We start from the raw sequence: 108082 nt of genomic DNA on the forward strand, positions 1-108082 counted from the left end.
GTACTTCATCAAAGCGCATTCCTCCCGGCACTGACCCTACGGGTACAGTGCGGGGCTCCTGCGATTTCTAGCTGAAAACAGGTGTTCGTAGATGTCCGTTGACAAGGGATCTCCTCTCGTAAAATGGGATCACCTCGAGATAACCCCTCTTTAGCTGGGCTAGACCTATGGACATCATCACCCTTGGCTGGATTGCCGTCCCCACCTTCTTCGTTCTTTCCATTGCCCTGGTGGTTTGGGGGCGCAACGGCATGTAATTTGTCATGCCTGGATTGAGCCTCACATCCATCTTGCATTCATCTTGTTGTTCCTGCCGCCGATATTGACGGGGTTACCCCCGCTCACACCATGGAAACCGATCTTCCCTTGGTCGCCCGCATCGCCTACGGAAGCATCTTTTTGCTGTTGACAGCCGTAACCCTGGGCGTTGGCTACATTACCTTCATCGACTGGCGGGATCGGCGGCGACGCAACGAAGTTGAGCGCAAAGCCCGTCGCTCCAAGCGCTAGCGCCGCTGTTGGGCCTGCTCAGGTCAGTCTTCAACCCAACTCAGGGTGGGGATGGCCAGGTAAGGCAGGGGATCCTGGGGTTGCAGTTGAGAAAGATGCCGCAGGATGCCCTGGTTAGCCTGCCACAGGGCTTGCACATCCCATCCAGCGTAGGTGGGCAGAAAGTCCGCCAGCTTGCGGTTGGCCTCCCCCAACAGGATCATGCAGCCGCGGCGGTTGCCGTTTTGCAGGTGATAGTAGGCCACGGCGGTTTGCAAAAGCCCCTGGTAGAAGCGCCGCTCTGGATCCACTGCCTCCATCCACAGGGCCTCTAGGGTGTCGTGGCAGGCGTAAAATTCCCCCCGGTTAAACTGCTCGGCGGCCAGACGCAGCGCTTCTGAGGGGGCGTCGCTCATGTCGCTAGGCACAGGCCAGGGGGGATGTCTGCACAGGCAGGGATCCCTGCGGCAGCACCAGGGTAAAGCAGGTTTTGCCTTGAGAGCTCTCCACCGAGACGCTGCCCCCCAGCCGCTGCATCCACTGCTTGACCAAAGCCAGGCCCAGGCCGGTGCCGCCCCGTTTCCAGGGATCCCCGCTGGGAATGCGGTAAAACTTCTCGAAGATGCGCTCCTGCTCGGCAGGGGGAATTTCCACCCCCTCGTTGATCACCCGAATTTCCACCTGCTGCGGGCCAGAGCGCTGCGCTGTTACCCAGATGTTGCACCTTGGGGGAGTATACTTGCAGGCGTTGTTGACCAGCTCCTGCACCACCCGCTCCAGGCCACCTTGATCGGTGAGCACCTTGCCCACATTTGGCGCAATCTGCCACTGCAACCGTTGCTGGTTGGCCTGGGCCCGCTGTAGAAACGGCTCCAGCACGCTGGGCAGCCAGGTTGCCAGCGGCACTTCTTCCAGATGGAGCGTTTTGGATCCCTGCTCCAGCCGCTGCAGATCCAGCAGGTCGTTCACCAATTCCGCCTCCCGCTCACACTCCTGCTCCAAAATCTTGAGATATTGCTCTCGTTTTTGGGGGGCGCGGGCGGTTTTCAGCAGTTGGATGGCCATCCTCATGTTGGTGATGGGGGTGCGCAGCTCGTGGGAGACGGTGCTCAAAAAATCATCTTTGAGGCGGTTGAGGCGCTCCAGCTCACCAATTTGCTGCACAGAAGCCTGGTAGAGGCGGGCCTGGCGGATGGCAATGGCGCAGTGATCCGCCACCTGCTGCACCACCTGCACCTCCAGTTCATCAAAGCACTTGGCTGCCGGCTTCACCAGCCAGAGATCCCCCAGCACCCCTTGGTCATCCCGCAGCGGGCACACCAGCAGGGTCAGCCCTTCCCGGCGGGGGATCCAGCCCTGCCCAGGCAAATGGCAGAATTGCACCGCTTGACCCCCTTGCAGGTGCCGGTAGAGATCGGGGTAGTCGGCCAAGGTCAGGGTGATCCCGCCGACGGGCGGTAGGGCAGAGGTGTATTCGTAGCGCACCGTGGCTTGGCCGGCTGCCCAATCGTAGAGACAGAGATCGCACCCTTGGATGGACAGCCCCAGAGCCAACTCCTGCACCACTGCCCGCAGGATCTGGGCTTCCTCCAAACTGCTGCGCACCTGGTCGGTGACCCGCTGCAAGAGGGCATCCATAGCCAGAGATCGCTGCAGGGCCGCCGTCCGCTCCTGCACCTCCTGCTCCAGACGGGCGTTGAGGGTTTGCAACTGCCGGTAGAGCTGATTTTGCGTAATGGACAGGGCCAAATGTACCCCGACCCGACTCATCAGCTCTTGCTCTGCAGCTGACCAAGCCTTAGGCTCGTCAATTTTCAGCTCCCGCCAGGCAGCAAAAGAGATCAAAGGCAGTTCTTGTCTGGGATCCCCCTGGGTAAACCAACGGTAGCCCGCCCAGTGGGTTTCTTGGTAAACGGCCCCGCGAAACACGCTCAGCCAGCCCACCGGCTGGTCATTCCAGGCGAGCTGGGCCACCAGCAGGCCACGAATGGGTGTCTGCTTCATCTGCTCTTGCAGCTCCGGCCATTTCTCCAAGTGGGAGAGCGACCACATCTTCACCCAGCCCCCCGCTCCTCCGGCCCTTCCGAGCTGCTCCTGTAGCCAGGTGTCGTAGCTGGCCGGGGGTTGCACGCCATGACAACAGAGGGTATCTGAGCCCATAAAGTGGATCCGCAGCCGTGCCCCGATCCCCTGCAAACCGGCAGCAAGCTGCTCCAGCACCGTGGTCAAGGTCGTCTCCGGGTGCAGGGGCGAGTAAACTAGAGCAGCAATTTGGTTGATGAGGCGTTCCTGCTGCGCCTTCTGCCGCGCCTGCTCCAGCAATTCCGCCTGAGCAATGGCAATGGAAACTTGATCCGCCAGCAACTGCACCACCTGCAGCTCTTCTTGGGAGTAGGGACGAGGCTCAGCATGATGGGAGACCAACAGCCCCCATAGCTCCTGGTGATGCATCAGGGGAACCACCAAGGAAGAGGCCACCCCCATGGATTTCAAATAGTGAACATGGCAGGGATCCACGGGCCGCTGCAGCGGCTCGCCCAGAGGAACCCTAGCAGACAACCCCCAGGACTCCGGCTGGCTGATGGAACGGCTCTGCGCCTCCACATCCACAATCACCCGCACCTGAGCTAGGCGAAACAACCGCCGCGCCTCCTCGGGAATGTCCCCTGCCGGAAAAGTCAGCCCCAAGAGCGAGGGCAGCCGCTCCCCTCCTCGCGCTTCCGCCACCACCGTTCCGTGACCTTCGGGATCAAAGCGGTAAACCTTCACCCGATCCGTTTCCAGAAAAGACCGTATCTCTTCCGCTGTTGCCTTGAGGATTTCCTCCAGCTCCAGGGATTGCCGAATCTGGTGGGTGATGCGGTTGATGAGGGCATCTCGGCTGGGTCGAGCTGCGGCAGCCCACGTTTCAGTATCCATAGTTGCAAGCCCCTAGCCCCTGGAATTAGCGGAAAGTACCTAAAAATACATCCCTTTTTTCCAGCATAGGATGCCCTTGAGAAGAGCAGTCGGAGTTCAAAAGAAAAGTTAAAGAAAAAGTTAAAAATGGTAACTCAGGGTTTCCCGAGTTGGAATCGCCTGAGATCTGGAGCCGGGAATGGCCTACGGTCCACCCGCGCCATCGGAAAGCAGAGCTAGAGGAGAGGCAGCTGAAACAGGCGAGCGGCATTTTGGCTGGTTTCTTCTGCCAGTTTTTCCGGTGGGATCCCAAGCAGCTCCGCCAAGGTTTGGGCCACCCGCTGCACATAGGCCGGCTCATTGCGTTTGCCGCGGAAGGGGGTGGGAGCCAGAAAAGGGCAATCGGTTTCCACCAAAAGCTGGGATAGGGGCACCTCCAAGGCCGACCGGCGGACAGTCTCGGCATTTTTGAAAGTAACAATGCCGCTGAAGCTGATGTAGCAGCCCAGCTCGACAAACAGCCGCGTCTCCTCCGGGGATCCGCTCCAGCAATGCATCACCGCCCGCACTGGCCCCCCCGTGGCCATGGCCTCCTTGAGGATGGCGTAGGTGGCTGCTGCCGCCTCGCGGCAATGGACGATCAACGCCAGATCCTGCGCTTGGGCAATGGCAATCTGGGCCCAGAAGGATTCTTTTTGCCGCTCGATATCCGCCGGGTTGGACTTGTAGAAATCCAGGCCCGTCTCCCCGATAGCCACCACTCGCTCGTCGCTGGCGGCCAGGTGGGCGATCTTTTCGGCCAAATCGGGCTGCCACTGGCCCGCCTCCAAAGGGTGCAGCCCCACCGACAAAAATACTTCCGGATACTGGTCGGCAATGGCCTGCAACTGGGGGAATTCTGCTGGTGTTACACAAGAATGCACCAAACGCCGGATCCCCGTCTGACGCCAGCGCTCGGCCACCTGGGGCAGATCCGCGGCAAAATCGGGGTAATTGAGGTGGACGTGAGTATCCACCAAAGGAGCAGCAGGTAAGACGGCGGTGCTCAAGGCTCAGCTCCCCAACAATCGTGTTGCCAACCTTATCCAATTGTAAAAGCTGTCCCCGGCCTGCTTGGGATCCCTTCTGGCGCTCCCGTTTGCCGGCGAGATCCCCTTGCGACGGCTCCTGTGGGAGCAGGATGATCCACAATGATTGAGGAAACCTTACGCTGGAGGTTTGTTATGGCCCGTACCCCCTCGACCATGCTGCCTTTGGGCACCCCAGCCCCTGACTTCAGCCTGCCGGATGTGGTGAGCGGCCAAACCATCTCCCTCTCCACCTTTGCCGACAAGCCGGCCCTGCTGGTGATGTTCATCTGCCAGCACTGTCCCTATGTGAAGCACGTGCAAGAGGAGCTGGCCCGCCTTGGCAGAGATTACAAGGATCGCGGCGTCGGCATTGTAGCCATCAGCGCCAACGATGTGGAGAAATACCCGGATGACAGCCCAGAGAACTTGAAGAAGATGGCCGAGACCTTGGGCTTTACCTTCCCCTTCTGCTACGACGAAACCCAAGAGGTGGCCAAAGCCTTCACCGCCGCCTGCACCCCCGACTTTTTCTTGTTCGACGCGGATCGCAAGTTGGTCTATCGGGGTCAACTGGACGACAGCCGTCCCAGCCTGACCGATGTGCCGGTGACGGGCAAAGATTTGCGGGCGGCGCTGGATAACCTTCTGGCCGGCAAGCCCATCGATCCCGACCAAAAGCCCAGCCTGGGCTGCAACATCAAGTGGAAACCTGGCAATGAGCCTGCTTATTTCGCTGGGTAGATCCCGCTTTTTTGAATCACGGCCAGGGCCTGTCGATGCAAGCTGGGGTTGGCCGCCGCCAGCACTTCTCCGGTGGAGGTGCGGGTTAAGGGATCCCCTCGCCAATCGGTAATCACGCCACCGGATCCCTCAATCACCGGCACAAGGGCAGCAAAATCGTAGAGGGCAAGGCCACACTCCATCACCAGATCCACACAGCCGCTGGCCAGCAGGCCGTACTGGTAGCCATCGCCGCCATAGGAGGTGATGTGAACCGCCTGGCTGAGCCCCTGGAAGCACCGTTGTTGGTCGGGTTGGGTGAACAAATCAGGGGTGGTACAGCTCAAGTAGGCGCGGCTGAGGTCGGTATTGGCCTTGGCTCGGACGGCTTGCCGGTGGGAGGGGGTTATCCATTGAGTGGGCTGTCCCCGTACCCCCAGCCAGCGTTCGCGCAACACCGGTTGATCGATGATGCCCAAAATGGGGCGGTCTTCTTCCAAGAGGGCAATCAGAGTAGCAAAGGTGGGCTTGCCGGTGGAAAAGGCGATGGTGCCATCCAAGGGATCCAAAACCCAAGTGTAGAGGGATCCCGTCTGGTGAAAACCAAACTCTTCGCCAAGGATGCTGTGTTCTGGCACTTGGGCCATCAGCAAAGCCCGCATAGCTCGCTCTGCCTCCCGGTCGGCCACCGTCACAATTGGGGAGCGGGCCTCTTTGTATTCGGCTTGCAGTTCTCCGCGAAACAGGGGGCGAATCACCGCTCCGGCAGCATCGGCCAGGGCCTGGGCCAGTTCAATCCACTCTGCCTTGACCACCTTTTGCCCACCCTATTTGCGCGTCTCCCCTCTTAGCATAGAGTAAGGGTTTCCCCCCGGTTATGCGGTCTGGCTTGCTCTTAACTCCTCTGGAATGGCTTTGGACGGCGATTGGGGTCCTCCTGACCATTTTGGGCACCCTAACCCATTTGAGTTTTCCGCCCGGGCTGCCTGGGTTGGGGGGATACAGCTTTTCGCTGCAAATTGGGGGCGTGTTGCTGACGGCTTGTTTGGCGGGGCCGGTGGCGGCGGTGTGCGCCCAGATCGTCTACCTAGGGTTGGGGCTGGCAGGGCTACAGGTGTTTGCCCAAGGGGGAGGATGGCAGTACCTGTACCAGCCCGCCTTTGGCTACTTGCTGGGGTTTTTGCCGGGAGCTTGGGCCTGCGGGACGATCGCCTTTCGGCAACGGGATCCCTATCCACCCCCTTCTCCTCTGGCCCGCCAACGTGCTGTCGATGGGAAGCGGTGGGCAGAAGGGATCCCTGACTCCCCGGTGGGCCTCCAAGAGCTGGGATCCGGCAGCTTGGTGGCTTTGGCCTTGGTTCACCTGACCGGGATTCTCTACCTTTTGGCCACACAACCCTGGAATGGGGAGTTGCTGAGGTTGATAGGGCTTTACTCCGGCTATACTCTGCCGGGACAGATCATCGTGGCCAGCTTTGTTGCGGTGATAGCGTTGCTGTTGCGGCGCTTGCTGCTGCTCTGAAGCGGAGGAACCAACTGTGCGCAAAGGCCCATGCAGATTTGGGTCGTGGCGCATCTTTTCTCAAGCTGCAGAGGCAGAAAGTAACTTAGAAAAGTAACTTAGAGCTGTGCCGCTCAAGCGGTGGTACAGATTCTGGTCAAGTCTTGCCAGGATGGATGGGTTTGCGTGAGGAACTGCGGGATGCAACGGACTGCTCTCACCCTTTTGGCCACCGGCCTTTTGGCCACTGGGCTGGCTGCTTGTGGAGATGGCGGCAGCTCAGGGGGCTCGATCCTGCCCCCACCCCAAGGCCCAACGGTTTCGTTTATCAATGCGCCCACCTCGGTGCGGGTGGGCACCTCCACGCCGGCCTTCACGGTGCAGGTGAGTGTGCCCGGCGGTGCTCGTCCAACGCAGTTCCTCGAGCTGGAAACTTTCAACCCCAGTGGCGTGCGCGTGCAAAGGGAATTCTTCAGCCCACAGCAGGCCGGCTGTAACCCTGGGGCCACCTTTTGTAGCTTCAGTACCGATTTCCGCGTTGCCCTCGGGGATCCCGTTGGCGTTTGGCAGTTCCGGATTACCGCGTTTGACCAACAGAATCGCTCCGGATCCCAGACATTGCTGATTACAGCCTTCCAGTAGGCAAGCAGAGTTGCCGGTTTTGGGGTGAGGCCACTCACTCTAGAGGGGAATGGCCGCCACAGGTCGTGCCAGCGGGACGGAGTTGCAACAAGAGTAAACTACCCGACCCTGACTGCTTCGCAGTACAGGGCGGGCTTTCGGTAGCCCTGCAGTTGGCAAGCCAACCACGAACCTCTAGGCTGGTTTACAGCAGCCCCCAAAAGCGCAATCACATTCGCACCATTCAAATCCGCATCCCCTTCCCATCCACAGTGTCCACACTTAAACTGCTTCCCACTGCGATAGGATTGCGCAGGGTCGGGATGAATGTGCAAACACCGGTGGCAGGTCTGCGACGTGTAGGCAGGCGGAACAAGAATCAGAGCAACCCCTGCACGCAGAGCCTTGTACTCCAAAAATTGACGGAGTTGATAAAACGCCCAACTATTTGCCCGCCTACGCTCTGTCTTGCTGTGTGGCTGTTGATTGACCCTTTCCCGGATCCCTGTCAGGTCTTCCAGGGCAATAGCGCTGTTTGTGGTCTTTGCCCTAGAGACAATAGCTTTGGAGATGCGATGATTGACCCACGTTTTTGCTACGCAACGCTGACGCGACTGAAAGCGTCTTTCCTTGCCAGACAGCCGTTGCAACAGTTCTCTGCATCTGCGCCGCGAACTGCGGGTGCCCTTACTGGCTTTGCGTTGAAGTACCGCCCTCAACCGCGAGTGATGGTCTCGGACTTTGTTCAACTGCTGTCCATTCCAGTTATCTCCTTCCGATGTATGAGCAATATCCGTCCTTCCCAAATCCACGCCCAGCACTCTATCCGTGCCTTGCGGTGGGCACGGTTCCGTTTCCACACAGATTTGAATGGAGTAGAAACCGTCTTTGCGCTTGACCAGAGTGGCAGATTTGGGATTGGAGCCTGCCAACTGTTCTCTCTGGTAACGGCCAATCGCCAGCTCAAAGCGCTCCCGACCCTCCACCGTGGTCAGCGACACCGTCCAGTCTTTCTCGCGAAACGAAAAGATACGGGCATCGTAGGTCGCAAAGCCTCTCTTGAACGCTTTGACCGGACGGTTTTTCTGTCGGGCAACTTTACGGGCACCGGCCAGCCGTCTGCAGACCTGCTGAGCCAAGTTACTGGACAAGCCAAACCGAGCGCGAATCTGGTAATAGCAAAGGGACTGGAGTTTGACTGCGTTGACTACTTTTTCTGGTGTGTTTTGGTTGACCCAGTTCAACGCCTGCACAAAGGCATCCATTGTCGCATCCAACTTTGCGGCTTGCGACTGGGACACCTTGAGCTTGCAGGAGACGGTCAGGACTTGGGTCATGGTTCTATCATAACTTCCGCATTCCTCCCGACACTGACCCTACGGGTACAGTGCGGGGCTCCTGCGATTTCTAGCTGAATCTCGCTCACCGCTGCTGCAACCCATGACCAGCAGCAACTTTGTCGCTACCCCGCCAGCAGGAGCTCCCTGGGCATCCGTTCTCCCATAGCTAGGGCAACCAGCAAGGTTCGGCAAAAACAGGGCCAGAGGCATGCTCCCTCAAGCGATGAGCCAGTTATCACTGGAGTTCGCAAGCTGCCCAAGGCGGGATCCCCTACTCCAGGTCTCGACGGTTGGGGTTGCGTGAGGGGTCGTTGCTCAAAAAACCAAACACAAAAAGCCCCACAAAAAAGATGACAACCGCGTAAACAGAGATTTTCAGTAACAGCATAGTTTCAGCAACCCGTTTCCGACTGAGTGAACTGATGAAGCGATAAGGCAATGGTAAAGCAAGGGTGAACCACCCCAGAGAGGGGATCCCGTCAAACCTGAGACCCCGCAAAACTTCTTCACAACATCATACCTCTCAGAGGGCCTTTTTCCCGCAAATGGCCCCAGTCTCCCCCCGAGAGATCCTTTCATCCCATCCTCAGAAAAGGCTGCAAAGCCCGGCATGTCGGGGATCCCCGGCAAGAGCAGAGATTGTTAAGAAATATGCTGAGCTGGAAACAAAGATTGCAACTCCTCAGCGGCAGCAACGCTCGCGGGCGACCGGGACATAGGAAGATATAATTTGCGGCTTTGCCGGTCTTGCCGGACGTGTGTTGGATTTGCCCATGCCTTTTGATCGGTTAGGTGACTTAGAGGCTCTGGATGGGCGGTCGGAAACTCAGCCGCAAACTGCGTCGGGGATCTATCGGCCCCAGGAGTTGCCGCTTTCCGATGGGATCCCAGCTTTTCTGCACCACTGGCCCCAGGGATCCCCTTGCGGACGGGTGTTGCTTTTGCACGGTAAAGGGGATCACGGCGGCGGGTTTTGCCCTTTGGCCGGCGAGTTGGCTGCTCAAGGGTGGGAGGTTTTGGCGCCTGACATGCGGGGATTTGGTCGCTCCGGCGGGATCCGCTGCTGGATCGACCGCTTCAGCCAATATCAAGCGGATCTGGAGAGGATCGCCCAGCAGGTCTGGCCGCAGAAAGGGATCCCGCAGATCTGGTGTGGGTATAGCGCGGGGGCCAACTGGGTTACGGAATATGCCCTCGCCCATCCCGACCAAGTGCAGGGCCTGGTTCTCATCTCTCCGGCTTTTCGCATCGACCACTATTTCACCCCTTTTACCCACGCCCTTCTGCAAGTTTTGGACAGGGTTATTCCCCAGTTGGCCTTAACTGGCCTCTACGAGCCGGCGCGGGTGACTTCCCTACCCGAGCAGCAAGCCGCCTTTGCGGCGGATCCCTACATGTGCGGTGTGACGCGGGCCAGATTTACAGCCGAACTGGTGCGCAGTGGACAGCGCTGCCTTGATCAAGCCCATCGGCTCTGCCTGCCGGTTTTGCTGCTTTACACCTCTGCCGATATCGTCGTCAATCCTGCGGGAGCTGTGGATTTTGCCCGTCGGCTGCCCCAGGGAGAGATCCACGATTTTCCCCGGTCGCGCCACGATCTTTTGCACGACTGCCAAGCCGAAGCGGTAAAAGAGACCCTTCGCCGCTGGCTGGCTCGGCATTTTCCCTCTGCCCCGGATGTCGCCCCTCGCCCAACGACCAGCTCAGCCCCTACCGACCTCATGGCAAAATAGAAACGCCCTCTTTCCCCCTGCTCTCATGAGCCAAGACCTGATCTACCGTCCCCGTCGGCTGCGGCGCACAGAGGCCTTCCGCCAGATGGTGCAGGAAACCCACCTGCGGGTGCAGGATCTGATCTATCCCCTGTTTGTCATGGAGGGGGAGAACCAGCGGCAGGAAGTGGAGTCGATGCCCGGCTGCTACCGCTACACCCTAGACCTGCTGCTAAAGGAGGTGGAAGAAGCCGCTCAACTGGGGATCCCGGCGGTGGCCCTGTTCCCGGTGGTGCCGGAAGAGAAAAAGGATCCCACCGGGCGGGAGTGCTTCAACCCGGAAGGCTTGATCCAGCGGGCGGTGCGGCGGATTAAACAGGAAATCCCCGAGATCTTGGTGGTAACCGATGTGGCCTTGGATCCTTACAACAGCGACGGCCACGACGGCATTGTGCGGGATGGGGTGATCCTCAACGACGAGACGGTGGAAGTTTTGGTCAAGCAAGCCCTCTCCCAAGCAGAGGCGGGAACCGACATTGTGGCCCCCTCGGACATGATGGATGGTCGCGTCGGCGCCATTCGGGAGGCCCTGGACGACCAAGGCTATACCGATGTGGCGATCCTGGCCTATTCTGCCAAATATGCCTCTGCCTTCTACGGCCCCTTCCGCGATGCCCTGGGATCCGCGCCCAAATCCGGAGACAAGAAAAGCTATCAAATGGATCCCGCCAATGCTCGGGAAGCCATCAAAGAGGTGGAGCTGGACGAAGCCGAGGGGGCGGACATGGTGATGGTGAAGCCGGCCCTGGCCTACCTGGACATCATCTACCGAGTTAAGGAATCGACGGATCTGCCCGTAGCTGCCTACAACGTCAGCGGCGAGTACGCCATGATCAAAGCCGCCGAACAAAAAGGCTGGATCGACGGCAAAAAAGTGATGATGGAATCGCTGCTGGCCATGAAGCGGGCCGGTGCCGATATCATCCTCACCTACTTTGCCAAAGAGGTGGCCTTGCTTCTCAAACAAGCCTAGGCAGAGGCAGCCTACGGCCTGGCAGACGGCTGGGTGGACTGCCCGATCCAGGAAGGGTGGGTGTTCTTCTCGTCGTCCGCCACCCAGGTACTGGGATCCACCAAACGCACCTGAATTTGATTGCGTGGCACCCGATTCAGCCGTTCCTTGATCAGGGCCTCCTGCTGCAAGGGATCCATACCTCGATCCACCCCCTCCTGCAGCCGAGAAATCCGAGTGGACAAGACCTCGATATGCCGCTCCAGAACCTGGAGACGGTGGTGCTGAGCCAACTGCACCGGCAAGAGGCGATACAAACCACTGAGGGCAGCCGCCGTAAACAAGACATTCACCCCGATGTGACAGGCCATCTCCCAGACTTGAGGCTCGTGGCCAGGTTCTTGCCGTCCGCGCCGGCGGGAGCGCTGGACAGGGATCGTCCGCCGACCGGAAATTGGGAGAGAGGAGGGAAACCCTGCCCGCACCAGGGATCCCTGCCCTTGGGAGCGATGCACTCGTGGAGCAACAGAGATGTCCAGCCGAGGCCCAGCAACCTGCTCTGCACGCACAGACACGTGGCGAGCCGGGGTACGGGAAGAAGACTTGGGTATCACGGGTGAAGGGAAGAAAATAGGGGGACGATGAACCACCTCTGCTGCCAAGAAGCGCAGCTAGGGCCTATTGAAGCCGATTTTTCCAGGTGTGTCAGCTTACTAGCGCAGGAGCCCCGCACTGTACCCGTAGGGTCAGTGCCGGGAGGAATGCGCTTTGATGAAGTACAATGAACCTATGAGCCAAGTCCTGACCATCTCCTGCAAGCTCAAGGTGTCCCAGTCGCAAGCCGCTAAATTGGACGCGACGATGGATGCCTTTGTGCAGGCACTGAACTGGGTCAACCAGAACACGCCGGAGAAGATCGTCAATGCGGTCAAACTGCAATCCCTTTGCTACTACGAGATTCGCGCCCGATTCGGCTTGTCTAGCAACTTGGCCCAGCAGGCCTGCAGACGGGTGGCAGGCGCTCGCAAAGTGGCGAGACAGCACAACCGTCCAGTTAAAGAGTTCAAGCGTAGGTTCGTTACCTACGACGCACGTATCTTCTCGTTCCGCGAGAAAGACTGGACGGTGTCGCTGACCACGGTGGAAGGGCGAGAGCGCTTTGGACTGGCCATTGGCAACTACCAGCGTGGAATACTGGCTGGTTCCAACCCCAAAGCCGCCACCCTGGTCAAGCGGGAGGACGGCTCCTATTACATCCAGATTTGCGTAGAGGAGAAGCCACCCAAGCAACAAGATGCCGACAAGGTGATCGGGGTGGACTTTGGAAGGACGGATATCGCTCATACCTCAGAAGGGGACAACTGGAATGGACAGCAGTTGAGCCGAGTTCGAGACCACTACTCCCGATTGAGGGCGGCACTCCAACGCAAAGCCAGTAAGGGCACACGCAGTTCGCGGCGCAGATGCCGTCAACTGCTGCAACGGCTGTCTGGCAAGGAGAGACGCTTTCAAACGTGGGTCAATCATCGCATCTCCAAAGCCGTTGTCTCTAGGGCAAAAGCTACCAACAGCGCTATCGCTCTGGAAGACCTGACGGGGATCCGGGAAAGGGTCAATCAACAGCCACGCAGCAAGACAGAGCGTAGGCGGGCCAACAGTTGGGCGTTCTACCAACTGAGGCAGTTTCTGGAATACAAGGCGAGAGTTGCGGGGGTGACTGTGGTGCTGGTGCCGCCCGCCTACACCAGCCAGACCTGCCACAAGTGCCTGCACATCCATCCCGACCCTGCGCAATCCTACCGCAGTGGTAAGTCGTTCAAGTGTGGACACTGTGGATGGGAAGGGGATGCGGACTTTAATGGTGCGAATGTGATTGCGCTTTTGGGGGCTGTCGTAAACCAGCCTAGAGGTTCGGGCCTGTTTTGTTCTCTGGTAGAGCAAAGCAGGCTCAGGGCTGCTGAAAGCCCGCTCCGTACCGCTTAGCGGTCGGAGTCGGGTAGTTTACGCTTTGCCGCAAAACATTTTTATTCTTGGGCTTTCTTGGGCTCTGCCACTTCGCCAAGCTCAGCAAACGGATGGCGGGATCCCAGGCAATGGCCAACGCGGGGCAGGAAACGCGCTAGGCTAGAGGTTCGAATAGCGGAAAGGCTCTGCACCGTTCAAAGGACAAGGGCGGCACAGGGCTTGTGCAGATGCAAGTCGGATCCACATCATGCGCATTGTCATCACGGGTGGAAGTGGTTTTATCGGGCGTCGCTTGGTGGCCCGTCTGCTGGAGCAAGGGGATCAGGTTTTGGTCTTGACCCGCCGCCTGGAGCAGGCCCGCCGCATTTTGGGGGAATCCCCCAACCTCAAGCTGCTGCCCTACGATCCCTACCAACCGCAAGCCTGGGCAGCCGCCCTGGAAGGGTACGAGGGGATTGTCAACTTGGCCGGAGAGCCTTTGGCTTCTTCTCGCTGGACAGAGACCAAGAAAAAAGAAATCCGTCGTAGCCGTGTGGAAACCACCCAGGCCCTTGTCCAAGCCCTCGCCTCCCTCAACCAAAAGCCCCAGGTGATGATCAGCAGCTCGGCGGTGGGTTACTACGGATCCCATCCAGAAGGGGATCCCCTGACGGAGACGGATCCCCCGGCCCAAGATTTTCTGGCAGAAGTCTGTCAAGCTTGGGAAGCTGCCGCCCGGCCGGTTGAGGAATTGGGGATCCGTTTGGCCATCCTGCGCACGGGGATTGTGTTGGGGCCGGATGGAGGAGCGCTGGGGCAGATGCTGGCCCCCTTTCAGTTCTTTATCGGCGGAACGATCGGCTCCGGCAAACAATGGCTGTCTTGGATCCACCGCGAGGATTGGGTGAGCTTGGTCTGCTTCCTGCTGGAGCAGGGATCCGGAGTGTTCAACGCCACCGCTCCCAACCCGGTGCAGATGGAAGAGTTTTGCCGAACCTTAGGCCAGGTCTTGGGTCGCCCCTCTTGGTTGCCTGTGCCGGAGCTGGCGTTGGAACTGCTGTTGGGCGAGGCAGCTCAAGTGGTTTTGACGGGGCAGAAAGTGATCCCGCAAGCGGCTTTGCAGATGGGCTTTACCTTCCAGTACCCACAACTGAAAGAGGCATTACGACAGATCCTCCTCCCCCGCTGACTTCTCTCTACGCCAATTATTCTTCCGTGAAATCGGCTTCCACCACCCCTGAAGCAGAGCTGGGATCAGGGCTGGCAGCCGCAGTGGGTGCCGGAGCCGGTCGCGATGCCTGGGGCACTTGCACAATTTGGGGAGTAAAGATGAATAGGTTGTACACCGTGTTGCGGCGGATGTTGTCCATCATCTCCAGGAACAGCTCGTAGCCCTCGTTCTTGTACTCGATCAGGGGATCCTTCTGACCGTAGCCTCGCAGGCCCACAGCTTCCCGCAGCGCCTCCATCTGCTGCAGGTGTTCCCGCCAGAGGGTGTCCACCTGTTGCAACAGGAAAAAGCGCTCTGCCTTGCGCATCAAACCGGGCTCAAAGGTATCCAGAAAAGCCTCTTTGGCCTCATAGGCCAGCTCTGCCTGCTTGATCAGGTAGTCCAAGATCTGCTCGTAGGAGAGATCCCGCAGATCCTCAACCTTGAGGTTCTGCTTCAAGAGCGGCACAAACTCCTGCATCTTGGCAGTCAGCTTGTCGATTTCCCACTCTTCCGGGGGCAGCTCCGGGTTGACATGAGCCCGCACAATCTCGCCGACGGTTTTGCGCACGTAGTCGAGGATCTTGGTCTTGAGGTTCTCCCCCTCCAAGATGCGCCGCCGCTCCGAGTAGATGGCCCGCCGCTGGTTGTTCATCACCTCGTCATACTCGAACACCTGCTTGCGCATGTCGAAGTAGTACACTTCCACTTTTCTCTGCGCGTTCTCCAGGCTGCTGCTGAGCAACGGGTGCTCAATGGGCATGTCCTCTTCCACCCGGAACATGTCCATGAGCTTGGCTACCCGGTCGCCACCGAAAATCTTGAGCAGGTTGTCTTCCAAGCTGAGGAAAAACCGCGAAGAGCCGGGATCCCCTTGCCGCCCGGCACGACCCCGCAACTGGTTGTCGATGCGGCGGGATTCATGGCGCTCCGTACCGATCACGTGCAGGCCCCCCAGCCTCACCACCTCTTCGTGCTCGGCCTCGGTAATTTTTTCGTACTCGGCCTTGATGCTGTTGTAAACCTCCCGCAGTTGCAAAATCAGCGGATCCTGCACCGGCGCTTTCTCCGACGCCACCGCAATAAGATCTTCCACCACCAGCTCCGGCAGACGGTTCAACCCGTACTTGGTCACCGCTGCCGCCACCACTTCGTCCAAGGCTTGGCTGGTGCGGGCCGACAGCTCACAGGGGTAAAAATTGGGGGAGACCACCGTCCAGGATTTTTTCGGCTTGGGTGTTGTCCCACCAAATCCTTGGCCGCCTCCCCGTCCTAGCATCTGAACGGATCCCAAGGGGTTGTCGGCGTCCAATTGGGCCAGCTTGGGCATCAACCGTTCCCGCAGCTTGAGGCGAGCCATGTACTCCGCATTGCCTCCCAGGATGATGTCCGTGCCTCGCCCGGCCATGTTGGTAGCAATGGTTACGGCACCTTTTCGCCCCGCCTGGGCAATGATCTCCGCCTCCCGCTCCACGTTTTCCGGCTTGGCGTTGAGGAGGTTGTGAGGGATCCCCATTTCCTTGAGCATGGCCGAGAGGCGCTCGGATTTCTCCACGCTGGTTGTCCCCACCAGTACCGGTCGCCCCCGCTCATGCATCTGGGCAATTTCCTCGGCAACCGCCTGCCACTTGCCCCTTTCGGTCTTGTACACCAAGTCGGGGGCATCTTTGCGGCGGATGGGTCGGTTGGTGGGGATCACCGTGACTTCTAGGTTGTAGGTTTTGCCGAACTCGGCCTCCTCGGTGCGGGCCGTGCCCGTCATGCCAGAGAGCTTGGGATAAAGCAGAAAAAGGTTTTGGTAGGTGATGGTGGCCAGGGTTTGGCTCTCGCTTTGAATCGGCACCCCCTCCTTGGCCTCCACTGCCTGGTGCAGCCCATCGGACCAGCGACGACCGGGGAGCACCCGCCCGGTGAACTCGTCCACGATCACCACCTCTTGGTTGCGGACGATGTAGTGGACATCCTTGATGAAGAGCTCTTTGGCCTTCACGGCGTTGAAGACAAAGTGCGCCCAGGGATCCTTGGGATCAAACAGGTCAGAGACTCCCAGCAACCGCTCGGCGGCTTCAAACCCCTCGTCGGTAAGGATGACGTTGCGGGCTTTTTCATCCACCTCATAGTGTTCATCCCGGATCAGCTCCCGCGCCACCTGGGCTGCCCGCAGATATTTTTCGGAAGGACGAGCCACTTGGCCGGAGATGATCAGGGGAGTACGGGCTTCATCAATCAGGATCGAGTCCACCTCGTCGATGATGCAGTAGTTAAAGGGCCGTTGCATCACCTCTTTGATGTCGGTGGCCATGTTGTCCCGCAGGTAGTCGAAGCCCAGCTCGCTGTTGGTGCAATAGGTGATGTCGCAGTTATAGCTGCGGCGCTTTTCTTCGGGCGACATGCCCTCTTGCACCAGACCAACCGTCAGGCCCAAGAAACGATGCACTTGTCCCATCCACTCCGAGTCCCGACGGGCCAAGTAGCCGTTGACGGTAACAATGTGAACCCCTTTCCCGGTGAGACCGTTGAGATAGGCGGGCAGGGTGGCGACCAGGGTTTTCCCTTCACCGGTTTTCATTTCGGCAATCTGGCCTTCGTGCAGCACCATGCCGCCGATGAGCTGTACGTCGTAATGGCGCAAGTTCAAGACCCGCTTGGCAGCCTCCCGCACCACGGCAAATGCCTCCGGCAAGAGATCATCCAGAGATTCTCCTCTGTCTAAGCGCTGGCGAAACTCCGTGGTCTTGGCCTTGAGCTCCGCATCCGAAAGAGAGGCGATCTCGATCTCCAGCGAGTTGATCAGCTTGACGACAGGACGGTACTGCCGGATCTTCCGATCGTTGGGATCCCCAAGGAGCTTTTGTAGGGTTTGGAGCATGGGCAAGCCTAGGCCAATGAAGGACATTGATTGATTAACGATGCAATTCTACCATTTTGACTTGGCCGGCCAGGGAGAGGTTGGCCTGGATGAGCTGAGAGCAAAACACCAGAGCCATCGGATAGATGAGGAGAGCCGGCAGTTACTTGCAGTCCGCGGCGAGAAAATGTCAGTCTAGGGAAGGGATCCCGAGCAAACCGTACTCTGCAAAGCTCATGAATTTTTTGGGTGTTGGACTGCCGGAAATGTTGGTTATCTTTGCGGTGGCTCTTCTGGTTTTCGGGCCCCGCAAACTGCCGGAGATCGGTCGCACGCTGGCCAAAACCCTGCGCAGCCTGCAGGACGCTTCCAAAGAGTTCGAGGCGCAACTGAACAAAGAGGCCCAAGAGCTGGAAAAAGCCACCCGCGGGACAACGGCTGCCGCCCCTCCCAAGGTTTCCCGAACAGCAGTCACCGAGTCAGTTGCCGATACGCCCCCCCCAGAGACGGATCCCGTCCCATCCGTAGCCGACGACGCTCAAACCGCAGACGCTGCTTAGTCTATGCCCCGCTTTAACCCCCTTTGCTTCGGCATGGAAATTACGCGCTTGTTCGAGCAAGGGCAGTCCTACTTCGCTCCTGCCAAGGTGGAGACCTGGCTGCGGCAACATGGTCAGAACCCGTCCGACTATGAGATCTCGTTTCACCAGGAACTGCCCCCTGCCGGCTCTTCTGCGGCGATGTGGATTCGCATCGACCTAAAGCGTTGGGATGGCCAGCCGGTGGATTCCTGGCTGTTGGAAGCGATCAACCGGGTAGATTGAAAACGGCTTGCTCCGCAGTAAAACCCAGCCCTACGGTAAGAAGGTTGAGGCTTTTTGTCCACCTATGCCCAGTGCCACCCTGTTGGTATCTTGCCCCGATCAAAAAGGGTTGGTAGCCAAGCTCTCCAGCTTCATCTACAGCTACGGCGGCAACATCATTCACGCCGATCACCATACGGATCCCGAAGCAGGACTGTTCTTGAGCCGCATCGAGTGGGACTTGCAGGGCTTCCAACTGGAGCGAGGGGAAATTGTCCCCGCCTTTTCAGGCATTGCCCGTGGGATCCAAGCCAACTGGGAACTGCATTTTTCCGACACTCGCCGTCGCATTGCGTTGTGGGCCAGCAAGCAAAGCCACTGCCTTTTGGATCTGATCTGGCGGCAAAGGGCGGGAGAACTGCCCGCCGAGATCCCCTTGATCATCAGCAATCACCCCGACCTGGAATCGGTGGCCCGCTCCTTCGGTATCGATTACTACCACATCCCCGTTTCTCCAGAGGGCAAAGCCGCAGCCGAAGCCCGTCAGCTCGCTCTCCTGCAGGAATATCGAATTGACCTGGTGGTGTTGGCCAAGTACATGCAGATCTTGAGTGGGTCGCTGCTCCGCCAAGCCCCGCCGGTCATCAACATTCACCATTCCACCCTGCCCGCCTTTGCCGGAGCCAACCCCTACCACCGCGCCCATCAACGGGGAGTGAAAATCATCGGCGCCACCGCCCACTATGCCACCGAAGACCTGGACGAAGGGCCGATCATCGAGCAGGATGTGGTGCGGGTCAGCCACCGCGATACCGTTGCCGACCTCGTCCGCAAAGGCCGCGACATGGAACGCCTAGTCCTGGCACGGGCAGTGCGGTATCACCTGGAGAATCGGGTGCTGGTATACCACAACAAGACGGTGGTGTTTGCCTGATCAGCCTGCGGGCGCAGCGTTGCTCAACGGGATCCCTTTCTGTTCTCGCAGGAGAGCCAAGATCTCGTCCTTCACCTCCTGAAAAGAAGAAGTGCGCTTGAGGCTGTAGTCGCGCCGGCTGGGGAAATCAACTCGGATCTCCCGTTTCACCCGCCCAGGATGGGACGTGAGTACATAGATGCGCTGGGCCAAAAAGACGGCTTCTTCCACATCGTGGGTGATCATCAGGATTGAAGTGCGCGTGCGCTGCCAGAGATCCAGCAAAAACTCCTGCATCGTCTCCTTGGTTTGCACGTCCAAAGCGCCAAAAGGCTCATCCATCAGCAAAATCTTCGGCTGGGCCGCCAGAGCTCGGGCAATGGCCACCCGCTGCTGCATACCGCCCGAAAGTTGCCTGGGCAGGGCCTTAGCAAAACGCTCTAGACCGACGATCTCCAGAAAATAATCCACACGGGCTTCCCTTTCCTGCCGTTTTACCCCCTGCAATTTCAGGCCAAAGCCGACGTTCTCCGCCACGGTCATCCAGGGGTAGAGGGTGTAGGACTGGAACACGACTCCCCGATCCGCTCCCGGCCCAATCACCGGCTCCCCATCGACGCTGATGGATCCTCGGCTAGGCTGCTCCAACCCGGCAATCAGGCGCAGTAGGGTGGTTTTACCAGAGCCGGAAGCCCCCACCACACAGACAAACTCCCCCGACTCCACATGCAAATTCACCCCATCCAGAGCCAAGATAGGTCCACGACGGGTGGGGAAGGATTTGCTCAGGCCGACCACTTCCAAATGCACGACACCACCTCATAAAAAGGCCCAACGACAGGTCAAACGTACCAAGCGTCGCAGCAGCCAATCCAGCAGAAAGCCGATCAGCCCCAACACAATCAAGCACGCAAAAATCTCGTCGGTTCTAAAGAAGCGCTGGGCTAGCTGGATCCGCCTACCCAAACCCTCATTGGCGGCCACCAATTCTGCCACCACCACCAAGTTCCAAGAGGCAGCCATGTTGACGCGGAAGGTGTCGAGAATGTTCGGGGTGATGTATGGAGTGATCACCTGCAGCAACACCTGCCAGCGCCGCCCCCCCAAGGTGTAGGTGGCCTCGATCAGCTCTTTGGGAATGAACTTCACCGCATCCATGATCATCAGCATGTTGAAGAAAACGGTGCCGATGAAAATTAACCCGATCTTGGGGGCCTCATCCAAACCCAAGTAAATAATCAACAGCGGGGTGAAGGCAGGAGCGGGCATGTAGCGAAAGATGCCGCTAATCGGCTCGATCAAGGCGCGGATGCTGGCGAAGGTGCCCATGGCAATGCCGATGGGGGTCGCCACCACTGCTGCCAACAGAAAACCGCTGCTAACCCGACTGAAGCTGGCCAAGGTATCCTTCCACAGCAGGCCGTCTCGCCACAGGCGCAGCAGGGCCGCCCATACCGAAGGGGGAGAAGGCAAAAAACGCGGCGGTACCCACCCCGAGACCGATAGGCCCCACCACAAGCCGAAAGGCACCAGCACCGATAGCGCCGTCAGCAGCAAGGCCAAGGGGCGCGGGATCTCTTCGGCAATGCGCCAAAACACCGTCGGGGGCAGACTGGGGCGGGTGGGTGGAGGCGATTCAGCCGGAGCAGTCAGCATCGTACCTTACCTCACTGGTGGCCCATGAAGGGATCCCGGATATCTCTCACCGTCTAACACCCACCGACTCGGCATAGGCGCGAACGAAGCGGTCATCGAACAATGCCTCCAGATCCTTGGGCCCCTCCGAGATGAAGCCCACTCTCACCATGAAGTCCACCATTTGTCTGGCCGCATAGGGCATGTGCTGCATTCCCTCGCCGGGGCTGAAGGCTTTTAGGTTGTCTTCTATGGTGAAGAAACGAATGCCATCTTTGAACAGTTGCAGCTCCTCTGGGGTGACACCGGCACGTCTGGCCATGATTTCGTCGGCTCGCTGCGGGTTCTCCTCCATGAACTTCAAAATATCGAACCAGCTATTCACCAAAGCCTGCACCTGATCCGGCTGCTCGTCAATCAATTTTTGGCTGACCACCAACAAATCGGGAATGGCCCCTGGGAACTCCGCCGAAGAGAACAGCTCCTTGCTTCCAGGGCGCTCCAGGGCTGTCAACCAAAAGGGCGGAAAGGCTCCCACCGCATCCACCTGACCGGCAGCAAAAGCAGCGGCGGCGGCTCCGGTTTCCAAGGGCACAATGATCACATCGTCGCGGGAAAATCCCTCCCGCTCCAGCCCCAGCGTCAGCAGAAAGTCATCCACCACGCCTTCTTCCACAGCCACCCGCTTACCCACTAGGTCGGCAATGGTGTTGATCCCTTCCCGGACGATGATCTTGTCGTTGCCTGCCGAGTTGTCGTTGACCAGCACCACCACCTGACCATTCACAGATTTCGGCGCGAAGGAGAGCGTATCGTTCAGGGTTTGGGTATTGGCATCCAGTTGTCCGGCGGCAAAGGCTTCCATCGACTCAATGTAGCCATCGAACCAGCGCAACTGCACGTTGGCCCCATTTTTCTTGAAAATGCCCTCTTCTTCTCCAATGGCCCACGGCCACCAACCTGCCCAATTGCTGTAGCCCATCTGAATGGGGGGTCGGGCCAGAGCGGGAGAGGAGCTTCCCAGCAAAAGGGTGGGCAACAACCCCAGCACCCAGGACAAAAACCGGCGGCGACGCGAGATCTGTGGAGAAGAAGTCATAAGCCTGGAAGTTCAAGTAACTGTGCAGCCAGCTTGAGAATGGCTGTTCGCTGGCCTGGATTCTAGGGTCGGCTTGAGACGAGCAGCAAATAGTTAATTTGGCTACAAAATCCCCCAACTTGTTGCTTGGGTTGGCTTTGGATTTTCCGATCTTCCAGAGTGATGGGACTTAACCAAGGGGATCCCTCAGTACTCAAAGGTCATGGGTGGGAAGCGGGAAGGGCGAGATCTGAGCTGGGCGGGTTCAGAGGCAGGAGCGGGATCCCGAAAGGCTTTTGCCTCCTGCTGAAGGTGTTGCATGGCCTGCTCGATTTCCTGAAGTCGCGCGTGGATTTGCCCTTGCCGCTCTCGAATAAACTCTAGCTCTTGGTTGAGCCGCTGCTTTTCGACAGTGAGCTGCTGCATTTCGGCATAGAGGGCGGATTCGGTTTGGCGGCGAGGGATCGAGCGCAGCTTGGGGCGAGGTCGAGTTCGGGGCACACGGGGCAAGCTCATAAGGGGGGATCCCGGAAAACGGCTTGCGCCTATCCTAGCGTGCTCTTGGCGGCCCTTCTATTCCTAGGTAGGATCCATTCGTCCGGTGTGGAAAACAGCGATGGTGGAAACTGGAGCAGACCTGTTGCAACGCTACGGCAGCGGTGAGCGGGACTTCAGCAACAGCCAACTGGCCGGAGCTGATCTGGCCGGGGCCGACTTGGCCGGGATCGACTTGGGGGGATCCATTCTCCGCCAGGCAAAGCTGGCCTCTGCCAACCTGGAGCGGGCCTACCTGAGCGGCGCCGACCTCAGCCAAGCGGATCTGCAGGGATCCAACCTGCGGCTGGCCAACCTAGAGAAAGCCAAGCTGCAGGGATCCCGATTGCAAGGAGCCAACTTGCGTGGGGCCAACCTGGCCGAAGCGGACTTGAGCGAAGCCGATCTCAGCCAAGCGGACCTGGCAGGGGCCAATCTCACCGGGGCCAACTTGAGAGGAGCCCTTCTTGCCCAGTGCAAACTCAAGCTGGCCAACCTGCGAGGGGCTTGCTACGACGCCACCACTCAGATGGAAGCGGGTGTTACACCGGTGGAGCTGGGCATGGTTCAAGCCTAGAGGGGGAAATGGGGCTAGTCCTCCGGCTCCAAGTCCAGGATCTCCTGAATTTCGGCATCGGTATAGCCCACCGCCCGCAACTTCTCCGATACCGTCTGAATCTCCCCTGGAGACAAATCCTGCTGCCGTACCCGATCCCAGAGATTGGCCACAATCTGCAGCAGCAAACCGCTGCTCTCCGCCTCAAACAGCTCAAAAGCCGTGGCTAGCTCAATGGCCTGCAACACCTCCTCGGCACTGCCAATCGGCTGATCGAGGGATCGTTCCTCCAGCTCCACCAGCAACTGGCGCAGTTGGTTCAGGCCATCCCCAAGAGCAGACATACAGCAGGCTCCACAACGGCACTCGAACCCTCACCCTAGCAGACCCCTATCATTCCGCAAAAGGAATCCCGCCAATTCTGCGGCAGCTACAGCTATTCTGATTAAGAGAGCGATTCAACTGCAATCGAGGCGATTGTCGAGTCAGCATAGACAATCAACAACACCCAAACAACACCGAGAGGAGATGCATGAGTATGGCCCCAGTGAACGTCCTGCCCAATACCCCCCAGCCTTTAGCCGATGAGGGTGGCACCACCTTGGACTATGGCAGCGCGGTTTACCGGCAGGCCTACTCTCGCATCAACGGCATTGTGATCGAAGGGGAACAAGAAGCCCACGACAACTACCTCAAGCTGGCCGAGATGTTGCCGGAAGGGGCAGAGGAGCTGCACAAGCTGGCCAAGATGGAATTGCGGCACATGAAAGGCTTTCAATCCTGCGGCAAAAACCTGCAGGTAGAGCCGGATAGGGAGTTTGCCCGCACTTTCTTCGCCCCTTTGCGCCACAACTTCCAAAAGGCGGCAGCAGCCGGAGATCTGGTTGCCTGCTTGGTCATTCAGTCCCTGATCATCGAATGCTTTGCCATTGCCGCCTACAACATCTACATCCCCGTCGCCGATGAGTTTGCCCGCAAGATCACCGAGGGGGTGGTCAAGGATGAATATCTGCACCTCAACTTTGGCGAGCGCTGGCTAGGGGAGCATTTTGGCGAAGTCAAAGGGCAGATCGAAGCGGCCAACGCCCAGAACCTGCCTTTGGTGTGGCAGATGCTGCAGCAGGTGGACAAGGATGTGGAAGCCATCTACATGGATCGCGAGGCCATTGTCGAGGACTTTATGATTGCCTATGGCGAGGCGCTGGCCAACATCGGCTTCAGCACCCGCGAGGTGATGCGCCTCTCTGCCCAGGGTTTGCGGGCAGCATGACCCACCTCAGCATTCATCCTCTGCCGGCGGACTGCAGTTCTAGGCTGGCTACAGGCGGGTATGGACATGTTTTGATGGGATCCATCAGTTATCCAAGCGGGTAAACCTTTATGTTCGGCCTGATTGGGCACTTGACCAGCCTGGCCCATGCGAAGCGGGTGGCAGACAAGCTGGGTTATTCCGAATATGCGGAGAGCGACCTGGAGTTCTGGTGCATGGCTCCCCCTCAGGTGGTGGACGAGATCACGGTAACCAGCATCACCGGCCAAAAGATTTATGGGCAGTACGTCGAATCCTGTTTCTTGCCGGAGATGTTGGCGGGGGGACGGGTGAAGGCAGCTTGTCGGAAAGTGTTGAATGCCATGGCCCTAGCCCAGCGGCGCGGCTTGAACATTACTGCTTTGGGGGGATTTAGCAGCATCATTTTTGAGACTTTTCGCCTCGACAGTCTCCGGCGAGTCCGCAACATTGACTTGGAGATCCAACGCTTTACCACCGGCAATACCCACACGGCCTACATCATCTGCCAGCAACTGCAGTTGGCGGCCCAGCGCTACGCCATGGACTTGGCAGCCGCTACGGTTGCGGTGGTGGGGGCGACCGGAGATATCGGCAGCGCCATTTGTCAATGGTTGGTGGCCCACACTCACTTGGGCAAATTGTTGCTCATCGCCCGAGAGCGACGGCGTCTGGAGGAATTGCAGGCCAAGCTCAAGCAGGGGGAGATCTCTTCGCTGGAAGAGGCCCTGCCCCGCGCTGACTTTATCGTTTGGGTGGCCAGCATGAGCCAAGGCATGGCCCTCGATCCCCAAGTTTTGCCGGATCCCTGTGTCATCATCGACGGTGGCTACCCAAAGAACATCGCCTCCAGCTTGCAGCGAAAGGGACTCTACGTCATTGACGGGGGGATGGTGGAGCACTCTTTGGATATTGAATGGAACATCATGCAGTTTTTGAATGTGGCCAACCCGGCCCGTCAGCTTTTTGCCTGCTTTGCTGAATCCATGCTGCTGGAGTTTGAGGGGCTGTACACCAATTTCAGTTGGGGCCGTAATTTGATCACCCTTGAGAAATTGGATCTGATCGGGCAGCTTTCTCGCAAGCATGGGTTCCGCCCCCTCATGCCCGAAGCCTAATTGAGATTCAAAATGAAGAAAGCCTCAGCCCCAGCAGAGGTGCTGGCCCTGGTCAGGTCAATCACCAATCGAGTAAACTACCCGACACCAACCGCTAGGCGGTACGGAGCGGGCTTTTAGTAGCCCTGCAGTTAGCAAGCCAACCACGAGCCTCTGGGGTGGTTTACTGCACCCCCAATCGACCGTTACCAGTGCCTTAAAAAAAACCGTTTCTGGTGCCCGCAGTATTATTATAGCATTCCTCCCAACACTGACTTTATAGGTACAGTGCGGGGCTCCTGCAATTTCTAGCTGAAGACCAAACGCCGAGAGACGGTCGCCATGCCCCAGTCCTTTACAGCCCACCTTTGGCAAGCCATTCAGCCCATCTACAAGCAAATCCTCGATCACCCCTTCAACCGAGAGTTGGCAGCGGGCAGCCTATCGCGGCAGCGGTTCCAGTTTTACTTGCAGCAGGATGCTCTTTATCTCACCGACTTTGCCCGCGCCCTGGCCTTGATTGGAGCTCGTTCCGAAGGGGCTGAGCAGGTGGTGAGTTTCTTGAACTTTGCCCTGGGAGCCATTGTGGCCGAACGCAGCCTGCACGAAAGCTATTTTCGCCTCTACGACATTCAACCCGAAACAGCCTATGCCCCTGCCTGCTTCGCCTATACCCGTTTTTTGTTGGCTGCGGCGGCTGTGGATCCCTATGAGGTGGCCATTGCCGCTGTGCTGCCCTGCTTTTGGATCTACCGAGAGGTGGGATCCGCCATCTATCGCACCGCGCAGCCTGACAATCCCTACCAACAGTGGATCGACACCTACGCCGGGGAAGAATTTGCCCAAGTGGTGCAGCAGGCTTTGGACATCACCGACTCCGTCGCTCAGCAGGCTACAGAACCGCTGCGGGAAAAGATGAGGGCAGCTTTTGTCACTGCCTCCCGGTTGGAATGGCTGTTTTGGGACAGTGCCTATCGCCTCGAATCTTGGCAACCCGCCTAATCCTCAGCCGGTCGGGCTGGCTTACCAGACAGCAACTGCTGGGCTTGCGCGAAAACGGCATCCAACATCGGCTCCGTCAGCAGCCGTGTGGCGGTGTTGCGCCGGCTGGGATGGTAAGACGCCAGCAAATAGCGACCCTCTGCCAGGGGAATAACGCAGTTGTGGCCAAAGCGGGGGCGGGGCCTGAGAGGCGACAAGAGCATCAGAGCGTGTTGGAAGGCAAAATGCCCCAACGTCAGGATCACTCGCACCTGGGTTAGCAGCTCCAGCTCTTGCTTCAGGTAGCCCAGGCAGGTCTTGGCTTCTATGGCGGTGGGGCGGTTCTCCGGGGGCACACAGCGCACCACTGCCGAGATGTAGCAATCCTGCAATTGCAGGCCATCCTCTCGGTGGGTAGAGGTGGGCTGATTGGCAAACCCGGCTCGGTACAGGGCGCGAAACAGCCAGTCCCCGCTGGGATCCCCGGTAAACACCCGCCCGGTGCGGTTGCCCCCATGGGCTGCCGGCGCCAACCCGATCACCCACAGCCGCGCCTGCGGATCCCCAAATCCCGGAACGGGCTTGCCCCAGTAGGACTGCTCCCGAAAACGGGCCACCTTCTGAAGGGCGACTGACTCTCGCCAAGCCACCAAGCGGGGACAGCGGCAGCAACTGACGATTTCAGTTTGCAAAGTGGCCCAATCCTGGATCCCCAGCGCCTCACTCCTCCTCGTCGTCATCCTCCTCTAGCTCGTCGAAGGCAGGGGTGGAATCGTCGATCAATTGATCATCTTCCAAGATCAAACGAGGCGGCAGCTCCGGCAACACCGCAGGCTCTTCCTCCTCTTCGTCAGGCTCCGGCTCGGCGGCAATCTCCTCGTAGGTGGTGAAGCCCGTGCCTGCCGGGATCAAGCGCCCGATGATCACGTTTTCTTTCAACCCGCGCAGCCAGTCGGATTTGCCCTCGATGGCCGCCTCAGTCAGCACGCGGGTGGTTTCCTGGAAGCTGGCCGCCGAGATGAAGCTGTCAGTGTTCAAGCTGGCCTTGGTGATCCCCAGCAGGACGGGCGTATATTTGGCCGGCGCCCCTCCGGTAATGGCCATGGTGGCATTGATCTGCTGGATTTCCCGCAACTCCACCAGCTCCCCCGGCAACAGGATGGTGTCGCCACCATCATCCACCCGCACCTTGGAGGTCATCTGGCGCACCACGATCTCGATGTGTTTGTCGGAGATCTCCACCCCCTGGGAGCGGTAGACGTTCTGCACTTCGTTGACAAAGAAGCGCTGCACCTCCCGCAGAGCCAACCGTGCGGCTTGGTCATCTCCCAAGGTTTGGCGATGGTACTCGTAGTAGATCTCCAAGAGGTCGTGGGGGTTGGCAGGGCCATCGGTTAGGGGATCCCCCACCCCCACCGGCTGTCCATCTACCACGATCAAGCTCTGCCCCGGCAGCACAGGATAGTCTCTAACCGTGCCATCGGCTTCGATGACCTTGAGATCTGGCTCTTCTCCCCGCCAGCTCAGTTGAACGGTGCCGGGCCGCTTGGCCAGAACACACATTTCCTTGGGCTTGCGGGCCTCCAGCAGCTCCTCAATCCGTGGCAGACCCTGGATGATGTCCCCCGTCTTGGCCCGCTCAAACACCAGGAGGGCCAGGGAATCCCCCCGCTGCACCAGATCGCCATTCCGTACCTGCAGAATGGCACCCGCAGAAACCAAGTAGGGCCGCGCTATCCGCAACACCACTTGGCCGTCCGTTATCTGCATTACCTGTCCCGACTGTGGAGAAGGGATCCCGGGAGCAAGCTCGTCCCCAGCCCGCACCAGCGCCCCCACTTCCACATTGGCTGGGCCCGTCAGGGGCACCTGCACCAGATCGTCGTCGGTAATCACCAGCACCCGCCGTACCACCTCCGCTCCCTCGCGGATCCCTTGGACGATCCCGGCCTTTTTGGCTTGGATTTCGGTGCGGGCGATAACATCTCCGCTGGCGATGGAGTCTCCTTCCTTCACCAACAGCCGCGTGTGGGTACTCCCCTGCGTCAGATCCGCTTCCACGTCGCGGCGCAGCAACAGGGTTTCCAGAATCACCAGTTGCAGGCGGCGAATATCTGGATCCTTCTCATCTTGGATCAGCTCGATATCGGCCTTCAGTTGTGGGGCGTCGGTATCGATTTCCAGCACCAGTTGGGTGCGCAGGAGCTCTACAGGGCCTACCGACTTCACCCGCTCCCCATCTTTGAAGGGAACCCGCTGCACCGCCCGCAGACGAATGGAGCGACCGGACTCGCTGGTGGACTCTTGAGTGGGCACCAAGGGCCGGTCGGGGATCTCGTACTCCTGCACCGGACGCAGCAGCAAGCCTGGGCCTTCGGGAGTTTCCACGTGTTCCAGGTAGACCAGTCGGTCGGGAACGATGCTGCTGAGCACCGGTTGCCCTGGCTGGATTAGGGTGCCACTTTTCACTTCCAAGTCGGCGGGGTTGTCCACCAGATGCAGGGATCCCGGCTTGATGACAATCTCCCGCAGAATGTCGTTCTTCTGGATGACTTCGACAACACCGGCATTCTGGCAAAAGATGTCTTTCACTACCTCGGTGCCCGCTTCCACATACTGGCCGTCGTCCACGTTCAGCAGGGAGATGTCCTTGTTCACCTCGTGGGTCTCTTCCGGGATCCACAGCAGGGTGCCGCCCTGGATGACTTCGTAACCTTGCTTGGCCTTGCCGCGCCGTGCCACCTCAATGCCGGCGAACTTCACCAAGCCTCCTGTCTGACTGCGGAAGTGGTTGTCGATCAGCTCCGCCACCACCTCATCGTTGCCCACTTTGGTGCCCGGAGTAGCCTTGAGAACAAAGGTCTGCCCACTGGAAGTGTCCAGCAAAAATTGTTCCCGCCCCTGGTGGGATTCCACCCGTACCCGTGCTTCCCGCAACACCACCGAAGCGTTGATGATCTCCACCTCGCGCCCACTTCTGGTGTCGCTGCGCTCCGGTAGCCGCACAATGCCGCCATGCTCCGTCACCAGCGAGGTTTCGGCGATCACATCCCCCGCCTGCACCCGATCCCCGTTTTTCACCACCGGCTCGGCCCCCGGAGGCAGGTTGTACACCTGTCCAGACATCACCCAGATCAATCCCTGCCGCTGGGCAGTGTAGGTGGTGTTACCCTGGCGGTCAGTCTTCTCCTCGATGGGCAGATCGGCAAAGCGAATTTCTCCGGCCAGGTCGGCCACCACCTCTTTCTGGGCTTTCTCGGTGCTCTTACGGCTGGCCTTGGCCAGGGACACCTCTGCAATCAACTGATCCCGCTGCACCTGGGCTCCGTCCCGCACCAGCAGGGTGGATCCCTGAGTCATGTCGAAGGACTCCCGTTGACCGTTTGGGCCTTCCAAGATGATTTGGTTGTTTACCTCCACTTGTAGAGCATCGTCGCCGTGGCGGGTACGGAAGGGGCGGGTGCGCAGATTTTTCGGGAACCGCACCATACCCGCAAAGGGGGCGCGAATTTGGCGGGCCACCTCCCCTGTAAACACGCCTCCCGTGTGGAAGGTGCGCATGGTCAACTGGGTGCCCGGCTCCCCAATCGATTGGGCGGCGATGATCCCGACCGCTTCCCCCAGATCCACCAAGCGGGAATGGGCCAAGCTCCAGCCGTAGCACATCCGGCACACGGAGCGGTTGGCCTCACAGGTGAGGGGAGAACGCACCATCACCTGCCGGATGCCGGCCTCCACAATCGTCTTGGCCAGGTCGTGATCCACCTCTTGGTTGCGACGGGCAAGCACCACCTGGGTTTCTGGGTGCACCACGTCGCGCGCCAGCACTCGGCCCACCAAGCGCTCCTCCAAAGACACCACCACCTTGTCCCCATCCATCAGGTATTCCAGGAGAATGCCCTGCTCAGTGCCGCAGTCGGATTCCCGCACGATCACATCCTGAGACACGTCCACCAAACGGCGGGTGAGGTAGCCGGAGTCGGCGGTGCGCAGAGCCGTATCCACTAAACCCTTGCGGGCCCCATAGGAAGAGATGATGTACTCGGTAACGGTCAGGCCCTCGCGGAAATTGGTTTTGATGGGCAAATCGATGATCTCCCCCTGGGGGTTGGCCATCAGGCCGCGCATGCCCACCAACTGCCGTACCTGGGAGACATTCCCCCTCGCCCCCGAGTTGGCCATCATGTAGACGGAGTTAAGGGGATCGTTCTGGCGGAAGTTGCTGAGCATCTCCTCCTTGATCTGGTCGTTGATCTGGTTCCAGGTGTCGATCACCTTTTGGTAGCGCTCCACCTCTGTGATTTCCCCGCGGGTGTAGCGCTCGGTGGCCGCCTCGATCTCGGCTTCCGCTTGTGCCAACAACTGCCGCTTGCTGGGGGGAACGCGCAGGTCTTCAACGCTGATGGAGACGGCTGCCTGGGTGGCGTATTTGAAGCCCAGGGTCTTCAGAGCATCCGCCATCTGAGCGGTGCGGGCTGTGCCGTAGCGGGCAAAAGACCAGGCAATCAGGTTACGCAGCTCTTTTTTGCCAATTTGATAGTTGCGAAAGGGCACAGGGGGCAAAGGGGCGTCGGCTTTGTTGCCGTCGGCAGCCTGCCGCGACAGGCCAGCGGAAAATCGTCCTTTTTCGCTCATGATGCCTCGCTAGAGAGAAGAGGAGAGAGGGGAGAGAAGAGCCGTCCTACGGCAGAGGATGAACTACGCAGACAAAATATCTTGCACGGTCTTGTTAAAAATGATCCGGCCCGGCGTGGTGCGAATGTACTGGCTGATCACGTTGCCGTTTTGATCTTCGCGGATACGGCGGTAGTTGGTGATCTTGAGGCGGATGCCGCCCGCTTCTTCGATGATTTGCGGCTCGGACTCTTTTTCGCCCTTGCCCAACTCCATCGGGCCGTGGTAGCGCACCCAGACCTTGCTGTGCAGGCCGATAGCACCGCGGTCGTAGGCGATGAGAGCATCTTCCAAGCTGGCGAAGAAGCGATCGCCAATATCTGGCGCGTGGGGGTTGTCCGCCGTCAGGTAGTAGCACCCCAACACCATATCTTGGCTGGGGGTGATGATGGGAGCGCCGGTGGCAGGGGAGAGGATGTTGTTGGTGGCCAGCATCAGCAGGCGCGCTTCCGCCTGAGCTTCCAGAGAAAGGGGCACATGCACCGCCATCTGGTCGCCGTCGAAGTCAGCATTGAAGGCGGGGCAAACCAGAGGGTGAAGTTGAATCGCCCTTCCCTCCACCAGGATTGGCTCAAAAGCTTGGATCCCCAGGCGGTGCAGCGTGGGAGCGCGGTTGAGCAAAACCGGGTGGCCGTCGATCACGTCCTCCAGCACATCCCAAACCTGCGGGTCGTTGCTTTGGATCAGCTTTTTGGCGGCCTTGATGTTGTTGACAATGCCCCGCTTGATCAATTTGTGGATGACAAAGGGCTGGAACAGCTCGATGGCCATCTCTTTGGGCAGGCCACACTGGTGCATGCGCAGGTTGGGCCCCACCACGATCACCGAACGCCCGGAGTAGTCCACCCGTTTGCCCAACAGGTTTTGCCGGAAGCGCCCCTGTTTGCCCTCGATGATGTCGGAGAGGGACTTGAGGGGACGGTTGTTGGCCCCCGCCACTACGCGCCCCCGCCGACCGTTGTCGATCAGCGCGTCCACCGCCTCCTGGAGCATGCGCTTTTCGTTGCGCACAATGATCTCCGGCGCCATGATCTCCTGCAGCCGGGCCAGACGGTTGTTGCGGTTGATCACACGACGGTAGAGATCGTTGAGGTCGCTGGTGGCAAAGCGGCCCCCATCCAACTGCACCATGGGACGCAAATCCGGCGGGATCACCGGCAGCACCCGCAACACCATCCACTCCGGACGGGATCCGGTGGCAATGAAGTTGTCGATCACCCGCAGCCGCTTGATCAGGCGTGCCCGCTTTTGGCCGCGAGCAGTGGTGATCTCCTCCCGCAGTTGCTCCGCCTCTTTTTCCAGGTCGATATCCTTGAGCAGGCGCTCGATGGCCTCCGCCCCGATCATCGCCCAGTTCTCCGGCAGTTGCAGTTCGGATCCCTCCTCGTACATCTGATCTTCGATCTCGAGGAATTGATCCTCCGTCAGCAGTTGTTTGTAGGAGAGATTCTGGGCATTGCCCGGATCCACCACTACGTAGGCGTTGAAGTATACCACCTGCTCCACATCCCGCAGTGGCATATCCAACAGGGTGGCGATGTGGCTGGGGATCCCTTTCAAATACCAAACGTGGGTGACCGGAGCGGCCAACTTGATGTAGCCCATGCGGTGGCGGCGCACCCGCGACTCGGTCACCTCCACCCCACAGCGCTCGCAGACGATCCCCCGATGCCGTACTCGCTTGTACTTACCGCAGTGGCATTCCCAGTCTTTGGCCGGCCCAAAGATGCGCTCACAGAAAAGACCATCCATCTCCGGCTTGAGGGTGCGGTAATTGATGGTCTCGGGCTTGGTGACTTCCCCCACCACTTGACCATTCGGCAGGGTGCGCTGGCCCCACTCCATGATCCGTTCTGGAGAAGCCAAGCCGATTTTGACATAGTCAAAGCGTTGCTCTGTTTTGGCCATCGCCGTTTTCCTCCTGGCTTGCTGAACCCAAAGGAGAGGGAAGCCCCACCCTCCTTCGTGGGTTGAAGGGGATCCCCGTCACGTTCGCGTCAGGGGTGGGGAGCGCTCTCAACCCTCAAAAGTCCTCTTCCTCCTCCTCGTCCTCATCTTCCTCAAGGCTGCGGCTGGCATTCGCGTCAGCGGTGCGGAGCACTCTGGTAAAGGCGGGTGATGGCGAGAGATCCTCAGCCGTAACCGATTCATAAGTGGGTCGAGAGGGAGTATGACGGTTGGAGGTATCGGCCATCAGATCCACTTCCACATCGTGGGTTTGCCCTTCGCTGTCCACCTCCACCTTGTGTACAGACACATCTAGGCAGAGGGACTGCAACTCCCGTACCAGCACCTTGAAGGACTCCGGCGTGCCGGGTCGAGGGATCGGCTTGCCCTTGACAATGGCGTTGAGAGCCTCGTTGCGCCCCACCATGTCGTCGGACTTGACGGTGAGCAACTCCTGCAGGATGTAGGCTGCCCCAAACGCCTCCAAAGCCCACACCTCCATCTCCCCAAAGCGCTGGCCGCCCTGCTGCGCCTTGCCCCCCAGCGGTTGCTGGGTCACCAAAGAATAGGGGCCGGTGGAGCGGGCATGGATCTTGTCATCCACCAAGTGCACCAGCTTCAGCATGTAGGCGCGGCCTACCGTAACGGGCTGGTCGAAGGGCTCCCCGGTGCGACCATCAAACACCTGGATTTTGCCGCAGTACCTGCCTTCCGGGTTGAAGATCCAGTCCTTGCCGGTCTTCTCTCGGGCTTCCCTCAGCTTGGCCTCCACCGTCAGACGGGAGGCTTCTAAACCGTGCATCTCATCAAAGGGCATCAGCTTGAAGCGCACTCCCAGATGTTCTGCTGCCCAGCCCAGCAGGCACTCGTACACTTGGCCCACGTTCATCCGGGAAGGCACCCCCAAGGGGTTGAGCACCACATCCACCGGTGTGCCGTCCGCTAGGTAGGGCATGTCCTCAATCGGCAAGATGCAGGAGATGATGCCTTTGTTGCCGTGACGGCCCGCGATCTTGTCCCCCACCTGGATTTTGCGCTTGAGGGCAATGTAGACCCGCACCACCATGTTGGCGCCGGGAGGCAGCTCATCCCCCTGTTCGCGGGTAAAGATGCGTACATCCACCACCCGACCGCGCTCGCCGTTGGGCACCCGCAGCGAGTTGTCCCGCACATCCCGAGCCTTTTCCCCGAAAATGGCCCGCAATAGCCGCTCTTCTGGGGGCTGATCCGACTCCCCTTTGGGGGTGACTTTGCCCACCAAAATGTCGCCGGCCTCCACCCAAGCCCCAATGCGCACAATGCCGTTCTCATCCAGGTCCCGCAGGGCATCTTCCCCCACGTTGGGGATTTCGCGGGTAATCTCCTCAGGGCCCAGTTTGGTTTGCCGGGCCTCGATCTCGTGCTTCTCGATGTGTACCGAGGTAAAGACATCGTCGTAGACCAGCCGCTCGCTGATCAAGATGGCATCTTCGTAGTTGTAGCCCTCCCAGGGCATGTAGGCCACCAACACGTTTTGGCCCAAAGCCAACTCGCCCCCTTCGGTCGCCGGGCCATCCGCCAGCACCTGGCCAGCCACCACCCGATCCCCCGTATAGACAAGGGGACGCTGGTTGAGGCAGGTGTCTTGGTTGGAGCGCTGGTATTTCTGCAGGCGATAGACAATTGGATCCCCGCCGTCGTCTGGCCGCACCACGATTTCGTCGGCGGAGACATAGGTCACCACGCCATTGGTGCGCGACACCACCACCATGCCGGAGTCGCGTGCCGCCTGGGCTTCCAGGCCAGTGCCCACATAGGGCCGATCCGGCTTGAGCAGGGGCACCGCCTGCCGCTGCATGTTTGCTCCCATCAAGGCACGGTTGGCGTCATCGTGCTCCAGGAAGGGGATCAAGGAGGTGGCCACCGAGATGACCTGCACCGGCGCCACTTGGACGTAGTGGACTTCTGTGGGGTGGGCGGTGGTGAACTCTTGGCGGTAGCGCACCGGCACCAAGTCGGCAGTGATGCGGCCCTCGGCATCCACCGGCACATCCCCCGGGGCCACGCGGTACTCGTCCTCTTCGTCAGCGGTGAGGTAGACCATGCCCAGATCTTTGCGCACCACGCCGTTCTCGACCCGGTAATAGGGGCTTTCGATAAAGCCGTACTGGTTGACGCGGGCGTGGGTGGCCAGGGATCCAATCAACCCGGCGTTGGGGCCTTCTGGAGTTTCGATGGGGCAGATGCGGCCGTAGTGGCTGGGGTGGATGTCCCGCACGGCAAAGCCGGCCCGTTCCCGACTCAGGCCGCCGGGGCCCAGGGCAGATAGCCGCCGCTTGTGGGTCAGCTCCGCCAGAGGATTGGTCTGATCCATGAACTGGGAGAGCTGGCTGGAGCCGAAGAACTCCTTAATGGCCGCCACCAAGGGTTTGGGGTTGACCAAAGAGGCCGGGGTGAGGTTTTCCGACTCGGAGACTGTCATCCGTTCTCGGATGATCCGCTCCAGGCGATTCAGGCCCACCCGCACCTGGTTTTGCAGCAGCTCGCCCACGGAGCGCACGCGGCGGTTGCCCAGGTGGTCGATGTCGTCCACATGGCCGATGTCGTACTCCAAATTGATCAGGTAGTCGATGACGGCCAAAATGTCGGTGACGGTAAGCACCCGCACACTTTCGGCTACGTTGAGGTTTAACTTTTTGTTCAGCTTGTAGCGCCCTACCCGGCCCAAATCGTAGCGTTTGGGGTCGAAGAAGCGGGATTCCAGCAACTGCTGGCCACCCGATACGGTGGGGGGTTCCCCGGGCCGCAACTTGCGGTACAGCTCCATTAGGGCTTCTTCTTCGGTGTAGGGCCCCTCTTTCTCCATGGTTTTCTGGAAGAATTCGGGGTGGCGCAGGTTGTCGTAAATCTCGGAGTCGCTCAGGCCCAAGGCTTTCAGCAGAACTGCCGCCGAGAGCTTGCGGGTTTTGTCGATGCGCACCCACACCAGGCCGTTTTTGTCGGTCTCGAACTTCAGCCAGGCACCGCGGTTGGGGATGAGGCTGGCGCTGTAGGTGCGACGCCCGCTTTTGTCCAGCTCCGATTTGTAATAGACGCCGGGGCTGCGCACAATTTGGTTGACGATCACCCGCTCGGCGCCGTTGATGATGAAGGTGCCCCGATCCGTCATCAAGGGCAGTTCGCCGATGAAGACGTCCATGTCTTTGATCTCGCCGGTCTCTTTGTTGATCAGGCGAGTGGGCACCCGGATCTGCGCTTGATAGGTGGCATCCCGCCGCTTGGCCTCCTCAGGGTCGTAGCGGGGGCGGTTGATCTTGTACCCTTTGGAGGGATCCCCAGGGCGATATTCAGGCAGGAAGTGCAGCTCCAGCTTACCAGTGTAATCGATGATGGGGGAAAAGCTGAGAAGCTCCTCTTCAAACCCTTCTCGCAAAAACCACAAGAAACTCTCCCGCTGAATCTCCACCAGGTCAGGAAAGGTAGGAGCGACAGGGGATGGCACTGCTAATTGTGTCATGCGTTGCTCGGGAGGGGTCGCGCTGCAGTCAGGCCTTCCATTATAGAAACCCCGCCAACGATCGTCAACGAACGTTACAAAGGTCGAGGGGCTGTCCGGATCCCGTGGGGGCGCACCTGGAAAATCTCGGCAAAACCGCTGGGGATCCCCTTTTGGCTGCCGGGGCAGGGGCGGTTTCCGCCATGCCTTAAGGATTGTTCACATCCATTCACACTCAAGCAGATTATTCTAATCTTTAACCGTTTTTGCGGATCATCCGCTGCTCCAGCTCGGATTTCCGGTCGACCGTGGGGATCGGAGGGGTGGTTCTGACAGGCTCAGCCGGTCGCCAGGGTGGACGCGGCGCCGGTCTTTGTCGCTTTTGAGATGCACGCTGTTGATGCAGGCTAGGGGGCAAGACGCGGAGCCATCAATCATGAGAAAGGATCGGGAATGGGTTTACAAAGCTTCTCAGGCTGGGGGAACCTCGGGATGGCTTGCGGGTGATCTGCGGGTGATCTAATGAAGCACAGTTTGTTGGCGAGGAGGGTTTTGTGAGTCAAAGTCAGAACAATCAGAATAAAAAAAGTGATCTGTATAACCGGGACCACAGCTTGTCGGCCCAGTTGCGAGAGGGCACCAAGCAGTCCCACACCATGGCCGAGAACATGGTCTTTATCAAGTGTTTCCTGAAGGGAGTGGTGGATAAACGGGCCTACAGCCGCTACCTGGGCAATTTCTACTTTGTCTACAGCGCTTTGGAAGAAGGCTTTGCCCAACTGCGAGAGCACCCCCTGGTGGGCCGGCTCTACTACCCAGAGCTGTGGCGCAAGGCCAGCCTGGAGAAGGATTTAAATTATTTTGTTGGCCCCAACTGGCGCTCTTTGGTCAAGCCCTCCCCTGCCTGCCAGGTCTATGTCAACCGCATCCGAGAAGTGGTGGAAAAAGATCCACTTCTCCTGATCGCCCACGCCTATACCCGCTACATCGGTGACTTGTCGGGCGGTCAAATCCTCAAAAACATCGCCCGCCGGGCCATGGGCTTGCCGCCAGGGGAAGGAACAGCTTTTTACGATTTCGAGCAGATCCCCCACGAGGGCAAGTTCAAGCAGCGCTACCGTGCCCAGATGGATGCATTGGGGCTGGATCAAGCCACCATCGACCGCATTGTGGCAGAGGCCAATTATGCCTTCAAGCTGAACATGGACTTGTTTAGGGAGTTGGAGGGCAATTGGCTGTTGTCGATGGCCCGCTTGGCCTGGAATTCGCTGCTCAGCCAGTTTCAACGCAAGCCCACCCGTTCTGAGGCAGCCGCTCCCAGCTCCTAAAATCCGGATTCCAGAGGGCAGTGAGGCGATGGGTTCTGCTGCCTATCTCCCCTCTCCCTCTGGGAGAAGAGCCGGGGGTGAGGATCAGTCACATTCAAGAGTGTCGCGGGTGGCCCGACCGGTTACAGGGTTAACGCCGGTGGCCCGTTCGCAAAGGATGGAGAGGGCGTCTTGCCGTATCAACGCATTGGTGAAATCCGCCCCATCAATTTGGATCCCTTCGACTCGGGCCAGCCACATCATGCTGTCCTGCAGTTGCGCTTCTCGCAGATCCGCACCCTGTAAGTTGGCCATGTCCAAAGTGGCCCCCCGCAGGTCGGCCCCGCGCAAGTTGGCTTTGCTGAGATTGGCCCCGAATAGGTTTGCCCCTGCCGCCTTCACGTGGCTGAGATCGCTTTGCCGCAGGTTGGCCTTGAGAAACTTCCAGCCGCTCAGGTCTTGCCCTGCAAAGCTCACCCCCTGCAGATCTCGTTTGGTGTAGTCCTCTGCCTGGGCCGGGGATCCCAGCGGAGTAACCCCCAGGCAGAGTATCAGCCCGCAAAGCACCATCCCCCGCAGGAAACGGCTCAGCCAAGACCGCCTCGCCAGAACCGAAGCCAGCCAAGCAACAGACATCGTGGATCCCTCCCTCAAGGAAACCTCCATGGCTTGGGAATTGCTTCTGGTTTTATCTTACCGGATAGGGATCCCGCCGGCAGATTGGGCTATCATGGACTACCCCACCGCATAGGCGGATGGGGTTTCTGATGCCCCATCCCCTTGACGGCAGGATTTTAGTCTCTTCCTCTGCCCCAGTTGCTTCATAGACCCGCAGGACTTTGAAGTAGAGCTGAAGCATCCAAGACTCACGAGGCTGGTTCCCAACCCCGGTTGCCGATTAGTGGCAACGTTGTACATCACCATCACCGAACCCCGATCCCTCGGTACCTCAAACCCACAAGCCGAGCAGACATGATAGCGGTTGCTCAAGTCCGCCCACTCCTTGTGGACTGCCCCGCACTTGGGACAGCGTTGCGAGGGCTTGAGGGTTTGCGTAGGAAACATGAGAACTAAACCACCTTTCTGCTCGATTTTGTAGGTAATCATCTGGTTCAATGTACCGAACCCCACCGACAAAATCGACTTGTTTAGCCCTGCCTTGCGCTTCCCACCCTTGCGGGTCATCCCTTTGACATGCAGCTTCTCCGTTACGCCGACGTCATAACGACAAGCTATCTCTGACGTAACTTTGTGTTGCCAGTCTCTTCTCTGACGAGCAGCCTTTGCTTGCAGTTGCGCTTCCCGCCGGTGAATTTTCTTCCATCTCCTGGAAGCCTTTACGCCCTTTTTAGGGGCACGCTTTCTGCGCTTCAGTCTGGCGACTCTGCGAATCTTCTCCTCACTCCGCTGGGTAAAGCGGGGATTAGTAATCTCCCGAAACTCCGCCCCGTCAAACAACGTCAGGGCGGTCTCTGTACCCAAGTCATAGGCAACGATGGACTCATATCGCAAATCCGACTGCGACCCAAACTTAGGCTCTGGTATGGCAACCTCAACCGTAAACGAAGCGAACCACTGCCGCCGGGACGGCTTGTAGACAAGGGTCAGCGTTGTTGGCACGCCCCAATGCTTGGCTTGACCGCGCATTTTCAGGGTAATGCCCAAGTCATTGAGTGTGACCGTGCCATGCTTTCCCGTGCTGTTGACCTTCCACCCCGACCGAGCAGGATACGTCCAGCCCGAATACCGGCGAATGGACTTGAACCTCGGCTTCCTACTCAGTCCTCGAAAGAACCGTTGGTAAGCATAATCCGCCCGCTTGACGGTGGCTTGCAGGGCTTGGGAGTTCAGTTGGGCAAACTCCCCCCACACCTGCTTGAATTCGGGGAGTAGGTTCTGCTGTTCCAGGTAGGTCACCGTTCGGCGGTGGAGCTTGTACTCGGTTTCCCGGTGGCTGACACAGGCGTTGTAGAGGTAGCAGTGCAGACGACGAGCCTCGAGCAAAGCCTTTTCCTGAGCTTTGCTGGGATACAGTCGAAAGGTCTGCCTTCTGGTTGCCATATGCGTTATCCTACCCCCACCTGTCCCAGTTCTGAGTGCTCCACAAATCCAGTGGCGCTATCCATCCCCACCCTACAGAGGGTGGGGAATTCCGCGCGTTTTGTTAAAGTCTTCTACAGACCAGATCCGCGATTGGCGAGGGGGCGACAGGGATCCATGTCCGAGATCGAGGTCTTCGATGCGGAGCAGTTGGCCGGGCTGATCGAGGGTCTGGCAGAGGCGATCGGCAGGGATCATCCCCACCTCCAAAAGTTGACGTTGATCGGCATTCGCACCCGGGGAGTTCCCCTGGCCTACCGCCTGCGGGATCGGATTGCCACTCTGCTGGGGATCCCGCCCCAAGTGGGGGAGCTGGACATCACTTTTTTCCGCGACGATTTGAGTGCCGGTGGGTTGCGCACCCCAGATCGCAGCGAAATGCCGCGTGACCTGACCGGCCAAGAAGTGGTGCTGGTGGATGATGTGATCTTTCGCGGTCGCACCGTGCGAGCAGCTTTGGAGGCTCTAAACCACTTTGGGCGACCGGAACGGGTGCGATTGGCGGTGTTGATCGACCGGGGTCACCGGCAGTTCCCCATCCAGCCCGATTACTGCGGTTGTCAGCTTTCCACAGAACCGGAGCAAACGGTGAGAGTCCATCTGCGGGAAACCGATGCAGAAGAGCGGGTGCTGTTGATAGACAAAACAGCAAAGATCAAGTCCTGAGCCGGCGCTGGGGTGCGGTATTTTAGGGATGACCTGCCGAAACTCACTGCCATGTCTTGGTTGCCGGAAACCCGCCGCTACGCTGTTTTGGGCACGGGCGCTTTGGGAGGATTTTATGGGGCGAAATTGCAACAGGCGGGCTTTTCGGTGCATTTTCTGCTGCACAGCGACTATGACCATGTTCGCCAAAGCGGCCTCTGGGTGCAGTCCTGCTGGGGGGATTTTCATTTGCCCCAGGTGAATGCCTACGCAGCCGTGGAGGACATGCCGGCTTGCGAAGGCGTGATCGTGGCTTTGAAAGCCACCCAAAATGCGCTTCTGCCGCACTTGATCCCGCCTGTGTTGGCCGAGAATGGCGTGGTGATCTTGTTGCAAAACGGGCTGGGGGTGGAACCCGAGATTGCCGATTGCGTTGGCCCAGAGCGGGTCATGGGGGGCCTCTGCTTCATCAGCTCCAATAAGGTTGGCCCCGGCCACATTCACCATCTGGATTACGGTTCGGTGCTGCTGGCAGAGTACGGCCCTGGCTATGCCCCCCAAGGGATCACGCCCCGCCTTCAACAAGTTCAAGCCGATTTTCAACGGGCAGGGATCCCGACCTCTCTCTCTCCAGATTTGATGTTGGCCCGCTGGCAGAAACTGGTCTGGAATATTCCCTTCAACGGCCTCTCGGTGGTGTTCAATGCCGATACTCAGCAAATGATTCGAGACCCTGAGGCCCGTGCTTTGGCGGAAACGCTGATGCAGGAGGTGATACAGGGAGCTGCAGCTTGTGATCGCCTGCTTCCCGACTCCCTGATCCAAGAAATGCTCACCAACACCGAGAAAATGGCCCCCTACCGCACCAGCATGAAAATCGACTATGAGCGCAAACGTCCTCTGGAACTGCAGGTGATCTTCGGCAACCCACTGCAGTACGCTCGACAAGCTGGGATCCATCTGCCACGGGTTGAAATGCTCTACCGACAGTTGCAGGTGTTGGATCGCCTGAATCGAGGGATCCCTGGGGAGCAGCAGGCTTAAGTTTTTCAAGATCCGGCGGAGCGATCCCAGGGCTGGAGCAGGCTTTCTCCTTTGCTTGCGGGTAGACTGAGCCGCAGTCGTGTACTGTTGCTCTGGCTTTATGCCGCTGGGATCCACCCACGATCGCATTACCCTCTGGACGGCCCCCGGCATCACCCTAGCCGCCGGTGTGTTGGGGAACAGCACCACAGTTGCCCTGGCTGTGGGATCCGCCTATCTGTTCAGCGGCCTGATGTTTTCTGGAGATCTGGACACCTGTTCCCGACAGTATCAACGCTGGCTGTTCTTGCGCTGGATTTGGCTGCCCTACCGCAAGTGGATGCGGCATCGCTCCTTTTGGTCTCATGGGCCGATTGTGGGCACCGCCGTGCGGGTACTGTACTTGAGCCTATGGGCAGGAGGAGCTGGCCTGCTGGGGGCTTGGCTGGGATCCCGGTTGGGCTGGTGGATGTGGCAACCCTGGGTGTGGGGCAGCGATCTCTGGCAATTGCTGCAAGTTCACGCCGAGATGCTCTTTTGGATTGGGATGGGGTTGGAACTGGGATCGGTGAACCACAGCCTAAGCGACTGGATGGTCTCCCGCTGGAAACGCTGGCGCAGAAAACGCCGTCAGGTTCGATCTCCCGCCAGGCGACTCAGCTATCGTGGCTAGGGATCCATTGGGCCAAGGTTTGATTTTTCGCCCGCCACGGCATTTGAATGGCAGTGAGGTTACCTACTGTTCCGCAACGCGTAGTCATTTATCTCACCGTCAAGGTGAAACAAACGACCGGTTGCTTCCTGCTAAGGCCTCCGGCCCGCTACGCGAGCAGTTGAAATAGAGGGTAATAAGAACCACGACTGCTATCAGCCCCTCACCCCCCCTTGAACCTGTGCTGTGCCCACAACTCCGCGACCTATCCTCTCAAGAGGGCTGAAACTGCAAATCTTGGCCAATTACCCTTTAGCCCAGGTACTCTGCTTGTGGCCATTTCGATTCAAACTGGGACACTGCACCCATACCTAAAGCCTTGAATACAGGGAATCAGAAGGCTCTCCTCAGTAGCCCAAGCGTCTCACCCTAACTTGAAACGACTACTTGAAGCAGTTTTGTCAAGAACATTTCCTCTTACGTTGGCTAGGTATTGCAATTCAATCTCAATAAAGCTATGCTGTTACTCGGTTGAGTGGTGGAGTTGTATCCATCAGTCTTCCTCTCTTGTCTTGGATGCGGCAGGGATCCTGCACTGGCGGAACTGGCCATCTGCGTCAGCGGGGATCCCTTTTTCTCCTCTCCAAGGCTAAGCAAGGTTCTGTGCTAATGAGAGTCAGAGTCAGTTGATAGAGAGATTTTTTGCTTGCTCATGTCAATCTGTGGAGGTGGCAGTGTAAAGGAGCAACAGCGGCTGAGGGTTATGGCTTTGGAAGGGGGCAATCTGGCTTCGGGAACCGGAAGACAAGACCGAATACAAAGATTGCTGCTCTAGTTTCCTTTGCAAACTTGTCAGAAGCTAAGGAAAAAGACCAACCTTTTGGGACAAACTGTCTGTCCTATGTCTTGTTTTGTCGTTCAAAAATTTATGTTGGGCTCAAGAGAAACTCTAGAAAAAAGTTGAATCAGGTGGAAGAATCAGTTAGAATCTAGCTGGCGTTAACGCTAACCGCGACGAAGAGACTGGAGGGAGGAAAGCCTAACAGCCTCTCTCCTTTTTTCTGTAGGGGTTACCCTCACTCTCAAACCCCATCTCATGAGAAGGGAGGAAGACCAAATACCCTATGACTTGAAATAGCAGCATTTTCATTAACTTTTGTTTTACTCTCTATGCCAAACTTGATACTAAGCTAAAGAGTTGCTCCTCGATCTTGTAACCATTGAGCAGCCAGCCTGTGTTGGCGTTTTTGTGCATAGGCTAAGGGGGTATGCCCATCTTCATTGCGAGGGTTTAGTTCGGCTCCATTTTCCAGCAAAAGCTCCAGGATTTCGATGTGTCCTTCCCAAGCAGCCCAGTGCATCGGTGTCGCCCCGAATCGGTTGCGCGCATTGGCATTGGCCCCGTACAAGAGCAGAAAGCGAGCGATGCCCAAATCCCCTCGGGTGGCGGCTTCATGCAGAGGGGTTCGGCCTGTTTCGTCAGTGGCATCCACCGGCACTCCCTTGGATAGTAGGCGGGCCAGAATGCTTTTTCGACCGGTGGCTGTGGCCCAGTGGAGAACACGACCGGTGTTGGCTCCCTTTTGGATGAGCAGACCGATTACTTCTACCTGATCGGTTAAAGCAGCCCGATGGAGAGGGGTATAGCCATGGTTATCTGGGAGATTGATATCACTGCCTGCCCTCAAGAGACGCTCCACCAGCTTGACCTGACCCCTGGCGGCAGCCAAATGGAGAGGGGTAGCACCTGTGGGATCTAAGGCATTGGGGGAGGCGCCATATACTAAGAGCAAGTCCAGCAGTCCCAGATGGCCAAGGAGTGTCGCTTTGTGAAGCAAGGTCATTCCCTGAGCATCGACAGCATTTACATCTTCCCCCCGCTGCAAATGGGCCAATAATTGTTTTAGATCTCGATTGGCAAGAGCTTGATGAAGCGCTTCACTCATAACAGATAGAAATAAAAAAGCCAAGTTGCAATGAAGTTGGGCAACAGGAAGGGATCCTCGATAGGCCGGAATGGAGGCTCCAAACAACTTGGGCAAAGTCTAACACTGGATCCCTGCTGCTGAGGGAAGCGGGAGAACCAAGCGCTTGGTGGGATCCCTTGGTCAAGCCGGGGCCGCAGCGATAGACTAGAGCTGGTTTTTGGCCAGGTCTTTTCCCGATCCCTTAGTTGCGCCACCGTTTATGGATTACTACGCGATCCTGAACCTATCTCCTGCAGCGGACATTGAAGAGATTAAACAGGCGTTTCGACGGTTGGCGCGGCAGTTTCACCCTGATGTGGCAGGGGAGGGATCCCGAGAGCGTTTCCAACAAATCCACCAAGCCTACCAAGTGCTGAGCGACCCTGAGCAGCGGCGGCGCTACGATGCACAACGTCAATCTGCACAACGTCAATCTCCACCCAGCTCTCCTGCTGCCGGCGAAAGGCGGGTGGTCATTCGCAGCATAGGCCCCTCATCGGCAGAGCAGCCCAATCCGGAAGGGCTCAAGGAGGGGATTGCCCGCGTCAAGGCAGCCTGGCGGGAGCGGAAGTTGCCCACGGCGGTGGCCCAGGCGGAGGCGCTGCTGAAACGGTTTCCCAACTCCAGCGAGGCCATCCACATCTTGGCGTTGGCCTACCAGCGCTTCGGCAACCATTTGATCTACGAGGGGCGCTATCAGCAGGCGGAAGCCTACTTGAGAAAAGCTTTGGCCACGGAGCCGCACAACCGAGAATTGGCCTTTGAAATCAAGCGAGATTTAGCCCGTCTGGGCATTCGGGAGGGATCCCGCTAACTTGCCTGCGTTGGGATCCCCAACGTCTGAGCTGCCCACTGCCGGAGTTGTTGGCGGTTGACTTTGCCCTGAGGGTTGCGCGGGATCCCGGTACACCACAGCCAGTGCTTGGGGTGCTTGAAGGGACTCAGTTGGCGGCTTAGGTGTTGCTTCAGGTGCATTTCCAGCTCTTTGGGGATCCCCGTTTTGGGGACGACCACCGCCACCACCTGCTGCCCCCATTCGGCATCCGGTAGGCCCAACACGCACACATCTTCCACCCAGCCGCTGGCTCGGATCTCCCCTTCCACTTCTGCAGCCATCACCTTTTCCCCGCCGGTTAGGATTAGGTCATCGGCTCGACCTAACCAATGGAGACATCCCTGGGGGTCTAGGTAGCCCAAATCGCCAGGGGCGAAGCCTTGCTGCTGCCATTCCTGCAAGCCATGTGTGGGCTGAGGGTAGTAGCCCAGCGCCAGCGACTCTGCCCAGATGTGAAGGGTGCCCACGGAGGGATCCCCTTGTGGGCTGCGGATCTGGAGCGTGGCGTGGGGCAGAGGCCGACCCAGACTGTCGCTCCCTTGCCAAAAGGCTTCTGGCAGTAACGTACACACCTGGGAGGCGGTCTCGGTCATACCGTAGGTGAGGGCAAGGGGAAGGTGAAGTTGCCGGGCCTGTTGCCGCAAGCTGGGCCAGGTGGGGCCACCACCGACCAAAATGGCCCGAAATTGGCGCAGGCTCTCCAAGACCGCTGGATGGGCGTTGAGCAACAGCCGTTGCAACTGAGTGGGCACCAGCGACAGAAAGCTCCCCGGCAGAGGGGGATCCCAAGACTCGGCCTGCTGTTGCCGTTTCCAATCCCAGACAACCCACTGCCCACCGCTCAGCCAGGATCGGACTGCCTGCATCAAGCCGCTGACGTGGTACAGGGGCAGAACGCAATAGCTGTGTACAGGCCCAACGGCAAAGTGCTGTTGGTGGGCTTTGGCCGAGGCGCTGAGGGTCAGCCAAGAGTGCAGGGCCCATTTCACTTGGCCGCCAGAGCCACCCGTGGGGATGCCGATCAGCGGCCAATGGGAGCTGGGCACAGCTTCCCGCAAATCCCGCAGGCGCAGATTCAAGGGGGCGGGATCCCCTTCCAGTCGGCCCTGGCGCCAGCACCAGCCGGATCCCATATCCGCCAAAGCCTGTCCCCATTCCCGTTCTCCCCAGTGGGGATTACCCAAGAACAGCGGGATCCCCAAGCGCTGGCAAGTCAAAACTGCCGCCCACACCTGCACCGGATCGGAGTCTGCCACCAGCAGGGGAACGGCCTTGTCTGCCAAAGGGCGCAGTTGCTCTTCCAGTTCGGACAGGCGCCCCTTCAAGTCTCCGCCATCCCCGGACAAGGCAATTGATCTCATGGGTTGTGGGTGTGCAACCTCAACGGCTTCGCCGATTCCCTGCATTGTATTCGAGGATGCCCGCTCAATTCCCTTGACAGGAAAGGGTGAGGATGGGTTTGGGCTTGGCTTATCATGATTTAGGTTTAACTGGGAGGTCTGTGCTGTGATCGAGCCAATTTTGTTGGGGATCGTGTTGGGAATGGTGGTGGTCACCTTGGCGGGCTTGTTCGTGGCAGCCTACAGGCAGTATCAACGCAGCAACAAGATCGGCCTGTAGGAGCAGCCTTTGGGGGGGTTGGAGAAAACCCATAGGGGAGAGAGAGATTGAGGTGGCATGGCAATGCACTGGCTGCGCACAGTTGCTGCTTTGCGGGAGCAGGTAGCCGATTGGCGGGGATCCACAGTTGGCTTGGTGCCCACGATGGGATCCCTGCATGAGGGCCATCTCAGCCTAATCCGCCGCTGCCGGCAAGAGTGTGACCACACGGTGGTCAGCATTTTCGTCAATCCGCTGCAATTTGGCCCCAACGAAGACTGGGATCGTTATCCCCGCGACGAGGAGGGGGATCGGGCCTTGTGCGAGGCAGCAGATGTAGATGTGGTGTTTGCGCCCGACCCGGAGGAGATGGGAGCCAATCCGGCAACTGGAAGCGACCGCACCTGGGTCATGCCCCCCGAATCCCTTCTGCAGACCCTCTGCGCCCCCCACCGACCTGGCCACTTTCGCGGTGTAGCCACCATTGTGCTGCAACTGCTGAACCTGGTACAGCCGCAGCGGGCCTACTTCGGCCAAAAAGACGCCCAGCAACTGGCGATCATTCAGCGTTTGGTTCGGGATCTGCAAATACCCACCACGATTGTTCCTTGCCCCACGGTGCGAGAAGCCGATGGCCTTGCCTGTAGCTCCCGCAACCGCTACCTTTCTGCTGCTGAACGACAGGTGGCCGCCGGGCTATACCGGGCCTTGCGTCGAGGATATGACCATTGGCGGGCCGGGGATCCCTCAGCAGAAGGGATCCTTGCCGCCGCCCGTGCTGAGCTGGAGCATACCCTAGAGCTGCAACTGCAATACCTGGAATTGGTGGATCCCCAAACGCTGCAACCGCTGCCGCGGGTGGAAGACAAGGGCCTGCTGGCCATTGCTGCCTATGTGGGGCAAACTCGCCTGATCGACAACCTGCTCCTTTCCCCGGAGCAAGGGGATCCCTTGCCGGAGAGAGTCCAGCATGCGGCACCCCCTTCTTCCGGCACGACTTCTCCCCCGCGTCGCCCGCTGATTGCCATTGACGGCCCGGCTGGAGCTGGAAAATCCACCGTGGCGCGGGCAGTGGCAGCCCAACTGCAACTGCTCTACTTGGATACCGGAGCCATGTATCGGGCCATCACTTGGCTGGCGCTGCAAAGAGGGATCCCTTTGGACGATGCCGAGCAACTCACCCAACTGGCCGCCCAAACCCAGCTCACCCTGCAGAGCGGCACCTCTTCGACAGAGCCGACCCGCATCTGGGCCGATGGCGAAGAAATTACCCAGGCCATTCGCTCTCCGGAAGTGACCCGCTGGGTCTCTCACGTGGCGGCAGTGCCGGGAGTACGCCAGGAGCTGGTGAAGCGGCAACGCAGCATTGGCCGGGATGGCGGTGCTGTCTTGGAGGGGCGGGATATCGGCACCCACGTCTTTCCTGATGCAGAGCTGAAGGTTTTCTTGACCGCTTCTGTTGGGGAGCGGGCGCAGCGTCGGCAACACCAACTCCAAGCCCAAGGGCAAATGGTGCCTCTCGAAGAATTGAAAGCGCAAATCGAGCAGCGGGATCGCCGCGACAGCGAACGGCTCATCTCTCCCTTGCGGCCTGCCCCCGATGCCATCTTGATCGACACAGATCACCTGAGCCAATCCGAGGTGCAAGACAAAATTGTAACGTTGTACCGGCAGCTTTTGGAGCGATCTGGCCCGGCCCGTTTAGATCAGTAGCTTTGACTCAATCAAGACTAAATCAACGGGACAAGTCAGATTTCCGCATGATTTTCAGGGAGCTGGCCGGTTTGAACAGCTTGATCCCTCTCTCATTTCTCATTGAAGATTTTCGTTGAAGATGCAGTTGATGAGGGGGCACGGATGCCGAGCTATGGGTTGAGTGATGAACTTTGGCAAAACCACCGAGGTGTTGAGGTGCCGGAGGGGATCCTGTTGATGATGGAAATAGGCCGACCCGCTTTTCTCTCGATGAGCCAATGCTACCTGTATCCCGTTCCGCCGTCGCGAACGGAGCGCTATGGTTAATGTCTTCCTCTTGGCCTTTTTGCTGCTCCTCTCAGGAGCTTGCTCTGGGGCCGAAACCGCCATCACGGCCATGGACAACCTGCGCCTGGAATCTCTGATCGAAGAACAAGGGGATCCACAGGGCTTGTATCGACTGGCCCAACAACAGCGCTCGCGGCTGATCACCACCCTGTTGCTGGTGAACAACTTTGTCAACATCGGCATTGCCGCTTTGGCCACAACCCTCTCCATTGAACTGTTGGGAACCCAGATTGGAGCTTTGGCCGCCACCGTGCCCACCACAATTGTGGTGCTCCTCTTTGGAGAAGTAGCCCCAAAGTCTTTAGCGGTGAGCCATCCGCTAGGGGTGTTCCGCTGGGTGGTGCGGCCTGTTCATGTCCTATCGGTGCTGCTGCGCCCTTTTAGCGACGCTTTTGAGTGGGTTGTCAGCAGGCTCTTCAATCTATTGGAATTCTCCCCCCTGACGGCCACCGCTTCTCTCAAGGATTTGGAGCTGCTGATCGATGTGTTGGGGCAGCGGGGGCTGCTGGATTGGCAAAAACGGCGGCTGTTCCGTGGGGCCTTGGCTTTGGACTTGCTGCAGGCGCGGGACGTGGCCAAGCCCAGAGTTAAAATGGAGACCATCTCCCACGACAAAACACTGCAGGATGTGGTGAAGCTCTGTTTGGAAACGGGCTACTCGCGCATCCCCGTGCAGGGAGAATCCAAGGACGAGATCGTCGGCATTATCCACCTCAAGCAAGCCTTGCGCTATCTCGATCAAAAAGGCAATGCCGAAGTGACCCAGGCGATGGCACCGCCTTTTTTTGTGCCGGACACCAAGCGGGTCAGCCTGTTGCTCAAGGAAATGCTGCGCTCTCGCCAACACCTGGGGATTGTGGTGGATGAGTTCGGCGGCACCACCGGCCTGATCACGCTGGAGGACATTTTGGAGGAGCTGGTGGGCGATATTTACGACGAGAGCGATCTCTCCCCCCTGCTGCTGCGGCGGCAGCGGCGACCAGGTGGAGCTTCTACCTCCCCTGGCTGAGAACAGGAGCAAGGGGATCATCCCCTCTCTAAGTCCTAGCTGGCTCTGGAGGGATCCGTCTCCGCGGCTGTTGGGTTTTCGTGCGCGCCGGGAGTGAGCTCCCCAAAGCCGGCCTCGACGGGATAGCGGGCCACAAAAAAGATCCAGAAGCTGTGGATCCCCAACCCCAAAGCCCACCAGCCCAACAGGGGCACCAGCCACGGCCAATCCGCGCGGTACAGTTGCTGAAAAAACACCAGCCCAGACCCGCTACAGAGGAAAACAGACAGGTGGGCGGCATAGGTATAGCGATCATCCAGCTTGCGAAATTCGGGATCCCGACGGGAGGGCTTCCGGGGCCAGCGAGGGGGCATGGCAAAACCATCCAGTTAAGACCTTCTCCAGTGTAGAACAGCCCTCGGCAGGGATCCCTGAGACTTGGGAGCGGCATTTCTGCTGCGGAACCCCAGTTTCAACGCCCGTTTGCCCAGCCAGTACACCAGCAAACCCATCAGCAGCACTGCCAGCCAAGGGGCCAGCACCGCCACCACCGCCAGCAGCAGAGAAGTGACGTTTTCGCCGGTGGCCAACAGCGGGTTGCCCAGCCCCCCTGTGTGGTGGTAGAGGTCACCAGTGTGGCACAAAAATGCGAAACTGAGGCCCAACCCCCAAAAAATGGCCGGTATGCCCTTCATATCCTCAGCGTTGATGGGAGTGCTCCCGCCAAGCGCAACTGGGGGGATCCGTCTCGGCTGGCTGAACCTCGAACTCCAGCGGTCCCTCTTCAGTGTACAGGTGCAGGTCGAACCAGAAGGTGGATCCCTGTTCTAGCTTGCTCTCCAGGCAGATGCGGGTTCGATGTTTCTCCAGGATGTTGCGCACGATGGCCAACCCCAGGCCGGTGCCCTCTAGGGTGTGGACCCGGTTCTCGACACGGAAAAAGCGGTCGAAAATCCGCTCCTGATCTTCTGGGGCAATGCCAATGCCTGTATCGGCCACCGCCACCCGCACTGCCTGCGGGGATCCATCCGCCTGAACCACCAGGTGGGCATGTACCGTCACCAGGCCCCCTGAGGGGGTGAACTTGAGGGCATTGCCCAGGAGATTGGTCATCACCTGCAGCAGCAGATCGTAGTTGCCCCAGACCAGCGGCAGATCCGGATCGACGAATTTGCGCAACTGGATCCCTTTGTCGCGGGCCTGCAGTTGGTGGGTGCGCAAAGTCTGCTCGATCACTGCCGCGATGTCGACACCTTCAAAGTGGTACTGCTTGCCCGATTCCAGACGAGACAAATCCAAAACATCGTTGACCAGGCGGGTGAGGCGATCGGTTTCGCGGTTGGCAATTTCCAGGTAGTCCAGCCGCTCCGCCGAGGACATCTGCTCGCCGTACTCGTAGAGGGTCTCGATAAAAGACTTGATGCTGAAGAGGGGGGTGCGCAGCTCGTGGCTGATGTTGCTGATGAATTGAGCCTTGGCTTCGTTGAGCTCTGCCTCGCGGGTGATGTCCTGCACCGTCATCACGATCCCCTTGAGATTTTGCCGCCGCGGATCCGACACCGGCGAAAGCAGGATGCGGATAACACGCTTGGTGGGGCCGGTGAGGTTGACGCGAACTTCCTCTGCCTCTTGATCCCCGCGGGCAATTTGCATCAGGGGGCGGGCCAGTTGCTGCTGCAGATCCTCCGGCAACAGCTCCGGCAGGGGTTTGCCCAAAACGGGATCCCCTTCCCAGCCAAACATGCGGGAGGCGGCAGGGTTGAGCAGCAGCACCCGCAACTCGGCATCCAGCAAAATGGCAGCATCGACGATGGAGAAGACCAAGGTCTCCAACTTGGCTTTGGCGGCAGCCAGTTCCTCGATGTTTTGCTCTTCGTAGCTTTGCAGCCGCTCCGCCATCTCGTTAAAGCTGTCGATGAGCTGGGCCAGCTCTCCCCCGAAGGGCAGGTCGATGCGCTGCTTGAAGTTACCTTTGGTGATCTCCTGGACACCTTTGACCAGCTCTTTGATGGGATAGGTGATGGTGAGGGCATTGACCACCGCTCCCAGGATGGCCAAGACCCACACCGCCAAAAACACCCCAATCGAGACCTCCCGCGCCAGCTGGGTGGAGCGCACCAGGGCGGGATTGGGATTGATGCCCAAGCCGAGGGTGCCCAAAAAGCGGCCCTGATGATAGATGCCGACAAAAATATCCGTCACCCGCCCGGCAGGAGTGAGGTGGGTGCGCACCAGCGGTTGGCCCTCAGCAGGGGGGCGATTGTCCGGCAGTTGCATGCGACGGGTGAGGCTGAGGGAGGTTTTCACCTCTTGGTTGGAAAACGGGATCCCGTAGTAGATGTTTCCTTCGGGATCGGCATAGAGCAGATAGCGGATGCTGCTGGTGCTCTCAAAGTACTGGCGGGACAGTTGCGCCACTTCGCCAATGCGATCTTCCGCAATTAGAGGGGCAACATTGGCCGCCAAAAGCAACCCCAGATCCCGGCCAAAGCGGGCCTCGTTGAAGCGGGCATCCTGCTGCACAGTGCTGACGGCCCAGAAGGTGAAACTGCTCACCACCAATGAGACCACCAGCGTTGCCACAAAGAGCAACTGAGTTTCCAACCGCAGTTTTTGCTTCCATCGCGCCCACCAGCGCCGCAGGGATCCCATAGAGATCCCGGTCGTTGTTGGCACTGACATGTCCACAGCGCCAGGCAATGGCTCGGCAGGAGAAGAAGCCAGCTCAGGAGATTGGACTTCGGCAATGGGCTCGGCTGGCTCGACGGTGCTGACAGGAGGCATGAACCCAACGTGAACAGATAGCGTGAACGGATATAGGGCGGTGATTCGCCACCATTCTGACATGGGCAGGCGATCCCTTTGTCTCAGCCAAGGCCGGGTGAGAACCGGTATGGGATCCCGGCTTCGCAACGCAACCTGCTCCAGCCGACCTGCAGGGGAATGGTTGCCAATACCGATAAAGGTATCCCCAAGCAAAGCTTGTCAGCGCCCCTAAAGTTGATAGACTAGAAAATCGTGCTTCACCAGGTCAGAGTGACCGGAAAAATCGTGACCAACAGCCCCGTCAGCCAATTTATCCAACATCATTTTCGCCACTTCAACGCCGCCGCGCTGGTGGATGCGGCCAAGGGCTACTGTGCTCACCTGGAAAAGGGCGGCAAAATGATGGTGACCCTGGCCGGCGCCATGAGCACAGCGGAGCTGGGCCTTTCCCTAGCGGAAATGATCCGGCAGAACAAGGTGCACGCCATCTCCTGCACCGGCGCCAACCTAGAAGAGGACATCTTTAACCTCATCGCCCATGAGTTCTACGAGCGGGTGCCCCACTACCGCGATCTTAGCCCGCAGCAGGAGCAGGAGCTGCTGGAGCGGCACCTGAACCGGGTAACCGATACCTGCATTCCCGAAGAGGAGGCGATGCGGCGCCTAGAAAAAGCCCTCTTGGAAGAGTGGATGGCTGCCGACCAGGCCGGGGAACACTACTTCCCGCACGAGTTTATCTACCGCATCCTGCGCAGCGGCCGGCTGGAGCCCTACTACCAAATTAATCCCCGGGATTCTTGGGTTTACGCCGCTATGGAGGCCAACTTGCCCATCTATGTGCCGGGATGGGAGGACTCCACCACCGGCAACATGTATGCCGCCCACTGCATCACGGGTGAGATCCGCAATGTGCATACCGTCCGCACAGGGATCGAGTACATGATCCACCTGGCGGACTGGTACACGCACACCTCGGCGGAATCCTCCATCGGCTTCTTTCAAATTGGCGGCGGCATAGCCGGGGATTTCCCCATCTGTGTGGTGCCCATGCTCCATCAAGATCTGGGTCGCCAGGGCGTACCCCTGTGGGGCTATTTCTGCCAGATCAGCGACTCCACCACCAGCTACGGTTCCTACTCGGGGGCAGTGCCCAATGAGAAGATCACCTGGGGCAAATTGGGGATCGACACCCCCAAATTTGTCATCGAGTCGGATGCCACCATCGTGGCGCCTTTGATCTTCGCCTGGGTGCTGGGGTGGTAGAGAAGGGGAATCAATCTGTATGCCCGTCGGTTGAGGCGGAGCGGGGCCAGCGGGACAAAAGGATCGCAGCTTCCCAGCGGCGCAGATCCTGGGCGATGCGCAGGGGCGTGAGGCCGTAGCCATCCGGCTCGTCGATCTCGGAGCCATGTTCCAGCAGCAGCCGAACGACCTCGGGGTTGCCGGACCAAGCGGCAAAATGTAGGGGAAGGCCACCGGCGCCAAAACGAGCGTTCACCTCGGCCCCTCCCTGGAGCAGGGCTTTCGTAACCTCAGGGTTGCCCAGGCGAGCGGCTTGGTGTAAGGGGCTGGCTCCCCCATAGTCCGGTCGATTGGGATCCGCCCCCGCTGCCAGCAAAAGACGGGCGTTGAGGCCGCTCTCCACGAAAAACAGGGCTGTCTTGCCCCGCTCATCGACGGCGTTGGCGTCTTTCCCCAGCCAGAGGGCCAGTTGCAGCCGCAGCGGGTTGGCTTGGGCCAAGGCTTGTGGATCTTCTGGTAGGGAGTATCCATAGAATCCCAGACCCCCCACTAGCAGGGATCCCAGTCCGACAGCGATTTTTAGGACCTGACCTCGCATAGCCCTATTCCTCAAAGAAAAGGATGGCGAGCCCCTGCCTGGGCAGAGCCTGGGCCGAGAGCAGCAACGGGTTGCTGAGGGCAGGTTGCGGGGCAGCAGCGGGGAAGAGACGCAAAAACTCCTGCAGCGGCAGCAGCTCGCATTGGGATTCCTCGGCGGCGGCCGTGCGATACATGGTGGGGATGACCAGCTTGGGCTGCAGCGCCTCAATGGCCGCCTTGGCCCCGGCAGGATCGTAATTTTTCGGCCCACCCCCCACTGGCACCAGCAACAGGTCGGGACGAGCAAGCAGGATGGACTGCTCCCGCGTAATTGGCTGCAGCGCCCCTCCCAAATGGACAATGTCGATCCCAGCCATGCGCCAGCGCCAACCCACGTTTACGCCAAAGCGAGGGCCACGGGGCATGCGTACTCCTTGCACCCGGATCCCGTCAATCAGATAGTCTCCCGGCTGAAACAGCACCTTGGGGTTGCCGGGCACCACATCCAAAGCACCCTCATCCAACAAGCGGCTGCTGAGCAACACCAGATCGGCAGCAACTCGTGGGGCAGGATAGCCAGCCGTACAGCCCGCCGGCCGAAACGGGTTGACCAGAAACCGTCGGCCCTCCCCCTCGAACAAAACACAACTGTGGTGCAGCCAAGTCAGTTGCAGCCCCTGCGAGCTGGAGCCGGGAGTGAACTCTATAGACCCTGGGGTTGTTGGCGTTTCCGAACCTTGTGCCGGCGCTGTCTGAGCGCCCGCTTTGCGCCCTCTGGCCAGGTTCACGGCCATCGATCCCAGCAGCCCAGCGCTGGCTTGCAGAAGCTGGCGACGCTTCATGGAGTGGGGATCCCTGATGTAACAACGGCAACGGTTTCCTGAGGTTTCTGCGAAACATTGGGCTGAGCAGCAGTTGAGGCTTTGGCGCTGCGCAGGAAGTTGCTCAACAAGCGCTTGCCCTCTGCAGTCAAGATGCTCTCCGGGTGGAACTGCACGCCCTGAACATGGGGATAGCGGCGGTGGCGTACCCCCATGATGATCCCATCGCTGGTTTGGGCCGTCACCTCCAGCTCGTCAGGACACGTAGAAGGCTCGATCACCAAGCTGTGGTAGCGGGTGGCCGTGAAAGGCTGGCTCAACCCCTCAAACACCCCCACCCCTCGATGGTAAATGAGCGAGGTTTTGCCATGCATCAGCTCAGGTGCGCGCACGATCTGACCACCATAGACCTGGCCAATGCACTGGTGCCCCAGACAAACCCCCAAAATCGGCAGCTCTGGCCCCAGCTCCCGAATCAACTCCAGGGAGATCCCGGCATCTTCCGGCCGCCCTGGCCCAGGAGAGATGACCACCGCTTGCGGCTGCATGCGGCGCAGGTCGTCAACGGAGAGCTGGTCATTGCGAAAAACCTGTAGCTGGGCTCCCAACTCCCCCAGATACTGCACCAGGTTGTAGGTGAAGCTGTCGTAGTTGTCGATGACGACCAGCACTTCAACATCCGGCAACGGCACCCCATTTTATCACTTCCACTGGACTGAAGGAGATTGGGTCACGGGGACAGGCTAGAGTGAAGGAGCCAGACTCCTGTGCTTTTGAGATGGATTTATGTCGGCCCTACCCATTCCCCTGCTGGGGCAGTCCTTGTCTGCTCTGAAAGACTGGGCAGTTGCTCAAGGTCAGCCGGCCTATCGCGGGCAACAACTGCATGCTTGGATCTACCAAAAAGGGATCCGCTCCCTGGAACAGGTGACGGTGTTTCCTAGGGCTTGGCGAGAGGCGGTGCAAAGCTACCCAGTGGGACGCTCGCGCATTGTGCAGCGGACAGAGGCCCGCGATGGTACTGTGAAGTTTCTGCTGGGGTTGGCGGATGGGCAGTTGATCGAAACGGTAGGGATCCCAACGGCCAAGCGTCTGACGGTCTGTGTCTCTTCTCAGGTGGGCTGCCCTATGGCCTGCGATTTCTGTGCCACCAGCAAGATGGGCTACCGACGCAACCTAGAGCTGCACGAGATTTTGGATCAGGTGTTGACGGTGCAGGAAGATTTTGGCCGTCGCGTCAGCCACGTGGTCTTTATGGGCATGGGGGAACCTCTGCTCAACCGCGATACGGTGGTGCAAGCCATCCGTAGCCTGAATCGAGATATCGGCATCGGCCAACGGCACATCACCCTCTCGACGGTGGGCGTACCCCGGCAAATTGCCTGGCTGGCGCAGCAGGATCTGCAAATCACCCTGGCCGTCAGCTTGCATGCTCCCAATCAAGATCTGCGGCAGCAGTTGATCCCCTCGGCAGCCCACTACCCTCTGGATGCTCTGATCCAGGATTGCCGTGACTACATGCTGCGCACCGGGCGGCGAGTCAGTTTTGAATATACCCTGCTGTCGGGGGTCAACGACCTGCCCATTCATGCCCGCCAACTGGCGCAATTGCTGCAGCAGGCCAGCCGGTCAGGGGTGCAACTGCACGTGAACCTGATCCCTTACAACCCTATCTCTGGAGCCGACTATCAACGCCCCCACCCGGCACGAGTCAAAGCGTTCGTCCGCCAGCTTGAGCAACACCAGGTGCGGGCCACCGTGCGCCAAACCCGTGGTTTGGATGGCAATGCCGCATGTGGTCAACTGCAGGGATCCTTCCTGCGCTCTTTGCCAGGGCGCAACGCTTTTGCGAGTACATCAGCTCAGTCCGCAGGCGCGTCGTAACCAGGCGGCATCCTGTTCTGGCAAGGTGGCGTGGTGCATGGCGTAAACCTGCCGGTGATACTCGTCCAGCCAGGCTCGCTGCGCCTCGTTTAACAGTTCCCAATCGATCAAGCGCCCATCGAAAGGGATCCAAGTCAGGGAGCGAAAGCCCATCCAGCCCTCCGGCTCGGGAATGGCAATCACCTCGTAGAGATTCTCCAGGCGGATCCCACCCCATCCCGGCTGGTAGTAGCCCGGCTCAATGCTGTTGATCATGCCCACCTTGAGAGGGGTGTTGGCGCGGCGGTGGATCCCGTTGGGCCCCTCGTGGACGTTCAAAAAGGCGCCGACACCGTGGCCGGTGCCATGGCCATAGTCCAGCCCGGCCTGCCAAAGGGTAGAGCGGGCGATCCCATCCAACGAGACCCCATAGGTGTCAGGGGGGAAGATCTGGCGGGCGCATTGAATGTGGGCCTTGAGCACCTCGGTATAGCGCCGCTTGCACAAGGGATCCGCCGGCTCCTGGCCAATCCAAACGGTGCGGGTATCGTCGGTGGTGCCCCCCAAGTAGTGGGATCCGGAGTCCAACAAAAACAGTTCGCCCGGCTGCAGCAGCTTTTGGGGATCCGGAGTGCTGTAGTGGATGATGGAGCTGTTGGCGCCGGCGCCGGCAATGGTGTTAAAGCTCAGGCCCACCCACTCCCCTTCCTCCCGGTAATGGGCCTCCATGATGGCGGCCACATCGGCTTCGCTGATGGGGATCCCCTGTTGGATTTGCCGGTCGATCCAGGCCAGGGTGCGAATCTTGGCCCGGCTGGCCTTGCGGTTGGCGCGGCGCATTTGCTCCAGCTCGGTGGGGTTTTTCACGGCCTTGAGGGCTTCTACTGGGTGCTCCAGCTCGCGGCAGCTCGCATCCTGCAGCAGCTCTTGAGTGCCCTGGGTGGTCTGCTTGGGATCCAAGCCCACCGGCGCGTAGCTCTTGGCCCATTGGGGCAGTTGTTCGTTGTAGGTCTCATAAGGCCAGAGTTCCACCCCGGCTTCTGCCAGAAGTTGCCGAGATGGGGGGCTGAGCCGCTCCAGATCTGTGAATAGAGCCGCTCTATCTAGGCTGACCAAAGCATAGGCCCAAAACACCGGGTTGTAGGGGATGTCGGATCCCCGCAGGTTAAACAGCCAGGCCACCTGATCCAATTTGGTCAGGGGCAACAGTCCCACCCGCTTGCGGCGCATCTCCTGCCGGACTTGGGCCAGCTTTTCTGCAGGGGTGGCCCCGCTCAGGTGGGTGGGTACCGAGTAAATGGGCTGGTCAAAGGGAGCGGTAAGTCCCTGGGCCAACTTATCTACCAAGTTTTCCACGACCGGGATCAAAAGCACCCCTCCCGCTTGGGCATGGGCCTGCAACTGGCGATAGGTGGCCACCGCCACCGTAAAGGGATCCACCCCCAGGCGAAAGCCGGATCCCAGCTCTTCCACAATCTCCATCAGGCTGGGCTGATTCGGCAGACCTCCTTTGATCACTGTCAATAGATTGGGATCCACCTCCCGCTCCGCCTGTTCGTGATAGCGGGGATCTACCCACAGCCAAGCCCTGTCCCGGGTGATCAAGGCATCCCCCACCGAGCCGGTAAAGCCTGTGATCCACTGACGCCGCTTGCGATGTTCCGGCAAATACTCATTGAGATGCTCATCAGCAGAGGGAACCCAAAAGCCATCCAGATCTTGTTCTCGCAGAAGCTGGCGCAACTGCTGCAAACGGGCAGCAACATCCAGGCGGGGCAGGGTTTGGAGCATGGCAGAGGGGTAAAGCTAAACGGCCAGGCTATCGCCATTCTAAACAAGGTTGGGCCGCCCCCACTTCCCGCCTTCAGTGGTCGGCCATTTCAGATAGCAGCCAGATAGCAGCCAATACCTCCCTCTTCCTATGGGTGAGGGAAGAAATCCGCCAGCTCTAGCGCTCCTCAGGAAAACCCGCTTCCCGCCAAGCCCGCATGCCCCCATCCATCGAGATCACCCGACGATAGCCCATTTTCTGTAGATTATCGGCTGCCAACGCCGAACGAAACCCGCCGCCGCAGTACAGGACGATCTCCGCTTCTTTGTCGGGGATCACCCTCTCGATGTCCCGCTCAATGATCCCTTTGCTCAAGTGGATGGCTCCGGCAGCGTGGCCGGCTTGCCACTCCGACTCTTCCCGCACATCCACAAAATAGAAGGGATCCCCTTGCAGTTGTTTTTGCCTGACCTGCTCGACTGTCAGTTCTTGGATGCGGCTTTTGGCCTCGTTGACCAGGGCCAAGAAAGCTGGAGAGTGCTGGGGAGCCATGGAGAACAGGCGCTATGAGCCAAAGCTTATTCCAATCGATCTTATCTGGTCTGGACTTTGGGATCCCAACTGCCCTAAGGCTAGACTGGGATCCAGATTTGCCGGCTGGAGGCCCATGGCTTGAAATCCCGATCTAACTTTCCGCAACTGCTTTGGCCCCTTGCTCTGGCCGTGAGCTGGAGCATCCCCCTTGGATTGACAGCCGGTCACGTCAGCCGGACGGAGTCCTCGGCTTGGGCCCAAGCTGCCCCGATGCCCCTAGAAAGTGGGATCCAGCGGCAAGTTTCCAGCCCACCGCCAGCCGCCCTGGTGGAGTGGCTAAGCCAGCAGGTGGCCGCCGCCAACCGGCGGGATTTGCCAGGGGTGATGGCCGGCTACAGCCCCGACTTCCGCCACCGAGATGGGCTGGACCGGGAAGAGGTGGAAGGTGCCATCCGCAAGCTGTGGAGCTCTCATCCCAAGCTCACCTATTCGGCCCAGATCCTCTCCTGGCGGCAGGTGGGCCCTGAGATTGTTGCGGATATTCTCAGCCAAGTAGAGGGATCCCAATCCTCGGTGCGGGGGGACTTTCAGGTAGAAGCCTCTGCCCTGGTGCGCAATCGCTATCGCCCGGATCCAGCCAATCCCGGACAACTGCTGTTGATTGACCAAGAAGTGCTGCGGGAGGCCAGCACCCTCACCTCTGGATCTGCCCCTCCCACCGTCACCTTGAACCTGCCGGAGGTGGTCAAACCGGGATCCACCTATTCGCTGCAGGCGATTGTGGCAGAGCCTCTCACCCACTCTTTGCTGTTGGGCGCCGTTGCCGAACAACCCGTTGCCGGGGCGGGCTACCCAGAGGTGACCTCGTTTGCTCTCGAACCTCTACAGGCCGGAGGGATCTTCCTACAGGCAGATGCTCCGCAAGAACCCCGTTCTGAGTGGATTTCTGTGATGTTGGTTAACCAAACCGGCATCACGCTGGAGAGTCGGCGTCTTATCGTCAGCGATCGCTTGGCTCTGGAGGGATCCCTGGCCATCCCCACCGTCCCTTAGGAAATCTTCAGGATGATGAGGAATGGCTCTGGGGTAATCTGGACAGGCAGTTGAGCTTGTTAACAAAGGAGGGGCGCGGGGAGCTATAAGTCCCGCGCTGTATGCAAAGCATCAGCGTCGGGATACATGGACTCCCCGCACTTGTCGATTCTCTCGATGGGATAAGACAAGTATTTACCAGCAGCTATAGCTTGTGGTAAACTGCCACTATGCTGACCATGAACTACACTTACCGGATCTATCCAGATGCCGCACAGCAGGCCGAGCTGCGGTCGTGGCTTGAGACGTGCAGAGGCGTGTACAACTACGCTTTGCGCGAACTCAAAGACTGGATTGCTTCCCGTAAGTGTCCCATAGACAGATGCTCACTGGAGAAGGAATACATCATTCCTGCCGATGAGCCATTCCCGTCTTGCTATCGTCAGCAAAATAACCTACCCAAAGCAAAGAAGCAATTCCCGCATTTGGCCAAGGTGCATTCTCAGGTCTTGCAGACTACGATTCGCAGGCTGCATGATACTTGGGAGGCATTCCAGAAGCGGGGATATGGGTTTCCCCGTTTCAAGAAACAAGGCCAATTTAAGTCTTTTGTGTTTCCCCAGTTCAAGGACAATCCCATCTCCGGCAGCAGTATCAAGCTACCAAAGATAGGAAAAGTGCCTATCAACTTGCATCGTCCTATCCCAGATGGGTTCAAGGTCAAGCAGGTGAGGGTACTGTCCAAGGTAAGGGGGACGCAATGGTATGTCGTCGTTACCATCGAATCGGACATATCGATTCCCGATGCTCCGGTTCACGGTCGTGCGATTGGGATTGATCTGGGATTGGAACGGTTTTTGACGGTTTCAGATGGCAGCTTCCAGGAGCGACCCAAGTTTTTTAGGTCGATGCAACGCAAGCTGAAATTGCTGCAACGCAGAGCGGCACGAAAACAGAAGGGGTCACGAAACTGGGAGAAGGCACAAATCAAAGTTGCCAGAATGCACCATCGGATTGCGAACCGTCGTAAAGATTTCCACCTAAAGACGGCTCATAAGCTTTGTGACCAAGCGCAAACCATCTTTGCAGAAGACCTCAATGTCACAGGCTTGACACGGGGAATGCTGCGAAAAGATTGTGTCGATGTCGCTTTTGGACAATTTCTGTCTCTGTTGGAATGGGTGTGCTGGAAACGTGGAGTGTACTTCGCTAAAGTCAACTCCAACGGGACTAGCCAAACCTGTCCCAAATGTTTTGCTACTGTCAGCAAAACGTTGACAGCAAGGGAGCATCATTGTCCTGAGTGTGGGTATCGAACTCATCGTGACCATGCAGCAGCAGAAATGGTTTTGCATCGTGGACTAGAGAATTTAGTAGCCCAGGGACTCTGGGGAACGGAAACAGCCTGCCAAGTCGTTCTGTCGGGGGTCTATGACCTAGATAAGTGGCGTGGGGCAGGAATGCCTAACCGTGAGGTTAGGAAGCCCGCGCTGTACCCGTAGGGTCAGCGTCGGGAGGATGTCACGATGGGAAACTATGCGCCCCTCAGCTTGTTTGCTTTCTGGTGCTGGCCCTATTTTTGAGCGGTTGCGATAGCGGCGACTCCCTTGGTGCTCCGGTGGTGGATCGCCCCACTCCTGCCAGCAATTGACCGAACAATCCCGAGGGGTCTCGAAAGGTTGGGTCGAGGTGTCTTGAAAGGACCCAACCTCAAGAAACATTGGCATCTTCAGACGCCCGTCCATTCCAAGCCCCGCTACAGCTATCTGCAAAACTATCCGCTCTCTCCCACCCCCAAGGCAACAACAGGCGGTCAGGGAAAGAGCGGTCTAGCGGGCCTTCAACTGGAACCTGACTGCCGGGAGGAACTCCAAGCGAGCCAGAACGCGAAGACTCTTCAGCAGACTGAAGGATCTAAGTTCAGACCGTTAGAGAACAGCCCCGGCGCACAGCCGGCTGAACCCAACTTGACGACCCTTACAACTACTACTATCTGGCATCCGCAGGAACCTCCCTTACTAAACGACACCCTGAGACTAGCACAAATCTTTTCTTGTTTTCTCGATCAGGGAGTTCATGCGGTGGTTTGTTGGAGCCGTTTGAGAGCTCCAGGCGCTCTGGGTGACCGTGGGCTTCGGATCCCCTGTCCCACAAGAGGGGTGAGGGATGGACTGCTGAGGATGAGGCGACAGCGTAGGATAGAGAGACGCCCTTTAGGTTGCTCGAGTTGCCGTGGACTACAAAAGTACCCTCAACCTGCCCCAAACTCAGTTTCCCATGCGGGCAGAGGCCGCCAAGAGAGAACCCGCCATTCAAGCCTTTTGGCAGGAAGAGCAAATCTACCAGCGCCTTGCCGACCACAATCCTGGGGATCCCTTTGTCCTGCACGATGGACCGCCCTACGCCAATGGCGATATCCACATGGGCACCACCCTCAACAAGATCCTCAAGGACATTGTGAACAAGTACCACATCTTGCAAGGGCGCAAGGTGCGCTACGTGCCCGGCTGGGATTGCCACGGCCTGCCCATCGAACTGAAAGTGTTGCAAAGCCTCACCCCGCAGGAGCGGGAAAACCTCACCCCTCTGCAGCTGCGACAAAAAGCCAAGGAGTACGCCCTGCACTACGTTGATGTGCAGCGGGCCAGTTTTCAGCGCCTGGGGGTATGGGGATCCTGGGATCGGCCCTACCTGACGCTGTCGCCGGAGTACGAAGCCGCACAGATTGAGGTGTTTGGACAAATGGCCCTCAAGGGCTACATCTACCGCGGCCTCAAACCCGTCCACTGGAGCCCCAGCTCCCAGACGGCTCTGGCGGAAGCGGAGCTGGAGTACCCTGACAACCACATCTCCCCCAGCATCTACGTGGCCTTTCCCCTGCAGAGCCTCAGCCCGGCGGCGCAGCCGGTTTTGGAGCCTTTCATGCCGGGCCTGCGGGCAGCCATCTGGACCACCACCCCTTGGACGATCCCGGCCAACCTGGCTCTCTGCTTTAACCCCAAGCTCACCTATGCAGTGGTGGAGTCTCCCCGCTTCGGCCTGCTGTTGATCGCCGCCGATCTGCGGGAGCGGCTGGAGAAGGTTCTGGAGACGTCTCTGGAGATCAAGGCTACCCTGCCGGGATCCGCCCTGGAATACAGTCAAGGACGGCACCCCCTCTTCGACCGCACCAGCCTCTGCGTGTTGGGGGACTACGTCACCACCGAGTCGGGCACCGGCATTGTGCACACGGCTCCGGGACACGGGGAAGATGACTTTAAAACCGGCCAAAAGTACGGTCTGCCCATTCTCAGCCCTGTGGACGATCAGGGGAGATTTACCGCCGAGGCCGGATCCCAGTTCGTCGGGTTGGATGTGCTCTCCAAGAAGCCGGAGACCAGCGGCAATGCTGCCGTGATCCAGGCTCTACAGGCTGCGGGGGCTTTGCTCAAGGAAGAACCCTACAACCACAAATATCCCTACGACTGGCGCACGAAAGAGCCAACCATTTTCCGGGCCACCGAGCAGTGGTTTGCGTCTGTAGCTGGCTTCCGGGAGCTGGCCCTGCAGGCCATTAAAACCGTGAAATGGATCCCGGCCATCGGGGAGAACCGCATCACCGCTATGGTGTCGGAGCGTTCGGATTGGTGTATTTCCCGCCAGCGGGCTTGGGGTGTGCCCATCCCCGTCTTTTACGACGAAGAAACCGGCGAGGTTCTGCTCACCGCCGAGACCCTCGACCACATCAAGGCCATTTTTGCCCAGGAGGGATCCGACGCCTGGTGGCAGCGCCCGGTGGAAGAGCTGCTGCCGGAGCAGTACCGCCACAATGGCCGCACCTACCGCAAAGGGATGGACACCATGGACGTGTGGTTTGACTCCGGCTCTTCCTGGGCGGCAGTGGCCAAGGCGCAGGGGTTGGGCTACCCGGTGGATCTGTATTTGGAAGGCTCCGACCAACACCGAGGCTGGTTCCAATCCAGTTTGCTCACCTCCGTGGCCGTCAACGGCCATGCCCCCTACAAGGCGGTGCTCACCCATGGGTTTGTGCTGGACGAGAAAGGCCAGAAAATGAGCAAGTCCCTGGGCAATGTCATCGATCCGCTGGTGTTAATTAACGGCGGCAAAGATCCCCAGACGGATCCCGCCTACGGGGCGGATGTGCTGCGCCTGTGGGTCTCCAGTGTGGACTACTCCGGGGATGTGCCGCTGGGTAAGACCATTCTTGGGCAAATGGCGGATGTATATCGCAAAATCCGCAACACAGCTCGCTTTTTGCTGAGCAACCTCTACGACTTCAATCCAACTCAGGATGCCGTTCCTTTTGCAGCCTTGACGGAGCTAGACCGCTACATTTTGCACCGCCTGCACGAGGTGGGATCCGAGATCGGCGAATCTTTTGCCAGCTATCAGTTCTACCGCTTTTTCCAGGCGATTCAGAACTTCTGTGTGGTGGATCTCTCCAACTTTTACCTGGATATTGCCAAGGATCGCCTCTACATTAGCCATGCCCAAAGTCTACGGCGGCGCCAATGTCAAACGGTGCTCTCCCTGTTGCTGGAGAACTTGGCCAAGGCCATCGCCCCCGTTCTCTCCCACCTGGCCGAAGAGATTTGGAGCCATCTGCCCTATCCCAAGCCCACCCGTTCGGTGTTTGAGGGGGGGTGGATGAAGCTGCCGGAGCACTGGCGGGATCCCCAGTTGGCGGCCATTTGGGAGCAGCTGCGAGAGGTGCGCCAAGAGGTGAACAAGGCTCTGGAGCAAGCCCGTACCGGTCGCGTTAGCGGGACGGAGTCCTTTAAGCCCATCGGCGCTTCCACCGAGGCCAAGGTAATCCTGAAGGTAGCGGATCCCGGCCTATACGCTCTTTTGCAGGAGCGGGCTGCCGAGTTGCGCTACTTGTTCATCACCTCACAGGTGGAACTGGAGAAAACCTCAGGTCAAGGCTTGGAGGTCTCTGTTTTTCCGGCTGACGGCCAAAAGTGCGTGCGCTGCTGGAACTATTCCACCCGTGTGGGGGAATTTGCCGAACATCCAGAGCTGTGTGAGCGTTGTGTAGCCGCTCTGGCCGGGGAGTTTTGAATTCGGGACCCCGTCCCGCTGGCGGGAAGGGATCCCCCTCTTTGAATTGGCTCTTTCTCCGGACAGGTCTTGTCGGCCTTCTTCAGGCTCGAGGGGTGGAGCTGCCGGAGGGGATCCCCTCGACATGGGTGTGCAGCACTTTGCCGCACAGGGTTTTCTCCAGCCAGGGAGTCGCTGGCGATCGGGAGTGGAGGGTGGCCGCAGAAACCGTCCAGGGGTGGGTGGGATCAAACAGCACCCAGTCGCTGTGGGGGGTGAGGGTGGGCGGATCTAGGTTTAGGCAGCGGGCCGGGTACAGGCTGAGGGCAGACCACAGTTGCAGCGCCGTCAGGGATCCCGTTTCTACCAAATGGTGCCACAGCAGCGGCAGAGCCAGCTCCAGGCCCATCGCCCCCGGCGGGGCATCGGCAAAGGGCAGGGTTTTCTCTTCATGGGTGTAGGGGTGGTGATCCGTCGCGATCCCCAGGCTGCCGGAACGGATCCCGGCGATCAGAGCCTCCCGGTCGCCGGCGCTGGGAAGAGGGGGCAGAAGGCGAAGGTGGGGATCGTAGCGGTGCTCAAAGACGGCCTCTTCGGACAAGATCAGGTGCATCCAAGTGGCGCTGGCGGTAACCGGCAGTCCTTCGGCTTGGGCCTGTTGGATCAGCTCCAGGCTGCGGGCTTGGCTCAGGCGCATGATGTGCACAGGCGGAGGGGAAGGAACGCTCCTGATCACCTCCAAGAGACGGGCCAGAGCGGCAGTTTCGGCACTGGCAGGGATCCCTTTCAGCCCCAGGCGCAGCGCCCAGATCCCTTCGTAGAGGCTACCTTGCCCGGCCAAGGTGGGATCCCAGGCCCAGAGCAGCAGGGGTTTATTCTCCAGCCGCAAATACTCCAGAGCCCGCCGCACCAAAGCCAAGGAGCGCAGTGGCTGAACTTCTGCAAAACCAACTGCTCCCGCTTGCGCCAGTTCTCCCCAGGGGGTTGGAGTTTCTCCTTGGCCACCCACGCTCAGGGCAGCCCAGGGCAGCCAGCGGGGATCCCCCAATTGGCGGGGGTAGCGGTTCAAGTGCTCCGGGCGATCCAGCACCGGAAAAAAGCCGCTTCCGGGAAGGGGGGTGGGCAGAAGCCCCACCTGGGTAAAGCCTCCCGCCAAAGCCGCTGCAGCCAAAGAGGTCAGGGTTTCCCGACTGTGGGCCAGAAAGTGCTCCGCACCGCTTACGCGACCGTTGCCAACCCCCTCGCCGCTGTGGGCATACAGATCCAGCAAACCCGGCCCCACCACCCAACCTGAGCCATCGATGGTGGGGATGTCGGCAGGGATCCCTGCCGGCTCGGTGGCCCGCAGGCGACCCTCTTGCAACCACACATCGGTTACTTCATCCCGCTGACGCCAAGGATCCAACAGGCGCACTCCCTGGAGATGCACATTTTGTCCTGTTAGTCGTCCTGTTAGCTCGCGGAGAGGGGATGAGCCCATCTTTACAAAGCTCCAGCGGTGGTGCAGTCCAGGATCTGGCCGGACAGATGGGTGGTGAGGTTCAACACCTTCAAAACCGGGGCACCCTCCTTGCCTTCTGGATAGTCGATCACCGTAATGGCGCCATTCCCCTGCTTGAAGATCCAAAAGGCTTGGGGGGAAAGGTCGAACAACTGACAGATGATCGCCTTGTTGATGGCATCGTGGGCAACAACAACCGCCGTGCCCTGAGGAAACTGGGCTGCGGTGATGGCCAAAAGCTCCTGCCAAGCGGAGCGAGTGCGCTCCCACACCTGGTGAAGGTTTTCCCCATTGGGCATCTGCACACTGGCGGGATCCCGTTGCCAGCGCTCCAGCTCGCCGGGGTATTCGGCTTCGACTTCGCTTTGCAGCTTGCCCTCCCAGTCGCCGTGGCAGATCTCTTGCAAGTCGGGCATTGGGCGCAAAATGAGGTTGCTGTGGTTGCTGCAGATGGCATCGGCTGTGGCCCAAGGGCGCTTCAGGGGGCTGGAGAAGGCCAGTTGCAGAGGTTGAGTGGCCAAAAATTCTGCCACCTTGGCTGCCTGTTCCTCCCCGGTGGCATTGAGGGGGATATCCCGCTGCCCCTGAAAACGGCGCTCTCGGTTCCACTGGGTTTCTCCATGCCGCACCAGCAAGATGCGCATCCCCTGCTTGCGCTTGGGCAGGGCTTGGCCGAGGTGAGCGGTGATGTTCAGAGATTCCAGTTGTGGCGGCCCCTGCAGGCCCTCGGGAAAATTGAGAACGCTGATGGCGCAGTTATCCTGCCCAAGGCGGTGATAGTGGTGTGGCCCCAGGCCGATGGCGGTGCTGACCAGGGCGCGATTGATGCCGCTGTGGCCCACGATGAGGATATTGAGGGGCTGCCTTGGGGAGGGATCCGCTCCATGGTTCCAGGGGCCCGAAGCCGATTGCAGATGGAAAGCCAGCATTTCCCAAAACCCCTGCGCCTGCTGCCAGAGATCCCGCACCGGAAAGCGGCCCTCTAGCTCCAGGGTGTCGGGATGGTGCCGCCACAGGTGGTAATCTTCGGGGTATTTCTCCTGCACCTCGGCAAAGGTCAGCCCTTCCCAGGCCGTCAGGTCGATCTCCCGCAGTTGATCGGTAACGTGCAGAGGGATCCCTTCTCGGTCTTTCAAAAGGATGCGAGCTGTCTCGAGGGCGCGAGACAGGGGGCTGCAATAGGCGCAATCCAACGGGATCCCGGCCAGGGCCTCGGCTACACGCTGCGCCTGCACTTCTCCAGTGGGGGTGAGCCGGGAGAGATCGGAGCGGCCTTGAATGCGATTTTCCAGGTTGAAGGTGCTCTCACCATGGCGCACGATCAAGATGCGCAGGGCAGGCTGGTCGCGGTAGCGGGACGGAGTCCTTGCCATCGCTTGCATGGACTTACTCATCGCAGTAGCGGGACGGAGTCCTTAGAACACCTTCTAGAGTACCGCCACTGGGCGGCGCTCGCCTTCGTCAATTCACCGGTTGGGCTGCCGACTGAGGCGTATTTGGGCTGGTCGCCGCTTGTGATGGGGGCATCTTTGGAGAATGGCCGCGCTGCGTTTCCGCTGGCAGAGGTTTTGGTTGAATGGACGTTGGCGAAGGGGGCCGGCTTGGTGCTCCTTGCCCTTGTTGTGGTGCTGTTGGCGCAGTTTTTCCCTCCACTGCTCCCTCAGGAGAGCCCCCTGCCACCGATAGAATCCGAGAAGACAAAGTGTAGGATCCCTGAAGGCGGATCCCTCTTGCCTGGACAAGCGCTGCCATGGTTTCTCCACAATTGGCTTGGGATCCCGGATCCCTGACCGAAAGCCCCAACCCGGCCACAGCCGAGATCGACCGTCTCAGCACCTGGGAACTGGTGAAACGGATCAACGCTGAGGATCGGCGGGTGCCGGAAGCGGTGGCTGCTCAAGCGGAGCCGATTGCCCAAGCCATCGATGCCATTGCCCAGCGGATGCGTCACGGCGGGCGGCTGATCTATATCGGGGCAGGAACCTCAGGTCGCCTGGGGGTACTGGATGCGGCTGAGTGCCCACCCACTTTTGGCACTTCCCCCGCACAGGTGGTGGCTTTGATCGCCGGGGGGGAAAAAGCCCTGACCCAGGCGGTAGAGGGTGCAGAGGACGACGCAGAAGCGGCTGCCCGCGCGCTGGAGGGTCTTCACCTCCAAGCTCAAGATAGTGTGGTGGGAATTGCCGCCAGCGGTCGTACCCCCTATGTGCTGGGTGGGATCCAAGCCGCTAGGAGCATGGGGGCGCTCACGATTGGCCTGGCCTGTAACCACCCTTCCCCGCTAACCGAGCAGGTGGATATTGCCATTGCCCCTTTGGTGGGGCCGGAGGTGATCCTCGGATCCACCCGCATGAAAGCCGGCACAGCCCAAAAGCTGGTGTTGAACACGATCTCCACCGGGGTGATGATCCGCTTGGGCAAGACTTATGGCAACCTGATGGTGGATCTCCAGGCCAGCAATGCCAAGCTCAAGCAGCGGGCGGAGCGAATGGTGGCCCTAGCCTGCGATCTGGATCCCACTACGGCTGCCCAATTGCTGCAGGCTTGTGATGGAGATGTCAAAACCGCCATCCTTGTGGCCTTGCTGGGGTGCTCTGCTCAAGAGGCCCGTCAGCACTTGCAACAGGCCCAGGGCAGAATTCGCCAGGTGCTTGATTCCGTTCTGGCGCAGCGGCGGTGACAATAGTTGAATGGCTTGTCCATGAGCGTTTGCGGCTACCTCTACACGCCTTCCCATGCCCCTTTGCCGGAACAGGAGTTGGCCTGGCTCAAGTTGCGAGGGGCCGATCCCATCCTGCACGATTGGGGATCCCGAACCTATCTGGAGGAGCTGTTCCGGCGCATCACAGCCGGCTGGGTGCAGGAAGTGCTGCTCTTGCGCCTGGCGGATCTGGGGGATCGGGCGGATGAAATTCACGAGCGGCTGCTGCAACTCCAACACTCCGGGATCCGCCTCAGCTTGGTCACCGAATCCGGCCTGCAAACCCCCACCAAGGCTGCCGATTGGATCCCCCTGCTGGCCGAGATCCCCCATCAGTTGCAAAGCCGCCGCCTCTGCTGCAGCCAAGCCCAAAACCGCCTGGCGGGCAAACCTCCCCCTGGCCCTGCCCCCTTTGGCTACCGCCGCGAAGGGGAACGCTACGTGCTGGATCGCCGGCAGGCCAGCATCATCCAAGATTTTTTCCAGCACTTTCTCCTCTACGGATCCCTGCGCCGGGCGGTGCGCTTCTTGGAGGAAAAACACCACAAGCGGATTTCTGTGGCCACCGGACGCAACTGGCTGCTCAACCCGGTATACCGCGGGGATCTGGCCTATGCCGACGGCACCACCCTGCGGGACACTCACCCGGCCCTTCTCAGCCGCACGGAAGCCGCCCAGATCGATCGCTGGCTCAAACGCAACCAAGGGATCCCTCGCCGCAGCGCCAGTGCTCCCCGCGCTTTGGCCGGCCTGGTTCATTGCTGCGCTTGTGGCAGCCTTCTGCGCATTGTGCAAACCACCCCTCGCAAGGGGAAAAAGAACGGATCCCCCTACCTCTATCTGCGCTGCCAAACCTGTCGCTACAGCCTCCCCTACACCGAAGTCCTGCAGGAGGTGATCCGGCAGGTGTGCGAACAACTGCCCCAACGCGCCCAGACGCTGGATCGACAAGCCCTCACCCAAGTCCGCCAAGAGCTCCAAGCCCAAATCCAGGCCAACGCCGAGCGGCTGCGGCAATTGGAAGAGCTGCAGCAATCTGGACTAATGGACGAGGCCTCTCTGGCCCAGCGTCGCTACCAGTTGCGAGCAGAGACGGCCCGCTTGGCCCAAAAGCTGGAGCAACTCCCCCCCGCCAACCTCACCCAGACCATCCAAACCCTCTCCATCCCCCCCTTCTGGCAAGACCTCAGCGAGACCGAACGGCGTGCCTACCTGCGGGAATTCCTGCGCCGTATCGAGGTGGATTCTGCAGGAGCGGTGCGAGTTACGTTTGCCTTTGATCCCTGAGAGTGAAGGGTTCTCCCCACCTTCCCCGGAGAATTGAGACCATTCTTGATTCTTTCTCGACTCAGCCCTGCCTCAGCGACAAGCCAAGAGGACGGGATCAGCGCCATGGCATAGCTGAATCCTTCCCGATTTGGGTGAATTGTCATCTGGAATTGTTTTCTTTTGATCACTGATGAAAGTATATCTAAAACTAAAATCGGGAAAAACATCAAAAATCGACTTGAGAAGCCCTGGGAACTTTCTTAGGACCATTTGCAAGATCTGGGAACTTCTAGCTTTTTGAGGGATCCACCTTTATCCTTCGCAACAGTTCTCAGGGGGCGGGTTGGCTGCCGATAATGTCCCTTGTCTGCCCCATGGAGGAACGCGCTGTGAAATTGGCGGTTTACGGAAAAGGTGGGATCGGCAAATCCACCACCAGTTGCAACATCTCGGTGGCCTTGGCCAGGCGGGGCAAAAAGGTCTTGCAGATTGGCTGTGATCCCAAGCACGACAGCACCTTCACCCTGACCGGCTTTCTCATCCCCACCATCATCGACACCCTGGAAGCCAAGGGCTATCACCACGAAGACATCTACCCAGAAGATGTGATCTACCGCGGCTACGGCGGCGTGGACTGCGTGGAAGCGGGTGGGCCCCCGGCAGGGGCCGGCTGTGGCGGCTATGTGGTGGGGGAAACCGTCAAACTCCTGAAGGAGCTGAACGCCTTCGATGAGTACGATGTCATCCTCTTCGATGTGCTGGGGGATGTGGTGTGCGGCGGTTTTGCGGCTCCCCTCAACTACGCCGACTACTGCCTGATCGTAACCGACAACGGCTTTGATGCCCTGTTTGCCGCCAATCGGATTGCTGCCTCGGTGCGAGAAAAGGCCAAAACCCGCAAGCTGCGGTTGGCCGGGCTGATCGGCAATCGCACCAGTAAGCGGGATCTGATTGACAAATACGTCTCGGCAGTTCCCATGCCGGTTATCGAGGTGCTTCCCCTCATTGAAGATATTCGCGTCTCGCGGGTCAAGGGCAAAACCCTCTTCGAGATGGCGGAAACCGATCCCAGCCTGGAGCCTGTCTGCCAGTACTACCTGAACATCGCCGATGAGCTGCTGGCCCGTCCGGAAGGGATCGTGCCCCAACCTGCCGAGGATCGGGAGCTGTTTGCTTTGCTCTCCGACTTTTACAACACTCCAGCCCGCCAACTGGCCTTGGTGTAAGGGATCCCCTGCCGGCTTGGGCAGTGTGTCCAAAGATGAAGCCACTGTTTCGGAAAACCGTCGCAAACCTTATCAATTTGTTGTCCGATCCGCTTTCCCCCCCAAGATGGATCCTGTAGGGATCCCGCTTTGGGAAGGAAATGGCACAGGAGTTGGATATGCAAGGACAAGAGCAACCCACCGTCGTGATTACCGGAGCTTCCTCGGGTGTTGGCCTATACTCAGCTTTGGCCTTGGCCAAGCGCGGCTGGCACGTGGTGATGGCCTGTCGGGATCTGGACAAAGCCTACCGGGCGGCCCAGCAAGTGGGGATCCCCCAGGGCAGCTATACCCTGATGCAGATCGACCTAGCCAGCTTGGCCAGCGTGCGGCGGTTTGTCGAGCAGTTCCGCAACTGGGGCCGTTCCTTGGACGCCTTGGTCTGTAATGCCGCCATCTACATGCCCTTGCTCAAGCAGCCCTTGCGCAGCCCGGAAGGATATGAGCTGACCATGGCCACCAACCATCTGGGGCATTTCTTGCTCTGCCATTTGATGTTGGAGGATCTGAAACGCTCCACCTATCCAGATCGGCGGCTGGTGATCTTGGGCACGGTTACCCACAATCCCAAAGAGCTGGGGGGTAAGATCCCACCCCAACCCCACCTGGGGGATCTGCGGGGATTTGCCCAGGGCTTTAAGGATCCCATCAGCATGGCCGATGGCGGCAAATTCGATCCGGTGAAAGCCTACAAAGACAGCAAAGTCTGCAATATCCTCACCATGCGCGAGCTACACCGCCGCTTCCATGAGAGCACAGGCATCACGTTCCTCTCTCTCTATCCGGGGTGTGTAGCCACCACGGCTCTGTTCCGCCATCACTATCCCCTGTTTCAAAAACTTTTCCCCTGGTTTCAAAAAAACATCACGGGCGGATTTGTTTCTCAGGAATTGGCCGGAGAGCGGGTGGCCCAAGTGGTGGCCGATCCCGAGTTTCGTCGGTCGGGATTCTACTGGAGCTGGGGTAACCGGCAACGCAAGAATGCCAAGCCCTTTAACCAAGAAGTCTCTGACGAGGCGGCAGACGATGCCAAGGCCAAATTGCTTTGGGATCTCAGCGAAAAATTGGTGGGTGTGCCCCAGTTGGTAGCCCTCTAGTTGGCAACGTTCCCTTCTTTTATGTTTTTAGGAGACGAGCATGAATGCTGCTTTGGATAGTGCCAACGCCCTTAACTTTCAGTGCGAAACCGGCAATTACCATACCTTTTGCCCGATTAGCTGTGTAGCTTGGCTTTATCAAAAAATTGAAGACAGCTTCTTTTTGGTCATCGGCACCAAAACCTGTGGCTACTTTCTGCAAAACGCCATGGGGGTGATGATCTTTGCCGAGCCCCGCTATGCCATGGCGGAGCTGGAAGAGGGGGATATTAGCGCCAAGCTCAACGACTATGAGGAGCTGAAGCGGCTGTGCCTGCAAATTCAGCGGGATCGCAATCCCAGCGTGATTGTCTGGATCGGCACCTGCACCACCGAGATCATCAAAATGGATCTGGAGGGCCTAGCCCAGAAGCTGGAGGGGGAGATTGGGATCCCGATTGTGGTGGCCCGGGCCAATGGCCTCGACTACGCCTTTACCCAAGGGGAAGATACGGTTTTGGCCTCGATGGCTCAGCGCTGCCCAGAGCAGGTGCGGGCAGAGGAGCAGGAAACCCGCGGGGGTCTCCAGGCCCTTTTCTACGGGCTCCGCTCCGGAAAAAAGAAAGAGGAGGAAGGCTTCCACAAGCATCCCCCCTTGGTGATCTTCGGCTCGGTGCCCGATCCGGTGGTGACCCAACTCACCCTGGAGCTGAAAAAACACGGGATCCGCGTCTCCGGCTGGTTGCCGGCCAAACGCTATGGGGAGCTGCCGGCCATCGAGCCGGGCACCTACGTGGTGGGGGTGAATCCTTTCCTCAGCCGCACGGCCACCACGCTGGTACGCCGTAAAAAGGCTAAGCTCATCACCGCTCCTTTTCCCATCGGGCCGGATGGCACCCGCGCCTGGATAGAAGCCATTGCCCGCGAATTGGGGATCCCAACTCAAGGCTTGGCAGAGCGGGAAGCGGAAGTGTGGAGCCATCCCCAAGTTCGGGATTATCTGGAGCTGGTGCGGGGCAAAAGCGTTTTCTTCATGGGCGATAACCTGCTGGAGATCTCGCTGGCCCGTTTCTTGGTGCGCTGCGGCATGACGGTGCAGGAAATCGGGATCCCTTACATGGACAAACGCTACCAAGCGGCTGAGCTGGCCCTCTTGGAGCGCACCTGCGAAGAGATGGGAGTGCCCAAGCCCACCATCGTAGAAAAGCCGGATAACTACAACCAAATCCAGCGCATCAAGGCCCTGCAGCCGGATCTGGTGATCACAGGTATGGCCCACGCCAACCCCCTAGAGGCGCGCGGGATAACCACCAAGTGGTCGGTGGAGTTTACCTTCGCTCAGATCCACGGCTTCGGCAACGCCCAAGCTCTGCTGGAGCTGGTGACCCGACCGCTGCGGCGCAATGCAGCCCTCAAAGGCTTGGGTTGGGAACGGCTGGTGCGAGAAGAAGCCCCTATCTAACCTTCCGGCTCCTCATTGTCAAACAGTAGACCGTCTAGGTGATCTGGCAGTTGCTGCCGGTCGATCCAGACCATGCCCGCCAGAATAGCTTCGGCCTCGTTTTGAAAGTAGCCGTAGGCTTTGGTGCCAATCTCCGACTCGCAAGAGCCATCTTGCTGGAGCAGCCGGCAGCGAAAGATAAACCCCTTCTCTGTAGCTTGGGTGGTGATGCTCCAGTTGCGATGGATATGCTCGGCCATAGCAGGGATCCCGGCTCGCGAGGGGGTAATTGTCAACTCAGAGGGTGCTCAACACCTCTCGCGCGGCGGCTAGAGTTTTCTCCACATCGGCCTCTGTGTGGGCCAGGGAGGTGAAGCCGGCCTCAAATTGCGAGGGCGCCAGATAGACTCCCCGCTCCAACATGCCGCGATGGAAGCGGGCAAATTTCTGCAGATCGGAAGTCTTGGCCTCTTCGTAGTTGCGCACTGGGCCGGCAGTAAAAAAGAAGCCAAACATGCCGGGCAGATAGCCCCCGCACATCTCATGCCCCGTTTCCCGCGCGATCTGCAATAGCCCCGTCGCCAACTTCTCGGTAATCCGCTCCAGATACTCGTAGGTGCCCGGGCGGCGCAAAATATCCAGCGTCTGGATCCCTGCTGTCATGGCCAGGGGGTTGCCGGAAAGAGTCCCTGCCTGATACATCGGCCCCGCTGGAGCCACCATTTCCATAATTTCTCGCCGACCGCCGTAGGCCCCCACCGGCAGGCCGCCGCCGATGACCTTGCCCAGGGTCGTTAAATCGGGGATGACCCCAAACTTGGCCTGTACACCGCCATAGCTGATGCGAAAGCCGGTCATCACCTCATCAAATACCAGTAGGGCCCCGTACTTTTGGGTGAGATCCCGCAACCCTTCCAAAAAGCCCGGCTGAGGGGGAATAAAGCCGGCATTGCCCACCACCGGCTCTAGGATGACTCCGGCAATGGAGTCGGGGTGCTGTTCAAACAGGGCCTTGACTGCTTCTAGGTCGTTGTAGGGGGCAGTGAGAGTGGCGCTGGTAGCTGCCTTGGGCACCCCTGGGGAGTCCGGCAAGCCCAGCGTGGCCACCCCCGAACCGGCCTTCACCAAGAACATGTCCGCATGGCCGTGGTAGCAGCCCTCGAACTTGATCACCTTTTCCCGACCCGTGTAGGCCCGCATCAGGCGCAGCGCCGCCATGCAAGCTTCAGTGCCGGAATTGACAAAGCGCACCATCTCCACACTGGGCACCGCCTCAATGACCCGCTCCGCCAGTTCATTTTCCAGAACGCAAGGGGCGCCGAAGCTGGTGCCTTTCTCCAAAGCTCGGCGCAGAGCCTCAATGACCTCGGGGTGAGCGTGGCCAACAATCGCCGGCCCCCAACTGCCGATGTAGTCGATGTATTGGTTGCCGTCCACATCCCAGGCGTAGGCCCCTGAGACGCGGTCGAACACTACGGGATCCCCGCCCACCGACTTGAAGGCGCGCACCGGAGAACTCACTCCCCCCGGCATGAGACTTTGTGCCCGGGCAAAAATCTGTTTGGAGCGGGCGGTGTTAAACGAAGTGGAGTGGAGAGTGCTGGTCATAGAGCAGGAGCTTTCAACGCATTACCAAGGCTAGCAAGCAAGGGAGCTTTCTGGTGAGCCCTTTTACGGACCCTGAACCTACAAACCCATCCCTGCCAGTGTGTCGATCACCTGCTCCAGGATCAGGGTAAGGTTGGGATGGGAGGTCTCGAACAGGCCCAGCGCCTCTCCGATGCGATCTCTATGCCCTTGGCTCTGTTTGCTCTCGGTTCGGGATCCCAGATCGGCCAGCACCGCCTCCACTTCCTGGCGAATGGCGGCAATTTGCTGCCGCTGCTTTTCGTCCAGGCCAGGGGTTTTTTGCAGCTCAACATCCAGATCGCGCAGCAGTTGTCGCAGTTTCGATTCGGCCATTCTTAAAGAGACCTTAACAAATTGAGAACAAATTAAGTTTTGACCACCCTGCCTCGATCATACGGCCTGATGGGTTGAAGCAGGGATCTCTTTGTCCAAGGTCTGAGGGCGGGTGAGGCAACGAAGGTGAACTTTTGCAGCCGGGGATCCCAGCATTGGAGCAACTCCCATAGGATGGGCAGTAGCCTTGCTGTCTACCCCCATGTCTGAGCTGGCATTGACCCTAGTATGGGTAGCGGTTGCTGTTGCCCTTTTCATGGGAATTTTTGTCTGGGAACAAAGACGCAGCCAAGAATTGCTGCAGCGGTGGGCGGCAAAGCAGGGCTACTCCCTGTTGAGCCAGGAGGCACGGTACTGGCGGCTGGGGCCTTTTTCCGGGAGCACTTCCAAGTATCAACGGGTATTCCGTGTGCGGATACGGGATCCGTGGGGGCAAGAACGCACCGGCTGGGTGAGGTTAGGGAACTGGTGGCTGGGGCTTTTGTCGGATCAGGCTGAGGAGCGGTGGGAGTAGGCTGGGATTGAACCACAGAAGGGGAAAGCAATGAACGGGATCAGGGGTTGGAAAGGGCTGAAGGGAGTGGCGTGGCTGGGCCTGGTACTGGCGGTGGCACTGTTGGGTTGGAACATAATCGCCGGAGGTGGAGCGATGGCCAGTCCTGGTGAGGGATCCCGAATGTTGACGGTTACAGGACAGGGATCGGTCTCCGTAGAGAACTCCATTGCCCTCATTCGCTTGGGGGTAGTCATTCAAGGGGAGACGGCGCAATCGGTACAACAACAGGTGGCAGAACGCTCAGAGCGGCTGGTCAATCGCCTCAAGGAGCTGCAAGTAGGCGCTCTACAAACCACCGGCATTTCCCTCTACCCGCAATACGACTATCGGGATGGCCAACCTCGCCTAACGGGCGTACAGGGGCAAAACAGTCTGCAATTCGAGGTGCCTGTGGCCAGAGCTGGGCAAGTGCTGGACGAAGCTGTGGCCGCCGGAGCCACCCAGGTGGAATCGGTCAGTTTCCGGGCCGACGATGCCACCCTGTTGGAAGCGCGCAGCCGCGCCCTAACCCAAGCCGTGAAAGATGCCCAACGCCAAGCCCAGGATGTGCTGGGGGTCTTGAACCTGAGCATCCGTTCCGTCGAGCGCATCCAGATTCAGAGCGATGGCTACATGATCCCGCCGCCGATCCCCTTTGCCCGCGCCGACTATGCCCGTCTAGAAACGGCATCCACACCGGTGGAGGGGGGACAGCAAACCGTGCGCGCCCAAGTCACCCTCGAGATCCGTTACTGAGCCTCTGCTTTGCTGCCTCGAATAATTCACAAATGTTCACCACATAGATTTCAGCTCTCCCGCCAAAAGATTCCTACTCAGGGCAAGCCTTGGGCAGCAACAGACAGCGGCTCTGGACGAGCGAAGTCTCAGTGATTCAAGAGTGATTCAATCCATCTAACCAACTCGGCAAAGTGGAAGCGGCTGCTGTTCGCTACCGCATCAGAATAACGATGGAGATACCACATTCATTAGAATAGCGATGGAAAGTTGCGGGTAGTTTGCTTTCCCGGATTTTCTCGCCATCCTGCCTCAGTTTGTCTATGGATCCCAGACCGGAGAGCGCTAGTGCAGCTCCTGCGCCTGAGAAGGCGAAACTCGGCTCTGGCAGAAGCCAAGACGGCAGTCTGCAAGCCCGTGTACTGATCGTGGATGATAGCTACATGGTGGCAGAGATGCTGTCCAACTTTTTGGGCAAGCAGGGCTGCAGTATTTCTTATGCTTTGGATGGCCTCTCCGCGCTGGAGCAAATTCGCCGCCAACCCCCAGATCTGATCATTGCCGATTGGGTCATGCCCTCTCTGAACGGCCTAGACCTGTGCCGTCAACTGCGGCAACTGCCGGAATATGCTTGGGTGTACTACATCATCATGACTGCCCGCGAGGGCAACGATAGCATGGAGCGGGCTTTGGAGGCAGGTGCCGATGAGTTTCTCTCCAAACCCTTTCAGGCTGCAGAGCTGCTGACGCGGGTGCGGGCAGGGCTGCGCATTGTAGAAAGTCGCCGCCAGCAATATCTGCTCAAAACTGGGCAAAAATCTCCTCCCTCTCCCCCCAAGTCGATTGGTTTGGAGGTGGGTAACCGTCAGGATTTGGTGGCTCGTTTGCCGCTGCGGGTGGCCCAGGCCCGTGCCCAATCGGAACCCCTCAGCTTGTTTGTGCTGCGCTTGGCCAACCTCGGTTCTCTGGCACAAGGGCTGGATGCTGACGGTCGGGCTGATCTGCTCAAACTGTTTAGGGAGCGTTTGGCCAATAACCTGCGCGATGGAGACGACCTGTTTTGCTACGACGAGGGGCAGTTTATCATTCTGCTCTCCGGGAGCACCTTGGCTGCTGCGCAAATGGCTGCCGAACGCTGCTGTCAGCGGATGATTCAGGATCCCTTTGTGGTGAATGGGCGGGCGCTGCCGGTGCAGCTCCAGTTTGGAGCGGCCAGCCTCATGGACAGCGATGATCCCAAGGGGGTGGCTCTGTTGCGTCGGGCTGCCCAGGCTATGCGAGATAGCAGGAATGTGCACAGCTCGGTGGTGACTGCTCCCCATCCCATCCCAGTTTCCGACCGCGTCAGCGGAACGGAGTCCTCAGAGCTGCTGAAACGCCTGCAGCGTCTGGAAAAAGAAAACGCCGAACTGCGCCGAGAGCTGGAGACTCGCCTCAGGCAGATTGAGGATCTCCGCCAACACCATCAAGAGCTCAGCCAAAAAATGCAGGCTTCTGCACCGGAACTGTCCACAGCGGGATCCCTGGCCCATAGACCCTTGCGCTTGCGGCGGCGAAAACTCCGGCAGCTTTGTCTGAAGCGTCAACTGAGCCGTAGAAGACCGCGCCTGGCTTTGGGACGGCTGAGCAGGTAGCGATGGGCTGAGCGAACGGGAGAGACGGAAGGGAGGTGCAAAAGGCTATGATGGGCATTCTTCAGGGTCAAGTGGCCGGATCTGGGATCTGGAGACCAGCAGGAAGATGGTTCCTAAACAACATTGAGCTAGTCTTGACAGCGGTGGGAATAGGGGTGATTCTGCTAAGTGGTTTTGTGGCCAGCCGCAGCGCTTTTTCGCTAGAAACGGCAACGGCGGTCAGCGCCACTTTGGTGGGGGTTATCCACGGGATCCTCTTTTGGCTGTTGCGACGGCGGCAGAGACAGGTGAGGCGGGAGGCAATCGGGCAAATTCGGGAAATGCTGGAAGATTTGGGCAAAAACCGCCTGCAAACCATCAAGATGAGCTTGTACATGGTGCAGGCGCGTCAACCGGAACAGGAAGAGCGAACCCGACAAAGCTTTGACCGCGTTTACCAGATCCTGGCGGAGATGAGCACCTTGATCGACCACATTTCGGAAGAATCTCTGGCCGGCTGGCGCCATCGCTACCGGCAGACTCTGCAGCGGGTTGAGTCGGAGTCTCAGTAGTCTTTAAAGTGACTTCAGGGATCCCTTGAGGAGTTGGCTGAGCCGGTGGACGGTCGGATTTCGGGAAGCACCCAATTGCTCGGTCTAATCGGGGATCCGGTGGCCCACAGCTTATCCCCAGCCATGCACAATGCTGCTTTGGCAGCTATGGGGGAAAACTATTGCTATGTGCCGTTTCCGGTGGCTCCAAAACACTTGGCGGCGGCGGTGGCAGGGCTAGCGGCCATTGGGGTGCGGGGGTTTAATGTGACGATTCCTCACAAACAGGCCATTCTCCCTTTGCTCGATCAGATTGAATCGCGGGCAGCAGCGGTGGGGGCGGTGAATACGGTTTACCCCTTGCCAGAGGGCGGGTGGGCGGGCACCAATACCGATATCGATGGCTTTGTGCAGCCTTTGCTGGGTCTGGAAAAAGGGATCCCTACTCTCATTCTGGGATCCGGGGGGGCAGCGCGGGCGGCCATCCAAGGCTGTTTGGAGTTGGGGCTGGGGCCGGTGCGGGTGGCGGGGCGATCCCCCAACTCATTGCTGGCCTTGCAACAGACCTGGCCTCAGGTGGAGACGGTGAACTGGGCGGAGTTGAATTGCTACCTGTCTCAGACGCGGCTTTTGGTCAACACCACCCCCGTGGGCATGCACAAGCCGGGATCCCCCGCCGGTCAAGGGCTTTCCCCCCTGAGCCGAGAGCAACTGTGCCTGCTGTCTCCGGGTGCCATCGTCTACGACCTGATCTATGTGCCGGATCCCACTCCTCTGCTGCGGATGGCCGCCGAGTTGGGCTATACCCCCATCAGTGGGCTGGAGATGCTGGTTCACCAGGGGGCCAAGGCCCTGTCGCTTTGGCTGGGAGGCAAGCCTGTGCCAGTAGAGGTGATGCGGCAGGCAGCTCAACACCAGTTGGCCCAGGTTTAGGGTCACTCCAGGCCAGTTGGAAGCCCTCTCTCAAGGTGTAATGAGATAACAACAACTACCGGGCTAGCAATCCAAGGTTGTTTCCCGCTCCCAGGGCGTGATCTGACGGTTGTATTCCTGCCACTGTTGGCGTTTGAGCTTGAGGTAGGCATTCACAAAGGGATCCCCCAGCCTGCTACGGAACAGGGTACTTTGGTCTAAGTGGTTGAGGGCTTCGACCAAAGAGCCGGGCAACGTTTGGGCATTGGGGAGGGGATCCGTGTAGGTGTTGTTGTCGCAGCGGGGGCCAGGATCCCGTTGGTGTTGGATCCCGTCCAGGCCGGCGGCAATGAGACCGGCAGCCAAAAGGTAGGGATTGGCGGCAGCATCGGCCAAACGCAGTTCAAACCGCCCGGCATCCGGGATCCGAATGGCGTGGGTGCGATTATTGCCGCTGTAGCTGATCGTATTGGGAGACCAGGTGGCCCCAGAGAGCGTGACGGGGGCATTGAGGCGGCGATAAGAATTGACCGTCGGGTTGGTGAGGGCACACAAAGCAGGTGCATGGTGTAGCACCCCGCCGATGAAGTGATAGGCCAGTTGAGAAAGCCCCAATTCCCCTTGGGGATCGGCGAATAGGTTTTGCTCCCCCTGCCAAAGAGAAATATGGGTGTGGCAGCCGTTGCCCGTCAGATGGGCAAAGGGTTTGGGCATGAAGGTAGCTCGATAGCCATGCTTTTCGGCAATGCTTTTCACCATGTATTTGAAAAAGGCGTGGCGATCAGCCGTAACTAGGGCATCGTCAAACCGCCAGTTCATCTCAAACTGGCCGTTGGCATCCTCGTGATCGTTTTGATAGGGATCCCAGCCCAGCTTCTGCATGCCATCGCAGATGTCCCGGATCACCGAAAAACGCCGCATCAAACTTTGCTGGTCATAGCAGGGCTTGGCCTGCTGGTCGCGCTCATCGGAAATGGCCCACTCTTCGGGCGACAGAAGCATGAACTCGCATTCGATCCCCGTCTTGACTTGAAAGCCCATAGCTTCTGCTTGGGACAACACCTTCTTCAATACCCAGCGGGGGGTTTGTGGCAAGGGATCCCCGTTGACCTGAATTAGATCGGCAGGCATCCAGGCCACTTCCGGCTGCCAGGGCAGTTGAAACAAGCGCTCGCGCTCCGGCTGGGCAAACACATCGGGGTCTGCAGGCGTCAAGTCCAACCAGGCAGCAAACCCGGCAAATCCAGCCTGACCCTCTGCCATGAAGTCGATAGCTGAGGCAGGCACCAGCTTGGCCCGTTGGATCCCAAGCAGGTCGGTAAAAGAGAGCAGAAAGTAGTTGATCCCTTGGGCGCGGGCAATTTCAGAAAGCGGCTGTGTCATGTACCCAAGCTAGGTCTTGGCCTCAGGTAGAGGTGTGTCTTTCCGCACAAAAATAGATCTTTATCAAAAGAAACGGCCAGGAAGACAAACACCGCCATTTGTATTCGCCCAGGGTTGCGCAGCAATGGGAAAATTCTCCCCTGGCCAACAATTACCCGTTGATGTTCCTTCCCGCTTTTGAGTCAGCCCAGATGGTTGCCAAGGCGGGGTGGAAGTTGAATGCCAAGAGGGCCAGCAAGCCATCGTTTCGAGCAGTACCTCTGGGCATGAAGGCCGGGGCGTCTGCGCCGTGGCTCCCTCAGTGAATTAGGATGGGAAAGCGTGGTTTTGCCGTGTCGGCCCGCTTGTTCTTCTCTTGGGTAGATCTGGAGCAGCGTAGATGGCAGTTTACGAGGGCAATTTTGTTCAGACGGAGGATCTGCGTCTGGCCATTGTCATCGGTCGGTTTAACGACCTAATCACCGGCAAATTGTTAGAGGGGTGCCAGGACGCGCTGAAGCGGCATGGTGTGGATGTCGGCCCGGAGAGCAAGCAGGTGGACTACTACTGGGTGCCCGGCAGTTTTGAGGTGCCTTTGCTGGCCCACCAACTGGCCCAATCTCGCCGTTATGACGCCATCATCTGCCTGGGGGCAGTGATTCGCGGGCAAACTCCCCACTTCGACTATGTGGCGGCGGAGGTCTCCAAAGGCATTGCGGCGGCAGGATTTCGTACCGGAGTGCCGGTTATTTTCGGGATCATCACCGCCGATACCCTGCAGCAGGCTCTGGAGCGGGCCGGGGTCAAGAGCAACAAAGGTTGGGAATACGCCATGAGTGCCCTGGAGATGGCTACTCTGATGCGCCAAGTTGCCCCCGTGCTCCAAGGCAGCTACAGCCACAGCGGCAACGGGGCCGGATCCCGTCCGTCTCTGCCCGGTGGAGCGGAAGCCCTGCAGTCTACCCTGGACAGCGCTGCCTATTGAGGGCGGGTGAGCCGAGTCAGCACTTCGTTGGAGCGCTGCACAAAGGCCCGCACGGCTGCCGGGTCAAAGCTTTTCTGGGTAATCAAAGCCAAATCGTAGATGTGATTGCAGATGAGGTGAACCAAGTCGGGATCCCGCCCCCGATCGGCAAGAGACTGCAGGTTTTGGATAAGGGGATGGGCCGTGTTCAGAACCAGCGTGTGCTCTTCCAGAAACTCCAGCGGCTTCTGCTGGATGACGGCGTTGAGCTCCTGTAGGCGCCGCAGCGTCTCCGGCAGCAAGATCATGGCCGGAACCGACTCTGATTTAAGAGCTTCTGCTTGGATCTGCAACTTGTCTTTGCCCAGGGCTTGTCGGAAGAGATCGATCAACTTTTGGCTGCGGGTTTTTTGCGTTACCGGGTCAACAATTTCGGCGGCTTTGTCTTTATCCACCAGCGTTTCATCCAGCTCAGAGTCCACCCGCTTAAATTGGATCCCTTCTTCTTTGTATTCCCGCTCCAAAAAGCTGCTGAAGTGGCTGTCGATCCAGCTATCCAGCATGATCACTTCCAGTCCTTGAGAGCGGTGGAGATCGATGTAGGCACTCTGGGCAGCCTCATCGGTGGCGTAGTAAACTCGCTTGTTTTGCTTGTCGCGGGTGCGCTCCAGGTACGCTTTCAGGGTCACATATTCGGGTTTGTCAGCAGGGGATCCGGCCACTCGGAAAATGAGAATATCCTTAATCTGGGCAAAGAACTTGTCGTTGTTCATCGCCCCAAACTTCATAAAGAGGCTGATGTCGGGCCAGACCTTGACGTATTTTTCGTAATCTTCCCTGTACAGTTCATTGAGACGATCCGCCACCTTTTTGGCAACGTGATCCCCAATGCGCCTTACGGTGCGGTCATTTTGTAAGAAGCTGCGGGAGACGTTGAGAGGAATATCCGGGCTGTCGATGGCCCCCCGCAGAGGCAGGAGAAACTTGGGGATGACTTCCTCACAGTTATCTTGGACAAAGACTTGGTTGCAGAACAGCTTGACTTGACCCTTGGTGGGATCAATATCCGGGCGCAACTTGGGGAAATAGAGGATCCCTTGCACGATGAAGGGATAGTCGGTGTTGATGTGCACCCAGAAATGGGGATCCTCTTGGAAGGGGTAGAGGTAGCGATAAAACTCTAGGTAATCCTCATCTTTGAGTTCGGAAGGTGAGGTTCTCCACAGGGGCTTTTGCTTGTTGATCACTTCCCCGTTTAACTTGATGGGAACGGGGATGAAATCGCAGTATTTACGAACCAATTCCCGAATGCGGCTTGGCTCCAGGTATTCTTCGTTTTCGGGGGTGATGTAAAGGGTAACGGTGGTGCCGATGCTGGAGCGCTCAGAATCGGAGAGGGTAAAAGTAGTGGTGCCGTCACAAGCCCACTTCACCGGCGTGCTGCCGGGCCGATAGGAGAGGGTGTCGATCTCCACCCGCTGCGACACCATAAAAGAGGAGTAGAATCCTAGACCAAAGTGGCCAATGATTGCTTGCTCTGCGTCTTTGCCCTTGTACTTTTGAATGAACTCTTCAGCGCTGGAAAAAGCCACCTGGTTGATGTATTTTTTCACTTCCTCGGCAGTCATGCCAATGCCGTTATCGGCCACCGCTAAGGTCTTGGCCTCCTTGTTGAGGGCAATCGTAATCTCCGGCTCTGGGAGATCTGCCACTTCGCCGGCAAGGCTGGCCATCTTCAGCTTGGTGATGGCATCAGCAGCATTGGAGATCAGCTCCCGCAAGAAGATCTCTCGATCCGAGTAGAGAGACTGCTTGATGATGGGAAAGATGTTCTCGGTGTGGATGGTGATGGATCCCTGTTCCAGCACGGTCATAGGTGGCTCAGCACTCAAACAAGCTCAGTGCTAATCTACAGAGACCGAAAAGTCCCCGACAAGCAGGCTCTTTTTCGGAAATCCGCACTCGCAACCGAACCAGCTCTCTAGAGCTGAGCTGCTCCGGGCGGAGCTTGGGTTTGGCCGTTGGCGTCAGCGGCGCGGAGTGCTTCATCCAAAGCCAACTGTTGAGCCCAATCTTGGCCGACTCGAATGGTGACATCGGAGTTGAGAACGCCAGTAGATTCTACCCGCACTTCTCCCAGGCCAATGGCGGCGCGGATCTGTTTAGCCCCCTCCCGATCCCCGCTCTGGGCGAGGATCTCCGTTTGCTGCAGCACCTGGGTGCTGTCTTCCACAGCAAAAGCATGGACGTATCCTTGCCTCACCAATTCTTGCACCATACGGCGGGCCATCCCCGGCTCTCCGGTTGCGTTTTGCACGGCTATGCGCAGGCGGTGTGGAGGAATGCGGGCTACCTCTGCCTCCAGGCCAAAGTGGGAGACGGCCACCCGTCGGATCCCGGCTGGATCCGGCAGCCAGTAGCTGGTGGAGAATTCTCCCGGCTGGCTGAAGCGGCCCGGCAGCAGCACCAGGTCGATGCGATCGCCCCCAGAGGTGAGGACAAACTTGGCCAAGCTCAGAACCTCTTCCCAGGTGAGGTTGGTATCGAGGTTGGTGCGGATAACCTGCAAAATCTTTGGGATCCGCGGCCAGACAGCAGGGGAGAGCAGTTCCCGGCTCAAGGCCCGCAGCAATTCCTGTTGCCGTTGCACCCGACCGATATCCCCCAATCCCAGGTGATCGCGGCGAAAGCGGGCAAAGTGGTGGGCTTGTTCTCCGTTGAGGCGTTGCCAGCCGGGTTCCAGGTGGATGAACAACTGCTGGGTGTGATCCACGTATTGCATCGGTTCCGGCACGTAGATTTCCACGCCGCCCACCGCATCGATCAGCTCTTCCAGAGCATCGGTATTGAGGCGAATGTAGCGGTCAATCGGGATCCCACCCATCAAGTGGCTGACCACCTGGGCCGCCAGCGCCGGGCCCCCTGCCAAGTTGGCAGCATTGATCTTGGCCACACCAAAGCCAGGCAAGCGCACACGAGTGTCGCGGGGGATGGACAAAACGGTAATCCGCCGCGCCTGGGGATCAAAGCGGGCCAAGAGAATGGTGTCGGTGCGGGTGTTGAGGCGATCCCGTTCTGTGACCAGGCTGGGATCCGGGTTGTCCGTGCCGAGAATGAGGATATGCAACGAGCGATCCAGAGCCGCAGCCCGTAAGGCATCAGGACGGAAGGCTTCTTGTTCTGCAGGAGTGAGGGAAGTTGGGATCACCTGACGGGGCAACATCACGGCCAGGAGGGCACCGGCAGAACCCGCCAACACAGCCGTGAACCCCAACAACAGCCAGAGGATCCCCTGACGAATAGCCTGCTGACGAGCTGCGCGGACACGGTCAGGACGGGGGGGATAGTGGAAGGAGGGCATCAGGTCAGACCAGGTCTCGCGAGCGCGTACAGGAAAGGGTGTACTGTCTGGGTGGTGTTGCCAGCCCCACCAATTCAAGGCCATGTTATCCCATCCTCAGTTTTCAGAGTTGCCTGGATCCAACTTCAGCGAGGTAGCAGTCGCCACAGGGGGATCCCTGCAGCCGTTGTTGGGGAAGTCGGAGGCGCACCTTTGGCTGCAGACAGTCCCCCCGTTGGAGAAGTTGCTCCCCCAGCTCGACTTTCTTTCTCCTGAGGAACGTCGGCGGGCAGAGCGTTTACAACTGCCGGCGGATCGGTGCCGCTTTCTGGCCGGTCGTCTTGGGTTGCGGAGCTTGCTCAGCCGCTACAGCGGCATTCCACCCCAGGCGATCCCCCTCGACCACAGTTCTACCGGCAAACCCTACTGGCGGGATCCACCCCTGCCGCTGCAGTTTAACCTCAGCCACTCCCACGAGCGCGTCCTGATCGGCCTGAGATGGCAATACCGCATTGGAGTGGATCTGGAATGGGTTCGACCTGTGCTCCGCTGGCAGCGCATCGCCCAACGCTATTTTTCGGCTGCTGAGCAAGTCCGTTTGGCCAACTGTCCAGCTCCAGAGCGAGATGCCCTCTTCTTCCAAATGTGGACACAAAAAGAGGCACTCCTGAAGGGAACGGGCAGAGGTCTGGCCGGCTCTGCAGCTTTGGGCGAGGACTCCCGCTGGGTGACCTTACCGCTTCAGGTTGCCGGTGGCTACGTCGCTGCGGTAGCCCTTGAAATGAGGGGCGAAATACCCGAAGACGGAGGGGAAGCCCTAACTGTGCGGCTCTACACGGATGTAGAGGGCTAGACAGCCGCAGCGGCAAAATCTCTCCACCCACCGCTCGAGCTGCTATCTTGAGTTTCCAAGCTACTCCCCTCAGCGGGAGAGAGTTTTTGATTCCATGGTGTTGCCATGTTAAGCAGGTTCTGTCGTTTCCTGGTGTTGGGAATTTGGCTATCGGTTCTCATGATTGGGATCCCGCATCCGGTATGGGCGCGGGATCTCTCCAGACAAACGCCGCAGGAGAAGGTTATTGAGTTGGGTACTGCCGACAATCAGTTGGTGTTTGCGCCCAAGGAACTGTCTTTTCACAACGGCAGCCTCTACCGTCTTCGCCTGAGCAACCCCAGCCAATTGAAACATTATTTCAGCGCCAAAGATTTTGCCGATGCCGTTTGGACCCGTAAGTTGGAAGTGGCCGGTGTGGAAATCAAGGGCCAGATCCGAGAATTGGAACTGAAGCCAGGCGCTTCGGTGGAGTGGCAATTTATTCCCCTGAAATCTGGAGTCTACGCTTTGGTTTGCACCATTCCCGGCCATGCAGAAGCAGGTATGGTGGGGCAGATTACCATCGGCGATTGAGATCCTCTTCCTGGGCTACCCGGCCAAAAGGGGATAGAAAAGAGAAAGACGCTGCCAGGCCAATCCATGAAAAACCCGCTCACGCCCAAAGCCCTTCGCGCCACCGACGCGAACGCGGAACACTGGACTCGGCGACGCCAGGCAGCTTCCCCTCGAAAGAGCAGGCCCCCCCTTTCGGAGCGGATTGCCGGCTATGCCCTCGCGCTTCTCTCCCTCACTGCCGTCCACGGGATCCGCTACTACAACGAACCACAACTGACCGTCGGCAGCCGCTCCCCGCAGACGTTTCTCGCCCCTGCTGCGGCGGAGATTGAAGATGTGGAGGCTACCCAGGCCCGACAAGCTGAGGCGCGACGGCGGGTGGTTCAGGCCCTCAAAATCAACAGCACCGCCAACGACAGCATGCGGCAAAACCTGGAGGGTCTCCTGGCTGAGGTGGAGGCCATCCGCCAAGAGGCAGGGCCTCTGCCCTATGTTTCTGTCCAGTTGCTGTCTCTGCCAACGCAGATCTACCTGCGCCAGCTTTCCCCGGAGGAGTGGGAACCCTTCCAGGCTCGCGCCCGACAAGAGGCCATCCGCGGAGCCACCCCATCTCCTTCAGAAGAGCCCTCTTCTGGGCGACCGGAGCAGCTGGAGCAGCGGGCCAAGCAGGAGCTTGTTGAGGTTTGGCAGCGGGCTTGGTTGGATGGATCGGCCACCCAGATGGCGGGGACGGATCCCTATACTCAGCTAATTGCCCAGGTGGAAGCGGCGCAACGGCGCTATCAAGCGGCTTTGCCGGCTCTGGAGCAGCTCACCCCCCCTGTTCCGGCCACAGTTCTCAATTTGGCAGATGCGGATTGGCAGCATTTGCAAACCTTGAGCCGGCGGGTCTTGGAGCGCCTGCAGAAGATAGGGATTGTGGATGGCCTGCCCCGCGAAGTTCGCGCCGAAGGGATCCAAGCCCAACTGGACGATTTGATGTTTCCGGGCAATGCTGCCCAACGACAGGAGTTGCAAGGGCTGGTCTATCAGTGGCTGCAGCAGGTGCTCATTCCCAATGTGGAGGTGGATCCCCAGCGCACCGAGCAGCGCATTCGCGCCGAGCTGGAAAAAGTCGAGCCGGTTCTGATCTCGGTTGCCGAGAACCAGGTGATCGTGCGAGCAGATCAGGTCATCACTCCCGAAATTTTTCTCATCTTGGATCACTTTGGGCTTACCCAGCGCGGGATCAACATCTGGGGCTTGGTGGGAGTGGCCGGCGTGATGGGCATGGGCCTGGCTGTCTTTGTGCCTCTGCAACAACGCTTGAGGCCGGGATTGCGCCGCCGGGATCGAGTGTTGATCCTCATGGTTTCCCTGACCGCTCCCCTGTTGGCGGCCTTGTTCAAGCTGGAGTTCAGCTCCTTGCCGGCGGTGGGGCTGTTGCTGGGCAGTTTTTACGGGGCAGGGCTGGGCCTGGTGGTGGTGGTGGGCCAGGCGTTGTTTTTGCCCTTGGTCTCCTCTGCCAACCTGCTCACCGTCGTGCCCTTGTTGTCCGGCAGTGTGGTGGCCTCTGCCTTGGCCGGGCGTTCCCGCTCCCGAGAAGAGCTGGCCTTGCTGGGGGGAGGAGCGGCAGCGGTGCAGATGCTGGCCTACGGGGCGGTTAGCTTGGCCGCCACCGGCGGCATCGACCTGTTGGCTATGGCTTTGGCGGGGGGAACCAGCCTGGGGTGGAGCATTGTTGCCCTGGGAGCCAGCCCCTACCTGGAGCGCCTATTTGACTTAGCCACCCCCATTCGTCTGATCGAGTTGAGCAATCCCAATCGCACCCTGTTGCGGCGACTGGCTGCAGAGGCCCCCGGCACCTTTCAGCACACTCTGTTTGTGGCCACTTTGGCAGAACGGGCTGCCCAAAAGCTGAACCTCAACGTGGAGCTGGTGCGCACCGGCACCCTCTACCATGACATCGGCAAGATGTTGCAGGCCCGCTACTTCATCGAGAACCAGATGGGCAGCCTCAACCCCCACGCCCAACTGGACGATCCCTATCGCAGCGCTCAGATCATCAAGGCCCACGTCAGCGATGGCCTGCGCCTGGCCAAGCAATACAACCTGCCTACCGCCGTCCAGGCGTTTATCCCTGAGCACCAGGGCACAATTCTGATTGCCTACTTTTACCATCAAGCCCAGATGAAAGCCGGGGATCAGCCGGTGCCCGAAGAACCGTTCCGCTACGATGGCCCGATCCCCCAGAGCAAGGAGACGGGGGTGGTGATGATGGCCGATGCCTGTGAAGCCGCCCTGCGCAGTATGACCTTGAGCGATGGCTTCGGCCCCGATGTGGTCGAGCGGGCAAAGGCTGTTGTCCGCAAAATTGCCCAGGCCCGCTGGCAAGATGGCCAGTTGGTTGACAGTGGGCTGACGCTGGAGGATTTGGAGGTGGTGGCGGACGCTTTTGTGGAGGTCTGGCGGGAATCCAACCACGAGCGCATTCCTTATCCCAGTTTCACCCCTGCCCCCTCGCTGCCTGAGACTCCTTCTGCTCAGGCCCAGATCCCGGTGTTGATGAGCCCCTCTACGGGATCCCCTTAGCCAGGTGACCTCTCCCGTTCGCGTCAGTGAGACGGAGTCCTCAGAAGCTAAGTAGGTGGAGAAAGGTCTAGCCCTGCGGCTCATCGATCAGTACGATAGGGGATCGTTCTGTGGATCCAATGTGAACCAAGGCAGTCCTGGGATCTGCAGCCCTGGGCTGAGAGTCTTTGTTTCATTGTTTTTGGATGGCCTGCTGTTCGCGTCAGCGGGACTGAGTCTTTATGCCTTATGCAGCTCCTGCTTCATCCACCCATCCCCCTGTAGTCCCTCTTCAGATCCCGCCTTTGTCTTGCCCCAGCCCTGTGCAACTTTCGCTGGTCATTCCCACCTACAACGAAGCCTCTAGCATTGGCAGCTTGGTCAGACAATTGTGCGCCCACCTCGACACGATTCTACCGGGGGCCTATGAGCTGATTGTGGTGGATGACAACAGCCCGGATCACACCGCCAAGTTGGCCCAGGAGCTGCAGGAGGAGTTTCCCCAACTCAGCGTTATCTGCCGGCAGCGGGAACGGGGCCTGGCTACAGCAGTGGTGCGAGGATGGCAGGCTGCCTGCGGAGAGGTGCTGGGGGTTATGGATGGGGATTTGCAGCATCCGCCGGAGATCATCCTCAAATTGTGGCTGCTCATCCAGAAGGGGGCAGATCTGGCGGTGGGCAGCCGCTATGCGGAGTCGGGGGGGGTGAGCCACTGGAGCTTGGGCCGACGCATCGTCTCCCGTGGGGCCCAATGGATCGGGTTGGCTCTGCTGCCAGGGATCTTCAGCCGTGTTTCCGATCCGTTGAGCGGACTGTTCCTGGTCAGACGCCAAGCCATTGCCGGGATCCCGCTCAACCCCAAGGGTTACAAGCTGCTGATCGAGGTGCTGGCGCGGGGCCGGGTGAAAACCATTGCTGAAGTCGGCTACATCTTTCAGGAGCGCCAAAACGGGGAGAGCAAAATCCAACTGCAAACTTGTCTCCAATATCTCCACCACCTGATGGTGCTGCGCTTTTCGCTAGGGCAGGTGGGATCCTTTTTGCGCTTCAGCACGGTTGGCCTATCCGGCACCTTGGTGGACATGGCTTTGCTCTATGTTTTGCACGATCCCACCAACTTAGGATGGGATCTCATAACCAGTAAGCTGGTTGCTTCGGAGGTGGCCATTCTCAATAACTTCCTCTGGAACGACCTGTGGACTTTTCGCCATGTGACCCGCTTGCAGCCGGGGCTCTTGAATCGCCTGAAGCGGTTGGCGAAGTTTAACGTTATCTGCTTAATTGGCTTGGTTCTCAACACTTCACTGGTGACCTTGCTGAGCGAGCGCTTGGGCATTCATTATTTGTTGGCCAACTTAATTGCCATCGGTATTGTTGTATTCTGGAACTTCTACCTCAACTCCAAGCTGAGCTGGAGGAGTGCAGAGGTTAAGTCGGACTCTGTGGGTGGCCAGTCTTGAGTATGGCTTTTTCCAGGAAGAGCCAATCCGGAGGTATGGGCATTTCGCTCATTTCCTCACGGTCTGGGCCCCCTTTGGCATCCACCTTCGCCCCTTGTTCCTATGGCTGCGCTAAGTAGAGTTAGGGCGGATCCCCTCTAGGGCGATGATCTCCTGGATCACCGAGCGAACAACGGGAGCAGCCGTCGTCGAGCCGAAGGCATCTTCCCCCTGGGGCTCGTCGATCACCGCCAAGATCACGTAATTGGGGCGAATGGCCGGGAAATAGCCCACAAAACTGGTGATGCGCTTGCCGGGCAAATAGCCCCCCCGTGGCCCGGCTTTCTGGGCAGTGCCGGTTTTGCCGCCGATCTCATACCCCTCGATCTTGGCCGATTGCCCCGTGCCAAAGTCCACCACATCCCGCATTTGGATACGCACTGCCAGCGTGGCTTGCTCGGATAGTACCCGCACCGGCTGCGGCTGCGGGGATCCCCAAACCAAAGTATCCGTATCCTTCTCCACCAAGCCTCGCACCACATGGGGCTGCACTTTCAGTCCGCCGTTGGCAATGATGCAGTGCATGGCAGCCAACTGTAGAGGGGTAAGGGCCAGCCCCTGGCCGAAAGCGACAGTGGCCCGCTCCACCGGCACCGTAACAAACTGTCGCAGCGGTTTCAAACGGCTGGCCGGCTCAAAGGGCAAATCCACGCCACTGCGCTCGTTGAACCCCAGCCGCACCAAGGCATTGTAGTACTGGCGGGGATCCAGCTTGCGCATCAGGTGTACCATACCCACATTGCTGGATTGCCGCAGGATATCCGTGACGCTCATCCAGCCATGGGCCCCTCGCTGGTGGTAGTCGTAATTTTGAATGGGCCACTGACCGATGAGAATCCGACCCTCGTCATAGACCCGTTCATCTGCTGTAAAGGCTCCAGCATCCAACCCAATGGCAATGTTGATGGGCTTGAAGGTGGATCCCGGCTCATACAAATCCGTTACGGCCCAGTTGCGAAAAAGACCGGGGTCATACTCGAAGTAGCGGTTGGGATCGTAGGTGGGCTCGCTCACCAGCGCCAGGATTTCCCCTGTCTGTGGCTGGAGGACAATCACCGTGCCCCGCAGGGCTCGAAACCGCTCCAGTTGCACTTTCAGGGCAGCGCGGGCAGCTCTTTGCAGGCGCATATCTAGGGTAAGTTGCAGCACCGTCTCGCGGGATTGCAGCAGCCCTTCCGGCACCTCGGCAGCCAACAGTCGTCCGTAGCCATCGCGAGGAATGGTAACAGGCTGAACAGTACGCTCCAGCAGCTCTTGCCGGGAATATTCGACTCCCGCTTGGCCCTGATGATCCAGATCCACATAGCCCACCACCTCGGCGGCCATCTCTTTTTGGGGGTAAATGCGTTGCCGCTCGCTCACCAGCTCCAGGCCATCCAGATGCAGAGCCTGAATTTGATCTGCCACCTCCTGGGATACCCAGCGCTCCACCCGCACTGCCTGATTGGCCGATAGCCGCTGCGCCAGTTGCTCTACTGGACGCCGCAACAGGGGAGCAAGAGCGGTGGCAATTTCCTCTGGAGTGCGTTTGCCAAAGAGGCGGGGATGAGCCCAGAGAGTATAGACGGGGCGATCTACGGCCAGCAATTCTGCCTGCTGCTTGGCAATAGAATGACGATCCACAATTGAGCGACGAGGAATGAAAGGTCTTAGCTGGGCTCGCTGCTGGGCTTCGGCTCGCTGCTGCAACAGGGGTGCCTGTTGATGTTGCAAATAAACCAGACGTGCTCCTGTTACAAATACGGCGATGATTAAAGCCAGTCCGGTCATGCCGGCGCGAAAGTCAAGCTGGCGGGCCGTCGGGATCCGCTCCCCCAAGAGCCATCCCAGCGCTGTTCCCCACTGCCTAGAGCTTCGCGGTGAAGGGATCCAAGAACCTCTGCGTCGGCGCCGTTGAGCAAGTTGCCGGCCATTTTGCCTTGTCTCCAGAGATTTCGGCACAGGCCGCCCTACCCTAGCCCTAGGTCTGCCTTCCATTGCAATCCTCACATGAGCACCACCGCTAGTTTGGCGCTCATCCCTCTGTTATGCCACCCCACAGCTTTTGGAAGAGACCTTGGGATCCCGAAAAGCAGCCAGGACATTTTAGAGGTATTGGAGATAACATAATACCTCAGAACATGAATTAGGTGCGGGCAAGTCCTCAGACTTTTCGCACTTGGATCCACAGTTTTAAATCACATTCAAAAGAAACTGGGAGGACATGAAAAACCCAACTCACTTGCGTACATTCAACAGCTCAAACCTTTAACTTGCTTGATTTAAAACCTCTTCCTGGCGCTTTGTGATGACAGTGAATCAGAGGCGCGGGCAGAGGCCGAGAAGCTGGGTCAATTTTTGGGGTGTCCGGTCATTTTTTTGCGGGAAACAAAGTCATAGTGCTAGAGGGACGTAGCCCCGAGAGGTATTCAAGGTAAGTTAGATCTGTCCATCTGCCCATAGGGATCCCCTCCATTGCCTAGAGCGGTTTGGCTAATCCTGGGGTTGGGCTTGTTCATGCGGGGCCTGGTGGCTGCCCTTTTGCCGCCGGGCTTTGACGAAGCCTACTACTACCTCTACACCCGCCATCTGGATTGGAGCTATTTTGACCATCCGCCGCTGGTGGCCTGGACAACGGGCTTGGGGCCTGCCTTGACCGGTCAGGTGTCGGCTTTTTCTATTCGACTGGGATCCCTGCTGCTCTATTCTGGCTCTTCCCTACTCCTTTACTACACCGGAGCACGCCTTTTCTCTGATCAGGCAGGACTGATCAGCTTGGCGGCCATCAGCATCGCGCCGATCCTTTGGATTGGGTTTGGGGTGCTGACCTTGCCGGATAGCCCGCTGATCTTTTTTACGGCAGCAACCTTGTGGGTGGCCGCTCAGGAGTTTTTTCCGGCTCCTTTGGGGCAGGGGAAATTGGGAGTCTATGGGGCGGCTCGCTATCGGCCAGGGCCTAGGCTAGCGCTCATAGGTCTCTTGGTGGGGCTGGCCTGCTTGGGGAAGTACCACGGCTTGGCTTTGGGGTTCGGCCTGGTACTCTTTTGTCTGCTCAGCCCAGTTCATCGCTGTGCCTTGAGGTCGGGCTGGACGGTGCTGGCGGTGCTGGGTTTTGTGCTGGCCTTCAGCCCGGTGCTGATCTGGAACGCCCAGCAGGATTGGGTCTCCTTTCACTTTCAGGCGGGGCGGGCGGTGCCGGAGGCAGGGTATCAACTGCAAGCGCTGGGGCTGACGATCCTTTCTGAAATCTTTTACCTGTTCCCCAGCTTGGGGATCCCTTTGGGGTGGGCGAGTTTGGCAGGGACGGGTCGGGTGGCCCTGCAGATTCTCCGCGGGATGCGGCTGACGGATGAAGAGCTCAAGCACCTTTTGATCCTGGCCTGTGGATTACCGCTGGTGTTGGCCTTTACCTTGATGGGAGGCTACCGGCCCATCTTGCCCACCTGGCCCATGCCGGGGTTTTGGGTGCTGACGCTGCTGCTGGGATCCTTCTGGGAACGGTGGCCGGGAGCGAAGCGAACCTTAGTGGGGACGGCAGTGATGGTGAGTTTGGTGGTGGGGGTGGGGCTGGCCCATGTGCGCTATGGCCTGCTGCAGGCTCCTGGCGGGCTGGGCCTGTGGCCCGTGGAGCAGGATCCCTCTACTCAGCTCATTGAAATTGAGCAGTTGCGGCAGCGGTTTCGGACGGATCCCCGCCTGGCTCAGGCCCTTGAGGAGGCAGAGTTCGTTTTTACCAATGTCTATTTTTTGGGCGGTCAGATCGCCATGGCCCTGGCTCCGCTGACGGACAAGCCTCTGACCTGCCTGGATGCAGATTTGCGGGGCTTTGCCTTTTGGTCGCAGCCGCAGGATTGGCTGGGGCAGGATGGGCTGCTCATCACTTCCAAGTTGTTCCAGCCGAGGGCAGGGATCCCAGCCACCTATGGCGACTACTTTGCCCAAATCGAGCCTGTGGCCGAGGTTCCCCTGGTGCGGGCAGGGGCGGTGGCGCAGACCTTTCAAGTGTACCTGGCTCGACAGATGGGCAAACCCTATCCCCGTCCTTATTCCCGCCTGCAATAACAGCCAAGGATATCCTTACCCTGTCCTCAAGCAGATTTTTCTGACTTCACGTAAGGTCTGTAGCTGTGTGGGTTCCCAATCCGCCCAGCGAATGCATCTGTTTAGACTTTTGGATATCTTCCATGGGATGTCAGCAGACCAAAGGCTGGGGATTTGATGGATTTTATACTTATCAATTGTGCTTAGCAACTTATATGGGTATCGCCAGATACAGTATGGCTTTTCCTCATGCTGCAAGGTTATGAGCAGTGTCCTGATCCACTACTTGCGATATGGACTTCATCATGGATAGATTTCGTGTTTTCTCTCGCCGTAGAGCCATCCAGACGCTTGGAGCTGGTGGAGCCTTGCTTGCTGGCTTCTCTCTATTGCGCTCGCCCCACAGCAGGGCTTCCACCAGCACTTCCATACCGGTAGGTTTTCAACTCTCTTGGCTCCACTCAGTTCAGTTTGGGGGCAGTTACATTGCCCAGAGCAAAGGTTACTGGGCTGAACAAGGGCTAGAGGTAACCTTGATGCCCGGTGGCCCTAACGCTCCTGTTGAGCCACCTGTGGTGAGTGGCAGTGCTCTGATGGGTATCTCGGCAGCCGACTACACCGCAGCCGCTGTTTCCCAAGGAGCTCCTTTCAAGATCATTGCGGTAGCAATGCAGAAGAACCCCTTTGCCATAGCCTCGTTGCCGCGCAACCCGGTAAACGAGCCAAGGGATCTGGAGGGCAAGAGGATTGGTATGGCCACCGCCAATACCCCTGTGTTGCAGGCTCTTTGCACCCTTAACAATGTGGACATCAACCGAATTACCATCATCCCTACTCAGTACGATGCAGCTCCGTTGGTGAATGGCGAGGTAGATTGCTTGCTGTGTTGGCTCACGGATTTGCCCGTAGCCATGACTGTGCAGGGGATCGATAACGTCACCATGCTCATGGCTGACTACGGCTATACCGTCCACAGCCAAACCTACATTGTGCTGGCAGAAAGCCTAAAGACTCGCCGGGATCAGGTGATTAAGCTATTGCGGGGAGAGATCAAGGGCTGGCAAGACTACAAAGCTAATACTGATGCAGCAGCGAGATTAACTGTAGAGATGTTCCCCGATGCTGGTCTTGATCTGAAGACTCAACAACTGCAGGCGAGAGAACAACTGAAGCTGATGTTCTCTGATTTGACCGACAAAAATGGCTTCGGCTGGTTTACGGAGGAAACGGTGGCCGCCAATGTAGAAACCCTCGGCCTTTTGGGGAAAGAGGTCAGCCCGGCGCTCTGGGATCGCTCAATCTTAGAAGAAATCTATGCCGGTAAATCTACCCTTTAAGCCTGCCAATCGATCCGTCACCTCTCCTGTCCGGTTCGAGGCTCAACCTCCAGAGGTACGAGTCCTTGGCGCGGCTAAGACTTTTGGCCGCGGCCCAACCCGCGTATCTGCCTTGGCGAATGTCGATCTGCGGCTAGAACCGGGATCCCTGACGGCATTGGTAGGGCCGTCAGGTTGTGGCAAGTCTACCCTGCTGCGGGCTATTGCTGGTTTGGAAACGCTCTCCTGTGGGGAGGTGTTAATTGATGGTCAGCCCCCGCTGGTGGCTCAAAAACGTGGCGAGATCGCGGTAGCCTTTCAGGATCCCTCGCTGCTGCCTTGGCGGACAGTGAGTTCAAACGTGGCTCTGGCTCAAACGCTGGCCCGTCAACCTGTGGATAGGGCTGCAATTCGGGATTTGCTGGCGCGGGTAGGTCTAGAAGGATTTGAACGAGCTAAGCCTGCTGAACTCTCGGGAGGTATGCGGCAGCGGGCGGCTATTGCCCGCTGCCTGATCACTCAGCCTCGGCTATTGCTATTGGATGAGCCTTTTGGAGCAGTGGATGAGTTAACCCGCCGTCGGCTCAATCTGGAGTTGCCCCAACTGTGGGAAGAACGAGGAGCAACGATTCTTTTGGTCACTCACTCCATTGAAGAGGCTGTGCTGCTGGCTGATGAAATTGTGGTCATGAGTGCGCGGCCAGGTCGAATTGTAGCTCACATTCCAGTGAAGCTCCCCCGTCCCCGCCAGCCTCAGGTGATGCGCTCTTCTGAGTTTCACCACTTGGTCGTTCAAGTCTTGGAGGCACTGGGCTTGGAGCAGGGAATGCAGAGATGAGGTGGTCATGAACAACCTATGGCTTCGGCAAGCAAGAAGTCTGCCTGGGTGGATAAGCGGCCCGCTCGTCTTCATGGGTTTGTTGTCGATTTGGGAATTGTTTGTGCAGCAGCAGCTCTCGGATCGATATATTCTGGCAGCTCCCAGCCAGATTGCAGAACGCTTGGCCAGTCACCCCGAGTTGTACACTCGGGCGCTACTGGTGACCCTACGCGAGGCAGCCCTAGGTTTTGTCTATGGCAATGGGGTGGCCATCCTATTGGCGTTGCTGGTGGCTCTGTTTCCTGTGAGTGAACGGCTGGTGCAAAACCTAGCTTTGGTGGTGTTTTGCCTACCCATTGTGGCGACAGGCCCGGTGTTACGGGTGATGTTTGGCACCTCAGATGCCCCTCAGATCACGCTGGCAGCGCTGGCGGTCTACTACACCACCTTTGTGCCTTTGGTGGTGGGATTGCGGGCCGTTCCTGCTGCTTGGGGGGATCTGGTAGCAAGTTATGGTCGAGGACGACTGGCCATGTTGCGCTATGTGCGACTGCGTGCTGCAGTGCCCTATTTAGTGGCAGGCTTGCAGGTGGCGGCACCAGCAGCAGTGCTGGGGGCTATGGTAGGAGAGTTTACGGGGGCTGAGCGAGGCATGGGGGTACTGGTGATCCAAGGGATCCGCTCCTTAGACGTTGTAGCCATATGGACAGTAGCCAGCCTGGCGACAGCCGCCTCAATTGCGGTTTATTTTCTGGTCGTGGCTTTCGGGTGGTGGCTCTCTCCGGGGGCTCCACCCCCGCTGCTGACAGCTCGACCGGATCCCAAATCTGCCCACACCAATGGCTGGATGACTCTGGGAATGGGGCTGCTGACAGGGCTATTCATCCTGTTGCTGTGGCAGGTGGGCATGGATTGGCTACATCTAAACCCCTTTTTCGCCAAGCGACCGGGGGATCTCTGGACTTTTTTGGTCACCCACCCTGGGGCTAGAGCCCATCGAGAACAACTGTTGCAGGCGATGGCGGCTACTCTGCAGGTGACAGTGCCTGGGTATTTTGCTGGGTTGGCGGTGGGTATGCTCACGGCTTGTCTGTTTGAATTGTTCCCACTGGTGCAGCGTGCGGCAATGCCGGTGATGATTGCTCTCCGTTCGGTGCCGATCATTGCCACAGCTCCCCTGATCATCATCCTGTTAGGGAGGGGAATGCTCAGCTTGATCACACTGGTAGCAGTGATGACTTTCTTCCCGACGTTGATTGCCTGTGCTCAAGGTTTACGGCAAGTGCCGGGACAGGTGCTCGATGTGTTTGCCAGTTTTGCCTCTCACCGGCTGAGAGTTTTGCTCCTGGCCAGGATCCCAGCAATGCTGCCGGCCTTTTTTGCTGCGGCCAGAATTGCGGTGCCCACAGCAGTTTTGGCGGCAACGGTAGCCGAATGGCTGGCTACAGGTACTGGTGTGGGTAATTTGATGGCTCTCACCTACTCCACCAGCAACTACAGCATGCTGTGGAGTGGAGTGGTGATGCTGACCTTATCATCGGTGGTGGGGTATGGCTTGGTGGCGGCGGTGGAGCGATTGGTACTTTTACAGATGGCACCTGAGCAGGTGGTGTGATGAGTGCCCAACACGTCTCTGGTCTTGAGCAGGTTAAGGCACTCTATGACGATTTGGCAGCCGTGCGAGATTGGGTGCTAGCTGCTCCACCGGCCACTGATGAGGTTTTGATAGCAGCCGCAAGACGGTTTTTATCTTTTGAGGCGCGGTTGTTGGATGGGAAGCGTTTTGAGTCCTGGCTGGAACTCTGGGCTCCAAGGGGGTGGTACTGGATCCCGTTGCGGCAGAATAGCCATCCTGCTCAGGATCAAGCTTTGTTTTTGGACGATCGACGACGCCTACAGGAGCGGGTCGGGCGTATGCAGGATCCTTACGCCTGGGGGATCCAACCTCTGCCGCAGGTGCTGCGGGCCATCACCAACGTGGAAGCCTGGAAAAGCCCGGCAGAGGAGGTGCTGAGCAGCAGTATTCTGACTCTTCATGTTTTTAAGGGGTCAAGCTCAGGGGCTCACCTAGTAGCTGCTCACCAGATTCACCTTTTGTGTCAGCAGCCAGAGGGTTTTCAGATCCTGCGCAAAATCATGCTCATACCAGAATTGGCCCAGGGATCCCCTCATTTGGGCTGGCTTTTGTAGTCGAGAAGCTCTTTGCGGTGGCCGGTTTTGAGAGCATTTGGGTAACTAAGAGGTGGGTAAAGGCAAGAGAAATAGATAGCCAAAGTTGGAGACCCATGGTTCAAAGTCAACACGCTGTTTTAGACTTAGATTTTCTGATCCAACTGGGACAGGTACATCGCTCCCTATACACGGATCCTGAGGTGTTTGCTCTGGAGATGAAGCGTGTTTTTGGCGTCACTTGGGTTTATCTTGCCCATGAGAGCGAGTTCCCTCAGCCGGGATGCTTTCTTCGTCGTCGCTTGGGAACCCGGCCCATTCTCCTGACGCGGGAACGGGATGGGCAAGTCTATGGCCTCTTCAACCGCTGTACTCACCGGGGCACTTTGCTGGTCACTCAGGATAAGGGATCCGCGAAGCACTTGAGTTGCCCTTACCATGGCTGGTGTTTCGCATTGGATGGTCGCCTCAAGAATTTGCCAGTGGCTCAAAGCTACGCCAACCCTGATAAACCGACCTTCAACCTCGGACAATTACAGGTGGAATCTTATCGAGGGTTTGTCTTTGGCACCTTGGCCGCAGAGCCGTTGCCGCTGACAGAATGGCTAGGAGCTGCCCGGCCTTGGCTAGATGAGCATTTGGATCGCCATCCCGGCGGCCAAATTCGCGTGCTGGACTCGCCCATTCATCTGGAATTTAAGGGCAACTGGAAGCTGCTCTGGGATAATGCTGCCGATGGTATCCATGCCACTTTTGCCCATCGTTCCTACAACCTTCTGGGCCATCAAGCCGAAACAGAAACGGTACTAGCCCGTAACCCTGCTAAGACCCCTATGGTTAGCCGTACCCTGGGACACGGTCATTGTGTGGTGGATCAACGTCCTGGCCTTCCCGATGGGCCATGGGCAACCATGCGTCAGTTGCCTACCCGCGAGGCCCTGGAGAGATCCCTGTGTGCTCGAGGAGAAGCTTATGCTGAGCTGCTCAATCTGGCCACGGGCAATATGGTTAACCTCAGCCTCTTCCCCAATCTGATCTTGGTAGGCAACCAATTGATGGTAGTGGAGCCGCTGGCTGTAGATCGCACCCGTATCAGCCTTTACCTGGCTGTAGCTGAAGGGGTTCCCCAAGAGATCAACCTATTGCGACTGAGGGTAGATGAAGATTTTGTGAGCTTTGGTACCCCAGACGATCTGGCCATTTTCGAGCGCATCCAAGAGGGGCTGGAGATCCCAGAGGAGGAATGGCTGGATATCAGTCGGGGCCACCAAGCCGGAGATCAACTGGATCCCTGGGGCAACATCGTCGGATCCATCGCTACCGAAGCTCCGATCCGCGCTTATTGGCAGGAATGGAAACGACTCATGCGCGAGCCAATTCCCTTGCGAGTGCGACGAGCTTCCGAACAACGCCCAGCCAACTTGACCTCACCCCAGCAAAAGGCTGCAGACTTCACCTAAAGTTGGGAAAAACTGTGTACAAAGTTAACTGTTCCTGAGGAGGATCCCAGTCGTGTCCACAAGTCTTACCCCTGCCGAAATTGTCCGCAACTATCACACTCGTCTCTGGGGCAAAGGAGATCTAAGTGCTGTGGAAGCATTCTGGCTACCTACAGCCAAGGTACACATGACTGGATTTAGTGGCAATGGCGTTGAGGTGGTGAGGGCTGATGTAGAGCGATATTTTGGAGCTTTTAGTCAAGTGGAAACCCAAATCAATCATCTGATTGGTGAAAGAGACTGGGTCGTGTTGCATTGGACAACGAGCGGATTTCACGTCGGCACCTACGATAACATTCCGGCCACCCAGAAGCGAATTACCATGACGGGTATAGATCTGTTTCGCTTAGAAGATGGTCGCTTTGCTGAATGTTGGTCAGTTTGGGATGGCATGTCAGTTTATGAACAACTGGGAGTTCTCAGGCTAGATCGACCAGAATCTTTATAATCTTTAAACTAAACTTCTTCTCTGAATAGCTTACTAACTCTACAATCGTCTGAATAAAATTTGGAGTTTGGGCAAAATAAGTTGAGGAAAAATTTAAGGTGAGTTGATTCGTCTTTTTCGACTTCATGAGATTTCTATAGATAAGCAAGACTCCTGTAAAACAAGAGATATGTCTGTATTGACTGTAGTAAGTGTCGCCGGAAAATTGCAATGCTGAAACTCAAGCCTGGTATGAAAGTCTTGGAAGCTGAGCCAATTTCTACATCTCAGTTAGCTTCTCGGATTCGAGAGGAGGGAGTGGCCATTCTACGCAATGTGATTGACAAAGAAACCTGCGCGGCCTTGATAGACATTATTGAACGATTGCGGGCGAAGCCAAGCCCTCACTTTCGCACTCTTTCTCCGCCCACAGAGCCCATTACCCAAAGTGACTTGTTCCGCTGGCAGGAAGATGAAACCCTGGCAAAACTGGTTACAGAGGGGGTTCTGCCTCAACTTGCCGCACACATATTGGACACGAATAAGGTAATTTTATTGGAGGATCAATTTTTCTATTCTGAGCCAGGATGCCAATTTACTAGCCCTTGGCATCAGGATCACTCTTACCATCCTCTCGAACCTTGGTTTCTAACATTCTGGATCCCTCTAGATCCAGTTGACAGCGACCATGGGTTGCGTGCCGTGGTGGGATCCCATCGGGGGCCTCTTTACGCACCGGTGGAATTTTCTGCGGCAGAGGCGACTTTAGCAGGGGACGGGACAAGCCTGAAGGCTGTTCCTGATATTGATGAGCTGGAAGCAGTCGGGTCTAACATCCTTGCCCCTAGCTTTGAGGCAGGAGATGTGATGATTCTACACTCCAAGACTCTTCATGCAGGTGGAAAAGCTTGTCCATCGGTTTTTCGTCGGCTCTCGATTCGCTATGCGCATCCAGAAATACACTACGTTCAACGGGCCTGGCCAATCGCATCCTTCTGGCAGGAACCATAGAAATACCAGCGGGGTTATGACGGCCAAAACCACATGTTGGAATTGGCCGCTACTCAGCCCGACAAATCGCCCCAGACAAGCGGCAGGCTTCCATAGAGTACAGGCAGGGAAATCACATTATTTCGGATGTGTCAGGGCTGAGCCGCAGGTTTTGGTCAAAGAGAGCTGAGGGGTCTGTCTGAGAATTTTGGGCGATCTATTCAGGGCGAACCTAGAGGGGGCGATGTCTGTCGAACCAGCGCATCAGCATTGCAGCCAAGCGTTCGGGGTTGTGGCGCACCAAGCCGGTCTCTGGATCCTCTTGCATGACGTTAGCCAAAACGGCACGGCAGCCCAGGTAAGCCAGTTTGTCGGGATCCAGCACCACAAACTCAGAACCGCTGCGGCGGTAATGCTCCAAAGCGCGCGGGGAGGGTGGCTCCCGCTGCACCAGCACGCCGTCAAATAGGCGCACTCCTGCCACCCGATCCAAAGCCATGACGTGATCCCCAACGGTATAGCCGTCCGTCTCCCCCGGCTCGGTCATGATGTTGCAGACGTAGATGTGGGGGGCCATATTTTTGGCCAGAGCTTCCACAATTTCCGGTACCAACAGGTTAGGGATGATGCTGGTGTAGAGGCTACCCGGCCCCAGCACCACAAACTCTGCCGCCTCAATAGCCTCGATGACCTCTGGCAAGGCCGGAGGGCTGGGAGGGTCGCAGCCGATTCGGCAAATGCGTCCTCCGGCTTTGGCAATGTTGGACTCTCCCACCACGCGGCGGCCATCGCTCAGCTCCGCCCAGAGGGTAACATCCGCCAGGGTGGCCGGCAGCACCCGCCCCTGAATGGCCAAGACTTGCGAGGTGGCAGTGATGGCCCGAATCAAGTCGCCGCCGGTTACCGCGGTGAGGGCAGTGATGAACAAATTGCCGAAGCTGTGGCCGCTCAACCCTTCCCCCGACTGGAAGCGATATTGAAACAGCTCGGTGAGCAGCTTTTCTTCGTTGGCCAGAGCAGTGAGGCAGTTGCGGATATCGCCGGGGGGCAAAACGCCGATCTCCCGCCGCAGACGCCCTGAGGATCCCCCGTCATCGGCCACCGTGACAATGGCTGTGATGTTGGAGCTGTAGCGCTTCAGACCCCGCAGCAGGTTGGAGAGGCCGGTGCCGCCCCCCAGTACCACAATGCGGGGACCACGGCTGAGACGCCGCCGCGACAACAGCTTATCCACCAGCGCCTCATCTCCCTCGGGGATCAGCACATCCTCGATGGAGCGCATGGCGCTGCGAAACCCCAGCACCACCATCACCAGCCCGATCCCGGTCACCAGGGGGCCACTGATGTTGTTCGGGATCCAAGTGGTGATCAGGCGCAGGGTGATGTCGATCAGCCGCTTCAGACGAAAGATGGGGGTCAACTCCGTCCAGATGGCAATGCCCAGCACCATCAGCAGCACGCCCCCAACCGCCAGGCTCAGCCAGCGTTTAACGGCTAAACCGGGAAAGAGCCATTTCCAGCCACTTCCCGGCCAAGCAGCCTTGCGGCGGCGAATGCCCCAAGCGGCGGACTTGTTGCTGGGCACAGGCTTAGGCATGGGAAGGTGCAGGAACGCCGGCCAAAGGGATCCTAACCTGTTGCTGGGCAACGCCGGCTTCGCCGGGCGCCGGGCCAAAGCGGGCTTCCAGCTCCCGCTGAGAGTCGAGCAGATGGCGATGCTGAACCTGAACATTCAGGTCGGGAAGAACGTGGTTGCCGGCAGGGACAGTCCAAGGCTGCAAATCCTGGGCCAGGCGCTCCACCAGGGCCACCGAGCGGTGCTGACCGCCGGTACAGCCGATAGCCAAAGTCAGGTGGGGGCGACGCTCTGCGCGGTAGTGGGGCCAAAACGCTTTGATCAGGGACAAGATGTGCTGGTAGGTGGATTGTGTGATGGGATCCGCAAACAAGAACTCCTGCAGCAGGGGATCCTGCCCGGTAAGGCGACGCAGATGGGGCTGAAAGAAGGGGTTGGGCAAAAAGCGCACATCAAATAGCAAGTTGGCATCGGGGGGAACGCCGTACTTGAAACCGAAGCTGACCAACCTTAGGTTGAGGGGCTGGGGGATCCCTTGCACCAAAGCTTGCAATTGCTGCCGCAGTTGCTGGGCATTGAGGTCGGAGGTATCCAACCAGTGGGTGCAGCGTTCCCGCACCGGGGCCAGAGCCAGCCGCTCTTGCTCAATGGCCTCCCACAAACCGGCAGCTTCCCCGTAGGGATGGGGACGGCGGTGGGCGCTGAGACGGTTGAGCAACACTGGGGAGCGGGCCTCCAAGAATAGGAAAGGGATCCCTTGCGATTGCACCCAAGCAGCCAGGGTGGGAACTTGATCCCGGTACTCCTGGGCGTGGAGATTCAAGCTGATGGCCAAAGCAGCGTGATGGGTCCGCATCGCCTCAACCAAGGGGATCACCTGGGCAGGCGGGATCCCTTCTAGGCCGGTGTACCCCAGTTGTTCCAACTGCTGGATGGCCAAAGTTTTCCCGGATCCCGTCAGGCCGGCAATGACCAGAACGGGGGGCGCGACTGGCATGGGTTTATCCTGCATGGAGCTTATTCTAGGGCGAGGGGCGGCCAAAACAAGTGCTGCAAGGGAGGGATCCCTGCCGGCTCAGCCATACAGGGCGCCCAGAAACCATCCTCTCAGGTTGGCGAGGCTTTGGTAGCTTTTTTATCCATTTTCTCATCCGGTGCCGCCGATCCCAGAAGAGGAGCGCTGGGGCAGAGATCCGCCAAAAAACATTGCTGGCACAGAGGCCTGCGGGCAGTGCAGATGGCCCGCCCGTGGTCGATCAGACGGATAGACCAGTTCTCCCAATCCGCCTGCGGCAACAACTGCATCAGATCCTTTTCGATGCGCACGGGATCCTCGTGCTCGGTGAGGCCGAGGCGGCGGCTGAGGCGCTTGACATGGGTATCGACGGTAACCCCGGCATGGATGCCAAAAGCATGGGCCAACACCACATTGGCCGTCTTGCGGGCTACGCCGGGTAGGGTGAGCAGCTCCGGCATGGTGCGGGGCACTTGGCCACCGAAATGGCTTAAGATCCTGCGGCAGGCTTCCTGAATGTGCTTGGCCTTGTTGCGATAGAAGCCGGTGGAATGGATGAGAGCCTCGATCTCCTCTCGCGGCGCTGTCGCCAGGGCCTGGGCATCCGGGAAGCGACGAAACAGCTCTGGCGTTACCTGATTCACCCGCTCATCCGTACACTGAGCGGAGAGGATGGTTGCCACCAAGAGCTGCAGCGGCGTCTGGTAGTGGAGGGCACAGGTGGAGTTGGGGTAGTGGCGCTTCAGCCGGAGCAGGATCTCCAAAGCTCGCTGGCGCAAGGCCCGTTTGCTGGCCATCTTCCCCTAGCCCGACCCGGTGACAATGGCGAGGGTGTCTTTGAAGAGCAGCACCACCCCCAATCCCAGCAACAACACCAAGCCCGTCTGCATCACCCGCTCCTCCAGATGCTTGGGCAGCCGTTTGCCGCGAATCGCCTCCAGGATCAAAAAGGCAATGTGTCCCCCGTCCAAGGCGGGCAGGGGCAACAGGTTGAGAAAGGCCAGGTTAATGCTAATCAAAGCGGTGAAATTAAACAGGCTGGCGGCGTCATCGCGGGCCAGGTCGGCCCCGATCTTGACAATCCCCACCGGGCCGGAGACCTGAGCAGCCGTACTTTGGAAATTCTGCAGCAACTGCCGCAAGCCGTTCAGATTGAGCATCACCACCCGCTGGTAGGCATTTCCCGCCTCCGTGAGGATCTCAGCCACGCTCTGGGCGGGGCGCAAGGTCACCTCTTGATTGGGGGCCAAGGTCACTCCAATGGCCACCGTCTCTCCCCGCACCTCTGGGATCACCGTCAATTGCAGGGGATCCCCTTCCCCACGCTGCACCTCCAGGGGAATGGGCCGGTTCTCGCTGCTGCGGATCAGCACCTGAAAATCGTTCAGAGCTGCCAAGGCCGCCGTCTCGTCGGCAATCCCCCTGTAATCGCGATCGGCTGCCTGCAACACCACATCCCCTGCCTTCAGGCCGGCCCGCTCCGCCGGGCTATCGGGCATCACCTGAGGGATGAGAATGCCGGGATGGAGGCGCGTTACCGAGGGGATCCCCACCGAGGCGAACATCAACACCAGCACCAGATAGGCGAAGAGCAGGTTGGCCATCACCCCCGCACTCATCACCACCAGGCGATCCAGCACGGGGCGGTTTTTCAGCAGATCCGGGTCGTCGGGCGGGTAGGGAGAATGTTCATCCTCGTCAGGAAAGCCCACGTAGCCCCCCAGCGGCAGGGCGCGAATGGCGTACTCTGTCTCCTTGCCCTGGTATCGCCACAACACCGGGCCAAACCCCAGCGAGAAGCGGTTGACGTGGATCCCTTGGAGTTTGGCTGCCGCAAAGTGCCCTGCCTCATGCACCAGGATCAGCAGGGCGAGAATGGCGATGGAGAGGAGAACAGACATGCGCTAGCTCTGAAGAAGGCACAGAAGAAAGAAGTGGGGAGCAGAGAGCCACCCGAGGCTATTTATCAAGGCACATAATCCAACACATGATAAAGAACCCTAAAGGAATCTCACAAAAACTTACAGGGCCCCTCAGAATACCTGCTCCACCTCCAAAATATCGGGAATGCTCTCCCGCAACTTGCGCTCAATGCCCATCTTTAGAGTCATGGTCGAGCTGGGGCAGGCTCCACAGGCCCCCTGCAAGCGCAGCTTGACCACCGGGCCATCGATTTCCACCAATTCCACATTGCCCCCATCGGCCATCAAGTAAGGACGCAGCTCGTTCAGGACTTTCTCGACGTTCTCGGTATTGAGTTCCAGTGCTTGTGCCATGGTTGCTTTTAGCCTCGTTGAGATTTGGATTGTAGCGGTTTCTGATACATTCACGCTGAACTCTCCTGAACATGGTTCAGGAAAGAAGCGATCGCATCCTGCCTATCTCTGAGCAGGAAGGCGGTATCCCGCAAAGCCCTGAGGAATACCCCCCG

The 108082-nt window shown here is 58.6% G+C and carries 97 protein-coding genes; 53 read left to right on the top strand and 44 right to left on the bottom strand.

Going from position 1 to position 108082, the window contains the following annotated elements:
* Positions 1–167 precede the first annotated feature (167 nt).
* Together NW842_RS00520 and NW842_RS00525 are read left to right on the top strand one after the other, a co-directional pair.
* Positions 168–257 carry a cytochrome b6-f complex subunit PetN gene (locus tag NW842_RS00520; protein WP_244349857.1) on the top strand — a complete coding sequence of 30 codons (90 nt, stop codon included), beginning with the start codon at positions 168–170 and terminating at the stop codon, positions 255–257.
* A 91-nt stretch (positions 258–348) separates the two neighbouring features.
* Positions 349–510 carry a hypothetical protein gene (locus tag NW842_RS00525; protein ID WP_011434030.1) on the top strand — a complete coding sequence of 54 codons (162 nt, stop codon included), beginning with the start codon at positions 349–351 and terminating at the stop codon, positions 508–510.
* 23 nt (positions 511–533) lie between these two features.
* Here NW842_RS00525 and NW842_RS00530 read toward each other — a convergent pair whose 3' ends face one another.
* From NW842_RS00530 to NW842_RS00540, 3 genes are all read right to left on the bottom strand, one after another.
* Positions 534–905, bottom strand: a complete 372-nt coding sequence (locus NW842_RS00530) for a DUF309 domain-containing protein (RefSeq protein WP_414404799.1) — start codon at positions 903–905, stop codon at positions 534–536.
* A gap of 4 nt (positions 906–909) precedes the next feature.
* Positions 910–3408 (bottom strand): GAF domain-containing protein, encoded by a 2499-nt coding sequence (locus NW842_RS00535; RefSeq protein ID WP_414417263.1) that lies wholly within the window; start codon positions 3406–3408, stop codon positions 910–912.
* A gap of 215 nt (positions 3409–3623) precedes the next feature.
* Positions 3624–4436: a TatD family hydrolase gene (locus NW842_RS00540; RefSeq protein WP_414357510.1), complete on the bottom strand. Its 813-nt coding sequence runs from the start codon at positions 4434–4436 to the stop codon at positions 3624–3626.
* A gap of 174 nt (positions 4437–4610) precedes the next feature.
* On the opposite strand from NW842_RS00540, the gene NW842_RS00545 reads away from it, so the two are divergent.
* A complete protein-coding gene (locus NW842_RS00545; RefSeq protein WP_041437584.1) occupies positions 4611–5198 on the top strand; it encodes a thioredoxin family protein in 588 nt (195 codons plus the stop codon).
* On the opposite strand, the gene NW842_RS00550 is transcribed toward NW842_RS00545, so the two are convergent.
* Positions 5183–5992 carry an inositol monophosphatase family protein gene (locus tag NW842_RS00550; RefSeq protein ID WP_414417264.1) on the bottom strand — a complete coding sequence of 270 codons (810 nt, stop codon included), beginning with the start codon at positions 5990–5992 and terminating at the stop codon, positions 5183–5185. The two genes, NW842_RS00545 and NW842_RS00550, sit on opposite strands and share 16 nt — an antisense overlap.
* Positions 5993–6054: 62 nt before the next feature.
* Here NW842_RS00550 and NW842_RS00555 point away from each other — a divergent pair, with 62 nt between their 5' ends.
* Positions 6055–6699, top strand: a complete 645-nt coding sequence (locus tag NW842_RS00555) for a biotin transporter BioY (protein WP_414417265.1) — start codon at positions 6055–6057, stop codon at positions 6697–6699.
* A gap of 180 nt (positions 6700–6879) precedes the next feature.
* The gene (locus tag NW842_RS00560) at positions 6880–7320 is read left to right on the top strand and encodes a hypothetical protein (protein WP_414357513.1); all 441 of its coding nucleotides are present in this window, start codon (positions 6880–6882) and stop codon (positions 7318–7320) included.
* Positions 7321–7418: 98 nt separating this feature from the next.
* Here NW842_RS00560 and NW842_RS00565 read toward each other — a convergent pair whose 3' ends face one another.
* Together NW842_RS00565 and NW842_RS00570 are read right to left on the bottom strand one after the other, a co-directional pair.
* Positions 7419–8636, bottom strand: coding sequence for an RNA-guided endonuclease InsQ/TnpB family protein (locus tag NW842_RS00565; RefSeq protein ID WP_414417266.1), 1218 nt, complete (start codon positions 8634–8636; stop codon positions 7419–7421).
* Between the two features lie 274 nt (positions 8637–8910).
* The gene (locus NW842_RS00570) at positions 8911–9027 is read right to left on the bottom strand and encodes a photosystem II reaction center protein I (RefSeq protein ID WP_011434021.1); all 117 of its coding nucleotides are present in this window, start codon (positions 9025–9027) and stop codon (positions 8911–8913) included.
* A 385-nt stretch (positions 9028–9412) separates the two neighbouring features.
* Here NW842_RS00570 and NW842_RS00575 point away from each other — a divergent pair, with 385 nt between their 5' ends.
* Both NW842_RS00575 and hemB read left to right on the top strand, forming a co-directional pair.
* Positions 9413–10372, top strand: coding sequence for a lysophospholipase (locus tag NW842_RS00575; RefSeq protein ID WP_414417267.1), 960 nt, complete (start codon positions 9413–9415; stop codon positions 10370–10372).
* Positions 10373–10397: 25 nt separating this feature from the next.
* Entirely contained in the window at positions 10398–11384 is a 987-nt protein-coding gene (gene hemB, locus NW842_RS00580; protein ID WP_414356717.1) for a porphobilinogen synthase, read from the top strand.
* Between the two features lie 11 nt (positions 11385–11395).
* On the opposite strand, the gene NW842_RS00585 is transcribed toward hemB, so the two are convergent.
* Positions 11396–11938, bottom strand: coding sequence for a hypothetical protein (locus tag NW842_RS00585; protein WP_414375629.1), 543 nt, complete (start codon positions 11936–11938; stop codon positions 11396–11398).
* 214 nt (positions 11939–12152) lie between these two features.
* Here NW842_RS00585 and NW842_RS00590 point away from each other — a divergent pair, with 214 nt between their 5' ends.
* Together NW842_RS00590 and NW842_RS00595 are read left to right on the top strand one after the other, a co-directional pair.
* Positions 12153–13346, top strand: coding sequence for an RNA-guided endonuclease InsQ/TnpB family protein (locus NW842_RS00590; RefSeq protein ID WP_414417268.1), 1194 nt, complete (start codon positions 12153–12155; stop codon positions 13344–13346).
* A 229-nt stretch (positions 13347–13575) separates the two neighbouring features.
* A complete protein-coding gene (locus NW842_RS00595; protein WP_414373609.1) occupies positions 13576–14496 on the top strand; it encodes a TIGR01777 family oxidoreductase in 921 nt (306 codons plus the stop codon).
* Between the two features lie 16 nt (positions 14497–14512).
* Here NW842_RS00595 and secA read toward each other — a convergent pair whose 3' ends face one another.
* Entirely contained in the window at positions 14513–17386 is a 2874-nt protein-coding gene (secA, locus tag NW842_RS00600) for a preprotein translocase subunit SecA (protein WP_414373607.1), read from the bottom strand.
* Positions 17387–17601: 215 nt separating this feature from the next.
* On the opposite strand from secA, the gene NW842_RS00605 reads away from it, so the two are divergent.
* The 3 genes from NW842_RS00605 (at position 17602) to purU (ending at position 19102) form a co-directional block, all read left to right on the top strand.
* On the top strand, positions 17602–17925 hold the full coding sequence (locus NW842_RS00605; RefSeq protein ID WP_414356721.1) for a TatA/E family twin arginine-targeting protein translocase: 324 nt from the start codon (positions 17602–17604) through the stop codon (positions 17923–17925).
* A gap of 33 nt (positions 17926–17958) precedes the next feature.
* A complete protein-coding gene (locus NW842_RS00610) occupies positions 17959–18189 on the top strand; it encodes a hypothetical protein (RefSeq protein WP_414356722.1) in 231 nt (76 codons plus the stop codon).
* Between the two features lie 64 nt (positions 18190–18253).
* The gene (gene purU / locus NW842_RS00615) at positions 18254–19102 is read left to right on the top strand and encodes a formyltetrahydrofolate deformylase (protein WP_414356723.1); all 849 of its coding nucleotides are present in this window, start codon (positions 18254–18256) and stop codon (positions 19100–19102) included.
* On the opposite strand, the gene NW842_RS00620 is transcribed toward purU, so the two are convergent.
* The 4 genes from NW842_RS00620 to NW842_RS00635 all read right to left on the bottom strand — a co-directional run bounded on the left by NW842_RS00620 (position 19103) and on the right by NW842_RS00635 (position 22310).
* Positions 19103–19891, bottom strand: coding sequence for an ABC transporter ATP-binding protein (locus NW842_RS00620; protein ID WP_414417269.1), 789 nt, complete (start codon positions 19889–19891; stop codon positions 19103–19105). It abuts the gene before it with no gap.
* A 9-nt stretch (positions 19892–19900) separates the two neighbouring features.
* On the bottom strand, positions 19901–20737 hold the full coding sequence (locus tag NW842_RS00625) for an ABC transporter permease (RefSeq protein ID WP_414343731.1): 837 nt from the start codon (positions 20735–20737) through the stop codon (positions 19901–19903).
* Positions 20738–20783: 46 nt separating this feature from the next.
* Positions 20784–21815, bottom strand: coding sequence for an ABC transporter substrate-binding protein (locus NW842_RS00630; protein ID WP_414330863.1), 1032 nt, complete (start codon positions 21813–21815; stop codon positions 20784–20786).
* Between the two features lie 186 nt (positions 21816–22001).
* A complete protein-coding gene (locus tag NW842_RS00635) occupies positions 22002–22310 on the bottom strand; it encodes a gas vesicle protein GvpV (protein ID WP_238376787.1) in 309 nt (102 codons plus the stop codon).
* A 100-nt stretch (positions 22311–22410) separates the two neighbouring features.
* Between NW842_RS00635 and NW842_RS00640 the strand changes: the two genes are divergently transcribed.
* A complete protein-coding gene (locus tag NW842_RS00640) occupies positions 22411–22905 on the top strand; it encodes a pentapeptide repeat-containing protein (protein WP_041436747.1) in 495 nt (164 codons plus the stop codon).
* 14 nt (positions 22906–22919) lie between these two features.
* Here NW842_RS00640 and NW842_RS00645 read toward each other — a convergent pair whose 3' ends face one another.
* Positions 22920–23228 (bottom strand): hypothetical protein, encoded by a 309-nt coding sequence (locus NW842_RS00645; protein WP_414330858.1) that lies wholly within the window; start codon positions 23226–23228, stop codon positions 22920–22922.
* 194 nt (positions 23229–23422) lie between these two features.
* On the opposite strand from NW842_RS00645, the gene NW842_RS00650 reads away from it, so the two are divergent.
* The 3 genes from NW842_RS00650 to tenA all read left to right on the top strand — a co-directional run bounded on the left by NW842_RS00650 (position 23423) and on the right by tenA (position 26271).
* Positions 23423–24154, top strand: coding sequence for an aldehyde oxygenase (deformylating) (locus tag NW842_RS00650; RefSeq protein WP_414417297.1), 732 nt, complete (start codon positions 23423–23425; stop codon positions 24152–24154).
* 110 nt (positions 24155–24264) lie between these two features.
* The gene (locus NW842_RS00655) at positions 24265–25290 is read left to right on the top strand and encodes a long-chain acyl-[acyl-carrier-protein] reductase (RefSeq protein ID WP_011434004.1); all 1026 of its coding nucleotides are present in this window, start codon (positions 24265–24267) and stop codon (positions 25288–25290) included.
* A 321-nt stretch (positions 25291–25611) separates the two neighbouring features.
* Positions 25612–26271, top strand: a complete 660-nt coding sequence (gene tenA / locus NW842_RS00660) for a thiaminase II (RefSeq protein WP_011434003.1) — start codon at positions 25612–25614, stop codon at positions 26269–26271.
* Here tenA and NW842_RS00665 read toward each other — a convergent pair.
* The 4 genes from NW842_RS00665 to rpoB form a co-directional block, all read right to left on the bottom strand.
* Positions 26268–26990 (bottom strand): uracil-DNA glycosylase, encoded by a 723-nt coding sequence (locus NW842_RS00665; RefSeq protein ID WP_414373603.1) that lies wholly within the window; start codon positions 26988–26990, stop codon positions 26268–26270. The genes tenA and NW842_RS00665 overlap by 4 nt on opposite strands.
* Entirely contained in the window at positions 26971–30885 is a 3915-nt protein-coding gene (locus NW842_RS00670) for a DNA-directed RNA polymerase subunit beta' (protein WP_414417270.1), read from the bottom strand. Before NW842_RS00670 ends, NW842_RS00665 begins: the two co-directional genes overlap by 20 nt.
* A gap of 63 nt (positions 30886–30948) precedes the next feature.
* Entirely contained in the window at positions 30949–32832 is a 1884-nt protein-coding gene (locus NW842_RS00675; protein ID WP_414382414.1) for a DNA-directed RNA polymerase subunit gamma, read from the bottom strand.
* A 115-nt stretch (positions 32833–32947) separates the two neighbouring features.
* Positions 32948–36367, bottom strand: a complete 3420-nt coding sequence (gene rpoB / locus NW842_RS00680) for a DNA-directed RNA polymerase subunit beta (protein WP_414417271.1) — start codon at positions 36365–36367, stop codon at positions 32948–32950.
* 593 nt (positions 36368–36960) lie between these two features.
* Here rpoB and NW842_RS00685 point away from each other — a divergent pair.
* Positions 36961–37674, top strand: a complete 714-nt coding sequence (locus NW842_RS00685; RefSeq protein ID WP_414417272.1) for a heme oxygenase (biliverdin-producing) — start codon at positions 36961–36963, stop codon at positions 37672–37674.
* 84 nt (positions 37675–37758) lie between these two features.
* On the opposite strand, the gene NW842_RS00690 is transcribed toward NW842_RS00685, so the two are convergent.
* Together NW842_RS00690 and NW842_RS00695 are read right to left on the bottom strand one after the other, a co-directional pair.
* The gene (locus tag NW842_RS00690; RefSeq protein ID WP_414356737.1) at positions 37759–38289 is read right to left on the bottom strand and encodes a pentapeptide repeat-containing protein; all 531 of its coding nucleotides are present in this window, start codon (positions 38287–38289) and stop codon (positions 37759–37761) included.
* A 99-nt stretch (positions 38290–38388) separates the two neighbouring features.
* Positions 38389–39714: an RNA-guided endonuclease InsQ/TnpB family protein gene (locus tag NW842_RS00695; RefSeq protein WP_414417273.1), complete on the bottom strand. Its 1326-nt coding sequence runs from the start codon at positions 39712–39714 to the stop codon at positions 38389–38391.
* Between the two features lie 156 nt (positions 39715–39870).
* Between NW842_RS00695 and pyrR the strand changes: the two genes are divergently transcribed.
* The 3 genes from pyrR (at position 39871) to NW842_RS00710 (ending at position 42094) form a co-directional block, all read left to right on the top strand.
* The gene (gene pyrR / locus NW842_RS00700) at positions 39871–40419 is read left to right on the top strand and encodes a bifunctional pyr operon transcriptional regulator/uracil phosphoribosyltransferase PyrR (RefSeq protein WP_011433996.1); all 549 of its coding nucleotides are present in this window, start codon (positions 39871–39873) and stop codon (positions 40417–40419) included.
* A gap of 51 nt (positions 40420–40470) precedes the next feature.
* A complete protein-coding gene (locus tag NW842_RS00705; protein WP_414341611.1) occupies positions 40471–41442 on the top strand; it encodes a putative 2-dehydropantoate 2-reductase in 972 nt (323 codons plus the stop codon).
* 79 nt (positions 41443–41521) lie between these two features.
* Positions 41522–42094, top strand: a complete 573-nt coding sequence (locus NW842_RS00710) for a metal-binding protein (RefSeq protein WP_414341609.1) — start codon at positions 41522–41524, stop codon at positions 42092–42094.
* 1169 nt (positions 42095–43263) lie between these two features.
* On the opposite strand, the gene NW842_RS00715 is transcribed toward NW842_RS00710, so the two are convergent.
* Positions 43264–44019 (bottom strand): ankyrin repeat domain-containing protein, encoded by a 756-nt coding sequence (locus tag NW842_RS00715; protein ID WP_414390095.1) that lies wholly within the window; start codon positions 44017–44019, stop codon positions 43264–43266.
* Between the two features lie 241 nt (positions 44020–44260).
* Between NW842_RS00715 and NW842_RS00720 the strand changes: the two genes are divergently transcribed.
* Positions 44261–44854, top strand: coding sequence for a J domain-containing protein (locus NW842_RS00720; RefSeq protein WP_011433991.1), 594 nt, complete (start codon positions 44261–44263; stop codon positions 44852–44854).
* On the opposite strand, the gene NW842_RS00725 is transcribed toward NW842_RS00720, so the two are convergent.
* Positions 44851–46281 (bottom strand): 2-succinylbenzoate--CoA ligase, encoded by a 1431-nt coding sequence (locus NW842_RS00725; RefSeq protein WP_414417274.1) that lies wholly within the window; start codon positions 46279–46281, stop codon positions 44851–44853. The two genes, NW842_RS00720 and NW842_RS00725, sit on opposite strands and share 4 nt — an antisense overlap.
* Before the next feature lie 100 nt (positions 46282–46381).
* Here NW842_RS00725 and petG point away from each other — a divergent pair, with 100 nt between their 5' ends.
* The 4 genes from petG (at position 46382) to NW842_RS00745 (ending at position 49526) form a co-directional block, all read left to right on the top strand.
* Positions 46382–46495 carry a cytochrome b6-f complex subunit V gene (gene petG, locus NW842_RS00730; protein WP_011433989.1) on the top strand — a complete coding sequence of 38 codons (114 nt, stop codon included), beginning with the start codon at positions 46382–46384 and terminating at the stop codon, positions 46493–46495.
* Positions 46496–46558: 63 nt separating this feature from the next.
* Positions 46559–48187, top strand: coding sequence for a bifunctional pantoate--beta-alanine ligase/(d)CMP kinase (locus tag NW842_RS00735; protein WP_414417298.1), 1629 nt, complete (start codon positions 46559–46561; stop codon positions 48185–48187).
* 144 nt (positions 48188–48331) lie between these two features.
* Positions 48332–48496, top strand: a complete 165-nt coding sequence (locus NW842_RS00740; RefSeq protein WP_414417275.1) for a hypothetical protein — start codon at positions 48332–48334, stop codon at positions 48494–48496.
* On the top strand, positions 48489–49526 hold the full coding sequence (locus tag NW842_RS00745) for a hemolysin family protein (RefSeq protein ID WP_414358051.1): 1038 nt from the start codon (positions 48489–48491) through the stop codon (positions 49524–49526). Before NW842_RS00740 ends, NW842_RS00745 begins: the two co-directional genes overlap by 8 nt.
* A 35-nt stretch (positions 49527–49561) precedes the next feature.
* On the opposite strand, the gene NW842_RS00750 is transcribed toward NW842_RS00745, so the two are convergent.
* Genes NW842_RS00750 through NW842_RS00760 form a run of 3 tightly spaced genes read right to left on the bottom strand, consistent with a single transcriptional unit; the run spans position 49562 to position 52187 of the window.
* The gene (locus tag NW842_RS00750) at positions 49562–49879 is read right to left on the bottom strand and encodes a hypothetical protein (RefSeq protein ID WP_011433986.1); all 318 of its coding nucleotides are present in this window, start codon (positions 49877–49879) and stop codon (positions 49562–49564) included.
* A gap of 15 nt (positions 49880–49894) precedes the next feature.
* Complete coding sequence (locus NW842_RS00755) at positions 49895–50200, bottom strand: DUF4126 family protein (protein WP_414417276.1); 306 nt, start codon at positions 50198–50200, stop codon at positions 49895–49897.
* 4 nt (positions 50201–50204) lie between these two features.
* Positions 50205–52187 (bottom strand): ATP-binding protein, encoded by a 1983-nt coding sequence (locus NW842_RS00760; RefSeq protein WP_414373612.1) that lies wholly within the window; start codon positions 52185–52187, stop codon positions 50205–50207.
* Positions 52188–52541: 354 nt separating this feature from the next.
* Between NW842_RS00760 and NW842_RS00765 the strand changes: the two genes are divergently transcribed.
* On the top strand, positions 52542–53534 hold the full coding sequence (locus NW842_RS00765) for a deoxyhypusine synthase family protein (RefSeq protein WP_414417277.1): 993 nt from the start codon (positions 52542–52544) through the stop codon (positions 53532–53534).
* Positions 53535–53544: 10 nt separating this feature from the next.
* Here NW842_RS00765 and NW842_RS00770 read toward each other — a convergent pair whose 3' ends face one another.
* The 3 genes from NW842_RS00770 to NW842_RS00780 are packed head-to-tail and all read right to left on the bottom strand — an operon-like array spanning position 53545 to position 55584.
* The gene (locus NW842_RS00770; protein WP_414416676.1) at positions 53545–54111 is read right to left on the bottom strand and encodes an ankyrin repeat domain-containing protein; all 567 of its coding nucleotides are present in this window, start codon (positions 54109–54111) and stop codon (positions 53545–53547) included.
* A 4-nt stretch (positions 54112–54115) separates the two neighbouring features.
* A complete protein-coding gene (locus NW842_RS00775) occupies positions 54116–54934 on the bottom strand; it encodes an MBL fold metallo-hydrolase (RefSeq protein WP_414331279.1) in 819 nt (272 codons plus the stop codon).
* Positions 54931–55584 (bottom strand): anthranilate synthase component II, encoded by a 654-nt coding sequence (locus tag NW842_RS00780; protein WP_414357317.1) that lies wholly within the window; start codon positions 55582–55584, stop codon positions 54931–54933. Before NW842_RS00780 ends, NW842_RS00775 begins: the two co-directional genes overlap by 4 nt.
* Positions 55585–55699: 115 nt before the next feature.
* Here NW842_RS00780 and rlmN point away from each other — a divergent pair, with 115 nt between their 5' ends.
* Entirely contained in the window at positions 55700–56797 is a 1098-nt protein-coding gene (gene rlmN, locus NW842_RS00785; RefSeq protein ID WP_414373586.1) for a 23S rRNA (adenine(2503)-C(2))-methyltransferase RlmN, read from the top strand.
* On the opposite strand, the gene NW842_RS00790 is transcribed toward rlmN, so the two are convergent.
* The gene (locus NW842_RS00790; RefSeq protein ID WP_414417278.1) at positions 56771–58567 is read right to left on the bottom strand and encodes an aminopeptidase P family protein; all 1797 of its coding nucleotides are present in this window, start codon (positions 58565–58567) and stop codon (positions 56771–56773) included. The genes rlmN and NW842_RS00790 overlap by 27 nt on opposite strands.
* Before the next feature lie 157 nt (positions 58568–58724).
* Entirely contained in the window at positions 58725–59099 is a 375-nt protein-coding gene (locus NW842_RS00795; protein WP_011432658.1) for a rhodanese-like domain-containing protein, read from the bottom strand.
* Positions 59100–59219: 120 nt separating this feature from the next.
* On the opposite strand from NW842_RS00795, the gene NW842_RS00800 reads away from it, so the two are divergent.
* The 3 genes from NW842_RS00800 (at position 59220) to ileS (ending at position 65174) form a co-directional block, all read left to right on the top strand.
* Positions 59220–60134, top strand: coding sequence for a hypothetical protein (locus NW842_RS00800; RefSeq protein ID WP_414330578.1), 915 nt, complete (start codon positions 59220–59222; stop codon positions 60132–60134).
* Between the two features lie 218 nt (positions 60135–60352).
* Positions 60353–61615 carry an RNA-guided endonuclease InsQ/TnpB family protein gene (locus NW842_RS00805; protein ID WP_414390382.1) on the top strand — a complete coding sequence of 421 codons (1263 nt, stop codon included), beginning with the start codon at positions 60353–60355 and terminating at the stop codon, positions 61613–61615.
* Positions 61616–62390: 775 nt separating this feature from the next.
* Positions 62391–65174, top strand: a complete 2784-nt coding sequence (ileS, locus tag NW842_RS00810; protein WP_414417299.1) for an isoleucine--tRNA ligase — start codon at positions 62391–62393, stop codon at positions 65172–65174.
* A gap of 82 nt (positions 65175–65256) precedes the next feature.
* Here ileS and NW842_RS00815 read toward each other — a convergent pair whose 3' ends face one another.
* Both NW842_RS00815 and NW842_RS00820 read right to left on the bottom strand, forming a co-directional pair.
* Positions 65257–66633 carry a dihydroorotase gene (locus NW842_RS00815; RefSeq protein WP_414417279.1) on the bottom strand — a complete coding sequence of 459 codons (1377 nt, stop codon included), beginning with the start codon at positions 66631–66633 and terminating at the stop codon, positions 65257–65259.
* A gap of 2 nt (positions 66634–66635) precedes the next feature.
* A complete protein-coding gene (locus tag NW842_RS00820) occupies positions 66636–68048 on the bottom strand; it encodes a histidine phosphatase family protein (protein ID WP_414417280.1) in 1413 nt (470 codons plus the stop codon).
* 356 nt (positions 68049–68404) lie between these two features.
* Between NW842_RS00820 and murQ the strand changes: the two genes are divergently transcribed.
* The 5 genes from murQ (at position 68405) to NW842_RS00845 (ending at position 74427) form a co-directional block, all read left to right on the top strand.
* Positions 68405–69334 (top strand): N-acetylmuramic acid 6-phosphate etherase, encoded by a 930-nt coding sequence (gene murQ / locus NW842_RS00825; RefSeq protein WP_414417281.1) that lies wholly within the window; start codon positions 68405–68407, stop codon positions 69332–69334.
* Between the two features lie 21 nt (positions 69335–69355).
* Entirely contained in the window at positions 69356–70642 is a 1287-nt protein-coding gene (locus tag NW842_RS00830) for a recombinase family protein (protein WP_414417282.1), read from the top strand.
* Between the two features lie 371 nt (positions 70643–71013).
* Positions 71014–71850 carry a ferredoxin:protochlorophyllide reductase (ATP-dependent) iron-sulfur ATP-binding protein gene (gene bchL / locus NW842_RS00835; protein WP_041437180.1) on the top strand — a complete coding sequence of 279 codons (837 nt, stop codon included), beginning with the start codon at positions 71014–71016 and terminating at the stop codon, positions 71848–71850.
* A gap of 158 nt (positions 71851–72008) precedes the next feature.
* Positions 72009–72986, top strand: coding sequence for a protochlorophyllide reductase (locus NW842_RS00840; protein ID WP_414349746.1), 978 nt, complete (start codon positions 72009–72011; stop codon positions 72984–72986).
* Between the two features lie 40 nt (positions 72987–73026).
* Positions 73027–74427, top strand: a complete 1401-nt coding sequence (locus tag NW842_RS00845) for a ferredoxin:protochlorophyllide reductase (ATP-dependent) subunit N (protein WP_414373572.1) — start codon at positions 73027–73029, stop codon at positions 74425–74427.
* Here the strand turns inward: NW842_RS00845 and NW842_RS00850 are convergent.
* From NW842_RS00850 to NW842_RS00860, 3 genes are all read right to left on the bottom strand, one after another.
* Positions 74424–74666, bottom strand: a complete 243-nt coding sequence (locus NW842_RS00850) for a hypothetical protein (RefSeq protein WP_414373570.1) — start codon at positions 74664–74666, stop codon at positions 74424–74426. The genes NW842_RS00845 and NW842_RS00850 overlap by 4 nt on opposite strands.
* A gap of 37 nt (positions 74667–74703) precedes the next feature.
* Positions 74704–76014, bottom strand: a complete 1311-nt coding sequence (gene hemL / locus NW842_RS00855; RefSeq protein WP_414417283.1) for a glutamate-1-semialdehyde 2,1-aminomutase — start codon at positions 76012–76014, stop codon at positions 74704–74706.
* A gap of 78 nt (positions 76015–76092) precedes the next feature.
* Positions 76093–76368: a DUF4404 family protein gene (locus NW842_RS00860; RefSeq protein ID WP_414417284.1), complete on the bottom strand. Its 276-nt coding sequence runs from the start codon at positions 76366–76368 to the stop codon at positions 76093–76095.
* A 202-nt stretch (positions 76369–76570) separates the two neighbouring features.
* On the opposite strand from NW842_RS00860, the gene NW842_RS00865 reads away from it, so the two are divergent.
* The 5 genes from NW842_RS00865 to NW842_RS00885 all read left to right on the top strand — a co-directional run bounded on the left by NW842_RS00865 (position 76571) and on the right by NW842_RS00885 (position 80735).
* Complete coding sequence (locus NW842_RS00865; protein WP_041436348.1) at positions 76571–76882, top strand: hypothetical protein; 312 nt, start codon at positions 76571–76573, stop codon at positions 76880–76882.
* A gap of 30 nt (positions 76883–76912) precedes the next feature.
* A complete protein-coding gene (locus tag NW842_RS00870) occupies positions 76913–77659 on the top strand; it encodes an SIMPL domain-containing protein (protein WP_414417285.1) in 747 nt (248 codons plus the stop codon).
* Positions 77660–78066: 407 nt separating this feature from the next.
* Positions 78067–79272, top strand: coding sequence for a response regulator (locus NW842_RS00875; RefSeq protein WP_414417286.1), 1206 nt, complete (start codon positions 78067–78069; stop codon positions 79270–79272).
* A 47-nt stretch (positions 79273–79319) separates the two neighbouring features.
* Positions 79320–79823: a hypothetical protein gene (locus NW842_RS00880; protein WP_414344808.1), complete on the top strand. Its 504-nt coding sequence runs from the start codon at positions 79320–79322 to the stop codon at positions 79821–79823.
* Positions 79824–79868: 45 nt separating this feature from the next.
* A complete protein-coding gene (locus NW842_RS00885) occupies positions 79869–80735 on the top strand; it encodes a shikimate dehydrogenase (RefSeq protein WP_414417300.1) in 867 nt (288 codons plus the stop codon).
* A 63-nt stretch (positions 80736–80798) separates the two neighbouring features.
* Here NW842_RS00885 and glnT read toward each other — a convergent pair whose 3' ends face one another.
* Positions 80799–82097: a type III glutamate--ammonia ligase gene (gene glnT, locus NW842_RS00890; protein ID WP_414417287.1), complete on the bottom strand. Its 1299-nt coding sequence runs from the start codon at positions 82095–82097 to the stop codon at positions 80799–80801.
* A gap of 379 nt (positions 82098–82476) precedes the next feature.
* Here glnT and ribH point away from each other — a divergent pair, with 379 nt between their 5' ends.
* Positions 82477–83061 carry a 6,7-dimethyl-8-ribityllumazine synthase gene (gene ribH, locus NW842_RS00895; RefSeq protein WP_414383161.1) on the top strand — a complete coding sequence of 195 codons (585 nt, stop codon included), beginning with the start codon at positions 82477–82479 and terminating at the stop codon, positions 83059–83061.
* Here the strand turns inward: ribH and htpG are convergent.
* Positions 83055–84914, bottom strand: coding sequence for a molecular chaperone HtpG (htpG, locus tag NW842_RS00900; protein ID WP_414417288.1), 1860 nt, complete (start codon positions 84912–84914; stop codon positions 83055–83057). The genes ribH and htpG overlap by 7 nt on opposite strands.
* 107 nt (positions 84915–85021) lie before the next feature.
* Positions 85022–86485 (bottom strand): LCP family protein, encoded by a 1464-nt coding sequence (locus NW842_RS00905; RefSeq protein ID WP_414417289.1) that lies wholly within the window; start codon positions 86483–86485, stop codon positions 85022–85024.
* Here NW842_RS00905 and NW842_RS00910 point away from each other — a divergent pair.
* The 4 genes from NW842_RS00910 to NW842_RS00925 all read left to right on the top strand — a co-directional run bounded on the left by NW842_RS00910 (position 86484) and on the right by NW842_RS00925 (position 91780).
* Positions 86484–87233 carry a 4'-phosphopantetheinyl transferase family protein gene (locus tag NW842_RS00910; protein WP_414356591.1) on the top strand — a complete coding sequence of 250 codons (750 nt, stop codon included), beginning with the start codon at positions 86484–86486 and terminating at the stop codon, positions 87231–87233. The genes NW842_RS00905 and NW842_RS00910 overlap by 2 nt on opposite strands.
* A gap of 105 nt (positions 87234–87338) precedes the next feature.
* Complete coding sequence (locus NW842_RS00915; RefSeq protein WP_414356592.1) at positions 87339–87788, top strand: plastocyanin/azurin family copper-binding protein; 450 nt, start codon at positions 87339–87341, stop codon at positions 87786–87788.
* A 66-nt stretch (positions 87789–87854) separates the two neighbouring features.
* Positions 87855–90341 (top strand): HD family phosphohydrolase, encoded by a 2487-nt coding sequence (locus NW842_RS00920; RefSeq protein WP_414356594.1) that lies wholly within the window; start codon positions 87855–87857, stop codon positions 90339–90341.
* A gap of 221 nt (positions 90342–90562) precedes the next feature.
* Entirely contained in the window at positions 90563–91780 is a 1218-nt protein-coding gene (locus NW842_RS00925) for a glycosyltransferase (RefSeq protein WP_414417290.1), read from the top strand.
* A gap of 111 nt (positions 91781–91891) precedes the next feature.
* Here NW842_RS00925 and NW842_RS00930 read toward each other — a convergent pair whose 3' ends face one another.
* Together NW842_RS00930 and NW842_RS00935 are read right to left on the bottom strand one after the other, a co-directional pair.
* The gene (locus NW842_RS00930; protein WP_414417291.1) at positions 91892–93637 is read right to left on the bottom strand and encodes a peptidoglycan D,D-transpeptidase FtsI family protein; all 1746 of its coding nucleotides are present in this window, start codon (positions 93635–93637) and stop codon (positions 91892–91894) included.
* Positions 93586–93732, bottom strand: coding sequence for a hypothetical protein (locus NW842_RS00935; RefSeq protein ID WP_414344636.1), 147 nt, complete (start codon positions 93730–93732; stop codon positions 93586–93588). The genes NW842_RS00930 and NW842_RS00935 overlap by 52 nt, the downstream gene beginning before the upstream one ends.
* 541 nt (positions 93733–94273) lie before the next feature.
* On the opposite strand from NW842_RS00935, the gene NW842_RS00940 reads away from it, so the two are divergent.
* The 8 genes from NW842_RS00940 (at position 94274) to NW842_RS00975 (ending at position 103081) form a co-directional block, all read left to right on the top strand.
* Entirely contained in the window at positions 94274–95860 is a 1587-nt protein-coding gene (locus NW842_RS00940; RefSeq protein WP_414356598.1) for an ArnT family glycosyltransferase, read from the top strand.
* A gap of 284 nt (positions 95861–96144) precedes the next feature.
* On the top strand, positions 96145–97176 hold the full coding sequence (locus tag NW842_RS00945; protein ID WP_414356599.1) for an ABC transporter substrate-binding protein: 1032 nt from the start codon (positions 96145–96147) through the stop codon (positions 97174–97176).
* Positions 97154–97993 carry an ABC transporter ATP-binding protein gene (locus tag NW842_RS00950; RefSeq protein WP_414356600.1) on the top strand — a complete coding sequence of 280 codons (840 nt, stop codon included), beginning with the start codon at positions 97154–97156 and terminating at the stop codon, positions 97991–97993. The genes NW842_RS00945 and NW842_RS00950 overlap by 23 nt, the downstream gene beginning before the upstream one ends.
* A 73-nt stretch (positions 97994–98066) precedes the next feature.
* A complete protein-coding gene (locus tag NW842_RS00955; RefSeq protein ID WP_414417292.1) occupies positions 98067–99590 on the top strand; it encodes an ABC transporter permease in 1524 nt (507 codons plus the stop codon).
* Positions 99590–100165 (top strand): aromatic-ring-hydroxylating dioxygenase subunit beta, encoded by a 576-nt coding sequence (locus tag NW842_RS00960; RefSeq protein WP_414356603.1) that lies wholly within the window; start codon positions 99590–99592, stop codon positions 100163–100165. Before NW842_RS00955 ends, NW842_RS00960 begins: the two co-directional genes overlap by 1 nt.
* 95 nt (positions 100166–100260) lie before the next feature.
* Positions 100261–101604, top strand: coding sequence for an aromatic ring-hydroxylating oxygenase subunit alpha (locus NW842_RS00965; protein WP_414356604.1), 1344 nt, complete (start codon positions 100261–100263; stop codon positions 101602–101604).
* Positions 101605–101656: 52 nt separating this feature from the next.
* On the top strand, positions 101657–102091 hold the full coding sequence (locus NW842_RS00970) for an ester cyclase (protein WP_414356606.1): 435 nt from the start codon (positions 101657–101659) through the stop codon (positions 102089–102091).
* A 297-nt stretch (positions 102092–102388) separates the two neighbouring features.
* Positions 102389–103081, top strand: a complete 693-nt coding sequence (locus NW842_RS00975) for a phytanoyl-CoA dioxygenase family protein (RefSeq protein ID WP_414417293.1) — start codon at positions 102389–102391, stop codon at positions 103079–103081.
* Positions 103082–103292: 211 nt separating this feature from the next.
* Here the strand turns inward: NW842_RS00975 and NW842_RS00980 are convergent, their stop codons facing one another.
* From NW842_RS00980 to NW842_RS01000, 5 genes are all read right to left on the bottom strand, one after another.
* Entirely contained in the window at positions 103293–104657 is a 1365-nt protein-coding gene (locus tag NW842_RS00980; RefSeq protein ID WP_414373544.1) for a gluconeogenesis factor YvcK family protein, read from the bottom strand.
* Positions 104650–105633, bottom strand: a complete 984-nt coding sequence (gene rapZ, locus NW842_RS00985) for an RNase adapter RapZ (RefSeq protein WP_414417294.1) — start codon at positions 105631–105633, stop codon at positions 104650–104652. Before rapZ ends, NW842_RS00980 begins: the two co-directional genes overlap by 8 nt.
* Before the next feature lie 110 nt (positions 105634–105743).
* Entirely contained in the window at positions 105744–106448 is a 705-nt protein-coding gene (gene nth, locus NW842_RS00990) for an endonuclease III (protein ID WP_414417295.1), read from the bottom strand.
* A 6-nt stretch (positions 106449–106454) separates the two neighbouring features.
* Positions 106455–107552, bottom strand: coding sequence for an RIP metalloprotease RseP (rseP, locus tag NW842_RS00995; protein WP_414417296.1), 1098 nt, complete (start codon positions 107550–107552; stop codon positions 106455–106457).
* Positions 107553–107684: 132 nt separating this feature from the next.
* A complete protein-coding gene (locus NW842_RS01000) occupies positions 107685–107927 on the bottom strand; it encodes a NifU family protein (protein ID WP_011432622.1) in 243 nt (80 codons plus the stop codon).
* Positions 107928–108082: the final 155 nt, after the last annotated feature.

Source organism: Synechococcus sp. R55.4, from assembly GCF_047461935.1.
Classification (GTDB): Bacteria; Cyanobacteriota; Cyanobacteriia; order Thermostichales; family Thermostichaceae; genus Thermostichus.

Coding starts and splice junctions, on each gene's coding strand:
- NW842_RS00560 (WP_414357513.1), top strand. CDS start 6,880: ATGCAACGGACTGCTCTCACCCTTTTGGCCACCGGCCTTTTGGCCACT.
- tenA (WP_011434003.1), top strand. CDS start 25,612: ATGCCCCAGTCCTTTACAGCCCACCTTTGGCAAGCCATTCAGCCCATC.
- nth (WP_414417295.1), bottom strand. CDS start 106,448: ATGGCCAGCAAACGGGCCTTGCGCCAGCGAGCTTTGGAGATCCTGCTC.
- NW842_RS01000 (WP_011432622.1), bottom strand. CDS start 107,927: ATGGCACAAGCACTGGAACTCAATACCGAGAACGTCGAGAAAGTCCTG.
- htpG (WP_414417288.1), bottom strand. CDS start 84,914: ATGACCGTGCTGGAACAGGGATCCATCACCATCCACACCGAGAACATC.
- NW842_RS00740 (WP_414417275.1), top strand. CDS start 48,332: ATGCCGAGCTATGGGTTGAGTGATGAACTTTGGCAAAACCACCGAGGT.
- NW842_RS00555 (WP_414417265.1), top strand. CDS start 6,055: ATGCGGTCTGGCTTGCTCTTAACTCCTCTGGAATGGCTTTGGACGGCG.
- NW842_RS00815 (WP_414417279.1), bottom strand. CDS start 66,633: ATGGGCTCATCCCCTCTCCGCGAGCTAACAGGACGACTAACAGGACAA.
- NW842_RS00645 (WP_414330858.1), bottom strand. CDS start 23,228: ATGTCTGCTCTTGGGGATGGCCTGAACCAACTGCGCCAGTTGCTGGTG.
- NW842_RS00640 (WP_041436747.1), top strand. CDS start 22,411: ATGGTGGAAACTGGAGCAGACCTGTTGCAACGCTACGGCAGCGGTGAG.
- NW842_RS00655 (WP_011434004.1), top strand. CDS start 24,265: ATGTTCGGCCTGATTGGGCACTTGACCAGCCTGGCCCATGCGAAGCGG.
- NW842_RS00545 (WP_041437584.1), top strand. CDS start 4,611: ATGGCCCGTACCCCCTCGACCATGCTGCCTTTGGGCACCCCAGCCCCT.
- NW842_RS00665 (WP_414373603.1), bottom strand. CDS start 26,990: ATGACGACGAGGAGGAGTGAGGCGCTGGGGATCCAGGATTGGGCCACT.
- NW842_RS00915 (WP_414356592.1), top strand. CDS start 87,339: ATGTTAAGCAGGTTCTGTCGTTTCCTGGTGTTGGGAATTTGGCTATCG.
- NW842_RS00965 (WP_414356604.1), top strand. CDS start 100,261: ATGGTTCAAAGTCAACACGCTGTTTTAGACTTAGATTTTCTGATCCAA.
- purU (WP_414356723.1), top strand. CDS start 18,254: ATGCCCAGTGCCACCCTGTTGGTATCTTGCCCCGATCAAAAAGGGTTG.
- NW842_RS00790 (WP_414417278.1), bottom strand. CDS start 58,567: ATGCTCCAAACCCTGCCCCGCCTGGATGTTGCTGCCCGTTTGCAGCAG.
- hemB (WP_414356717.1), top strand. CDS start 10,398: ATGAGCCAAGACCTGATCTACCGTCCCCGTCGGCTGCGGCGCACAGAG.
- NW842_RS00675 (WP_414382414.1), bottom strand. CDS start 32,832: ATGGCCAAAACAGAGCAACGCTTTGACTATGTCAAAATCGGCTTGGCT.
- rlmN (WP_414373586.1), top strand. CDS start 55,700: ATGTCGGCCCTACCCATTCCCCTGCTGGGGCAGTCCTTGTCTGCTCTG.
- NW842_RS00870 (WP_414417285.1), top strand. CDS start 76,913: ATGAACGGGATCAGGGGTTGGAAAGGGCTGAAGGGAGTGGCGTGGCTG.
- NW842_RS00770 (WP_414416676.1), bottom strand. CDS start 54,111: ATGCGAGGTCAGGTCCTAAAAATCGCTGTCGGACTGGGATCCCTGCTA.
- NW842_RS00570 (WP_011434021.1), bottom strand. CDS start 9,027: ATGCTGTTACTGAAAATCTCTGTTTACGCGGTTGTCATCTTTTTTGTG.
- NW842_RS00925 (WP_414417290.1), top strand. CDS start 90,563: ATGCCTTATGCAGCTCCTGCTTCATCCACCCATCCCCCTGTAGTCCCT.
- secA (WP_414373607.1), bottom strand. CDS start 17,386: ATGCTCCAAACCCTACAAAAGCTCCTTGGGGATCCCAACGATCGGAAG.
- NW842_RS00745 (WP_414358051.1), top strand. CDS start 48,489: ATGGTTAATGTCTTCCTCTTGGCCTTTTTGCTGCTCCTCTCAGGAGCT.
- NW842_RS00605 (WP_414356721.1), top strand. CDS start 17,602: ATGAATTTTTTGGGTGTTGGACTGCCGGAAATGTTGGTTATCTTTGCG.
- glnT (WP_414417287.1), bottom strand. CDS start 82,097: ATGACACAGCCGCTTTCTGAAATTGCCCGCGCCCAAGGGATCAACTAC.
- ribH (WP_414383161.1), top strand. CDS start 82,477: ATGGCAGTTTACGAGGGCAATTTTGTTCAGACGGAGGATCTGCGTCTG.
- NW842_RS00840 (WP_414349746.1), top strand. CDS start 72,009: ATGCAAGGACAAGAGCAACCCACCGTCGTGATTACCGGAGCTTCCTCG.
- NW842_RS00690 (WP_414356737.1), bottom strand. CDS start 38,289: ATGTCTGTTGCTTGGCTGGCTTCGGTTCTGGCGAGGCGGTCTTGGCTG.
- rapZ (WP_414417294.1), bottom strand. CDS start 105,633: ATGCCAGTCGCGCCCCCCGTTCTGGTCATTGCCGGCCTGACGGGATCC.
- NW842_RS00625 (WP_414343731.1), bottom strand. CDS start 20,737: ATGCTGACTGCTCCGGCTGAATCGCCTCCACCCACCCGCCCCAGTCTG.
- NW842_RS00865 (WP_041436348.1), top strand. CDS start 76,571: ATGTCTGAGCTGGCATTGACCCTAGTATGGGTAGCGGTTGCTGTTGCC.
- NW842_RS00565 (WP_414417266.1), bottom strand. CDS start 8,636: ATGACCCAAGTCCTGACCGTCTCCTGCAAGCTCAAGGTGTCCCAGTCG.
- NW842_RS00715 (WP_414390095.1), bottom strand. CDS start 44,019: ATGAGTGAAGCGCTTCATCAAGCTCTTGCCAATCGAGATCTAAAACAA.
- ileS (WP_414417299.1), top strand. CDS start 62,391: ATGCGGGCAGAGGCCGCCAAGAGAGAACCCGCCATTCAAGCCTTTTGG.
- NW842_RS00695 (WP_414417273.1), bottom strand. CDS start 39,714: ATGGCAACCAGAAGGCAGACCTTTCGACTGTATCCCAGCAAAGCTCAG.
- NW842_RS00735 (WP_414417298.1), top strand. CDS start 46,559: ATGCACTGGCTGCGCACAGTTGCTGCTTTGCGGGAGCAGGTAGCCGAT.
- NW842_RS00935 (WP_414344636.1), bottom strand. CDS start 93,732: ATGGCCGGCAACTTGCTCAACGGCGCCGACGCAGAGGTTCTTGGATCC.
- NW842_RS00755 (WP_414417276.1), bottom strand. CDS start 50,200: ATGAAGGGCATACCGGCCATTTTTTGGGGGTTGGGCCTCAGTTTCGCA.
- NW842_RS00920 (WP_414356594.1), top strand. CDS start 87,855: ATGAAAAACCCGCTCACGCCCAAAGCCCTTCGCGCCACCGACGCGAAC.
- NW842_RS00525 (WP_011434030.1), top strand. CDS start 349: ATGGAAACCGATCTTCCCTTGGTCGCCCGCATCGCCTACGGAAGCATC.
- NW842_RS00535 (WP_414417263.1), bottom strand. CDS start 3,408: ATGGATACTGAAACGTGGGCTGCCGCAGCTCGACCCAGCCGAGATGCC.
- NW842_RS00760 (WP_414373612.1), bottom strand. CDS start 52,187: ATGTCAGTGCCAACAACGACCGGGATCTCTATGGGATCCCTGCGGCGC.
- NW842_RS00705 (WP_414341611.1), top strand. CDS start 40,471: ATGTCTTGGTTGCCGGAAACCCGCCGCTACGCTGTTTTGGGCACGGGC.
- NW842_RS00950 (WP_414356600.1), top strand. CDS start 97,154: ATGCCGGTAAATCTACCCTTTAAGCCTGCCAATCGATCCGTCACCTCT.
- NW842_RS00960 (WP_414356603.1), top strand. CDS start 99,590: ATGAGTGCCCAACACGTCTCTGGTCTTGAGCAGGTTAAGGCACTCTAT.
- NW842_RS00630 (WP_414330863.1), bottom strand. CDS start 21,815: ATGACTTCTTCTCCACAGATCTCGCGTCGCCGCCGGTTTTTGTCCTGG.
- pyrR (WP_011433996.1), top strand. CDS start 39,871: ATGTCCGAGATCGAGGTCTTCGATGCGGAGCAGTTGGCCGGGCTGATC.
- NW842_RS00880 (WP_414344808.1), top strand. CDS start 79,320: ATGATGGGCATTCTTCAGGGTCAAGTGGCCGGATCTGGGATCTGGAGA.
- rseP (WP_414417296.1), bottom strand. CDS start 107,552: ATGTCTGTTCTCCTCTCCATCGCCATTCTCGCCCTGCTGATCCTGGTG.
- NW842_RS00830 (WP_414417282.1), top strand. CDS start 69,356: ATGAGCGTTTGCGGCTACCTCTACACGCCTTCCCATGCCCCTTTGCCG.
- NW842_RS00530 (WP_414404799.1), bottom strand. CDS start 905: ATGAGCGACGCCCCCTCAGAAGCGCTGCGTCTGGCCGCCGAGCAGTTT.
- NW842_RS00820 (WP_414417280.1), bottom strand. CDS start 68,048: ATGAGTAAGTCCATGCAAGCGATGGCAAGGACTCCGTCCCGCTACCGC.
- NW842_RS00905 (WP_414417289.1), bottom strand. CDS start 86,485: ATGGCCTTGAATTGGTGGGGCTGGCAACACCACCCAGACAGTACACCC.
- NW842_RS00910 (WP_414356591.1), top strand. CDS start 86,484: ATGTTATCCCATCCTCAGTTTTCAGAGTTGCCTGGATCCAACTTCAGC.
- NW842_RS00750 (WP_011433986.1), bottom strand. CDS start 49,879: ATGCCCCCTCGCTGGCCCCGGAAGCCCTCCCGTCGGGATCCCGAATTT.
- NW842_RS00850 (WP_414373570.1), bottom strand. CDS start 74,666: ATGGCCGAGCATATCCATCGCAACTGGAGCATCACCACCCAAGCTACA.
- NW842_RS00805 (WP_414390382.1), top strand. CDS start 60,353: ATGAACTACACTTACCGGATCTATCCAGATGCCGCACAGCAGGCCGAG.
- NW842_RS00595 (WP_414373609.1), top strand. CDS start 13,576: ATGCGCATTGTCATCACGGGTGGAAGTGGTTTTATCGGGCGTCGCTTG.
- NW842_RS00590 (WP_414417268.1), top strand. CDS start 12,153: ATGAGCCAAGTCCTGACCATCTCCTGCAAGCTCAAGGTGTCCCAGTCG.
- NW842_RS00795 (WP_011432658.1), bottom strand. CDS start 59,099: ATGGCTCCCCAGCACTCTCCAGCTTTCTTGGCCCTGGTCAACGAGGCC.
- NW842_RS00775 (WP_414331279.1), bottom strand. CDS start 54,934: ATGAAGCGTCGCCAGCTTCTGCAAGCCAGCGCTGGGCTGCTGGGATCG.
- NW842_RS00670 (WP_414417270.1), bottom strand. CDS start 30,885: ATGAGCGAAAAAGGACGATTTTCCGCTGGCCTGTCGCGGCAGGCTGCC.
- NW842_RS00635 (WP_238376787.1), bottom strand. CDS start 22,310: ATGAGCTTGCCCCGTGTGCCCCGAACTCGACCTCGCCCCAAGCTGCGC.
- NW842_RS00720 (WP_011433991.1), top strand. CDS start 44,261: ATGGATTACTACGCGATCCTGAACCTATCTCCTGCAGCGGACATTGAA.
- hemL (WP_414417283.1), bottom strand. CDS start 76,014: ATGACCAGCACTCTCCACTCCACTTCGTTTAACACCGCCCGCTCCAAA.
- NW842_RS00725 (WP_414417274.1), bottom strand. CDS start 46,281: ATGCAGGGAATCGGCGAAGCCGTTGAGGTTGCACACCCACAACCCATG.
- NW842_RS00520 (WP_244349857.1), top strand. CDS start 168: ATGGACATCATCACCCTTGGCTGGATTGCCGTCCCCACCTTCTTCGTT.
- NW842_RS00980 (WP_414373544.1), bottom strand. CDS start 104,657: ATGCCTAAGCCTGTGCCCAGCAACAAGTCCGCCGCTTGGGGCATTCGC.
- NW842_RS00945 (WP_414356599.1), top strand. CDS start 96,145: ATGGATAGATTTCGTGTTTTCTCTCGCCGTAGAGCCATCCAGACGCTT.
- NW842_RS00860 (WP_414417284.1), bottom strand. CDS start 76,368: ATGGCCGAATCGAAACTGCGACAACTGCTGCGCGATCTGGATGTTGAG.
- NW842_RS00650 (WP_414417297.1), top strand. CDS start 23,423: ATGGCCCCAGTGAACGTCCTGCCCAATACCCCCCAGCCTTTAGCCGAT.
- NW842_RS00955 (WP_414417292.1), top strand. CDS start 98,067: ATGGGTTTGTTGTCGATTTGGGAATTGTTTGTGCAGCAGCAGCTCTCG.
- NW842_RS00575 (WP_414417267.1), top strand. CDS start 9,413: ATGCCTTTTGATCGGTTAGGTGACTTAGAGGCTCTGGATGGGCGGTCG.
- murQ (WP_414417281.1), top strand. CDS start 68,405: ATGGTTTCTCCACAATTGGCTTGGGATCCCGGATCCCTGACCGAAAGC.
- rpoB (WP_414417271.1), bottom strand. CDS start 36,367: ATGACACAATTAGCAGTGCCATCCCCTGTCGCTCCTACCTTTCCTGAC.
- NW842_RS00845 (WP_414373572.1), top strand. CDS start 73,027: ATGAATGCTGCTTTGGATAGTGCCAACGCCCTTAACTTTCAGTGCGAA.
- NW842_RS00610 (WP_414356722.1), top strand. CDS start 17,959: ATGGAAATTACGCGCTTGTTCGAGCAAGGGCAGTCCTACTTCGCTCCT.